This is a genomic window from Leptolyngbya sp. Cla-17, from assembly GCF_016807185.1.
Classification (GTDB): domain Bacteria; phylum Cyanobacteriota; class Cyanobacteriia; order Leptolyngbyales; family Leptolyngbyaceae; genus ULC077BIN1.
Genome location: NZ_JAEVYN010000001.1, coordinates 402296 through 517638, shown reverse-complemented (window position 1 = coordinate 517638; position 115343 = coordinate 402296). Strand labels below are relative to the sequence as shown.

96 protein-coding genes, 2 tRNA genes and 1 pseudogene (2 of these 99 running past the window's edge) are annotated in these 115343 nt (G+C 48.1%); 54 read left to right on the top strand and 45 right to left on the bottom strand.

Annotated elements, in window-relative coordinates; translation table 11 throughout:
- The 3 genes from JOY44_RS02495 to argS form a co-directional block, all read left to right on the top strand.
- Positions 1-1281 carry the 3' end of a response regulator gene (locus JOY44_RS02495; RefSeq protein WP_171572165.1) on the top strand. Its footprint begins 2289 nt before the window's first position, so only the last 1281 of its 3570 coding nucleotides appear in the window; its start codon lies beyond the left edge, outside the window; the stop codon is at positions 1279-1281.
- Positions 1282-1319: 38 nt separating this feature from the next.
- On the top strand, positions 1320-2183 hold the full coding sequence (gene nadC, locus JOY44_RS02490) for a carboxylating nicotinate-nucleotide diphosphorylase (protein ID WP_171572164.1): 864 nt from the start codon (positions 1320-1322) through the stop codon (positions 2181-2183).
- A gap of 125 nt (positions 2184-2308) precedes the next feature.
- A complete protein-coding gene (argS, locus tag JOY44_RS02485; RefSeq protein WP_171572163.1) occupies positions 2309-4066 on the top strand; it encodes an arginine--tRNA ligase in 1758 nt (585 codons plus the stop codon).
- Positions 4067-4222: 156 nt separating this feature from the next.
- On the opposite strand, the gene JOY44_RS02480 is transcribed toward argS, so the two are convergent.
- Positions 4223-4318, bottom strand: a complete 96-nt coding sequence (locus tag JOY44_RS02480) for a photosystem II reaction center protein T (protein ID WP_171572162.1) — start codon at positions 4316-4318, stop codon at positions 4223-4225.
- A gap of 102 nt (positions 4319-4420) precedes the next feature.
- Positions 4421-5953, bottom strand: coding sequence for a photosystem II chlorophyll-binding protein CP47 (gene psbB, locus JOY44_RS02475; protein ID WP_171572161.1), 1533 nt, complete (start codon positions 5951-5953; stop codon positions 4421-4423).
- A 628-nt stretch (positions 5954-6581) separates the two neighbouring features.
- On the opposite strand from psbB, the gene JOY44_RS02470 reads away from it, so the two are divergent.
- Together JOY44_RS02470 and psbM are read left to right on the top strand one after the other, a co-directional pair.
- Positions 6582-6875 (top strand): 2Fe-2S iron-sulfur cluster-binding protein, encoded by a 294-nt coding sequence (locus JOY44_RS02470; RefSeq protein ID WP_197984904.1) that lies wholly within the window; start codon positions 6582-6584, stop codon positions 6873-6875.
- A 141-nt stretch (positions 6876-7016) separates the two neighbouring features.
- Positions 7017-7124, top strand: a complete 108-nt coding sequence (gene psbM, locus JOY44_RS02465; protein WP_171573655.1) for a photosystem II reaction center protein PsbM — start codon at positions 7017-7019, stop codon at positions 7122-7124.
- A 139-nt stretch (positions 7125-7263) separates the two neighbouring features.
- On the opposite strand, the gene JOY44_RS02460 is transcribed toward psbM, so the two are convergent.
- Positions 7264-7581, bottom strand: a complete 318-nt coding sequence (locus JOY44_RS02460) for a hypothetical protein (protein ID WP_171572160.1) — start codon at positions 7579-7581, stop codon at positions 7264-7266.
- A gap of 399 nt (positions 7582-7980) precedes the next feature.
- Between JOY44_RS02460 and JOY44_RS02455 the strand changes: the two genes are divergently transcribed.
- The 3 genes from JOY44_RS02455 (at position 7981) to dnaG (ending at position 12509) form a co-directional block, all read left to right on the top strand.
- Complete coding sequence (locus tag JOY44_RS02455) at positions 7981-8757, top strand: photosystem II manganese-stabilizing polypeptide (protein ID WP_322091335.1); 777 nt, start codon at positions 7981-7983, stop codon at positions 8755-8757.
- A gap of 453 nt (positions 8758-9210) precedes the next feature.
- The gene (locus tag JOY44_RS02450; protein ID WP_415881096.1) at positions 9211-10017 is read left to right on the top strand and encodes an RNA polymerase sigma factor SigF; all 807 of its coding nucleotides are present in this window, start codon (positions 9211-9213) and stop codon (positions 10015-10017) included.
- Positions 10018-10544: 527 nt separating this feature from the next.
- Positions 10545-12509 (top strand): DNA primase, encoded by a 1965-nt coding sequence (gene dnaG / locus JOY44_RS02445; RefSeq protein WP_171572157.1) that lies wholly within the window; start codon positions 10545-10547, stop codon positions 12507-12509.
- Between the two features lie 99 nt (positions 12510-12608).
- Here the strand turns inward: dnaG and JOY44_RS02440 are convergent, their stop codons facing one another.
- Entirely contained in the window at positions 12609-13166 is a 558-nt protein-coding gene (locus JOY44_RS02440) for a pentapeptide repeat-containing protein (protein WP_197984902.1), read from the bottom strand.
- Between the two features lie 170 nt (positions 13167-13336).
- On the opposite strand from JOY44_RS02440, the gene JOY44_RS02435 reads away from it, so the two are divergent.
- Positions 13337-13828 (top strand): YraN family protein, encoded by a 492-nt coding sequence (locus tag JOY44_RS02435; RefSeq protein WP_197984901.1) that lies wholly within the window; start codon positions 13337-13339, stop codon positions 13826-13828.
- A 67-nt stretch (positions 13829-13895) separates the two neighbouring features.
- Here JOY44_RS02435 and JOY44_RS02430 read toward each other — a convergent pair whose 3' ends face one another.
- Complete coding sequence (locus JOY44_RS02430; RefSeq protein WP_171572156.1) at positions 13896-14786, bottom strand: IS982 family transposase; 891 nt, start codon at positions 14784-14786, stop codon at positions 13896-13898.
- Positions 14787-15325: 539 nt separating this feature from the next.
- On the opposite strand from JOY44_RS02430, the gene apcA reads away from it, so the two are divergent.
- From apcA to JOY44_RS02400, 6 genes are all read left to right on the top strand, one after another.
- On the top strand, positions 15326-15811 hold the full coding sequence (gene apcA / locus JOY44_RS02425) for an allophycocyanin subunit alpha (protein ID WP_171572155.1): 486 nt from the start codon (positions 15326-15328) through the stop codon (positions 15809-15811).
- 125 nt (positions 15812-15936) lie between these two features.
- Positions 15937-16422 carry an allophycocyanin subunit beta gene (apcB, locus tag JOY44_RS02420; RefSeq protein ID WP_171572154.1) on the top strand — a complete coding sequence of 162 codons (486 nt, stop codon included), beginning with the start codon at positions 15937-15939 and terminating at the stop codon, positions 16420-16422.
- A gap of 305 nt (positions 16423-16727) precedes the next feature.
- The gene (locus JOY44_RS02415; RefSeq protein ID WP_171572153.1) at positions 16728-16931 is read left to right on the top strand and encodes a phycobilisome linker polypeptide; all 204 of its coding nucleotides are present in this window, start codon (positions 16728-16730) and stop codon (positions 16929-16931) included.
- Between the two features lie 92 nt (positions 16932-17023).
- A complete protein-coding gene (locus tag JOY44_RS02410) occupies positions 17024-17785 on the top strand; it encodes a 4'-phosphopantetheinyl transferase family protein (protein ID WP_207211151.1) in 762 nt (253 codons plus the stop codon).
- A 363-nt stretch (positions 17786-18148) separates the two neighbouring features.
- Positions 18149-20539 carry a ribonuclease R family protein gene (locus JOY44_RS02405; protein WP_171572151.1) on the top strand — a complete coding sequence of 797 codons (2391 nt, stop codon included), beginning with the start codon at positions 18149-18151 and terminating at the stop codon, positions 20537-20539.
- Between the two features lie 71 nt (positions 20540-20610).
- Positions 20611-21228, top strand: a complete 618-nt coding sequence (locus JOY44_RS02400; protein ID WP_197984900.1) for a flavin prenyltransferase UbiX — start codon at positions 20611-20613, stop codon at positions 21226-21228.
- 106 nt (positions 21229-21334) lie between these two features.
- Here the strand turns inward: JOY44_RS02400 and JOY44_RS32750 are convergent, their stop codons facing one another.
- Positions 21335-21700, bottom strand: a complete 366-nt coding sequence (locus JOY44_RS32750; protein ID WP_171572150.1) for a DUF4087 domain-containing protein — start codon at positions 21698-21700, stop codon at positions 21335-21337.
- A gap of 118 nt (positions 21701-21818) precedes the next feature.
- Between JOY44_RS32750 and JOY44_RS02390 the strand changes: the two genes are divergently transcribed.
- The 3 genes from JOY44_RS02390 (at position 21819) to priA (ending at position 25981) form a co-directional block, all read left to right on the top strand.
- Positions 21819-22661: a hypothetical protein gene (locus tag JOY44_RS02390; protein WP_171572149.1), complete on the top strand. Its 843-nt coding sequence runs from the start codon at positions 21819-21821 to the stop codon at positions 22659-22661.
- Positions 22662-22714: 53 nt separating this feature from the next.
- Positions 22715-23296: a shikimate kinase gene (locus JOY44_RS02385; protein WP_171572148.1), complete on the top strand. Its 582-nt coding sequence runs from the start codon at positions 22715-22717 to the stop codon at positions 23294-23296.
- 114 nt (positions 23297-23410) lie between these two features.
- Positions 23411-25981: a primosomal protein N' gene (priA, locus tag JOY44_RS02380; protein WP_171572147.1), complete on the top strand. Its 2571-nt coding sequence runs from the start codon at positions 23411-23413 to the stop codon at positions 25979-25981.
- A 43-nt stretch (positions 25982-26024) separates the two neighbouring features.
- Here priA and queA read toward each other — a convergent pair whose 3' ends face one another.
- Positions 26025-27155 (bottom strand): tRNA preQ1(34) S-adenosylmethionine ribosyltransferase-isomerase QueA, encoded by a 1131-nt coding sequence (gene queA / locus JOY44_RS02375; protein ID WP_171572146.1) that lies wholly within the window; start codon positions 27153-27155, stop codon positions 26025-26027.
- A gap of 161 nt (positions 27156-27316) precedes the next feature.
- On the opposite strand from queA, the gene JOY44_RS02370 reads away from it, so the two are divergent.
- Positions 27317-27703 (top strand): hypothetical protein, encoded by a 387-nt coding sequence (locus JOY44_RS02370; protein WP_171573651.1) that lies wholly within the window; start codon positions 27317-27319, stop codon positions 27701-27703.
- Between the two features lie 7 nt (positions 27704-27710).
- Positions 27711-27890, top strand: coding sequence for a hypothetical protein (locus JOY44_RS02365; RefSeq protein WP_171572145.1), 180 nt, complete (start codon positions 27711-27713; stop codon positions 27888-27890).
- A 96-nt stretch (positions 27891-27986) separates the two neighbouring features.
- Here JOY44_RS02365 and JOY44_RS02360 read toward each other — a convergent pair whose 3' ends face one another.
- Positions 27987-30092 (bottom strand): GAF domain-containing protein, encoded by a 2106-nt coding sequence (locus tag JOY44_RS02360; RefSeq protein WP_171572144.1) that lies wholly within the window; start codon positions 30090-30092, stop codon positions 27987-27989.
- A gap of 216 nt (positions 30093-30308) precedes the next feature.
- On the opposite strand from JOY44_RS02360, the gene JOY44_RS02355 reads away from it, so the two are divergent.
- From JOY44_RS02355 to JOY44_RS02345, 3 genes are all read left to right on the top strand, one after another.
- Positions 30309-30983 carry a glutathione S-transferase family protein gene (locus JOY44_RS02355; RefSeq protein ID WP_171572143.1) on the top strand — a complete coding sequence of 225 codons (675 nt, stop codon included), beginning with the start codon at positions 30309-30311 and terminating at the stop codon, positions 30981-30983.
- A 430-nt stretch (positions 30984-31413) separates the two neighbouring features.
- A complete protein-coding gene (locus JOY44_RS02350) occupies positions 31414-32358 on the top strand; it encodes a serine hydrolase (RefSeq protein WP_171572142.1) in 945 nt (314 codons plus the stop codon).
- A 336-nt stretch (positions 32359-32694) separates the two neighbouring features.
- A complete protein-coding gene (locus JOY44_RS02345; protein ID WP_171572141.1) occupies positions 32695-33456 on the top strand; it encodes a hypothetical protein in 762 nt (253 codons plus the stop codon).
- A 14-nt stretch (positions 33457-33470) separates the two neighbouring features.
- On the opposite strand, the gene JOY44_RS02340 is transcribed toward JOY44_RS02345, so the two are convergent.
- The 4 genes from JOY44_RS02340 to JOY44_RS31240 form a co-directional block, all read right to left on the bottom strand.
- Complete coding sequence (locus JOY44_RS02340; RefSeq protein WP_171572140.1) at positions 33471-34808, bottom strand: ABC transporter substrate-binding protein; 1338 nt, start codon at positions 34806-34808, stop codon at positions 33471-33473.
- A 169-nt stretch (positions 34809-34977) separates the two neighbouring features.
- Positions 34978-35069, bottom strand: a tRNA-Ser gene (locus JOY44_RS02335).
- Between the two features lie 158 nt (positions 35070-35227).
- On the bottom strand, positions 35228-36319 hold the full coding sequence (gene mraY, locus JOY44_RS02330) for a phospho-N-acetylmuramoyl-pentapeptide-transferase (protein WP_171573650.1): 1092 nt from the start codon (positions 36317-36319) through the stop codon (positions 35228-35230).
- A 125-nt stretch (positions 36320-36444) separates the two neighbouring features.
- On the bottom strand, positions 36445-36846 hold the full coding sequence (locus JOY44_RS31240; RefSeq protein WP_197984897.1) for a DUF3134 domain-containing protein: 402 nt from the start codon (positions 36844-36846) through the stop codon (positions 36445-36447).
- A gap of 49 nt (positions 36847-36895) precedes the next feature.
- Here JOY44_RS31240 and JOY44_RS02320 point away from each other — a divergent pair, with 49 nt between their 5' ends.
- From JOY44_RS02320 to recJ, 4 genes are read left to right on the top strand one after another with little or no spacing between them, the layout of a single operon-like run.
- Entirely contained in the window at positions 36896-37474 is a 579-nt protein-coding gene (locus JOY44_RS02320) for a PAP/fibrillin family protein (RefSeq protein ID WP_171572139.1), read from the top strand.
- Positions 37471-38346, top strand: coding sequence for a PD-(D/E)XK nuclease family protein (locus JOY44_RS02315; protein WP_171572138.1), 876 nt, complete (start codon positions 37471-37473; stop codon positions 38344-38346). Before JOY44_RS02320 ends, JOY44_RS02315 begins: the two co-directional genes overlap by 4 nt.
- Positions 38347-38358: 12 nt before the next feature.
- On the top strand, positions 38359-38937 hold the full coding sequence (locus tag JOY44_RS02310; protein ID WP_171572137.1) for a GNAT family N-acetyltransferase: 579 nt from the start codon (positions 38359-38361) through the stop codon (positions 38935-38937).
- Positions 38938-38939: 2 nt separating this feature from the next.
- Positions 38940-41315: a single-stranded-DNA-specific exonuclease RecJ gene (gene recJ / locus JOY44_RS02305; protein ID WP_171572136.1), complete on the top strand. Its 2376-nt coding sequence runs from the start codon at positions 38940-38942 to the stop codon at positions 41313-41315.
- A gap of 30 nt (positions 41316-41345) precedes the next feature.
- Here recJ and JOY44_RS02300 read toward each other — a convergent pair whose 3' ends face one another.
- Positions 41346-42845 carry a type IV pilus twitching motility protein PilT gene (locus JOY44_RS02300; RefSeq protein WP_171572135.1) on the bottom strand — a complete coding sequence of 500 codons (1500 nt, stop codon included), beginning with the start codon at positions 42843-42845 and terminating at the stop codon, positions 41346-41348.
- Between the two features lie 87 nt (positions 42846-42932).
- Entirely contained in the window at positions 42933-43517 is a 585-nt protein-coding gene (locus tag JOY44_RS02295; RefSeq protein WP_171572134.1) for a hypothetical protein, read from the bottom strand.
- A gap of 124 nt (positions 43518-43641) precedes the next feature.
- On the opposite strand from JOY44_RS02295, the gene cobU reads away from it, so the two are divergent.
- The gene (gene cobU, locus JOY44_RS02290) at positions 43642-44196 is read left to right on the top strand and encodes a bifunctional adenosylcobinamide kinase/adenosylcobinamide-phosphate guanylyltransferase (RefSeq protein WP_171572133.1); all 555 of its coding nucleotides are present in this window, start codon (positions 43642-43644) and stop codon (positions 44194-44196) included.
- A 245-nt stretch (positions 44197-44441) separates the two neighbouring features.
- On the opposite strand, the gene JOY44_RS02285 is transcribed toward cobU, so the two are convergent.
- Entirely contained in the window at positions 44442-45098 is a 657-nt protein-coding gene (locus JOY44_RS02285) for a cadmium resistance transporter (protein ID WP_171572132.1), read from the bottom strand.
- Positions 45099-45483: 385 nt separating this feature from the next.
- Positions 45484-46443, bottom strand: coding sequence for a ribonuclease Z (locus JOY44_RS02280; protein WP_171572131.1), 960 nt, complete (start codon positions 46441-46443; stop codon positions 45484-45486).
- Positions 46444-46933: 490 nt separating this feature from the next.
- Between JOY44_RS02280 and JOY44_RS02275 the strand changes: the two genes are divergently transcribed.
- Positions 46934-48121, top strand: coding sequence for a SpoIID/LytB domain-containing protein (locus tag JOY44_RS02275; protein WP_171573648.1), 1188 nt, complete (start codon positions 46934-46936; stop codon positions 48119-48121).
- An 86-nt stretch (positions 48122-48207) separates the two neighbouring features.
- Positions 48208-48480, top strand: coding sequence for a hypothetical protein (locus tag JOY44_RS02270; protein ID WP_171572130.1), 273 nt, complete (start codon positions 48208-48210; stop codon positions 48478-48480).
- Positions 48481-48484: 4 nt separating this feature from the next.
- On the opposite strand, the gene JOY44_RS02265 is transcribed toward JOY44_RS02270, so the two are convergent.
- The 3 genes from JOY44_RS02265 to JOY44_RS02255 all read right to left on the bottom strand — a co-directional run bounded on the left by JOY44_RS02265 (position 48485) and on the right by JOY44_RS02255 (position 51359).
- Positions 48485-48904 carry a peptide chain release factor 1 gene (locus JOY44_RS02265; RefSeq protein ID WP_171572129.1) on the bottom strand — a complete coding sequence of 140 codons (420 nt, stop codon included), beginning with the start codon at positions 48902-48904 and terminating at the stop codon, positions 48485-48487.
- 85 nt (positions 48905-48989) lie between these two features.
- Positions 48990-50642, bottom strand: coding sequence for a 2-isopropylmalate synthase (locus JOY44_RS02260; RefSeq protein ID WP_171572128.1), 1653 nt, complete (start codon positions 50640-50642; stop codon positions 48990-48992).
- Positions 50643-50852: 210 nt separating this feature from the next.
- Positions 50853-51359: an NYN domain-containing protein gene (locus tag JOY44_RS02255; RefSeq protein WP_245404902.1), complete on the bottom strand. Its 507-nt coding sequence runs from the start codon at positions 51357-51359 to the stop codon at positions 50853-50855.
- A 772-nt stretch (positions 51360-52131) separates the two neighbouring features.
- Here JOY44_RS02255 and JOY44_RS02250 point away from each other — a divergent pair.
- Positions 52132-54741, top strand: a complete 2610-nt coding sequence (locus JOY44_RS02250) for a serine/threonine-protein kinase (protein WP_171572126.1) — start codon at positions 52132-52134, stop codon at positions 54739-54741.
- On the opposite strand, the gene JOY44_RS02245 is transcribed toward JOY44_RS02250, so the two are convergent.
- The 4 genes from JOY44_RS02245 to JOY44_RS02230 all read right to left on the bottom strand — a co-directional run bounded on the left by JOY44_RS02245 (position 54641) and on the right by JOY44_RS02230 (position 59770).
- Positions 54641-55261 carry a hypothetical protein gene (locus JOY44_RS02245; protein WP_171572125.1) on the bottom strand — a complete coding sequence of 207 codons (621 nt, stop codon included), beginning with the start codon at positions 55259-55261 and terminating at the stop codon, positions 54641-54643. The two genes, JOY44_RS02250 and JOY44_RS02245, sit on opposite strands and share 101 nt — an antisense overlap.
- Positions 55262-55274: 13 nt before the next feature.
- Entirely contained in the window at positions 55275-56498 is a 1224-nt protein-coding gene (locus JOY44_RS02240; protein ID WP_171572124.1) for a type II secretion system F family protein, read from the bottom strand.
- 100 nt (positions 56499-56598) lie between these two features.
- Positions 56599-57708, bottom strand: coding sequence for a type IV pilus twitching motility protein PilT (locus JOY44_RS02235; protein ID WP_171572123.1), 1110 nt, complete (start codon positions 57706-57708; stop codon positions 56599-56601).
- Between the two features lie 160 nt (positions 57709-57868).
- On the bottom strand, positions 57869-59770 hold the full coding sequence (locus JOY44_RS02230; RefSeq protein WP_322091334.1) for a GspE/PulE family protein: 1902 nt from the start codon (positions 59768-59770) through the stop codon (positions 57869-57871).
- A gap of 422 nt (positions 59771-60192) precedes the next feature.
- Here JOY44_RS02230 and JOY44_RS02225 point away from each other — a divergent pair.
- The 6 genes from JOY44_RS02225 (at position 60193) to rsgA (ending at position 66941) form a co-directional block, all read left to right on the top strand.
- Positions 60193-61022 (top strand): IS1 family transposase gene (locus JOY44_RS02225; protein WP_171572121.1). Its coding sequence is split into 2 segments (ribosomal slippage): positions 60193-60534 and positions 60537-61022, totalling 828 coding nucleotides; the frame shifts between segments, so codons are not numbered across the junction.
- 284 nt (positions 61023-61306) lie between these two features.
- Positions 61307-62044 carry a nucleotide exchange factor GrpE gene (gene grpE, locus JOY44_RS02220; RefSeq protein ID WP_171572120.1) on the top strand — a complete coding sequence of 246 codons (738 nt, stop codon included), beginning with the start codon at positions 61307-61309 and terminating at the stop codon, positions 62042-62044.
- 150 nt (positions 62045-62194) lie between these two features.
- A complete protein-coding gene (dnaK, locus tag JOY44_RS02215; protein WP_171572119.1) occupies positions 62195-64153 on the top strand; it encodes a molecular chaperone DnaK in 1959 nt (652 codons plus the stop codon).
- A 206-nt stretch (positions 64154-64359) separates the two neighbouring features.
- On the top strand, positions 64360-65502 hold the full coding sequence (gene dnaJ / locus JOY44_RS02210; RefSeq protein ID WP_171572118.1) for a molecular chaperone DnaJ: 1143 nt from the start codon (positions 64360-64362) through the stop codon (positions 65500-65502).
- Entirely contained in the window at positions 65499-65765 is a 267-nt protein-coding gene (locus tag JOY44_RS02205) for a sulfurtransferase TusA family protein (RefSeq protein WP_171572117.1), read from the top strand. Before dnaJ ends, JOY44_RS02205 begins: the two co-directional genes overlap by 4 nt.
- 3 nt (positions 65766-65768) lie before the next feature.
- A complete protein-coding gene (gene rsgA / locus JOY44_RS02200) occupies positions 65769-66941 on the top strand; it encodes a small ribosomal subunit biogenesis GTPase RsgA (protein ID WP_171572116.1) in 1173 nt (390 codons plus the stop codon).
- Between the two features lie 42 nt (positions 66942-66983).
- Here rsgA and codA read toward each other — a convergent pair whose 3' ends face one another.
- Genes codA through JOY44_RS02185 form a run of 3 tightly spaced genes read right to left on the bottom strand, consistent with a single transcriptional unit; the run spans position 66984 to position 69980 of the window.
- On the bottom strand, positions 66984-68285 hold the full coding sequence (codA, locus tag JOY44_RS02195; protein WP_171572115.1) for a cytosine deaminase: 1302 nt from the start codon (positions 68283-68285) through the stop codon (positions 66984-66986).
- Positions 68286-68287: 2 nt separating this feature from the next.
- Positions 68288-68878: a chromophore lyase CpcT/CpeT gene (locus tag JOY44_RS02190; RefSeq protein ID WP_171572114.1), complete on the bottom strand. Its 591-nt coding sequence runs from the start codon at positions 68876-68878 to the stop codon at positions 68288-68290.
- A 31-nt stretch (positions 68879-68909) separates the two neighbouring features.
- The gene (locus JOY44_RS02185) at positions 68910-69980 is read right to left on the bottom strand and encodes a universal stress protein (protein WP_171572113.1); all 1071 of its coding nucleotides are present in this window, start codon (positions 69978-69980) and stop codon (positions 68910-68912) included.
- A 241-nt stretch (positions 69981-70221) separates the two neighbouring features.
- On the opposite strand from JOY44_RS02185, the gene JOY44_RS02180 reads away from it, so the two are divergent.
- The 3 genes from JOY44_RS02180 (at position 70222) to JOY44_RS02170 (ending at position 74727) form a co-directional block, all read left to right on the top strand.
- On the top strand, positions 70222-71409 hold the full coding sequence (locus JOY44_RS02180) for a glycosyltransferase family 4 protein (protein WP_171572112.1): 1188 nt from the start codon (positions 70222-70224) through the stop codon (positions 71407-71409).
- A 145-nt stretch (positions 71410-71554) separates the two neighbouring features.
- Positions 71555-71962, top strand: coding sequence for a hypothetical protein (locus tag JOY44_RS02175; protein ID WP_171572111.1), 408 nt, complete (start codon positions 71555-71557; stop codon positions 71960-71962).
- A 233-nt stretch (positions 71963-72195) separates the two neighbouring features.
- On the top strand, positions 72196-74727 hold the full coding sequence (locus tag JOY44_RS02170) for a cyclic nucleotide-binding domain-containing protein (protein ID WP_171572110.1): 2532 nt from the start codon (positions 72196-72198) through the stop codon (positions 74725-74727).
- A 2-nt stretch (positions 74728-74729) separates the two neighbouring features.
- Here JOY44_RS02170 and JOY44_RS02165 read toward each other — a convergent pair whose 3' ends face one another.
- Positions 74730-74945 carry a hypothetical protein gene (locus JOY44_RS02165; RefSeq protein WP_207211150.1) on the bottom strand — a complete coding sequence of 72 codons (216 nt, stop codon included), beginning with the start codon at positions 74943-74945 and terminating at the stop codon, positions 74730-74732.
- A 245-nt stretch (positions 74946-75190) separates the two neighbouring features.
- Positions 75191-75661: a hypothetical protein gene (locus JOY44_RS02160; RefSeq protein ID WP_171572109.1), complete on the bottom strand. Its 471-nt coding sequence runs from the start codon at positions 75659-75661 to the stop codon at positions 75191-75193.
- Between the two features lie 347 nt (positions 75662-76008).
- Between JOY44_RS02160 and JOY44_RS02155 the strand changes: the two genes are divergently transcribed.
- Positions 76009-76488 (top strand): HNH endonuclease, encoded by a 480-nt coding sequence (locus JOY44_RS02155; protein WP_197984894.1) that lies wholly within the window; start codon positions 76009-76011, stop codon positions 76486-76488.
- Between the two features lie 72 nt (positions 76489-76560).
- On the top strand, positions 76561-77238 hold the full coding sequence (gene rnc, locus JOY44_RS02150; protein ID WP_171572107.1) for a ribonuclease III: 678 nt from the start codon (positions 76561-76563) through the stop codon (positions 77236-77238).
- A 73-nt stretch (positions 77239-77311) separates the two neighbouring features.
- Here the strand turns inward: rnc and JOY44_RS02145 are convergent, their stop codons facing one another.
- From JOY44_RS02145 to JOY44_RS02130, 4 genes are all read right to left on the bottom strand, one after another.
- Complete coding sequence (locus JOY44_RS02145) at positions 77312-77797, bottom strand: universal stress protein (RefSeq protein WP_171572106.1); 486 nt, start codon at positions 77795-77797, stop codon at positions 77312-77314.
- An 89-nt stretch (positions 77798-77886) separates the two neighbouring features.
- On the bottom strand, positions 77887-78204 hold the full coding sequence (locus tag JOY44_RS02140) for an MGMT family protein (RefSeq protein ID WP_171572105.1): 318 nt from the start codon (positions 78202-78204) through the stop codon (positions 77887-77889).
- A gap of 8 nt (positions 78205-78212) precedes the next feature.
- Entirely contained in the window at positions 78213-78692 is a 480-nt protein-coding gene (locus JOY44_RS02135) for a hypothetical protein (protein WP_171572104.1), read from the bottom strand.
- 82 nt (positions 78693-78774) lie between these two features.
- Positions 78775-79680, bottom strand: a complete 906-nt coding sequence (locus JOY44_RS02130; RefSeq protein ID WP_197984893.1) for a hypothetical protein — start codon at positions 79678-79680, stop codon at positions 78775-78777.
- Positions 79681-79921: 241 nt separating this feature from the next.
- Here JOY44_RS02130 and JOY44_RS02125 point away from each other — a divergent pair.
- The 7 genes from JOY44_RS02125 to JOY44_RS02095 all read left to right on the top strand — a co-directional run bounded on the left by JOY44_RS02125 (position 79922) and on the right by JOY44_RS02095 (position 86701).
- Positions 79922-79994, top strand: a tRNA-Phe gene (locus JOY44_RS02125).
- Positions 79995-80190: 196 nt separating this feature from the next.
- Complete coding sequence (xerC, locus tag JOY44_RS02120; protein ID WP_171572103.1) at positions 80191-81384, top strand: tyrosine recombinase XerC; 1194 nt, start codon at positions 80191-80193, stop codon at positions 81382-81384.
- Between the two features lie 266 nt (positions 81385-81650).
- Entirely contained in the window at positions 81651-82406 is a 756-nt protein-coding gene (locus JOY44_RS02115; protein ID WP_171572102.1) for a caspase family protein, read from the top strand.
- A 30-nt stretch (positions 82407-82436) separates the two neighbouring features.
- Positions 82437-82703 (top strand): hypothetical protein, encoded by a 267-nt coding sequence (locus tag JOY44_RS02110; protein WP_197984892.1) that lies wholly within the window; start codon positions 82437-82439, stop codon positions 82701-82703.
- A 97-nt stretch (positions 82704-82800) separates the two neighbouring features.
- Positions 82801-85338 (top strand): COR domain-containing protein, encoded by a 2538-nt coding sequence (locus tag JOY44_RS02105; protein WP_171572101.1) that lies wholly within the window; start codon positions 82801-82803, stop codon positions 85336-85338.
- A gap of 21 nt (positions 85339-85359) precedes the next feature.
- Positions 85360-85869 (top strand): hypothetical protein, encoded by a 510-nt coding sequence (locus tag JOY44_RS02100; protein ID WP_171572100.1) that lies wholly within the window; start codon positions 85360-85362, stop codon positions 85867-85869.
- A gap of 157 nt (positions 85870-86026) precedes the next feature.
- Positions 86027-86701 (top strand): Uma2 family endonuclease, encoded by a 675-nt coding sequence (locus JOY44_RS02095; protein WP_171572099.1) that lies wholly within the window; start codon positions 86027-86029, stop codon positions 86699-86701.
- Here JOY44_RS02095 and JOY44_RS02090 read toward each other — a convergent pair.
- From JOY44_RS02090 to JOY44_RS02065, 6 genes are all read right to left on the bottom strand, one after another.
- Positions 86660-87223, bottom strand: a complete 564-nt coding sequence (locus JOY44_RS02090) for a Uma2 family endonuclease (RefSeq protein WP_171572098.1) — start codon at positions 87221-87223, stop codon at positions 86660-86662. The two genes, JOY44_RS02095 and JOY44_RS02090, sit on opposite strands and share 42 nt — an antisense overlap.
- Before the next feature lie 207 nt (positions 87224-87430).
- Entirely contained in the window at positions 87431-91393 is a 3963-nt protein-coding gene (locus JOY44_RS02085) for an SAV_2336 N-terminal domain-related protein (protein ID WP_171572097.1), read from the bottom strand.
- Positions 91393-92436 carry an AAA family ATPase gene (locus JOY44_RS02080; RefSeq protein WP_171572096.1) on the bottom strand — a complete coding sequence of 348 codons (1044 nt, stop codon included), beginning with the start codon at positions 92434-92436 and terminating at the stop codon, positions 91393-91395. The genes JOY44_RS02085 and JOY44_RS02080 overlap by 1 nt, the downstream gene beginning before the upstream one ends.
- Positions 92437-92452: 16 nt before the next feature.
- Entirely contained in the window at positions 92453-93808 is a 1356-nt protein-coding gene (locus JOY44_RS02075) for a hypothetical protein (RefSeq protein WP_171572095.1), read from the bottom strand.
- A gap of 310 nt (positions 93809-94118) precedes the next feature.
- The gene (locus tag JOY44_RS02070) at positions 94119-94403 is read right to left on the bottom strand and encodes a hypothetical protein (protein WP_171572094.1); all 285 of its coding nucleotides are present in this window, start codon (positions 94401-94403) and stop codon (positions 94119-94121) included.
- Positions 94404-94699: 296 nt separating this feature from the next.
- Positions 94700-97342: a DUF3987 domain-containing protein gene (locus tag JOY44_RS02065; RefSeq protein ID WP_171572093.1), complete on the bottom strand. Its 2643-nt coding sequence runs from the start codon at positions 97340-97342 to the stop codon at positions 94700-94702.
- Between the two features lie 793 nt (positions 97343-98135).
- On the opposite strand from JOY44_RS02065, the pseudogene JOY44_RS02060 reads away from it, so the two are divergent.
- The 4 genes and pseudogenes from JOY44_RS02060 to JOY44_RS02045 form a co-directional block, all read left to right on the top strand.
- Positions 98136-98510: pseudogene (locus JOY44_RS02060) on the top strand (IS1 family transposase); the annotation flags it as partial.
- 106 nt (positions 98511-98616) lie between these two features.
- Positions 98617-98913, top strand: a complete 297-nt coding sequence (locus JOY44_RS02055; protein ID WP_203031921.1) for a hypothetical protein — start codon at positions 98617-98619, stop codon at positions 98911-98913.
- 422 nt (positions 98914-99335) lie between these two features.
- Positions 99336-99542 (top strand): helix-turn-helix domain-containing protein, encoded by a 207-nt coding sequence (locus JOY44_RS32275; protein ID WP_415881095.1) that lies wholly within the window; start codon positions 99336-99338, stop codon positions 99540-99542.
- A 323-nt stretch (positions 99543-99865) separates the two neighbouring features.
- Positions 99866-100507: an IS630 family transposase gene (locus JOY44_RS02045; RefSeq protein WP_171571819.1), complete on the top strand. Its 642-nt coding sequence runs from the start codon at positions 99866-99868 to the stop codon at positions 100505-100507.
- Positions 100508-100534: 27 nt separating this feature from the next.
- On the opposite strand, the gene JOY44_RS02040 is transcribed toward JOY44_RS02045, so the two are convergent.
- Entirely contained in the window at positions 100535-102262 is a 1728-nt protein-coding gene (locus JOY44_RS02040) for a hypothetical protein (RefSeq protein WP_203031920.1), read from the bottom strand.
- Between the two features lie 154 nt (positions 102263-102416).
- Here JOY44_RS02040 and JOY44_RS02035 point away from each other — a divergent pair, with 154 nt between their 5' ends.
- Entirely contained in the window at positions 102417-102608 is a 192-nt protein-coding gene (locus JOY44_RS02035; RefSeq protein ID WP_203031919.1) for a hypothetical protein, read from the top strand.
- Positions 102609-102701: 93 nt separating this feature from the next.
- Here the strand turns inward: JOY44_RS02035 and JOY44_RS02030 are convergent, their stop codons facing one another.
- The 6 genes from JOY44_RS02030 to JOY44_RS02005 all read right to left on the bottom strand — a co-directional run.
- Positions 102702-106463 carry an eCIS core domain-containing protein gene (locus JOY44_RS02030; RefSeq protein ID WP_171572089.1) on the bottom strand — a complete coding sequence of 1254 codons (3762 nt, stop codon included), beginning with the start codon at positions 106461-106463 and terminating at the stop codon, positions 102702-102704.
- Between the two features lie 14 nt (positions 106464-106477).
- Positions 106478-108538 (bottom strand): ATP-binding protein, encoded by a 2061-nt coding sequence (locus JOY44_RS02025; RefSeq protein ID WP_203031918.1) that lies wholly within the window; start codon positions 108536-108538, stop codon positions 106478-106480.
- A gap of 9 nt (positions 108539-108547) precedes the next feature.
- The gene (locus tag JOY44_RS02020) at positions 108548-110128 is read right to left on the bottom strand and encodes a hypothetical protein (protein WP_171572087.1); all 1581 of its coding nucleotides are present in this window, start codon (positions 110126-110128) and stop codon (positions 108548-108550) included.
- A gap of 347 nt (positions 110129-110475) precedes the next feature.
- Positions 110476-112698 (bottom strand): right-handed parallel beta-helix repeat-containing protein, encoded by a 2223-nt coding sequence (locus JOY44_RS02015; protein ID WP_171572086.1) that lies wholly within the window; start codon positions 112696-112698, stop codon positions 110476-110478.
- Positions 112698-114563 (bottom strand): hypothetical protein, encoded by a 1866-nt coding sequence (locus tag JOY44_RS02010; RefSeq protein WP_171571751.1) that lies wholly within the window; start codon positions 114561-114563, stop codon positions 112698-112700. Before JOY44_RS02010 ends, JOY44_RS02015 begins: the two co-directional genes overlap by 1 nt.
- A gap of 30 nt (positions 114564-114593) precedes the next feature.
- A protein-coding gene (locus JOY44_RS02005; RefSeq protein ID WP_171572085.1) for a phage tail protein crosses the window boundary here: on the bottom strand, positions 114594-115343 show its end. It continues 1632 nt past the right edge of the window; only the last 750 of its 2382 coding nucleotides appear in the window; its start codon lies off the right edge, out of view; its stop codon occupies positions 114594-114596.

Genomic DNA, 115343 nt, shown 5'->3' with positions numbered 1-115343 from the left:
ACTACCTTTACCGTTTGGATTCAGACTGGAGTTGCTCACCTACCACCTCAACAAGTGATTGACGTGCAGGCAGAGTTGCAACCCAATCGGGCCGCTGTCGAATTATCAGACATTGAAGGAACTCAAGCCTCTGATACAGCATCTATGCTGAACCTGGATGGCCTTTCTCTTTCAATGGTTCAAAGCGCTGCGAGTGATTCTACTGCGATTCATCCTGAAGACGGCCGAGTACTGGTGGTAGACGATAATCCAGATGTGCGGACTTACGTTTCTAGCATTTTGCGAGAAAAGGGATATCAGGTTCAAACTGCCCGCAATGGAGCAGAAGGCTATAAAACGGCTCAAGCCTATACCCCACACTTAATTGTGACAGACTTGATGATGCCCCATGTGTCTGGCTTAGACTTAATCCGGTTGATTCGTCTGGATGACAGTCTTAAAGGGGTTCCCGTGATTCTTCTGACTGCAAAGGTGGATGAGAATACGCGCATTGAAGGAACAGAACAGGGAGCTGATGCCTACTTATCCAAGCCGTTCAACGATCGCGAATTGTTGGCTGAAGTACGCAACCTGCTGGCGCTGAAGGCAAATGAGCGGCGTGTGGCTGAGTTGAATCAATATTTGACAGAATCGGTGCTGAAGCGGTTTTTGCCCGCTTCAATGGTTGATCGCGCTGCCCAAGGTGAGCTGGTGTTGGATCTCCGACCTGAGCCACGGTTGGTCACGGTGCTATTTAGCGATATTGTCGGTTTCACCCAACTTTCAAATACTCTGCGATCGCGCCGGGTTGCCGAGTTGTTGAATGAATATCTGGCAGAGATGACTCATGTCATATTTAATAATGGTGGCACCATCGACAAGTTCATGGGCGATGCCATTCTTGTGCTATTTGGCGCACCCGAAGAACTGTCTCCCAATGAACAAGTTCGTCGTGCCATTGCCTCGGCTCGTGAGATGCGGCGAGCGCTGCAAACCTTAAACCAACGGTGGCAGGAGCAGGGGATCAGCCAAGTGCAGTTCCGTTGCGGCATTCATCAAGGCACAGCGGTCGTGGGCATGTTTGGCTCCTCTGAGCGATCGGATTACACCGCAATTGGTCCCAGCGTTAACATTGCTGCTCGGATTCAAGAAGTCGCTGACCCAGATTGTATTCTTGTCTCTGCGGCGGTTGCTGACTATCTGGAAGAAGACGAAATCGTTAAATTTAGCCCGTTAGAGCTGAAAGGGATAGATGAAACGGTCTTGACCTTTGTCGTTACTCCTGAACCTAGAGATAGGTAGAGACCGAATATGAGTCAATTAAAGGTTCGGTTGCATCGATGAAACGTTTTACTAGTGTGCCTGCATCCATTCTGTTAGACCCGTTGTTGCGGAGTTGGCTGCTGGAAGATATGGGTCGGGGCGATCGCTCAACGGCTGCTCTTTTTGAAGGGAAAGCTCCGATCGGTCATGCCCAATGGATTGTGAAAGAAGCAGGCATCATTGCCGGATTGCCCATCGCCGGACGGGTGTTTCAACTGCTTAATGATCAAGTTTCATTTGAACCCATTGCCCAAGAAGGCGAGAACTATGAGCGCGGTCAAGCGATCGCCAAAATCTCTGGGGCGATGGATGCGTTGCTTACCGGTGAGCGGGTGGCATTGAACCTTGTCATGCGCCTGAGTGGGATCGCCACTATGACTCGTCAGTATGTGAATCAAATTGCCGATTTGCCAACTCAGTTAGTCGATACTCGCAAAACCACCCCAGGGCTAAGGCTACTGGAAAAATACGCAACGCAGGTTGGGGGAGCCGTGAACCATCGCATGGGGTTAGATGATGGAGTCATGCTAAAAGATAACCACATTGCGGCGGTTGGAGGAATTGCCACCGCGATCGCCCGCATTCGGGGGCATGTTCCCTACCCGCTCACGATTGAAGTAGAAACTGAACAACTCGATCAAGTTCGGGAAGCCATCGAGCATGGTGCAGATATTATTATGTTGGACAATATGCCCTTGAAATCCATGCAGCAGGCAGTTGCTATGATTCGCCAAGCCAATCCTCGCATCAAAATTGAAGCGTCTGGGAACGTTACCCTAGAAACTATCCGCTCGGTTGCTCAAACCGGAGTGGATTATATTTCTAGCAGTGCCCCCATTACTCGTTCCACCTGGCTAGATATAAGCATGAGAATACAATAGCTGAGCAAAGAATTCTAAATATACGATCGCCAAAACAAGGCAAAATAGGTCTTCTGCCGAATTTTATTTGTAACGATGAGAGTAGTGTAACCACTGCTGCTCGAAATTAGGACGTTGATAGTTTTATGATTCTTACGATCGCCGAATTAAAAAAGCGCTTAGAGCAAGCACTCAGCGTCGCTTTTGGCACGGAATATGCCACTGTCGATCCGATTTTGGTACCTGCTAGCAATCCCAAGTTTGGAGACTATCAAGCGAATGTGGCGATGGCTCTGGCAAAGTCGCTGGGTCAAGCACCCCGAGCGATCGCTGAACAAATTGTGCAGCACTTAAACGTCAGCGATCTGTGTGAACTACCGACTGTTGCAGGTCCCGGCTTTATCAATCTGAGGCTAAAAACGGACTATTTAGAAAAGCAGCTAGGCACTATGCTGGCGGATGATCGCTTGGGCGTAGAGCATGTGGCAAAATCACAGCGGGTGATTGTGGATTTTTCCAGTCCCAATATTGCCAAGGAAATGCATGTGGGGCATTTGCGATCAACCATCATTGGAGATTCGATCGCTCGCGTTTTGGAATTTCAGGGACATGATGTCCTACGGCTCAATCATGTTGGCGATTGGGGGACTCAATTTGGCATGTTGATCACCTATTTGCGAGAAGCTGCACCAGAAGCGTTAATCACCGCTGACGCAATTGATCTCGGTGATTTGGTCGCCTTCTACAAAAAAGCCAAACAGCGATTTGATGAGGATGAAGCCTTTCGCGACACCGCTCGGCAAGAAGTGGTGCGGCTGCAATCGGGCGCAGAAGACACCTTGAAAGCATGGCGATTGCTCTGCGATCAGTCTCGCCGCGAATTTCAAATTATTTACGCCTTGCTAGATGTCACCCTGACGGAGCGCGGGGAATCGTTTTATAACTCACTGTTATCCGATGTGGCGACGGATCTAGAAAAGCTCGGCTTGCTAGTCACCGATCAAGGTGCTAGATGCGTATTTCTGGAGGGGTTTACCAATAAAGAGGGGGAACCTTTACCGCTGATTGTGCAAAAGTCGGATGGCGGATATAACTATGCCACTACTGATTTAGCTGCCATTCGCTACCGCATTCAGCAAGATCAAGCAGAGCGCATTTTATACCTGACCGATATGGGCCAGTCTAACCATTTTGCCCAGGTGTTTCAGGTAGCGCAACGAGCCGGATGGCTACCCGACACAGTGGAAGTGGTGCATGTGCCCTTTGGGTTGGTGCTAGGAGACGATGGCAAAAAACTGAAGACGCGATCAGGTGAAACCGTCCGGCTACGAGAGTTGCTCGATGAAGCTGTGAACCGCGCTCGAACCGATTTAGAAACGCGCATCCAAGAGGAAGGTCGGCAAGAAACTGAGGGCTTTATTGCCCACGTTGCCCAAGTGGTGGGTATTGGCTCGGTGAAATACGCTGACTTGAGCCAAAATCGCACCGGCAGTTATATTTTCAGTTTCGACAAAATGTTGGCGCTCAACGGTAATACGGCTCCTTACATGCTCTATGCCTATGTCCGCATTCAAGGCATTACTCGCAAGGGACAGATTGATTTTGAGCAGCTAGGAACCAATCTCAAGGTTTTGCTACGAGATGAAACTGAGTTTACTTTAGCAAAACATTTACTTCAACTTGATGAAATCATTGCTCAAGTGGGTCAAGAGTTATTTCCCAATCGGCTGTGTCAGTATTTGTTTGAACTGAGTCAAAAATTTAATCAGTTTTACGATCGCTGCCCGGTTTTGCAAGCCGAAGAACCACTCCGCACATCTCGCTTAGCTCTTTGTAATCTTACTGCCAACACTCTCAAATTAGGACTTTCACTTTTAGGCATCCTTGTTTTGGAAAGAATGTAGCTCAACCACAAAATTAAAGAGATGAAATTTTACAACTTCATCTCTTTACAAATTTTAAAGCCCCAAGTTGATAAACCTTAGAGTAAATAAACCATCAAGATTATTCAGTTGAGATCAAAACGTAACCACTAAGAATGAACCTAATGTGAACGCGACTTACTTCCCAATCCGGGGAGGTTCTCGAAAGGCGATCGCAAAGAACAACACGCCAATTGCTAACGTCAAAACTAGAATATACGCAACCGCTTCCATAACCGAATCTCCTAACAATTGACCCTACTACACTTTATCTGAGAAAAGGGAATGGCGATTTAGCTCTATCAATCCACCACTCCCCTTCGTTAGGAAATTTGCCTAGATAGCTTCTTTCCGACGGGTAGATTTATCACCCAACTTCTGATAGAAGCCCCACTCGACTTGTTCTTCAGATAGTTCTGGGTCGATTCCAGCGAAAACATCCCGGAACAGAGTTCGGGTGCCATGCCAAATATGCCCAAAGAAGAACAGCAATGCAAAAACCGCATGTCCAAAGGTAAACCAACCTCTTGGACTGGTACGGAATACACCGTCTGAGTTCAAAGTTTCGCGATCAAAGTCAAACGATTCGCCTAACTGAGCCGAACGAGCATACTTCTTAACATCCGTGGGATCAGAAAAGGTTTGCCCATTTAACTGACCACCGTAGAAACTAACGCTTACGCCTGCTTGCTCAAAACTGTATCGTGATTCTGCACGCCGGAAAGGAATATCCGCCCGGACGACGCCATCTTTATCAGTCAAAACAATAGGAAAGTTTTCAAAGAAGTTAGGTAAGCGACGAACATTTAATTCGCGCCCTTCCCGATCCGTGAAAACTCCGTGCCCTAACCAACTTTGGGCAATACCATCACCCTTGTCCATTGCACCAGTTCTAAATAGACCGCCTTTCGCAGGACTGTTGCCTACATAATCGTAGAAAGCTAACTTTTCAGGAATAGCTGACCACGCTTCTGCAAGGTTTGCGCCTTCTGCTAAATCTGCTTGAACTCGTTTCTCAATCTCTTGTTTGAAATATCCCCCATCCCATTGGTAACGGGTTGGTCCAAACAATTCGATTGGAGTAGCTGCATTGCCATACCACATTGTGCCGGCAACGATAAAAGCTGCAAAAAAGACAGCAGCGATACTACTAGATAAAACTGTTTCAATGTTCCCCATCCGTAGAGCCTTATAGAGACGCTCAGGCGGACGAACACTTAAATGGAACAATCCAGCAATTACCCCTACAACGCCTGCGGCAATGTGGTGAGCAACAATGCCACCTGGGTTGAATGGGTTGAAGCCAGATGGACCCCACTCAGGAGCAACAGGCTGCACGCTGCCAGTCAATCCATAAGCATCTGAAACCCACATTCCAGGACCAAATAGCCCGGTCAAATGAAAAGCTCCAAACCCAAAACAAAGGAGTCCAGACAACAGTAGGTGAATGCCAAACATTTTGGGTAAATCTAAAGCAGGTTCACCTGTTCTAGAATCTCTGAAAAGCTCCAAGTCCCAATAGACCCAGTGCCAGCAGGCAGCTAGAAATAGCAGACCTGAAAGAATGATGTGAGCTGCCGCCACACCTTCAAACGACCAAAAGCCTGGATCAACACCAGATTCGCCAGTAACACTCCAACCGCCCCAAGAACCTGTAACGCCCAGACGAGTCATAAAGGGCAGTACAAACATTCCCTGCCGCCACATTGGGTTGAGAACAGGATCACTGGGATCAAAAATAGCAAGTTCATAAAGCGCCATTGAACCTGCCCAACCTGCTACTAGGGCAGTATGCATTAGGTGAGCAGCAATCAGCCGTCCTGGATCGTTGATTAGGACGGTATGTACACGGTACCAAGGTAGCCCCATTAACTACGCTCCTCCTTAATAGTTAGCTCGATTTTGATGCCTCTTTTTCATTTTATTAAAGTGTTGTCCCCTTGGTAAATCTAGCAAGGTAGTCTTTAATCAAAAATCAAAAAATTATCCTTCAGTCGCTGTATTGGATTAGTTAACCCAATGCATAGCCATTAGCAAGACATGGATAAAATGAGATGGTATAACGAAGTGTAAACTAGTGCTTAAGGCGATTGCAAGCAACCTAAAGGTTCGTAACGATCACAAATTGTCTTATTGGAGAAGTTTCAATATTCATTGGATCGAGTCGCACCTAATTTTCCAAGAATTTTAGATTTTGCAACCGCTTGCCAAAACAGATGTTTGAGTCGTCTTAAGATGGCTACTTATTAAGATGGCTACTTAGCTCTCGCCTATTTTGACTAGAGCATTTTTTAAATGATTTTATACTCTCTGATGTCAATGTTGTGAATGGATAAAGGTGTTCACAATTCCGTTAAGATCGGATTAAGTATTATTAAGGTTGTGAATTTGTTTACTTTTTCTTCTACTGAAGCTCTAAGAGTAACTCTTAACAACAATTTTTCTGCTGCTAAACTTTCGCTTAGACCACTCTGAGCTACTACTGTTAGGTGTACTGATGACTATCAAGTTTGCAAAAGAAAATCGAGAAATTGTTGTGGCGGATGGCGCGAACTTAAGATTTAAAGCGCTTGAAAATGGGATTGACTTGTATACCTTCACTGGCAAGATGATGAACTGTGGTGGTTACGGGCAGTGTGGTACTTGCGTTGTAGAGATCTTAGAAGGAATGGAGAATCTTTCGCCTAAAACAGAGGTGGAAAGCAAGAAGCTTCGTAAAAAGCCAGAAGGTTATCGACTCGCTTGTCAAGCCACAGTTCATGGTTCTGTGGTAGTTAAGACTAAGCCTTAGCCTCCGCGGTGACTGAAAAAGTGGCTTTATGAACTTTCTAGACTCACTATGAGCGTATCGACCATTGTTTAATACATGATCATTAGCAATGGTATTCTGGATAATAATCGGCGATCGCACATACATGAGAGGGTTAAGCTTATGCAGGTTAACGACCTTGGATTCATAGCAACAATTTTGTTTGTCTTAGTTCCTACCGTTTTTCTACTTATTTTGTATATTCAAACCACGAGTAGTGAGGAGAAATAAAACGTCACAGCTTTATCTATCTATAGTTTTCTACTCTGAAAGCTTTTTCAAATGAATCTTTGAGGATTTGGTCTTTAGTTTAGTCTTTAGTGAAATGGCTTGACGTAGCTGGAAGAAGAGGTTTTTGGGGAATCCAAATTTATTTTGTTTTCTCTTCTTGTATCTCCTTTAATTCCATTTTTTCCATGATCGATTGGAGCCTCATGCGGTAGATGTAGGGCCATCCCCCCTTAGTCTCTATATCTCTCAGTAGCTTATACAGAGATTGTCGATTATCGGGAAGAGATTGTTGAAATAAGCCATCACGTATTTCTTGGTGAACCTGCTCCAACAATCTTAAGATTGCTAAAAGGGAAAGACTGTCGCCCTCATGATCTTGAGCGATCGCCCAAGTTATGTGCCTAATAGATTGAAGACCCTCTTCAAGATTGACTTTAGGAAATTCCTGATTATTCATAGAGTGAACTCGCAAGCAACTTTGTGATTAATAATTTTTCCTATGAATCAAAAGATTCATGACTTTCGATAGAGTACCTTAAGTATCTAAAGTTAAAGCGAAATCGACCTTATCAAGGCTGAAAGATGGTGTTAGATCGTCTTGTACAATTTGTAACTGGCATAGGTTGACTAATTTGAAACCAAGTTAGCTTGTTTATCGACCCAAGCTTCTGCTGCTAGAGCAAGCTTTTTGAGATTAAAGCGTTTTTCTCAAAGTTTGAGCCTTGTTATCTGTTCCTTAAACAGGTCCTTTCCGAGAGAAATCAGAAATAACTTCCAGATTAAATTAACATTATTGAGGTTGTTCATGAGGTACCGCGCACTGATTGTTGCCCTATTGGCACTTTGTTTTAGCGTTTTGACTGCTTGTACAGATAGTCCTGCTTCAAGCAAAGAATCACTAACTTATGACGAGATTAGAGGAACAGGTCTGGCAAACTCTTGCCCTCAAATCAGTGAAACTAGCCGGGGTTCCATTCCTCTAGAAGGTAGCAAATCCTATTCGTTAACAAGTTTATGCTTACAGCCAACTACTTTCTTTGTAAAAGAAGAAAGCGTTAACAAGCGTCAGGCTTCTGAATTTATCGCTACCAAATTGATGACTCGATATACGTCGTCTATTGATTCAGTGCAAGGGAAGCTAAAGATTAATTCCGATGGAAGCGTAACCTTTGTGGAAGAAGACGGAATTGACTTTCAGGCTGTTACAGTCCAGCTTCCTGGAGGTGAGCGGGTTCCCTTCTTATTTACAATTAAGGAACTAGTCGCAACCACGCAGCCAGGATTGTCAGCTATTAGCGCTTCCACTGATTTTGAGGGCGAGTTCAAAGTTCCATCTTACAGAACGTCTAATTTTCTGGATCCTAAAGGTCGTGGTTTGACATCTGGGTATGACAATGCCGTAGCTCTGCCGGCTCAAGCCGATAGTGAAGAACTGGCTAAAGAGAATGTCAAGCGTTTCCAGCTTGATAAAGGCAAGATTTCGCTGCAAGTGACTAAAGTTGATAGCTCAACGGGTGAAGTTGCTGGCAATTTTGAAAGCGTTCAACCATCGGAAACAGATATGGGTTCTCATGCTGCTAAAGATGTAAAAATTCGTGGTTTGTTCTACGCGAGAGTTGAGTCTACGACTTAATTAGCTCATGCTGCGGGAGTTAGGTCAATTGCTCTAACTTATCAATGATGTTAGTTTTTTCAATTTGAACCTAAAAAAGGGGGAAGGAATTCCCCCTTTTTTCAAAAGTTTCAGATGGACTATAATTCTACGGGAATGAATAATTCTCGGTACTTTTGGCTCATTAGCATGACATGAATTTCAAAATGGTTGCTTAGTGGATCATTCTGGAGAGAAAGCTAGAAAAAGTGTTTCCGTAAAAATGCTATTGCCAGGAAGCTACCCTAACAAATAGGTTGACTGTATAACGTATAGGACTGCTTCAAGTAGTACTTGAGCTTGCAACCATCACTTGTTCTTTGGATCGGTAACTAGGATCTTTGAAATGGCCAGAAGCGTGTATCTTTGACAGGTTAAGTTGTCATTCTAAGTTTCTACTCCAGAAAGATAGGTCGGTGTACTTGTAATAGTCCTATGTTTAATGCTCTACCACTGAAACTCGTCATGCCTACAATCGCCAACTACGAACTGAAAAGTGAAAGCTTGCAGCTTTTGCGAGATTACCAAAAGTTTCCTTCCCCTCCGCTTAGAAATCGTTTGGTGGAAATCAATTTTGGGCTAGTTAGAAGAGAAGCACATCATTGGATCAATCAATGTACTGAGAGCTATGAAGATCTCCTTCAAGTGGGTAGCATTGGTTTAATTCGAGCGATCGAACGGTTTGATATTTCCAAAGGACATGCTTTTAGCTCTTTTGCTATTCCATATATTAGAGGCGAAATTCAACACTATCTACGCGACAAAAGCCCTTCTCTTCGGATTCCTCGCCGTTGGCAAGCCCTTCAGAGACAAGCAGTGTGGATTTCACGAGAGTTACAGGTAACGTTAAATCGGCAGCCTAGTGATTTGGAAATTGCTGAAGCGCTAAAAATCTCTACAGTGGAATGGCAAGAAATTAAGTTGGCATGCCAAAACCGTTCTGTTCTTAGTCTGGACGCTCCAATAGGAGATGAGGAAAATGGTAGCGCTTCTTTAGGGGAGCTAGTTCCAGATACTCAGTATCGCAGTTTTCAACTTGCTCAAGAAGACCAGATGCGTTTACAACAGTCGTTAGCGCATCTAGAAAAGCGAACCCGCCAAATTTTGGAATTTGTTTTTTTACACGATTTGACTCAAAAGGAGACCGCAGAGCGTTTAGGAATTAGCGCCGTGACAGTGTCTCGTAGAGTGAAAAAAGGATTAGAACTTTTGCAACGCTTGATGATCGGAGCAGATGAGTAGCTTCGGCGATCGCTCCTCTCATTTTAAGCGCAACACTTCTAAGCACAATCACACTTCTTAAAACTAGAAAGAGATTGCTCTTGGCAGAAAAGCGACCATTCTAAACGACGAACTAAACCTTCAGATAATCCTTGGTTGAAACAGATTAGGTAGTTGAATAAACGATCTATACACTCGATCCTCGATGAACATAGCTTTGTACGTATTCTGTCTTTGTAGCTTTCACTTCTTGGACTAATTGGCTGCGCTTTGCTGATGTATGCGTTTTTGAATAAGGTTGATTAGCAATACTTGGTCATTATCGATAGGATTCCATCAAGTTGATCGCCTGCTGAAATCTGGATTGCTCAGCATGAGGATTTAGATGGTGTTGGAAAGGAACAATCGCCTCTCCCAAACAAAGCGCGATTTTTCCTTAAGAAGAGCGATCGCGCGCCGACGGTAGGAGATTTCGCTACCATGAAAATCCTGCTAGGATGCAAGCTCTCTTCACTCATCCACTCATCCACTCATCCACTCTCCACCTCATGGAAATCCCCCGTCTCCACCCCGACACGATTGAACAGGTTAAGCAGCGTACCGACATTGTGGATGTGGTGTCGGAGCATGTGGTGTTGCGAAAGCAAGGGAAAGATTTTGTCGGACTGTGTCCGTTTCACGATGACAAATCCCCCAGCTTTTCCGTCAGTCCTGGCAAGCAGTTTTATTACTGCTTTAGCTGTGGAGCCGGGGGCAATGCGATTAAGTTTTTGATGGAGTTGGGTAAGCGCCCATTTAGTGATGTGGTGCTGGCTTTGGCACAGCGCTACGACGTGCCAGTGCAAACCTTAAAGCCGGAGGAACGGCAGGAGTTTCAACGGCAGGTTTCCCTACGGGAGCAGCTTTATGAACTGGTGGCGATCGCGGCAAAGTTTTATGAACACGCGCTGTATCAATCGGCGGGAGCGACGGCACTGGAGTACTTAGAGGTGAAGCGTGGCTTGAATCGAGCGACGATGCAGCAGTTTCAGCTAGGGTATGCGCCGGGTGGTTGGGAAACGCTGACTGGCTATTTAGTAGAGCAAAAGAAATATCCAGTGGAATTGGTAGAACGCGCTGGGTTGATCGTGCTCCGAAAAACGGGCGACGGGTATTATGACCGCTTTCGCGATCGCTTGATGATTCCAATTCACGACTTGCAAGGTCGCGTCGTTGGTTTTGGTGGGCGCACCCTCACCGATGAACAGCCAAAATATCTCAATTCGCCCGATACAGAACTGTTTGATAAAGGAAAGCTGTTGTTTGGGTTGGACAAAGCCCGCGCTGCGATCGCAAAATCCGATCAAGCTGTGATCGTGGAAGGTTACTTTGATGTAATTGCGCTACATCATGCCGGCATTACCAATGTGGTGGCTGCCATGGGCACCGCCCTCAGTTCTGCTCAGGTGCGTCAACTGTTGCGCTACACCGAATCGAAGCGAATCATTCTCAATTTTGATGCCGATAACGCAGGCAACAAAGCGGCAGAACGGGCAGTGAGCGAAGTGGAAACTCTTGCTTATCGAGGTGATATTCAATTGCGCGTGTTAAATATTCCTGATGGCAAAGACCCAGATGAGTTTTTGAAAATTCATGCTGCCAGTGAATATCAAACCTTGTTGGATGAAGCTCCCCTCTGGCTCGATTGGCAAATGGAGCAGGCGATCGCCGATAAAGATCTGAAACAGTCTGATCAGTTTCAGTTGGCCGTACAGGCGATCGTCAAACTGCTGGGCAACCTACCCAGCGCTACCCTGCGGACTCATTACATTCACCGATACGCCGAGCGTCTCAGTCAGGGAGACTCGCACCTGATGTTGAGGCTGGAAGAAGATTTGCGCTTGCAGGTGCGGGGTGAACGCTGGCACGGGCGATCGCAAAAATGGCAAACTAAGAGCGATCGCAACTTGTTAGAGGAAGCCGAAATCCAGCTATTGCGGCTATATCTCTATGCACCAGAACACCGAGCCGCGATCGTGGCTGCTTTAGAAGAGCGTGACCTAGAGTTTAGCCTTTCCCATCATCGGTTTCTCTGGCGACAAATTCAGGAAATGGAAGAAACAGAAGCAGAAGAACCAAAAATCAGAGAGTTAGAAAATGGAGCCATTGTTCCTGCGGCCCATTCCACAACGCTTCTCAGCCTAATTCAAGACCGCTGCACTGATTACCCTGCTGAAATGATGCAGCTTTACTCTCTGTTCCAACTGGATGAAAAAACGAAGCGAGATATTCTCCGAGTCGATCTGACTATTCGGGCAGCAACTGCCGCGATGGAGAGGATCATGTGTGAAAAACGCTGCCGTCACTTTCAGCAGCTTTTATCAGGAACCGATGATTCCACCGCCCCTGAACTGGGTCAGTACTACTGGCAAAAAATTCATACTGAAAAACGCCGCATTGCTGATCTCGATCGCGAACGTCAGGTTAGCGTTGAAGACCTCGTTCAGGCTCCATGGGTAGGAGATATGCAGTAGGAGGATGCGGAGTTAAGACTTGGGAGTGCAGAGTCCAGGGCTGGAAATGAGGAGCTAGATGAATGGCAAAAGTTCGAGACTAAAGCTAATCGCCAAACGCTAATCACAACCTAGCGTTTCCCGCGTTTTTCTTCCCGTGACTGGATTGGTGCCTTTTGCGGTCTTGCATAACAAATCATGAGCATCTTGGCGCATCTCCACATCAGTAAAGTCTGCTCCGTCAATGATTGCTCCGTCAAACTTGGCATTAAAGGCAAATGCGCCCTCCAGCAAAGCATTGGTCAGGTTTGCCCTCGAAAATCGCGCTGTGTCTAGGGTCGTGGTGCGCAGGTCAGCCCCTGATAGATTGGCGTTATCTAAGTTGGCACTAAAAAAGCTTACGCCGCGCAGGTCTGCACCGCTAAAGTTACTTTCGCGTAGGTTTGCTTTCGTAAAACTATTGTCGGTTAGCACCTGTCCTGAAAAATCGGCACCGACTAAAAGCTCTCGATTGTAATCTTCTGCCCAAGCCGGAGCCACAGTAGAAAACCAGAACCCTGTCCCTATAGAAGCAATTAGGATAGCTGCGCTCAGTGCAACTATCTGTTTTTGTAAAACTTTCATAGCTGCCCAGATATCTTGGGCAAAACTCAGTGGGTTAAATCGCTGGTTATCCATTGCTGTCGCCTATTTGTCTATGAAAGTGATGAACCTGGTTAAAGTTTTGCATCAATGCCGTTTGAGAGCATTCAGCACAAACCACTATATTTGATCCTAACGGAACTGTTGACCATCATCAGCCGAGCGATCCAAACTGAAACAGTTGTACAAGGTTTTCTCAACTGCTTATGAGTGATCGCCTGACTCGATCGCCCTCCAAAATGGCTACCGCGGCGCTAGGTTCTCTCGGCGAGGATTTTGTGGCTCAGTGGGCAGAAGCACAAGGTTGGTTCATATTAGAGCGCCGTTGGCACTGCCGCTGGGGAGAATTGGATATTATCATGGCGCAGCGATCGCCCAATCCTTTACCCAATGCTGCTCAATGGTCGCTAGTCGCCTTTGTCGAAATTAAAACGCGTAGCTCTGGCAATTGGGATGAAAATGGCGCTTTGGCGATCACCCCTCACAAACAGGCAAAGCTGTGGCGGGCAGCAGAACTGTTTTTAAGCGCTCATCCTGCACTGGCAGAGTTGCCCTGCCGATTTGATGTGGCGCTAGTGATAGGGAAGCGACTGCGGGGCGAAATTGATTTGGCTGAGATAGACGGTACAACAGTGGCGATCGCTTCCGGCTACAAACTAAATCTACAAGAATATATTCCTGGAGCATTTGGTCAGTAGAAGAAAAGAGACAGAGATTAAGATCTAAAGATTGAAAGATCGAAGCTAACGCGATGTGCGACTAGAATTAGTCTGACACAAGCTGCTCAAACTGCAGCGGGTTGGGGCTGTGACGATTGAGCCATCGACAGACGGTGTGAGCTAACAGTTTACGATTGAGCCGACTAGTCAAGTGCCACAGGTCGCGTGCCCGAACTTTTTCAATTGAGAACCGTTCGACAAGCTGCCCAATCACGGTTTCAATGAGTCGTCGCACCCGCATGAGTAACTTAACCCAAGCCGGGTCTCGCTCATCGGGCATATTAGAACGTAGCGCCGTTTCTAGCTGGATACCGACCGCTTGGAGTTGATGCTCGAGTTGACCGGAGAGATACCCTTTGTCTCCAATTAGCAAACCGCGAACCGTCGATACGATGTCCCAGAGCGCTTCTCGCTCACTGCCATTGGCTGGAGTCAGGCTAAACCCAGTAATCACTCCGGTGGAACTGAGGAGCAAATGACCATGAAATCCATAGTAGGTCTGCTTTTTTGCCGCACAGTAGCCATAAGCGGCTTCCCCTTTGAAACTTCGACATCGCGGCGCACGGCTAAAGCCGCACAAAGGAATGGGGATGCCATCAATCAGATGAACGGCATCGGCAAATGCACCGAGTTGAATCGCGAACCGTTGCTGTAACAGTTCTTTGTATTGCCATAGGTTAGCGGCTTGTCGCACGAAGGCGGACCGACTGCTCAACCTTGGAAATAGACCCAGCCAATGCCTCCGAAAGTAGTGCCAAATCGCTTGGTCAGCATCAATCCCTTGGTACTCTGCCACAATTTCCATCGTCAGCACCTCACTGTCTGCTAAACCAGGAGCAAATCCTTTTTCTCGAATCGCTTGCCCTTGGGTGATCTCCTTGAGCAAGTCATCTACACAGCAAAAAACAGCGGTGATAAACTCTTCAATAGTAAACATCAGTCCCACTCCAGCTAGATAGGTTGTACGTCTAGCATTGTCCAGTGGGACTTTCCTTGCAACAACTTAGTTGCACATCGCGTAAGCTAAGAAAATTCAACACGAATTGTTGCCCTCTTCTCGCCACATAGAAACGAGTGCTCCTAACCTTCTCATTCCTCGGCAGATGTAAAGTTTTCTCCTTAAATAGGTTCAATTGCTAGAAAACTGAGGACAAATGTTACAAACTATTACGTAGAGACTTGGGGTGTGAACCCAATGCCGCACAATAATTTCGGAAGGTAATTGAGTTTGAAGGTTCTGCATAGCTGTTGCTGAAATCGCTTTAAACATCTGTTTCAGCATGCAGAGGCAAGGGTTTAATCCTTAATGCCGCATTGAGCCTTCCAAAGTCTGAATAAATCCTTTTTAAGGTGATTATTGAGTTTCTTTAAGTAGACTCAAAACGCCCTTAATTGGCTTTAGGCTGAGACTTAGCCCTCCGTTTGGGAATCCCCATCTAAACACAATCGGTTATATTTTTCTGGAGGAATCCATCAATGAGTATTGTCACGAAGTCAATCGTGAATGCAGACGCTGAAGCCCGCTACCTCAGCCCTGGTGAACTCGACCGGATTAAAGGCTTTGTCACCACTGGTGAAAAGCGTCTACGTATTGCTCAAACCCTGAGTGAATCCCGTGAGCGCATCGTTAAGCAAGCCGGCGATCAACTGTTTCAAAAGCGCCCCGATATCGTTTCTCCTGGTGGAAACGCATATGGCGAAGAAATGACCGCTACCTGCTTACGTGACCTAGATTATTATCTGCGTCTCGTTACCTACGGTGTTGTCGCAGGTGATGTTACTCCAATCGAAGAAATCGGTATCGTTGGCGTTCGCGAAATGTACAACTCCTTGGGCACCCCTATTCCTGCGGTTGCTGAAGGCGTTCGCGCAATGAAGAACGTTGCAGCATCGTTGCTTTCTGGTGATGATGCATCTGAAGCTGGTGCTTATTTCGACTACATTATCGGCGCAATGCAGTAAGAGGCTTCAGCAATTAGGAGCGAGTGGCTAGCAGTATAGCTAACGCCTGACACCTAAACATCTGACCCCTGTTTGTTTGCAACCCAAGCATTTCGTAAGACTACGTGATTTAAGGAATTTCAATCATGCAAGACGCAATTACCGCTGTCATTAATTCCTCTGATGTTCAAGGCAAATACCTTGATACATCTGCTTTGGAAAGACTAAAAGGCTACTTCAACACTGGCGAACTACGAGTTCGTGCAGCTACTGCAATTAGCTCCAATTCGGCTGCGATCGTCAAAGAAGCTGTGGCGAAATCCCTGCTTTACTCTGACATCACCCGTCCCGGTGGCAACATGTACACCACCCGTCGTTACGCTGCTTGCATCCGTGACCTCGACTATTACCTGCGTTACTCTACCTATGCAATGCTGGCTGGCGATCCTTCCATTTTGGATGAGCGCGTGCTAAACGGTTTGAAAGAAACCTACAACTCCCTAGGTGTACCCATTTCTGCAACTGTGCAAGCCATTCAAGCGATTAAAGAAGTTGCTGCGGGGCTTGTGGGTGCTGATGCTGGTAAAGAGCTAGGCGTTTACCTTGACTACATTTCTTCTGGCTTAAGCTAACTGAAAGGCTATCAGCTTAGCAATTAGTGAAGTAGATTCTTGTGAGGTTTGGAAGTCTAGGGTGATGATTAGCTCATTGAAGACTATCTTCATCGGCAGATTGGTTTTGATGATCTAGTGTGACTCTTCACTTCCAGCCTTACAGTAGATAAGTTAAAAAAATTGAGATTGTAAAGTTATACGTTTGTCTGAAGTTCATCGTAATTACTTTTTGGTATTCAGTTTTTGATTTTGGTTCCCCTTTCCAATTTGCGACCTTTGTCTCAAATTAAAAAATCTTCAGCCCACTCAGGAGAAAGCCTTCCATGCGTATGTTCAAGATTACCGCTTGTGTTCCTAGCCAAACTCGTATTCGGACGCAGCGCGAACTTCAAAATACATTTTTTACAAAGCTAGTTCCCTACGAAAACTGGTTTCGTGAACAGCAACGAATTCAAAAGATGGGTGGCAAAATTGTTAAGGTTGAGTTGGCAACTGGTAAACCAGGCGCAAATACTGGTTTGGCATAACTAAGTTTTTTGTTTCAAGGATTACGAGTTTATTCCAATACCTATCGAAAAAGAGGTTAACGACCTCTTTTTTTGTGCATGAAGAGGACAAAGTGAACGATCGCTCCACTACGATCGCAAATCACGAAATCAGCCATCCTCAGTGGCAGACAGCGGCAGATTGGACTCAGTTGGTTTCAGGGTGCGTTCATATCTGGCAGGCTACCTCGTGTCAATCGCCGCAGATTTTAGGTCAACTGCTGCAAACCCTTTCGCAGGATGAACAAAATCGGGCAGGGCGGCTGCGATTTGACCACCATCGATACCGAGCGATCGCCAGCCGGGGTATCTTGCGATCAATTTTGGCACGTTACTTGAACTGTGATCCCGAAGCGGTGCAGTTTCAGTATGGACCCCAGGGAAAACCAATGGTTGATACCAGAATTCTACCAAACCTGGAATTTAACCTGTCTCATTCTCAAGATGTCGTTGTCTGCGCGATCGCTCTACAGCCAGTCGGGATCGACGTAGAATTTTTCAGAGAGATTACTTATTGCGATCAATTAATCCAACGTTATTTTTCTGTGCAAGAGCAAGCGATGCTCAATTCCCTCTCTGTCGAAGCGAAACGACAGGCTTTTTTTCATTATTGGACCTGTAAAGAAGCTATGCTAAAAGCGTTAGGTTTTGGCATTTCTGATTTAAAGAGAGTTGAGCTGAACCCTATGGGTAAACGCATGCAGCTATCCTCTGTTACTGGATGCCACCAACTTGTATCATCTTGGCATCTGCACTCTTTCGAGCCAGCACCCAACTATCTTGCAAGTATTGCGATCGAATTACCGACAATGCAGCTTAAATATTGGCAGTGGTAGTTGCTGCAAAATTTGACAGGTTTACATCCAATGCGAAAGTATTAATTAAAGTACTGAGGAATATATTAAAGTACTGAGGAATATATGCGATCGCTCTTCAGATTGATCGGATTTAAGCAGCTCAATCTAATCGGATAAAACCGTGTCTTTTTAGTGAGTAGGATATCTTTTGATATCAGAACCGTTTGCAATGCTTTCTAAATCTCAGGACATATATGCCAGAATGTCATTGCATCGCGGATTCCTCTATCTTGCGACTCACCTAGTGTGATGATAGAGAAGCACCCCAGATAATCACGCTCAAATGACCTGGGGTAACGGCAACATTGGAATGCAATTACACGGACAAGGATCAATCGCTTCATGGACTTTTCGATCGCAGCCCTGCTGGCAAACTTTACAGACGATAAACTGGTTGCGCCTAAGGCGTTAGAAAAGAAACTGGATTGCAAAGACGACATCAGCATTCGCAAGCTGCAAATTGCTTTGGATGCTCTGGAAAAAATTGGCGTGTTGGCAAAAGATCGAGGACGCTATCGTCGCATCTCAGAAGATGGGGTGATCGAAGGTAAGTTGCGCTGCTCTAGTAAAGGGTTTTGCTTTGCAATTCAAGATGTTGAAGGAGCGGACGACATTTATATCCGCGAGAGCCAGTTAAACAACGCTTGGAACAGCGATCGTGTGCTGGTCAAAGTGACCAAAGAAGGGAGTCGTCGCCGCAGCCCTGAGGGAGAAGTAAAACTAATTTTAGAGCGTTCTAATCCTTCGATTTTGGCGCGAGTGAAGCAGGGCGAAGAAGGGTTCCGGGCTGTGCCCTTAGACGATCGCCTCCTGTTTGAACTGCACTTGCAATTGAATGGAGAAAGTTTAGAGCAGGCGATTGATCAGCTTGTTCATATCCAAGTTCTGCGTTATCCCTTAGGTCAACAGCCACCTATCGGCAAGGTTGCCCGCGTCTTAGGCGGTGACTCCGATGCTTCCGATGTGGATATTGTCTGCTGCAAGCATGATCTCTTACTGAGTTTTCCCGAAGCTGTGCAACAGGCTGCCAAAGCCCTGCCCGCCAAAGTCACTAAAACTGAACTCAAAAAGCGGCTTGATTTGCGCGACTTGACTACCATTTCCATTAAGGCAGATAGCCAGCAAGCTAATCCTGACAGCATCGACGATGCGATTACGCTAGAAAAAACAGAGGCAGGGCATTGGCGATTGGGCGTTCATATTGCTGATGTCTCTCACTATGTAGAACCAGATTCAGCCATCGATCGCGAAGCGCAAAAACGCGGAGTCTCAGTTTATTTAGGAGACTTAATTGTGCCCATGCTGCCCCCGCAGCTTAGTGGCAACCTGTGTGCCTTTTTAGTGGGTAAAGAGCGGTTAGCCGTCTCCGTTTTAGTCACCCTAGACGCTGAAGGACAGGTAATCGAGTATGAAATTCAGCCCACTGCCATCCAGGTAGACTATCAACTCAACTACCAACAAGCTCAGGCAATTTTAGAGCGGAATGCTGCCGAGGCCCCTGCAATTGACATACAAGATTTTGCCCCAATTTTTGACCTGCTAGACAACATGGCAACAGTCAGCCAAGTTCTCAAAGAGCAACGCCGCCAGCGAGGAGCCTTTGAACTCAACCTGCCCGAAAAGAACCTGGCTAGTCGAAACTCTGAAAGCGACACCACGCTACAATTCACACCCAAATTTCACTATGACGATGAAGGCGCACTCGGTGCCATGGTGGTTTCTCCTTCTGTGCCCACCCACGCCATGCTTGCAGAGTGGATGTTGCTGGCGAACCAGCTAGTAGCCTCTCACTTGCAAACATTAGGCACTCCTGGCATTTATCGGGTGCATCCAACGCCTGACCCGGATGATGTGCAGGAACTAATGAAGCTATCTGCCAGTATGGGGATTGACCTACGGCTTGGGCAAGATGATGTAGTCAAACCCCAAGATTATCAAGCCTTTACTCAAAAGTTTGCAGAATCCGATGCCGAACGCGTTCTCACCTATCTGCTTTTAGAAACGCTCAAGCCTGCCTTTTACAGCACAACTCCTAAATCTCACTTTGGGCTGGGGTTAGATCATGGCTATACCCATTTCACCTCACCGGTGCGACGCTATCCCGATTTACTGGTACACCGAGTTCTGCATGCGATGTTCAACCATGGGCGCGATCGCAAATCAACCCGCGCTAAAGAAGTCGTAAATCTACGCCATAGCAACGCCCAAGGAGAAATTAGCTGGAATGTATTGCCGCCAGAGATGCACCAGGAGATGGAAGCTTACTTCCATGCGGTAGTGATTCATTTGACCGAGCGAGAGCGGATTGCCCAAGAAGCGGAACAAGACCTAGAAGGGCTGAAAAAAGCTGAACTGATGCGAGAGCGCACGGGTGAAATCTTCCATGGTCTGATTACAGGGGTTCAGTCCTACGGGCTATTTGTGGAAATTGAAGAATTGCTGGTCGAAGGGCTGGTACATGTTAGTTCTCTTAAAGACGACTGGTATGAATATCGCTCTCGTCAGCAAACCTTGGTGGGTCGCAAAAATCGGAAACAGTATCGCCTGGGCGATCGCATCGAAGTTCAAGTGAAAAGCGTCGATTACTATCGTCAACAGATCGACCTGTTGGCAGTGGGCGGCGGCAGCGAAGCGAGCGATGACGAACTTGAAGGCGAAGACACTGATAGAGAAGACACTGATAGAGAAGACATTAATAGGGAAGACAATCCTGAAAACGGCAGTGAGGAATGATAGGGTGAGGCAGTAGGGTCATTTCGTGAAACGATCCAACTAGGGCTTTTCTCCTCCAATCTTCAATTCCCGTGCATTCCCATCCCCTCATTCTCGGTATTACTGGTGCTTCTGGGCTAGTCTATGCTGTGCGATCGCTCAAATTTCTATTGCAAGCGGGCTACGCGGTTGAACTGGTGGCTTCTAAATCTGTTTACATGGTGTGGCAGGCAGAGCAATCTCTGCGAATGCCGACCGATCTTGCCCAGCAAGAAGAGTTTTGGCGACAGCAATCTGGTGTAGAAACAGGGGGTAAGTTGATCTGCCATGCTTGGAGCAATGTGGGAGCCACAATCGCCAGTGGCTCGTTCCGCACAGTCGGCATGGTTATCATTCCCTGTAGCATGAGTACTGTTGGCAAACTGGCGGCGGGTCTCAGTTCCGATCTGCTAGAACGTGCTGCTGATGTGCAGCTAAAAGAAGGGCGCAAACTCATACTCGTTCCCCGCGAAACTCCCTTCAGCCTGATTCACTTGCGAAATTTGACTACTCTGGCAGAAGCCGGTGCCCGGATCGTTCCCGCCATTCCCGCTTGGTATCACCAGCCCCAAACCATTGAAGATTTAGTCGATTTCGTCGTCGCCCGTGCCTTGGATCAGTTAGATATTGATTGCGTACCATTAAAACGGTGGCAAGGCAAAGGGGAGTAGGACGTTTTCCACTACAGCACCCAAATACACCGCAGCACAGGTATGAGTCCAACTCGTTGATCATTCATTGCCCATAGTTGAGTTTTAGCTATCCTGAGTACACTCATTATTTGTTTGGAAGTGCAGGATCTTTTCGGCAAGTGCTTAGGGGTAGTTGCTTTGCCTTATAAATAGTTGTAATTCTCTTGGTTCTTCGATTAGCCAAGACATCCAGGCAAGCGCAAGCGTATCCATAACCGCCATTTGTTGCAACATACTCCCTTACAGACAAATCCGGGATCGCATCCATCCCCTTAGCGCGATAGCCTCCCTGGGCTGAAATAGTCCACGTACCATCTCTGTCAACCAACCACCAATTTGCAGGAGTTGGATTTTGGAGCCATCCACATCTTTTCTCGGCTGCATAACTGTGCGGTGCAAAACCAACTAATATCGATACGAAAGAAAGGCAGAAGAGTAAGCTTTTTTTCATGATGGGCGGCTTTACGAATTGAGTTCAATCAAAGACTAGAATGCCCGAAAAATAAGCACATTGAACCGTCCCTTTCATTCTGAGCTAAGCTGAAAGCTCGTTGCTGTGGTGTTAAACCATGCTGTTTCGTTTGGTCTTGCTATTGGCGATTGTGGGAGCAATGACGTTATTCACGCTCCAAAATCTTACTCCGGTGTTGCCGCTGGTGTTTTTGGGCAGCCCAACTCCGGCGTTACCGCTGTCCTGGTGGATATTGGGGGCGATCGCCACAGGAGCATTGACTACTCTTGCTATCACTTTTTTGGTGGGGTTATCCAATTTTTTGACCGGGCAAGTGGTGCGCTCTCAAGTTCGGTCATCGTCGCGTCGTAAACCCGTTTCAGAGCCTTTTTCAAAAACATCTGCCGAGAATAGAACAGCGGCGGCAGCAGCGGCAAGTCAAGCGAAACCCTCTGAGGCAGAAGGAGATGCAGCTTGGCAGGATTGGCGCGGTTATGAAACCTCTTCTTCACAATCTGCGGCAAGTCGATCAGCAACCCGCCCTCAATCGGATCAGAATGATGATATGGATGATTGGGAAGGGGGCATGAGCGATGATTGGGATGAGGCACCCACCCAGCAACCTCGTGATCGCGGTGATCGCGTTCCGCCTTACGTCGCTCCATCTGCTCCGCCAGAGCGCGATCGCTTTGAGCGAACCCAGCAGCCCCAACAAGGATCTGCCTCTGGTTCTTATTCCTATAGTTATCGCGAACCGAAACCGTCAGACAGTAGCAAATCGGATCGCGGCAAATCGGATCGCGGCAGAAGTGAGCAGGTCGTCGATGCGGATTTTCGAGTCTTGGTGCCACCCTATCGAGCGCTAGAGGACGATGTCCCGCCGCCAAGCAACTTGGCACGCGACCCCGACAGTTGGTTTGAAGAGGAGGAGGAAGGGGATGAGCGACGATCGCCGCGTTAGATTGCGCCCCTATTATCATGTCGGTATTTTGACAAGAAGGCGATCGCGAAACCATGAACGATTTTTTGAAAGGCACTAATCTTTACCTAATCGGCATGATGGGAGCCGGAAAAACGACTTTAGGCAAGCACTTAGCTCAAGAGTTGGGCTACCGATTTTTTGATACGGACAGCGTGATTGAGCAGGTGGCGCAGCAGTCGATTCCTGACTTGTTTGCCGCTGAAGGCGAATCAGGCTTTCGAGCGCTGGAAACCCAAGTGTTAGCGGAGTTATCGGCCTATACACGGCTGGCGATCGCCACGGGGGGTGGGATTGTGCTACGCCAGCAAAACTGGAGCTATCTTCGGCATGGCATTATTGTGTGGCTAGATGTGCCGCTGTCAGAGCTTCATCGCCGCCTGCAAGAAGATCAACACCGCCCCTTGTTGCAAACCTCAGAGCAAGCTCCAGAGCAAGCCCCAGACCTCAGCCTGCGTTTGCAAACGCTGATGGATCAAAGGCAGGCGCTGTATGCCCAGGCAGATGTGCAGGTGTCGTACATCCCTAACGAATCGCTAAATCAATTGGCTGCTAGGGCGATAGAACATATTCGCCAACGGCTGAAGCCAATCGATGAACCGGATTATGGTAACTAAAACAAGTTTCAACCCTTAGAGCCAACACTGTAAAGTAAGATGCTCTACGGATTCACATTTAACCGCTACCGTGTATTTTGTCTACAGAGTGTTTACATTGTCTATGGAGGGTGAATGACCCAAGGTCGCCTGTTGCCAGCGCCATCATCTCAACCGACTGTTTCTACGCCCGTATTTAGCGATGCCGGCAAGACACACAATGGGCTTTGGGTGGAAGTGTTGGTCGATTGTCCGGGTGTGCAGGGAGTTTTCACCTATGGTCTGCCAGTTGGGCTAAGAGTGCATCCGGGAGACATTCTTAGCGTGCCGTTTGGGGCGCAGCAGTTAGGCGGTGTGGTGGTGCGGAACGTAGATGAACTGCCCGCTGGAGTGAACCTAGCTCAGCTACGGGAGATTGATGGGGTCATTGCACGAGGCTTTTTTCCGCCCGCTTATTGGGAAATTTTGCTACGCGTTGCTGAATACTACTGTACGCCGTTAATGCAAGTGATTCGGATGGCGTTGCCGACTGGGTTGCTGGGGCGATCGCAACGTCGAATTCGGCTAAGTCAGGAGCAGGAGCTAGAGCCACCTTTAGAAGTGCTGTCTGCTCTTTCGCCCGTAGCCCACCAACTGCTGACGTTGCTTCAGTCTAGTAAAACGGGTGACTACAGTTGGCAGTATTTGCAGCGTCAACAGTCACAAGCTTACGGGGGGCTGCAAGAATTGCTCAAACTGGGTTGGGTCGAAAGCTACTTGCAGCCCCCGACCTCAATCCGTCCCAAGCAACGACAGGCAGTAACGCTGGTTGATCAAGCAGATGGGCTGTTAAGCCCCCGCCAGCAGGAAGTGCTGCGAGTGTTGCAGCGTCAAGGGGGAGAGCTTTGGCTGACTGATCTATTGGCGCTGTGCCAGACCAGTTCCACAACACTGAAGGCGATTGCCCAAAAAGGCTACTTGGTAATTCAGCCGCGAGAAGTGTTGCGATCGGAGACGAGTGGCAGTGCTACGCCCGATACTCCTAAAACTCTCACCACCGATCAGGCAACTGCACTGGCTACTATTCAGTCACTGACTGGATATATCTCGGTGTTGCTGCATGGGGTAACCGGATCGGGCAAAACTGAGGTCTATCTCCAAGCGATCGCGCCACTGTTGCACCAGGGAAAATCGGCGATCGTCCTCGTGCCTGAAATTGGTTTAACACCCCAACTCACTGATCGCTTTCGCGCCCGGTTTGGCGATCGGGTTTGCGTCTATCACAGCGCCTTATCCGATGGGGAGCGCTACGACACTTGGCGGCAACTGCTCACGGGCACAGCGCAGGTAGTGATTGGCACTCGCTCTGCTATTTTTGCACCGCTGTCCAACTTGGGTTTAATTATTTTAGATGAAGAACACGACAGCAGTTTTAAGCAAGATCAACCTTCTCCCTGCTATCACGCCCGCACCGTTGCCCATTGGCGGGCTCAGTTAGAACACTGCCCTTTGATTCTCGGATCTGCCACCCCCTCGTTAGAGACTTGGCTAGCGGTGAAGGACACAGATGAAAGTCTGAATAGTCAGCACGATACGACAGGTCAAGAGAGTAATAGAGCTGCTTCTCGTCTGCCTTCTATTTACCTTTCTTTGCCAACTCGCGTTCAGGCTCGTCCAATGCCAGCGATCGAGGTGGTGGATATGCGGCAAGAATTGGGACGAGGCAATCGCTCTATCTTTAGCCAAGCCTTGCAAGCGGCGCTGCATCAGTTACACGAGTCTAGGGAACAGGGAATTTTGTTTATCCAGCGACGAGGACACAGTACTTTTGTTTCCTGTCGAAGCTGTGGCTATGTAGTGATGTGTCCTCATTGCGATGTGTCCCTTGCCTATCACCAGATCCACGCTGAGGCGCGTCCTGTGCTGCGTTGCCACTACTGCAACTACACTCAGGCTCATCCAGAAGTTTGCCCCCAATGCCAGTCGCCCTATTTCAAACACTTTGGCAGCGGCACTCAGCGCGTGACTCAATCGTTAGAGCAAGAATTCCCGAAGCTGCGAGTCCTCCGGTTTGACAGCGACACAACCCGAACCAAAGGTGCCCATAGATCGCTGCTGACCCGATTTGCCCAGGGAGAAGCCGATTTACTGGTCGGCACTCAGATGTTAACAAAGGGGATTGATTTGCCCCAGGTGACCCTAGTGGGCATTGTGGCAGCAGATGGACTGCTGCATCTATCCGATTATCGTGCCAGCGAGCGCACCTTTCAGGTGTTGACTCAGGTGGCAGGGCGCTGTGGGCGAGGAGATCGCCCCGGGCGAGTCATTTTGCAAACTTATTCCCCCGACCATTCAGTCATCAACGCTGTCCAACAGCAGCAGTACGAATCCTTTGTCCAAACCGAACTTGAGCAGCGGGAAATGCTCAACTATCCCCCTTATGGTCGCCTAATTTTGCTCAAGTTCAGTGGGCTAAGCCCCGGCATTGTGCAAACGACAGCGGCACAGATTGCAGCAGCGCTCAAACCATTGCAAGAGCAAGGAGTAGAGCGATTAGGTCCAACGGCGGCAACCATTGAGCGCGTTGCCCGTCGTTATCGCTGGCAAATTTTGCTCAAGATTCCGGCAACTGTGACGATCTCGGCCTCTTTTCTCTCCGATCTGCGTGACCTTTGCCCCAGTTCTGTGAGCTTCACTATTGATATTGATCCGTTGCATATTGGCTAAAAGCCAGGATCAGGCTTGAACGTGGGTTCAGTCGAACGGAGAATCAGGAGGCAGTCGGGAATCCGATTTTCGCCTCTGGCAAGATGAGCATGGCATCACCAAAAGAATAGAAGCGATAGTCTGCCGCGATCGCTTGCTCATACAGATCCAGCAACCGCGATCGCCCAATTAATCCACTCACCAGCATCAGCAAACTTGATTTGGGTAGATGAAAATTGGTAATTAACCCATCCACCACCCGCCATTCATAGCCCGGATAAATAAACAGGTCCACCTTACCCTGGAACGGCTGGATTGCCCCTGTTTGGGCGGCTCCTTCCAAGGCTCGAACCGCAGTCGTGCCTACAGCAATCACCCGCCCGCCTGCCGCCTTCGTTTTGCGAATCAGTTCCACGGTTTCTAACGGCACTTCTGCCCATTCTGAATGCATTTGGTGAACCGTGATGTCTTCAGCTTCCACGGGGCGAAAGGTGCCCACCCCAACGTGAAGCGTTACAAACGCTTGCTGAATTCCCTTCCCCTGAAGAGTTTGCAGCAGTTCAGGGGTGAAATGCAGCCCTGCGGTTGGAGCGGCAACGGCTCCCAGGCGATCGGCGTAAACCGTTTGATATTGGGCTGGGTCGCTGTCAGGGTTGGTGATGTATGGGGGTAAAGGCATCTGCCCATAGGTCTCTAACCAATCCTGTAAGGATTGACCGGACGGCAGGTTAAACTGCAAAATTCGTCCGCTAGTGGCGCTATCCGTTGCCAGAACATTTGCAGAAACTGTAGAAGAGTCCAAACTAGAGTCAGACTTGTCTGGAGGTTGCCCAAACCAAATTTGTGTTCCCGGTTTTAAGCGTCGTCCTGGCTTCACCAACGCTAACCAGCGATGAGAAAAATCATGGTTGGGCGCTCCATCTTCTGGTTGAGGCTCTAAAAGCAATACTTCCACAGGCATCCCACTCGATTTACAACCGTGGAGTCGAGCAGGCAGCACGCGAGTGTTGTTTAAGACTAGAAGGTCACCCGATCGCAACCAGTTGGGCAAGTCCCGAAAGATGCCATGGGCTTGCTGCAAATTCTCTTTCACCACTAACAGCCGAGCAGTGTCTCTGGGTACAGTCGGAGTCTGGGCAATGCGCTCGGTGGGGAGAATATAGTCATAAGCGGCAAGCACGCGATCGCGGTTCACAGTTGCCCTTCCAATCTTTGCCTTCCTATTAAAGCATTCTCTCGCCTCAACGCTACCCAGTAAAATTGGGTGGAAACCCTCTCTAATACGGGGGCTTTTCCCCTAACCGCCGCATCATTATAAGCGTGATTATGATATCACCCGCACCGATGATTGCACCTATGGACTACGTTTACTTTTTAGCCAACACTAGCCTGACGTTGAGAGTGGTTGAGTTTTTGCACAAGGGTTATTTGCCGGTGCGCTTCATGAGTGTGATTCATCAGATTGATGGCTGGCTAATTCGAGTCAAACTGAGCGAATATTTAGAGCCGCATCAGCATGGAGATTTTCAGGCGTTTATGAATGAACTGGGAATTCCTCATGAACCCAACATTCGGATTCAAATGGCAATGTGGGGCTTAGAAACAGGTCAATCTCCCGTGGCAGTGATGCAGCGCTATCAAGTGGCAGTGGTTTCTCATGGCATACCCGACCGAGAAGAAATTGAAGAGTTTCGCACGCAATTTGTTCGGGGTTTAGGCTATTGTCCAGAAACTTTAGCGTAATTGAGCCATGAAGAAAACATTACTCACAGTCGTTTGTGTGAGCCTTGGTCTGATCGCGATCGCCTGTGCTCCCAGCGCAAATCCACCCCGTGCCACGCCCGCATCTCCTAGCCCATCGCCACAAGAATCTTCAGCACCCATAACTCAAGTCAAGCCGCCGCAGGAAGCGCCACCTACCAAGCCATAGGGCGGGTGTAGTGACGAATGGCGAGGTGAATTGCCTTGAAGGAGTCTGAATAAACACACTCAGCACTCAAAACTCCCAAACGATGGTTGTGGATTTTTAAGGTTGGGGCTGATCGATAGGAAGCTCAATCATAAATTCGGCACCTAAGCCAACCTCAGAGACGCACTCCAGCAGCCCTTGATGTTGGTTGACAATAGTTTGATAGCTGACGGTGAGTCCTAAACCGCTGCCCTGCCCGACATCTTTAGTGGTGAAAAAGGGATCGAAAATTTGGGATTGAATCGATTGGAGAATGCCGGGTCCATTGTCGGTGATGATGATGCGAACCTTGGCGGGTTGGATGGCTGTGGCTGCAACAAAATCGGTTGAGATCGCGATCGTTTTCTGTTCTCCTTGCCAGCCATTGAGCGCTTCTGCGGCATTTAGCAAAATGTTCATAATTGCCTGATTCAACTGCTGTGGATAGCAAGTCACTAACGGCAACTGTCCGTAATTCCGTATGACTTGAATCTCATCGCTACACTGGCTGCGTAAAAACAACAGCGTACTTTCCAGTCCTTCATGAATATCCACAGCCTTGCATTGTGCTTCATCTAGACGGGCAAAGTTTCGCAGCGACAGTACGATTTGGCGAATGCGATCGGCTCCCGACTTCATCGAAGTCAAAATTCGAGGTAGATCTGCCAGCAGAAAATCAAGCTCAATGGCTTCTCCTCGTTGCTGTAGCGTTGCGCTCTGATCACACTGCTCTTGATAAGTGTGGATCAAATCGGTCAGATCCTGGACGTAATTTTCGACATAGGGCAGGTTGCCAGAGATGAAATTAATAGGGTTGTTGATTTCGTGGGCAACTCCTGCCACTACGCGCCCTAAGCTGGACATTTTTTCGCTTTGGATGAGTTGAGTTTGAGTTAACCGAAGTTGATGCAGTGTTTCCACCAAATGCTTTGCCTGAGCCTCACTTGCGATCGCCTGTTGCTGCGTTTGAGCATATAGATGAGCTTGCTTAATTGAAATTGCTAGCTGATCGGCAACCGCTTGAGCCAATTTTTGGTCGTTCTTTGACCAGTAGCGCACTTGAGCACACTGATTGAGATATAAAATCGCGTAAAGATTCTCGCCTGCCTGCACAGGGATGACTAAGGATGATTTGATTTCTGCCTGTTGATACTCTGGGTTGTTTTGCCCAATTCGGGGATCTTGGGCGACATCAGCGATCGCTACAGGACGGCGATTTTGAACCACCCACTGGGTAATAGGACCACTCAGGTCGAATTCTATGACCGATGGCAAAAACGGCGGACGACAGACCTCATACAGATGTTTCTCGCGCGAAATGGATTGACGAGCGAGAGGCGTGTTGAGGTATTCAGACCCGTCTTTAGAATTGGGTGAATTTAGATCTTCAACTAAGTGAACCAGACAGCGATCAATGGCAAGAGCATTTAACAGTTGGGTGATCGCTCCTTTCAAAATTGTTGATAGTTCAAAGCTCTGCCGAGTTTGCGCGGTTATGAGGTTCACCAGTCTTTCTCGCTGGGCTTGCTTTTGACTTTTCTCATAAAGCTGCGCCTGTCCAATGGCAATCTCAAGCTGTTGAGCGATCGATTGCAACAGTTCCACTTCAGCGGCTGACCAATGGCGGGGTTTTTCTGAAAAACAGGCGAGGAAACCAATGGCACCTGATTGAATGTTGAGTGGCACCAACATATTGGCGATCGAGCCAAGAATTGGTGTCTTCGTGCGACTAGAGGAGCGATGGAAAAATGGCAATTTCTGCAACCATGCGTCGATCTCTGAGCGCGCTGTTCCGTGATTAATCACCAGTTCTCCACGGGCGATCGCGTCGGATAAACTGCCAAATGTTTCCATTGGGTAATAGCCCAGTCTAGACACTTTCAACGGTGAACTCAGGTTTGCAGGAGTTTCAGATGGCTTAGACTGCTGGGCGCTCTCACAAATAATCTGAATGCGGTGCGTGTCGTGAAAGTACCAAAAAAAACTACAGCGATCGACCTGCAATAAATCGGCAACTTCATCTACAGCGGTCTGCAAAACGACTTTCAGTTCTAACGAAGTGCGGATGCGATCCACCACCGATCTCAGGATTGAGTGATGCGATTGAGGCAGCCAAAATCGACTGAGTGAAAATCCAGATTTTAAGTGACGAGAAAAAGGTACGGCGCTCAACGAAAAACTCATAGTTGTTTTCTAAAAAGCAGGCTGATCTGGAAAAAACTCTATCTTGAGATAGAAACTCTTCTCCATCATCTGGATGATGTTCGATAAAGTTTGTAGTGTAAGCTATCAAACCATCCATGCTAAAACCCTGAACTAATTAAATAGTGGCAGTAAACCCTGAGCGATTTTTCTTTAAGGGTTCCCCAATCTCTTCTTCCTTTAGCTTACGCTTACCCTATGAAGCTTCTTCAGTTCAGTACTTCGCACTATTGCCGTAAAGCTCGATTGGCACTGGGCTATAAGCAGATTGCCTACACCGTAGAAAATCTGACACCGGGTTTACATGCCCTTCGATTGAAGCCATTAACCGGGCTGACGACGCTGCCCGTACTGCTTCCTGAACAGGAGGGATTACCAGAGGCGATCGCAGACTCTACTCAAATCCTTCACTTTTTGCAAACCTATCAGCCACAGCCATCTTATGAGCTAACCGATCCAATCTTGCAATCCCAGGCCTGTATGGTGGAGGACTGGCTAGATGAAAGCATTGGCGTGGCGGCTCGGTTTGTTTACTACCAGTTTCGATCGCGCGAGGGCAAGCAGCTTGACCCATCCCTTTCGAGTCAGTTAGTCATTCAGGTGGTCCGATGGCAGTATGGAATTGATGCAGCCGCTGTAGATTTGGCGACCAAACGCTTAGATATCGCCTTAACAGAACTGGCGCATCGGTGGCACGAGCAGTCCTACTTAGTAAACAATCAGTTCAGTGTGGCAGATATTGCCGCCGCCGCCTTGCTAAGTCCGTTGGCACGGATTCCCTATTACCGTCAAACCTACCCCTGGCTATTTGCCCGGATTGTCGAGGTGCATCACCATTGTGGAGAGCCATTGCCTCCTGGGCTAGAGGAATAACAATGGACGAAAACATGCGATCGCGTAGAAAATCCCGCTGACCTACTGGCATTCTTCGTCTTGACTCAGCTCTCGTCCTTGAGCACCGCTGCAAGAAGCTGGCTTTGCAGATGTCGAAGCCTCAACTCACGACTTGCTGCTTGAGTGTGCTCCTAATTTTGAGAGGGCAGTTGTCTACAGGGCGCTATTCTGGTTGATTAGAGTGGTTTCACCATGGATAAACTCCCGTTGCTCTGTCCCGCCTGCCAAGGCTAACCTATAGTTGCAGAGAGGCTCTTTAGATCTAGGCAATTAGGCTTGAGAGTGTTAAGTCTCTCCTGCGAGTTTAAGAGACAAGGGTGTGATAATGCGAGTTTAAGAGACAAGGGTGTGATAAATCGATGGGAAACGCACCATCAATTCTGCAAAATGATGTTGAGACGACAGGGCAATGAGCGTGTTTTTTCATAAAGACGACCAATTAGAAGAACTCGGCGATCGCATCCTAGCCGCGACCTGGGAAGCATTTTCAACGTTGGCGCAAAACCAGATTGCTCTGACTTGGCTGGTGTATGACCTGCCTGCCCCGATCAATACGGGCGGTGCACTCACCCCGGAAGAGTTTTGGAAATATTCGCCGCGTGGTTATAGCTATCGCGGCGTGGAGTCGATTTATCCTGCCAGTGTGGTCAAGTTGTTTTATCTAGTGGCGATGCATGAATGGCTAGAACGAGGCATGGCGCAACCTTCAGCCGAACTCGATCGCGCCATCCGGGACATGATAGTGGATTCCAGCAACGATGCCACCGGCTTGATTGTAGATGTGTTGACTGGAACGACCAGCGGACCAGCGCTTGCACCAGGTCCCTTTGAAACGTGGCAGCAGCAGCGCCATTTAATCAATCGCTACTTTCAGTCCTTTGGCTGGGAGGAATTGAAAACCATCAACGTCTGCCAAAAAACTTGGTGTGATGGTCCCTATGGGCGCGAACGCGCTTTTTATGGCGACATGATGGAAAACCGTAATTGGCTGACCGCGATCGCCACGGCACGCTTGCTGCACAGCATTGTTGGTGGAGTGGCAGTCTCTTCGGCGCGATCGCAGTCAATGATGGCGTTACTTCGGCGATCGCTGCAACCTGAAGACCTACTAGCCGACCCGGAGAATCAAGTGACGGGTTTCTTGGGGGGTGGATTACCGCTGAATGCGTGTGTTTGTTCTAAAGCTGGACTGATGAGCCGCGTTCGACATGATGCCGCTTACATTGAACTGCCCGACTTCAATCCTTACCTGCTCGTCGTGTTCACCGAAGGCAAGCAACATAGCAGTAATGAGTCTATCCTGCCGTTTGTCTCTCATCAGATCGCTGAAGCGATGCGATCGCTCTCAAACTAAACAGCTTTTGCAAACGCCGGAGATCGTTACTTCTCGCGACAGATGTGAACTTTCCTCGGTTCAACTAATATTCTAGAACCGATTAATAAAGTGTCCTGGTAAAGCTAAATTTACCTTTGAATAAAGGTTAGTTTTTTTCTAGAGATAAATTTATCAATTTCAACTAAAGACAAATTCCCATTTGTCCGGTTGCGGTGGTTGCCATGGGGGTGTATCAACCACTGTTAGAAAGCTGACCTAGGCTGTTGCAGGCTTGCCCCAGCAGCACTGTCCTAAGCTTTCTAGATCAACATTATGTCCGTGCTCTGCCTACCTTAAATTTGAGGAGTTCATACCGTGAGATTCTGCTTAGCTCAACGTATTCTTATACTTACTGCCTTAACTACCTTTTGCCTTCAAGTATCTGCCCAGGCTGCATCCGCTAGCGACCCTGTTAATCCATCGCCCGCTGAAATCGGTGAGATCTCCCCATTAACTGTCGATGTCACTCCGTTAGATTCATCAGTAGCGCCTCAGGCAGAAACTCTGCTTGAGTCCGACAATTTTAGTGCCAATGAACTGTTGACTCCCGTCCCCGGAACGACCTCAACTTCTGCTACAACACTCGTCACTCAATCATCCTTGGAGGTTGCTCAGACACCTGCGTTGACTCAGACGCCCCCTGCAACAGAACAGGCGGCGGTGACTCCCAGAAAACTGAGCTTGAATGGACGCAGTTATGTGGGAGTGGGAGTGAACATTGGGGTGACAGGCGATACGGCGATCGGTAATACGAGCTTTGCTGCTTTTAGTAAAGTTGCTCTAACTGATTTTGCCTCTGTTCGCCCAGCGATGTTTGTGACAGACGCAGTTACATTTCTTGTGCCGCTCACCTACGACTTTCCGCTTGTGTCCGCCGGGGCAATTCAGTTTAACCCCTATGTTGGTGCTGGAATTGCCATTTCAACCCGGAATGAGGCAGTTGATTTTATAGTAACAGGCGGACTAGATTTTCCAATTACAGATCGCCTGACTGCAACTGCCGCTGCTAACTTCGCGCCTGCTGGTGGTCTAGATGTCGGCTTAGTATTTGGAATTGCCTACACCTTTGGTCGCTAGGCTAGCTCAACATCTTACTGAGGCTTGACCTTACCCACAGTTGTTAGTTTGCCATCGGCTTCTACCTTCCACACATCGTATACGCCAATGACATCACCATTTCCGTCCACATCTACGTTGCCGCTTGCCCCTTGATAGTTAATATCTTTACCTTCCTTCAGTAGCTTCAAGCCTTTGCAGACATCAGACACTTCCACACCCGGTGCATTGGCGACCTCACGCAATTTCCCTTTGATGGCTTCCCCGGTATTGGTTTTAGCAGCTTGAGCAGATAGTGCTAGCAATGCTCCAGCGTCCCAGGCGTGGGCAGCATACTGTACAGGAGGTTTAGTGAATTTTGCTTGCCACAGCTTGACGAACTGATCGAGGGCTTTGCCATCGGCACCGGGCACAGTGCCCAAAGCACCCGCTAGAATAAATTTGCCATCACTAGTTTTACCAACTTGCCCAGGAAACAAGTCTGATTTGGAGCCATCGGCAAGCAAAAGCTGTACATCTTTGCTTAAGCCTTGCTCATAGGCGGTTTTTAAGAGTAAAGCGCCTGTTTCGGCATAGGCGATCGCGACGACTGCTTCCGGTTGACCGCTAAATGCTGCCTGAACTTCCGTTTCAAAAGTGGTAGCTTTGGGATCGTAGCGGGTGGGCTTAGCTTCATTCGTGACCGTGCCGCCCAACTTTTTGAATGAGACAACAAATTCCTTCTCAAATCCCACGCCATAGTCGTTGTTGATCACCACGGTGGCAACCTTTTTGATCCCTTTGTCAAATGCCAATTTTGCCAGGGCTTGGGCTTGGTAGGTATCGGGTGGTGCTGTACGCGCCCAAAACCCTTGAAAGTCGCCCTTTTTAGCACGCTCTGTAAATACGGGGCTAGTGCTACCAGGAGAGATTAGCATCACTTTATTGCGAGCTGCGATCGGCGTTGCGGCAGAAGACACACTGCTAGCAAAGGAACCTACGACCCCCGCTACCTTATCCACTTCTGCCAGTTTGGTCATGCCATCCGCTCCAGCGGTGGGGTCAGTTTGGTCATCGGTGTTTGGCACGAGGGTGATCGCTGCTCCGTTCACGCCGCCGCATTGGTTTACGGTTTCGACCAGCAGAGGCACCGCTGCCAACATTGGTTGCCCCACTGAAGATAAATCACCCGTAGCAGGCAACAAAGAGCCAATTTTTAAGCTTTGAGCCTCTCCGGTTGCTGAGGATTGAGTAGTGGTCGAGCCAGATTGCGATCCAGAGGGAGGATTTTGATCTTGGCAGGCAGCCGTGATCATGCCAGTAGCCAGAGTTATCGTTGCCAGAGCGAAGGCTTTCCGAAGGTTGAAGCGATATGTTGATGCCAAATTACTCATTGCAGTGTCAAATTCCTCATGGTTCCACGTCCATTCAGAATATCGATAAATGGATGATTTTTGAAAAAATTATTAAGAAAATCAAAAAGAGGTTTGACGTTTCAGAACAAAAAATTTGTCAGGACAATCTCTTGTAGGTGCCCTGACAAACTCAAATGTATTTAATCAACGGAGAGAGAGGGATTCGAACCCTCGGTACGGTCTTACGATTCGTACAACAGATTAGCAGTCTGCCGCTTTCGACCACTCAGCCATCTCTCCAGCTATTGAAGAACAATAATAACAGATTTTGATCTCAGAATTTAGAGATGATGAATGTTTTAAATCAAGAAGGAGCGCGATTCATGAAATGATCCCTATGGGAATCGCTCCTTCTTCAAATCAATGTGCATTCCCCGAGTTTAAGAGAAGCCAAATCGTTAAAAAACTGTCAACGTTAGACACGCTAGCAATCCGCCCATCAGATAAAACACGCCGACAATGTGAGTTTCAGCCCAACCTGAAAGCTCTAAGTGGTTGTGGTAGGGCGACATTTTGAATAAGCGTTTGCCAATCCCATCGGGTCCTTTTGTCGCTTTGAAGTAACTCACCTGGGCAATAACCGACAGGGTTTCTACCAGAAACAAACCACCCAAAATCAACAGCGCCAATAGATTGCCGCTTAGAATTGCCACGGCTGCCAGCGCGCCACCCAGCGCCAAAGAACCTGTATCGCCCATAAAAACACGGGCAGGATTTCGGTTATGAGCTAAAAAGCCTAAACAAGCGCCACTGAGGCAAGCGCAAAATACCATCAAGTCGGGAGTGGAAGAAACAAGTGCGCCCAAAGCTAAGAGGGCGATCGCCACGGTTCCTGCTGCCAAACCATCTAATCCATCAGTGAGGTTGGTGGCATTGCTTTCGGCAACCAGGGCGAACCAACCCAAAGGAAACATCAGCAAGCCCAGCGGCAGCAGATGGCCAAACGGTAGGGTCAGATTGGCAATATTAGGGGATTGCGTTAGCGCTGCCCACAAACAAAACGCCCCACCAAAGCCAATCTGCATAGCTAGCTTCATGTGGGGAGAAATCCCTTTGTTTGACTTATGCCGAATGATTTGCCAATCATCCAGCCAGCCGATGAATGCGTAGGAAAACGTCAGCGCCACCACTGCCACCACGGCGGGTGAAAACTTTGACCAGGCAAGGGCAGCCATTAATGCTACCGGAATAAAGAAAATGCCACCCATCGTTGGGGTTCCGGCTTTCTTCAAGTGAGATTGGGGACCATCTTCGCGAATGCTTTGCCCTGCTTTGAGTGCCTGTAGCATGGGCACAGCAGAAAATCCAAGGGCTGCAGTCGCTAAGGCACAGATCCACAAAGGCAATGTCAGAGACTGGATTTGAAAGGGCGATCGCCCTGCTGTCCAGTCTAAGTACAATGCCGCCATACTCAGGCTTACTGTTAGCACTCCCAACAACAGCGTTCCAGATAGTCGAAAAAGCGGTCTATAGAATAATTTGGCATCCACAAGCGTTTGACTCCACTCCACACACCGTACCCCTTTGACCAGACCGAAAGCCGCATAGCTAGCTGCTTCGGGGGATCAAAAACTCACAACCATTTCCAAAGATTACTTAAATTTAGATTCAAGAATTAATCTTCTAATTCCAGCTCTTCGTCGTCATCATCATCAAAATCATTCGTATTATCATCGCCTGCCATTAAGGCATTAATTTCTTCTTCGTTATCGCCGTAGTCGAAGTCGGTACTTTCACGAGCTAACAGACGACCGCTTGCTTCCAACCAGCCCAAAATTGAAGAAGATTGTCTTTGAGGTAGAACCCTTGCCCGTTGGCTCCGAGGTTCTTCATGCAGAGAAGGATTGTAAGTCATACGCCCGTTTGTTCCAAAAAATAGCTGCCAGTATACTGAAGATTGCAAGGATACTGAATCTAGCAAGCCAATTCGCTCTCTTTCGCTTAAGGCAGCAAGCCAATGCGAAAAAGACACCAAGAGTGTATCACTCTTCAATGAAATTGCAAGATTTTGTCCCATCTATCAGTATTCCATAAGGTTATTGTCCCCATCATGGGAATCCTACAAAATGCTTGGTAAATTAGAACTTCTAAATGCGATCGCGGGCACTAATCGAGGCTTGCTGGCGACCGAAACCCAAAAGCAAGCGATTTTGGCGAACATTGCCCAACTGGAAGATCGCAATCCTACCCCTCGTCCCCTGGAAGCCGCAGCTCTTTTAGATGGAGATTGGCGGCTACTTTACACTACCAGTCGCGGGATTTTGGGCATCAACCAATTCCCGCTGATTAAGCTAGGGCAGGTTTATCAATGCATTCGGGTGAAGGAAGCCAGACTCTATAACATTGCGGAAGTTGCTGGGGTGCCTTGGGCAGAAGGTATTGTCAGCGTGTCGGCTCGATTTAAGCCCGTTTCTGAGCGGCGCGTAGATGTGACATTTGAGCGATCAGTACTGGGATTGCAGCGCTTCATTGGATATCAGTCGCCCAGCGCATTTATTCAACAGATGGAAGCAGGGCAGAAGTTTGCCGCGATCGATTTCACCATCAACCGCGACCAAAGCGGTTGGCTAGATAGCACCTATTTAGACGAGAATTTGCGCGTTGGACGGGGCAACGAAGGCAGTGTATTTGTGCTGACAAAATGATTCCCTCAACGTTTCCTCAACTTGGATCGTCTCCCATTCGATTATCTCAGGGACATTTGAATCTGCTGGCTACCTGTCCACGCAAATTTCAGTATGCTTTTCTCGATCAACTGAGTTCTCCCAACTCGACTGAGCAGCAAGAACGCCAAACCCAGGGCGCACAGTTTCATTTATTGTTGCAACAATGGCAGCTTGGATTGCCAATCGCGCCTCTAACTCAAGCAGATCCTCAACTTGATCAATGGTTTAAAGCCTTTGAAGCAGCCTCCTCTGAAATTTTGGCACTGCCAGATAGCGATTCCGCCTCGATTCAGCAAGCGGAACATGAGCGCACCTTAGAATCCCAAGGCTATCTGCTGACGATGCGCTATGACTTGCTGCTATCGGGCGATCGCCAATCCAAAATTTTGGATTGGAAAACCTATCCTCGCCCTCAAAATGCTCGCCACCTGGCAGAAAATTGGCAAACCCGGCTGTATCTTTACGGTTTAGCCGAAACCAGCCCCTATGACCCTGAGCAACTATCGATGGTGTACTGGTTTTTTCAAGGAACCCAGGATGATGCTATGCCCCAAAGTTTGCGGTTTTCCTACGATCGCACTCAGCACAATCACACTCACCAAGATTTGACACAGATTTTGCAACAGTTGACCGATTGGCTGAACCAGTATGCCGATGGAGAAAGTCTCCCCCAGTTGGGACCTGTAAACCGAGAATGCGATCGCTGTAACTTTTTTCCGCGATGCTTCGGCGGCGATTCTCTTGAAAGATCCGCTTTGCGGCATCGCGCCCAGCCTGATCAGTCACCCCTCAAACCTGCTGACCCACTGACGCTACTTGAGATTTCTAAGATTCAAGAAGTTCCTCTTTAGATATGAAACTCTATGACTAATGACATTACTGATAAACCGAAAGACTATGAAGTGTTATCCAGCCTAGTGCGAGACATGGACATTGACGATATTGCCTCGGTCTATCATCTGGGCGACACCCTATTTACCAGCGACCTTTATCCCTACATTTACCGCACTTGGGATCAATGGGAAGTGATTGGGCTATACAACACCGATCCAGAATATTGCCTTGTTGCCGAAATTCAAGACCAGCTTGCGGGATTCATTCTCGGCACCATTATCACCAAAGCCTCTTTAGCCTATGGCTATATTCTCTGGCTCGGTGTCAACCCAGCCTTCCAGCGGCGTGGCGTTGCCGATACATTGGTAGATAGGCTAGTCGAGCGGATGATTGATGATGGGGCCCGGTTCATGATGATGGATACTGACCCAGAAAATGCTCCAGCCGTCAACTTCTTTACGCGCAAGGGTTTTGGCAATAATCGCAAGCATGTATTTCTATCGATAGATCTCAGTAAGCATGAATACTATGGCAAGCTAATTGCCTACGAGCGCGAAAAAGCAGAACGCAAAGCCTGGAAACGTCCCCGTCGTCCTACAAAGTCTTAGTGATGCCCCAAGCGATTCAATGGCACGTTCAAACATCTGGGTCACCAGATTGGTTTGTGGCGGCGGTAAAGCAAATCGTTCCGACGAGTCAGGGATACTTAGCACAGTTGCTTTGGCAGCGCGGCATTCAGAATATTGACCAACTTGCAGGGTATTTGAATCCGGCTGAGTATGTGCCGACAAGTCCGTTTGCCTTTGGTGAGGAAATGCATCACGCGATCGCGCGGTTAAAGCAGGCGCGGCGGAATCAGGAAATTGTGGCGATTTGGGGTGATTTTGATGCAGATGGCGTGACTGCCACGTCGGTGTTGTGGGATGGTTTGGGGCAATTTTTTACGCCGCAGGAAACCTTGCTGTACTACATTCCCAATCGCCTGACGGAATCTCACGGGCTATCTCGGCAAGGGCTGGAATATCTGCATACCAAGGGCTGTCGCTTGATCGTGACTTGCGATACGGGCAGCACGAATTTGGAAGAAATTGCGATCGCCCGTGAGTTTGGCATGGACGTGGTTGTCACCGATCATCACACTCTGCCCAGCGATCGCCCCCCGGTTGTCGCCATTATCAATCCACGTTACCTAGAAGCGACTCATCCACTGGCGAGTTTGTCGGGTGTGGCGGTTGCCTACAAGCTCGTGGAGGCGCTATATGAAACATTGCCGGAGGTGCCGCAAAAACCCTTAGTTGAACTGTTGGATCTGGTGGCGATCGGGCTGATTGCTGACCTAGTGGAACTGAAGGGCGACTGTCGGTATCTGGCGCAGATAGGCATCGAACAATTGCAGAAACAGAGCAATTCGATCACCATGACCCGCCCTGGTGTGGCAAAACTGCTGGAATTTTGCAAGCGCACCGGCGATCGCCCCACCGATATTTCTTTTGGTCTGGGTCCTCGCATCAACGCCGTCAGCCGTATTCAAGGTGATGCCCATTTTTGTGTAGAACTGCTGACTAGCCAAGACGCGCACCTCTGTACCCAGCTTGCCGAAGCGACAGAACTTGCCAATGCTCGTCGCAAAGCTCTGCAAAAAGAAGTGGCGCAGCAAGTCACGGCACGGCTGACCCAACTCGATCTTTCCACGACCCGCGTGATTGTGCTTGCCGATGAGCAATGGCAACTTGGCGTATTGGGTCTTGTCGCTGGACAGATCGCCCAAGAGTATGGCAGACCCACGATTTTGCTTAGCACAGAACCCCAGACCTCAAACTCTGCGCTCCGCACCCCTCTTGCCCGTGGTTCTGCTCGTTCGGTGAATAATATCGATTTGTATCAACTGGTGAAGGGACAGGCGCACTTGCTGCATCGGTTTGGCGGGCATCCGTTTGCGGCAGGGCTAAGTTTACCTGTAGAAAACGTGCTGCTGTTTGCAGAGTCGATTAATCAGGAGTTGCGGCAGATAGAAACAGGGGCGATCGCCCCTACGCTTCAAATCGATCTAACCGTGACAGTCGCTGAGCTTGGCAAGGAGTTGTTTCAAGAGCTAAAGCTGCTAGAACCGTGCGGTATGGGTAATCCCAGCCCAAAGCTGCTGATTCAAAACTGTTGGTTTGAAAAAGCCTGGAACAAGAACATCAAGGATCGGCGCGGTGGCAAGGTGCAATATATCAAAACGGAGTTTGAACTGCGGGATGATTCCACAGAGCAGCCGTTTCCGGGCGTGTGGTGGGGGCACTATCGCGATGAAATTCCTCAGGGACGCTGTGATCTGGTGGTGGAGCTAGACAGCAATACCTATGAGCGTCGCTATGAAGTGCGGATTGTGGCGGTTCGCCCACAAGAATCCATGCAGACTCAAGATTCTATGCTGGCAGATGATTTGCTGGATTGGCGGGGATTGGATAAGACAACCATTGCCGCCAATATGCAACAGCAGCAGGTCGCTGGAAGAATGCCTTTAGTGCTGCGGCAAGTTCCCACTAGCTGGACAGAATTTCAGGTGTGGGTTCGGCGCGCCCAACAGGAGCAGCGATCGCTGGTGATCGCTTACACGCTGCCAACGCCACAACCGCCTATGATTATTTGGCAAACCCTGGTTGGTATTGCCAAGTACCTCAGCCGTACCGGACAGACCGCGACTCGTCAACAATTATTAGATAAGTTGGAACTAAGCGATCACGCCTTACAGCTTGGATTCAAAACCCTAGCCCTACTCAATTTTGAAGTTCAGCATCAAGACCAAGCCTTTGCAATTACGGGCGAAGCGATTCGTGAAACAATTCCTACGGGAAGCGCGCCGTCCATAGAATCTACCTCAGTCTTGAGTGAAGCGGTTCAAGACTTTCTCAACGCTGTCAGAGAAGATCAATTTCGTCGTCAATACTTCTGTCAAGTCCCTATCACGGTGATTCGCGCCCTAGCGAGCTTTCAAGGTTGATATGAGAAGTGGAGGAATCCGCCTCCTTCTTTAAGAAGCAGAACGATTGTTGTAATCGGTCGTCATCAACCCTGAACGGCTTGAACGACGAACAAAGTTCTTTAGCATATAAGCGAGATCATCGGGAGCTAGGGATGCCGATAGCGCATCTGCTGTACTGATTGTGCCTGATTCATGCAGGTCATATATTGCCTGGTTAAGGGTTTGGCTGCTGTCCACCCCTTCTTCCATCAGCAAATGGATCTCATCAAAATTGCCTTTTAGCAAATAGTCGCGAATGGTTGCTGTGTTAACCATAATTTCCAGAGCAGCAATCCGCCCGCCTTGGGTAGTCGGCACCAAGGCTTGAGCAATCACCGCATTCAGGGCATCCACAATTTGGATGCGAACGTTTTCCTGTTCTTCGGGACTGTAGAAGTTCAGCAGACGTTTGACAGCATTTACGGCTCCTTTAGTATGCAGGGTGCCTAAAACTAGATGTCCGGTTAAGGAAGCGCGGATGGCAGTATCTACGGTTTCGCGATCGCGCATTTCCCCAATCAGAATAATATCTGGGTCTTGGCGCAGCGCTGCTCGCAGTGCATCCTTAAATTCTTGAGTGTGCAGCCCAACTTCACGCTGAGTAAACAACGATTGATTTGACGTATGCACATACTCGATTGGGTCTTCAATGGTGACAATCTTACGAGGATATAAGTCATTCACATGCCGCAGCATTGCCGCCAAAGAGGTCGATTTGCCGGAGTTGACTGATCCAGTAATCAACACTAAACCCTGTCGTTCTTCCGCTAAGTAACCGAGCACAGTTGGCAAGTTCAGCTTTTTCAGTGTCGGCACGTCTAATGAAATCAATCGCAGTACCATGGAGCCGCCCATCATCGACTGAGCGCAGTTGACTCGACACCGCACTAACCCTTCATATAAAACAGCCGTATCTAACTCTTGATGGGCTTGAAACTTTTCGCGCTGGGCGGGAGTAAGCAGCTCAACCAAAAACTCTTCAAACTGGGCGATCGTCACCCGACCATAGGATGCCTGAAGCACCATTTTGCTCTGAATCCGAAATCGGGGTGCTTCGCCAACTTGCAGATGAATGTCTGAGGCTTTTTGCTTAAAGGCATCTTCCACCATGCCGCGTACGGTGCCGTGTTTCAAAACCTCTACATCTGGTTCGTCTAAAACGATGCTATAAAGTCGCAAAGAATCAGTTCCCTGAGCCGTAGGCGCACAAATAATTCGCCCTTGCATAAATCCCTGAATTCGCGCCTCGCTATCTAACTTACGAGTGGTGGCGTAGTGCTGAATTTGTTGGGGCGAAAGCACTTCCTGGAGATAATGCTGAAACAGATCGGCAGTAACTGTAGAAAAATGCCCTTGGGGTAGCATTTCGCCGTTGATTCGATAAAACGGAGGGCGACCAATTTGCAGATAAATCACGGAGGCACAGCGATCGCAGGCATCTTGTATAATCTGCCGGATGGAAGTAGGAGTATTAAGCTGAGGTGCAGCAGAAACTTGAGTGGCAGTCATAGCGGTGTTATGCAATATGAGAAGCAATAAATAGAGCCACAGCCTCTTTTAACCGATGCGAGGCTGTGGTTGATTAAGGTTCGTTAATTAAGGGTCTGAGTCAAGCACCTGTCCATGTAGCTCGATTAAGACTTCGGTCAATTGAGCTAGGCGGCTCTCCAGCTTACGTTTACGGCTTAGGATCTGTTGAAAGCGTTGATAGCGAGCGATCGCCAAACTCACATCGGGCACTTGCTCCGCCGGACAATCACGCACCCAGGGTTGCCCTGCTTCGCTAATCCCGCAGAGTTGATAGCCACCGCCATTTTCCTCTGTTTTTATCCATCCGTCTACCATGGGTCCTTCTGCGTAGATGGCTTGAATTTGCTGAGTCATCGTTTGCAAAACGGTTTGCCAACCGCCTACGGTTGTTTGCAGTTCCTGCAACAAGCTGACTGATAAAGCAGCATTGACTGGTAAATTCCAAGCGGAATTTGCAGAGGGCGGTGTAGCAAAGGGCATAGAGAGAGGTTCTGTGATCGCTTCCTCTACTGCAATGTTGTCATCTGCCGAGTAAAATGGCAGGGATAGATGGGCTGCTGTTGTCCACGGTTCAGAAAATAGAGATTGTTCTACCGTGTGAACATCCATTTGTTGGAGGGCGGCTTCTATTCGTTTCAGATCTGGTTTCATTGCAACCTACTCTCTTATTCCGAAACTAACATCAATTCTTTAAACCATCCCGCTTATAGTAAACACTCAAATTGGCTATTTGCAGACTATATCACGCACAATTTTCAACACTTTTCTAGAGTTTATGTCAAGAAATCTCGTTTTGGTCACCGGACCGAGCCGTTCGGGTAAGAGTGAATGGGCAGAAGAATTAGCCGCTCAAGTCAGTGACCCGGTGATCTATGTGGCAACATCCCAACTCGACCCAACCGATCTGGAGTGGCAAGCGCGAGTTCAACGTCACCGCGATCGCCGTCCAAAAAACTGGCTCACCCAACCCGTGCCGCTTGACTTGGCAGCAGCAATTCACACCGCACCCGCTGCCCATTGTTTGCTGGTGGATTCTTTGGGTACTTGGCTAACAAACTGTTTGGATCAACCTGAAGATGACTGGGAAAAAACAGCGCAAACTCTGCTTGCCAGCCTCCAATCTACTTCTAATACCGTCATTTTGGTGGTAGAAGAAACCGGTTGGGGAGTGGTGCCTGCCTATCCTTTGGGACGCATCTTTCGCGATCGCCTGGGTCATCTCACCCGCCAAATCAGCGCGATCGCGGATACGACTTACCTCGTCACTGCTGGCTATGCATTGAACTTGAGTCAGCTAGGCACATCGCTGAAGGACACAATTCAACGCTGAGATTTCCCAACTCGCGATCGCTTGCAAAGTCTTGCCAACAGCTAACACTTTCGACTCTTCAAACTTGCCTCATACTCCTTGCCGTTCCAAAGGCAAACTCATCTAGAACCTAACCTTGCTTTCGGGTCTGACGAGATAACGTTCCTGGTCAGCGGCAGCAGAGTACCTTTGCATCCCTGACAAGATCTTGATACCGTCCGCTGCAACATGGTTGTTAGATCGCGCAATCGCAGAATACTGATTTTTCACTCCCCAATTAATAAATCGAATGTACCGTTTTTCCATAGAATAAATAACCCCAAGCCAACTAGAAGAAACGGAACAACTGTACGACCATATCGAGCTAAAACATAAGCAATCCTAGAATTCTGAGCTGACCGATAAGCGGTATAGCACCATGCACCTTTGAGTAGGAAAAAGACACTCAGAATAACTCCTAATGCTATTGCATCGCTTGCTGCAAACAATGGTACATAAATCCCAATATTATCCCCACCGTTAGCAAAGGTGACGGCTGCAACTTTATAGGCTTGGGGATGAAGTAATTTCGTTAGCGCTACTACTAATGGATGCCGATTGGATCGGGGAAAAGATTCATTAGTCACATCTTGTACTTGTGCATCTTCTTGTTCTCGTTGCACAAGTTGTTTGATGCCAAGAATAATCGGCAGAATTCCCAATAATCCAATCCATGTAGATGATACGACCAATCCACCGAAAAAGCCAACTGAGCTTAAGGCAATGAGTGCGGCAAATCCCCAGTATGACCCGCTAACGATATGGTGGGGGCGAAACGTCGCGTTAACCTGAGCAAAAAATAGCAGCAGAATGACGAAGTCATCTACGTTAGTAGCAGCAAAAGCAATGCCTCCCTCAATGACCGCCAGAAAAATCTTATTCATGAATCAAAATTATTACAGAAGTATCAGTATCGTCTTGATTTGCTAACGCTGATACTGCGATCCCTCCCTACTGCCCATCTCAAAATCTAGCCTTATCAGTAAATAACTCAAGAAGGTTGGACGCTAACTTTTAACAGATGCACCTCAAATCACTGCCCCACTGATAATTCAGCGGTCTAACTACTATTAGAGAGAAAGTTTCCACATAACACCCCGAAATGGGTGAATAGATAGAAAGTTTCCGTGTAACACATCTAATCAGCTAGATAGGCGGAATTTTTCCGTATAGTAAGCCGTTTTGGATGGATAGGCAGAATCTTTCCGCATATTTTCAGATGTGTATATGTGGCTCAGCGATCGCCCCAGTATTACCCATATACCGTTCCTAATTCTTCCGCGCCGACAGGCTGCGCTGGTGTCGGCGCGGAATATTCACCGTCAGAAAGTCTGCCGCCATTTCTGTGTTTGGAAAAATCGATCGTGCTTCCATCAACAGATCCTTTGGTTCAATCGCATTGCCTGGAGCATAACGGGGGCTGAGGTGAGTAATAATCAACTGCTGCACTTGGGCTGCCAAAGCCACTTGCGCCGCCATTGTCGAAGTGGAATGTAACCGCTGATAAGCAAGCTCTGCATCTTGATGAGCAAAAGTTGCCTCATGGATCAGCACATCCGCATCTTGTGCCAACTCAATGGCTGAATCGCAAAAAACAGTGTCGGTACAATACACCAGCTTACGCCCAGTTAAAGTCGGCCCACAAAAATCTGCCCCATTCACTCGCCTGCCATCAGGCAGCACAACCTGTTCTCCCCGCTTGAGCTTGCCGTAGAGTGGACCCGATGGAATACCCAAAGCGGCGGCTTTTTCCACATCAAAATGTCCCGTCTGATCTTTTTCGATCACCCGATAGCCAAAAGCAGGCACCCGATGCTTGAGCAATTGGCAGCTTACTGTATATTCTTCATCTTCGTAAACCACGCCAGGAGTGACGGTATGGACCTTCACAGGGTAGGAAAAATGAGTTTGAGAATAACGACGGCAAGCTTTGAGATATTCCTCTAGATCCGGCGGACCGTAGATATCAACGTGTTTTACATTTCCAGCTAAACCGCAGCTTGCCAACAGACCCATTAATCCAAAAATATGATCGCCGTGCATGTGAGTGACAAAAATGCGGGTTAATTGGCTGACTTTTAGTTCGCTGCGAAGCACCTGGTGCTGAGTGCCTTCGCCACAGTCAAACAGCCACATTTCAGCTCGTTGGGGGAGTCTCAGCGCGACACTTGACACATTGCGGCTTCGTGTCGGCACTCCAGAACTGGTTCCAAGAAAAGTAATCTGCACGAGCCTCGTTCCTACTTCACTGCCGACCTAACCTATAGTGACATTTTTGCAATAGTTGGGAGCAAAGTGACCGTAATTTGCGTCTCGTTAGTTGGATAGAAAGGAGCATCCTACAAGGTCAAGGCGCTTTGATAGCTTCAAGAAATTTTACAAAGCTTTTTGGAACGCTAGATGAGGTTGCTTTAATCAATATTTTCAGAACGTCACCGTATATCTGGTGAATGAGCCTAAATCCACTCATTCCATGAAGTCAGATCTTCCGGTGAATCAAAAAGCTCCTGTGTAAAGAAATTGAGTTACATTAAGCAACGTTGCCGTAAAGGTTTGGAAAAAAGCCTGAGGGAGTTTTGGGTCGAGTTTCAGTTAGACCTTTTAATCAATCAGATTTTCTAGGCAACGGTTGATTGTTGTTTGCCGTCTGTTGTTTGGGTTTTAACGATTAAAGAGAACGCAAACAGTCAATCCACAAGATATGAGGAGAATTAAACAGATGCAGCTAAAAGGTTTCCCCCAGACTTTGCTATTTTACAAAAACTCTTTGATTCAGTTTGGTAAGCAAACTTGGTGGTTCTCTATAGCGTGCTGTGTTGCGATCGCAGCTCCTGCTCAAGCAAGCGTAGAAATGCGTGTTGGCATTGAAGAAGCGGTGCCCCAAGTGACCGTTGGCAGTTCTACACGGGCATTGGTGCGGGATAGCGCTGGGCGTGACTTAGGCGAAATTGCAGCGATGAATGCCTTTATTGCCCAATCCGAAAATGGCAAAGTTAAAGTGGATCGCTGGAAATCGACCCAAATTTGGATTGAGCCGACGGGGGGTGGATATGTGTTTATTGGCGATCGCTGGTATCGCGGTAAAACCTGCGTTATCCCCACTGCCAAAGGGCTAACCGCAGTGAACTATGTTGACCTGGAACAATATCTTTACAGTGTTTTGGGCGGAGAAATATTCCCCTCCTGGCCGATCGAATCCTTAAAAGCCCAAGCCGTTGTTGCCCGCTCCTATGCTTTGTATCAGCGGCAGACTAAAGCAAACAGCCTATACGATGTGGGCGACACGGTCAGATCGCAAGTTTATAAAGGCATTTTAGATGAAACGGGTTCTACCCAAACTGCGGTGAATGCCACAGCAGGAGAGGTGCTCACTCACCAGGGACGAATCATTGAGGCAGTGTTTCACTCGGCATCCGGTGGGCATACCGAAAACGTTGAAAACGTTTGGACGCGCCCCTTGCCTTACCTCAAGGCTGTGCCGGATTATGACCAGGGTTCCCCAGAATATGAATGGGTAAAAACTTTTTCTCGCAGTGAATTGAGTGCCCGGATCACAGGAGTCGGTAATATTATTTCTATGGAACCAGAGAAGACCACGCCCTATGGACGGGTGAGAACCATGCGAATTGTGGGCGATGCGGGAACTCGTACAATGACGGGAGACGCGTTACGAAATGCCCTACAGTTGAAGAGCACAAAATTCACCGTATTGTCAGATGGCGCTGTAGCCGGAACCAAGAGCAAGGAACAGGCGAATTCTACTTTCAAAATTAAAGGTGGGGGCTATGGTCATGGGCTTGGAATGAGCCAATGGGGTGCTCACAATCTGGCACAGCGCGGAGTCGGCTATCAACAAATTGTTCTGCATTATTACAAAAATACAATTCTTGCCAAACTTCAGAAGTAATCAGCCTTAAGAAGATGCGTAGTTTTGGCTACCTGACGGTTCTGGGTCGCACAATAGGGTAACTTTTTAGCAGTGAGAAGTTTGAGGTGGATGAGCAAGAAAGTCAGTTAGAGGCAATCGTTCAACAAATTGGTGAAGCAGTTTTAGCGACCGTAGAAACAGTTGATCGCCTATCAGAACGGGTGGATTCCTTGGCAAATCAAGTCCAGCAGCAGGGCTACCAACTTTTCGCCCTGAGTGATACGGTGCAAACGTTGGCTGAAGTGCAGGAAGAGTCGCTGAAGCGGTTAGATCGACTAACGGATAACTTAGAACGGCTGGTAAATGCGTTTGAGCAATCCGACGAAGGCTCAACTTAGGCATTTACCATTGTTTAAACGATCGCCAATAAGGACGACCTTGCCAAAAGATGCCGACTAGCAATCCACCTAGTTGAAGTTGCTCTACTCTAAACAAGGCGTTGCCAATCGGTAACCATCCTTTAATCAAAAATGCGACGACCACGCAGAGCACTAAGCCCCATAGGCTACCCGCGCGAATGTTGGAGCGATCCATGCGCTCTAAGGCAATGACTGCCAGCATTCCCAGCCCAAAAGCGATCGCGCATTCAGTCAGCAAGCCCAACGGAGGATTAAATAATAGCCGTAGGGCGGCATTGACTTCAGGAAATTGCAGCCCAAACGCAATGCCAAACTCCAATAGTGTCACGACCAAAACCACAATAATGGCCGCCTGAGTCAGCGATCGCCAAGGTAAGCGCTTGAACTGCTCGATTGGTCCCATCTATTTCAACCTTTGCCCACAATGGGTCAGTTTTATTCATCACAGTGAGCATCTTTACATCTAAATGCTCACTGCGAAAATTGAACTAGCTCTGTACAGGGGTTGCTTCCGAAACCTTAACTGGTTCTACAGAAATTTCGCTTTTCTGAGCCGAAATCGGTTCTTGTTGCTGTAAGGCAGAAAATAACCGATTGAGTGCATTGACATACGCTTGAGCTGAGGCAACCACAATATCGGTGTTGGCGGAGTGACCCGAGAAAATGCGATCGCCATTGCGGAGCCGAATCGTAACCTCCCCAATCGCATCAATTCCCGCAGTAACCGACTGCACCGAAAACTCAATCAATTCATTTGGCACTGTCACCACGCGATTGATTGCTTTATAGATGGCATCGACAGGTCCCGTTCCAATCGCAGCGTCCGTTCGCTCTTGACCATCAGGCGTTCTTAGGGTCACGGTTGCTGTCGGACAGGCATGATCACCGCAGGACACTTGCACTCGTTCCAATCGAAATAAATCCGGTGCCTGCTGAGTCTCATCATGCACGATCGCCTCTAGATCCCAATCGGTGATTTCCTTTTTCTTGTCTGCCAATTCCTTAAAGCGCACAAATGCTTTATTTAGATCTTGATCCGTCAAATCGAAGCCTAATTCTTTCAGCCGAGTGCGGAAGGCATTGCGACCCGACAATTTACCCAACACAATTTGGTTGTCGGTTAAGCCAATCGATTGGGCATCCATAATCTCGTAGGTCAGCTTGTTTTTCAACACGCCATCTTGATGAATGCCAGATTCGTGGGCGAATGCGTTGGCACCGACGATCGCCTTATTCGGCTGCACCAGCATTCCTGTTAACGTAGAAACCAACCGGGATGTTTTATAGAGCTGGCGCGTATCGATTTTTGTCAGGGGTTTCTCTGACTCAACCGGACGACCCAAGAACGGATTAAAGTACTGCCGTCGAACATGCAGTGCCATTACCAATTCTTCCAATGCTGCATTTCCAGCCCGTTCGCCGATGCCGTTGATGGTGCATTCTAATTGGCGTGCGCCATTCTTCACCGCTTCCAAGAAGTTGGCGACGGCTAAACCCAAATCGTTATGACCATGCACGGAAATAATTGCCTGGTCGATGTTGGGGACGTTTTCCTTAATGCCGCGAATCAGTGCGCCAAATTCTGTGGGAGTGGTGTAACCCACCGTATCGGGGATATTAATGGTGGTGGCACCGGCAGAGATCGCCTGCTCCAACACTTCGTAGAGAAAATCAGGATCGCTACGTACTGCATCTTCGGGCGAAAACTCCACGTCATCAACGAAGGATTTTGCGTAGGCAACCATGTCTGCGGCGATCGCTTTCACCTCAGCACGGGTTTTCCGCAGCTTATATTCCAAGTGAATATCGGAGGTGGCAATGAAGGTATGAATTCGGTGATGAGCCGCAGGTTTCACCGCTTCTGCGGCTGCCTTAATATCCGGTCGATTAGCGCGTGCTAACCCACAAATGATCGGACCATCCGGAATGCCAACCGTTTGAGCAATCTTTTGAACCGCTTCAAAATCGCCAGGGCTGGAGTAAGGAAACCCTGCTTCAATCACATCAACACCCAGTCTTGCCAGTTGCCGTGCGATCGCCAGCTTTTCGTCCACGTTAAGCGTTGCACCGGGAGATTGTTCGCCATCCCGAAGTGTGGTGTCAAAGATGATAATCCGGTCGGGCTGAAGCTGAGTGTCCATAAATTGAGCAAGAGTCCTACATAAACAATCGTTCTAATTACTAGCCTACCGCTTGTTTTAAACGGGTTAGAAATAATTCAAGGATTTTTATCACATTTTCAATAAATAAATTAGATATTTCTCTCAGTATCTTGGATGGTTAAGAGCAAATATTTGCTTGAATGATTATGTCTCTAAGACTAATTCTTTAAATTGTGTGGGACAAAGTTTCTATAAATCAGTTTTTTCGATTTCTTTGCGAATATCGTTTAAGTCAATGTAGTGATCAGTGGCGTTACGAAGTTCGCGCGCAATCATTCCTTCAGTGGAAACGACGATGATGTGCGTGCTTTTGCCGCGAAGTAATTCGATCGCCCGCTCAAAGTCACCATCCCCGCTAAATAAAATCACGCGATCGTATTGATCGACGGTATTAAACATATCCACCACGATTTCAATATCCAGGTTCGCTTTTTGCGAGTAGCGCCCCGAACTATCGTCATAGTACTCTTTCAAAATCTTGGTTCTTACGGTATAACCCAGGCTAATTAGAGCATCGCGAAAACCTCGCTGGTCTTGCAAATCTTTAAGTCCCGTGTACCAAAATGCATTGACTAAAACAGTGTCAGCTTCACAGGTAAAGTATTCTAAAACGCGCTTTGGATCAAAGAACCACCCATTCTTTTGCTGAGCATAAAACATGTTGTTACCGTCTACAAAAATAGAAAGACGGTTCATCGAATACTTCATAAAAAATCAAAACCTAGAAGTTAAATATTTTAATGACTAATTGTAACAAGTTAATTTAGAGTAACTAGAACTGCTCAGTAGCAACCTATAGAGCCAATTTATATCTACAAAAGATAGAAATGTATGCTTTGTAACTAAAGCAAGTCTGGAACAATATATTTCTCCAAAACTTACGAAATCAGTATGGTTGAAGTATCTTTAATTGCAAGCTATTAATTGAGTAATACCAATATCCACATAATTTGACGCTTAATTATTTCCTTAATCAGATGAACTTAGCTTGTTTTGAAAAATAGGCCTATCTCTTTCTATTTAGAAAATTGCAGTTACGAAGTTTTCAAGGATTACTAAAGATTCTACCGATTTAATTTGAAGAAGTGTGTCACAATCACGAAAAATAAAATTTTACTGTTGAAATTTCGCTGATGAAATATGAGATGAACCAGTAACACCGTACTCTAATAGCTTTTTTGCTACTCTAAAGAAGTTAGGATAAGAGCTAGCATGCATCTGCAAACAGGCTTTAATAGTGTAGGCTCTGCGGTGGGAGTACAAGGGCAAAAGGGAAGCCAGTAATAAATGAGCTTAAGCTTTCAAAGCCCCTTTCCCTTTCTATAGGATGATTGAAATGGGAAAAGTGGACTTTTCAATCAGGGCAACCTACTTAAATAGAATTGATTATGGTAGCGATCGTCACATTGCCCCATCTCATAACTTCCCTTAAAGTTAAGCATGGCAGCATTTTGCCTGAGTTTTAATCATGTCGCAAGAATCATCACACCCTCAAGCCAAAACGCTTATTGCTGAGTCAGCCGGGTTTAAGCGACTTTTGCGAAATTTTGTTTCTCGTCGTTTGGCTACATTGCGACAGATCAATATTCGGGATGCTTCAAATGTAGGTCATGGACTGCTGACTATCTGTGCTGTTACTGCAGGTTTATCAGTAGCGGGTGGCTCAACATCACAGTTTTTAGATAGACAGGTGCAATCCCGGTTTTTCAACCTTCGCGGCACTGTCATCCCGCCGAGTGAAGTCATTATTGTCAAAATCGATGAATACTCCAATTCCCAGGCAAGGAGTAATTATGCAGTCGATTCTAAAAAGTATGCCTATTTAGAACCGCTAACTACTGCTCCTTGGAAGCGAGCAGCCTACGCTCAAGCAATTGATCGCTTGATGAGTGCCGGTGCAAAATCTGTTGCAGTAGATCTGATTTTTGACACGCCCAGTAGTCATGGCATACAAGATGATCTGCGGCTTCAAAAAACCTTGCAGCGCTATGCTGGGCGCGTTACTTTACCAGTTCTGTATGCTGAAGACACCTTGAACATTGGGCTGGTGCATCAGATTATTTCACCCCAAGAAATATTTCAGACGCAGCCTAGCTCGATGGGATCAATTAATTATCCAACTGAAGCGAACGATAAAATTCATGCACTTCCCAGTGAATATCCTCGACGAGTTGAATTCGACTTGGCACAAGCCGGTAATCCTCAAGATGCCAAAATTTTTGCGCGGATGGCGAGTCAGTATCCATCGTTTGCTCAAGCAGCACTGAATGCAGGCAAGCTTACTTATCAGCCACCGAAGGGCGAAAATATCTTTTTTTATGGACCCACGGAAACCTTTACTCAGGTCTCCTTTTGGGAATTACTAGACCCAGAAACATGGAAAAATCATCGCCGTAACAAAACCTTTGAAGGAAAGCTTGTTTTAATTGGTCCAACAGGAGAACCATATAAAGATTTTCATTCCACGCCCTTTGGCATAATGCAAGGGGTGGAGGTGAATGCCAATTCGATCGCTACCCTGCTAGAAAACCGATCCATTTCAACGGCGATCCCCAGTTTGCCAGCGCAGGGTGTATTTGTAGTCCTGTTGGTATTATTTGCGGGCTATGTACAAAGCCATGATCGTAAGGTTGGTCCTCTACGCCGCTTTGGCACAGCGATCGTGTTGGCTTTAGGCTGGATAAGTATTAGCTACAGCGTGTTTGTAGCTGGACGGTTGATTTTACCGACAGCGATGCCAGTTGTAGCGATCGTTCTGAGTGGAGCCTCTTATTTGATTACAGGCATCACGAGCGAGAAACTACAACAGCAGCGCGCTAACCAGCAACGTCGCCAAGCTCTTCAACAGCACGGTGCATCTCAAGATGTGAAGAATTTCATCTACGCCAGCGGAGACAGCGATCTTCGGGGTGTTATGGATGAACAAAACCAAGACATTATTGGCAAAACGCTTGATGGACGTTATAAGGTCCTGAAAGAGATTGGCTCTGGCGGATTCGGTAAAACTTACAGAGCACAAGATACTAACCGACCGAAGAACCCGCTGTGTGTTGTCAAACAGTTACGCCCTGTCAACACTAAGCCTAGGGCGATTGAGTTAGCAAAAAAATTATTTAAGCGAGAAGCGGAAGTGCTGGAACGACTCGGAATACATGATCAAATTCCGCGGCTACTTACCTATCGAGAAGATGAATTTTATCTTGTCCAGGACTACATTAAGGGCGAATCCCTTCAACATGAACTGTTTGGAAGCCATTCATCAGGACGGCTACCCGAACGCAAAGTTGTTGATATTTTGCAAGACCTGCTGCAAGTTCTAAAATTTGTTCATGATCATGGTGTAATTCATCGTGACATTAAACCTGCTAACATCATTCGGCGACAAGCGGATGGCAAACTCGTTTTGATCGACTTTGGTGCTGTAAAAGAAATCGAGCAGCAAATTGAGCAAGTAGGCGATACTCAATCCATTGATAGAGCGACTGTTGCCATAGGAACTGATGGCTTTATGGCACCTGAACAAGCCCATGGTCGTCCTCGTCTCAGCAGCGATATTTATTCAGTTGGTATTGTAGGCATCTTGGCGTTAACTGGACTATCTGCTAAAGAGTTAAATCAGAAGCGAGATCCTAGTACTGATAAATTTCAATGGAAAGAAAACATTCGCGTGAGCCATGCTCTTGCCGAAATTCTAGATAAGATGGTGTCTTCTGATCATTTTGCTCGTTATCAATCAGCGACTGATGCTTTGGCGGCCTTGAAGCCACTTTTCGAAAATACTAAGCATCTGTGGGAGCAAACAAATTCTACAGAGGATGCCTCACCACAAGATCCTACAGAGATGAGTTTAGAAGAAACAAGAGCGTGGCCCGACACTTTTAGCGCTCTCCAACTAAGTGACACTGATCCTGCTGGTGGCTCAATAGATAACTCACAAGATTTCTTTAGTTGTCTGCTGATAGCAATTACAACCTGCTTTAATCGCGCAGAGTATCTTGATCGTCCATCCAAAGGGCTTCTGCTTCTGAAAGTTCTACTACATCTTCTGCGATCGCCTCATCGGGATCGCGACGAGTAACAAACGGTAAATAAGCTCCTTTCAAACCCCGCTTAATTCGCTCTGGTGTACCTTCAAAAATCACAAATAGGGGGTAGGTGCTGTCTGCCCCTTCGCTCAGAATGTGACGATAGCGAGAAGGCATATCCCACTCATAGCCCCGACTCAAATGAACCTGAGTATATCGCCAGCGCCCCAACAAATCGGAAAAGTCTTCTTCTGGACGATGGATATACAGAAAAATCTCCACGCCAGTTTTTATCTTCCATTCCGGATCGCACATTAAAATTGCAACATCACAGGGTAGGCATAAGGTTTCTTTTGCTTGTCCTACGCTAATTCCCCCACTGGATGATGCAATAGCTCTCTCTCCCCGCAGTCGAATAATCGGTAGGGGAATCGTAATCAGGCTTTCATCTGGGCGACGCATACTGGGAATCATTTCCAGATAAGGTCGATATTGCCTTAAAAGAGCGATCGCTGCTGTAGCGTCACTATATTCTGCTAAAGCTTCTTCATAGAAAACTTTTTGAGTCACCATAATCTAGATTGCTTTAGCCCAATTTTTCGAATACGGCAAACATTGGCAAGTACATCGCCAGCAAAATTGACCCAACCATACCTCCCAACAGCACGATCATGATGGGCTCCATAATGCTGGTCAGTGCTTTAACCGCTTGCTCCACTTCATCCTCATAAAAGTCGGCAACTTTAGAAAGCATTTTGTCCAGTTCTCCTGTCTCTTCTCCAATGCTAATCATTTGAATTGCCATCAAGGGAAAAACCTGCTCCTTCTGCAACGCAATACTAATCATGCCTCCAGTTTGAATCTCGCGGCGAGCTTCATCAACTGCATTGGCAATAATCTGGTTCCCCGCAGTGTCACGCACAATTTCCAGGCAGGTCAGAATCGGGACTCCAGAGCGAGTCAGCGAGCCAAAGGTACGACAAAAACGGGCAGTTGCACTTTTTTGAATTAAGTCTCCAAATAAGGGCATTTTTAACATAATGCGATCAACGGTTTCTTTACCAAGCCGTGTTTTGTAATATTGCTTGTAAGCGAATACTACTCCTACTACAACCGCTATCGTCATTGCAACATTGAAAATATTCTGAACAAAGTAGCTAATATTCATCATTGCCTGGGTAAAGGCTGGCAACTCAACGCCAATATCGGCAAAAATTGTGGCAAAAATTGGCAACAAGAAGCGCACCATACCAAAGAAGATCAAAATTGCTAATGAGCCTACCGTTACTGGATAGGACATTGCCGCTTTGATTTGGTTCTGCAAACGAGCCACATCTTCTAAAAGCTTCGCTAAACGGTTAAGTACCTCATCTAAAACCCCACCCACTTCTCCCGCCTGAATCATGGCGACGTACAGAGCATCAAAACACTCAGGATATTTACGCATAGAATCCGACAGGCTTACGCCCTGCTGCACATCTGCACTCACACCCAACAGTGCTCTTTTCAACTTTGGATTTTCGCATTGCTCAGATAAAACCCCCAAACCTCTAACCATCGCCACGCCTGCGTTGACCAGCGCCGCGAACTGTCGAGAAAATATTGCTTTATCCTTAACTGTTACCCTTGCCGTGGAGTCACGCAGACCCTTTAGGCTAAAGTTAAACGATAGTCTTTCTTGCTGCTTGAGTTCTTTGACGAGTATTCCTCTTTCTCTAAAAGAAGCCCGAGCTTCCCGAAGGGACTCTGCAACAATTCTTTCTGTTCGGCTGCCGCTACCGTCTTGAACACGAGCAACAAAAGTCGGCATATCTAAGTACCTGTGGGGTTGAATAAAACGTGCAAATTACAATGCAATTATGCCGCTTTTGCATAAGATAGCTTGGAAATATTAGAGCGGCATATTTTATCTATCGACGTGCAGCACCCGCTTGAGCAGGAGCAGGGGAGTTTCCAATAAGCCGCTGCAATTCATCGGGTCGAGAAGTCTTAGACATCGCGGCTTCAAAGGTAATGATATTTTGTTTGTATTGGTTTGCTAGCACTGTTTCCAGGGTTTGCATCCCTAACTTACCGCCTGTTTGAATAGCAGAGTAAATTTGAGCAGTTTTTCCTTCTCGAATCAGGTTAGAGATCGCCGGAGTAATAATCATGATCTCTTGTGCCATCGTCCGACCATATTCACCGGGTTTGGGGCTCTTTTTGGGAACTAAGGTTTGACTGAAGACAGCCACCAAGGAATTAGAAAGCTGTACTCTTACCTGGGTTTGTTTGTCAGCAGGAAAGACGTCAATGATCCGATCAACGGTTTGCGAAGCAGAACTGGTGTGCAGGGTGCCAAAAACAAGGTGACCTGTTTCTGCAGCGCTGATAGCAAGGGAAATAGTTTCCAAGTCGCGCATTTCACCTACCAGAACAATGTCTGGGTCTTCCCGCAAGGCTGCTTTCAATGCATTGGCAAAGCTCTTGGTATCTTCTCCAAGTTGACGTTGGTGAATCAAACTTTTAATAGGTTCATAGACAAATTCGATGGGGTCTTCGATTGTAAGAATATGTTCGGCGCGGGTGCGATTGATCAGGTCAATCATGGCAGCGAGGGTGGTAGTTTTGCCAGACCCAGTTGGCCCGGTCACCAAAATCAATCCTCTGGGCTTTTCTGCCATTTCTCGCACAACATCAGGTAGTCCCAGTTTGTCAAAGTTAGGAATTTTGGAACTCAGCGCCCGTAGACAGGCAGCATATGTGCCACGGTCTTTATAAACATTGACGCGAAAGCGAGCTAACCCTCTAACGCCATAGGAGCAATCTAATTCCCAGTTTTGTTCAAGATTTTTTCGCTGGGTATTATTCAGCATGCTGAAGATGAGGCGTTGACATTCTTCAGCAGTTAGTGCTTGATCACCAATGGGTTGTAGGTGACCACTAATGCGGAAGTAAGGGGGCAGCCCAGCGGTGAGGTGCAGATCAGAACCGCCCATTTCGACTAGCTGCTCCATCAAGTCTTCAATCATTAATTCCATTAAGCTGCTCCTTCTCGCGAATAATGTTCTATGAATTGTCTGTGAGGGTGATTTGCGATTTCTGAGATCTCGTAGTTTGACCCGCTTGATATGCCATTTCCTAAATGACTAATCATTGCAAGTTTTTAGAGTACCCACAATCCCAATCAAGCTTTCACGGCTAATCTTGAAAGCGAGGAGTGAGACAGTAGGGGCAATCTAGCCACTCTTGCTTCAGTTCTGCACTACAGGTGCGGCAACTCAAAGCACTCTTGCGTTTGGTTTTAAGTTCTGATTCCAGCCCAGAGTCAGTGAAAGTAACCCGTTCTATCTCTTCTAGAGTTGTTTCTCCTTGCCGCACCAGATTCAAGCTGTAGGCTAACAATGTTGTCATGCCTTCTTCCACCGCGACTTCTTTCAAGGTGCTTGTGGGTGCACCTTGGTTAATCAGTGTTTGAACCCGCTCAGTGACTCGCATTACTTCATAGACACCGCATCGTCCTTTATACCCAACCCCGTGACATTTTTGACAAAGCTGCCCTTTTGTACTTGCCTCCTGAATTTCTTGAGGCTGTAATGTGTTCGCTTTATACAGGGTTAGTTCACCATCCCCAGAACTCGTTAAGCCAAATCGAGATAATTCGTCTCGGCTAGGAGTATAGGGAATACGGCACTCGTTGCAAACTCGCTGCACTAACCGCTGGGCAACCACGCCGAGCAGTGCGCCAGAAACCATGAAGGGTTCAACGCCCATTTCATCTAGGCGAGCGATCGCGCCAGCCGCATCATTAGTGTGTAGAGTGGTTAAAACCAAATGACCTGTCAGAGCAGCCTCGATCGCAGCTTTTGCAGTTTCGCGATCGCGCGTCTCACCCACTAGAATTACATCGGGATCTTGTCGCAAAAATGCTCGTAAGATCATCGCAAAATCCATGCCTTTTTCGCGAATCACCTGAACCTGAGTTAACCCTGCCATCGTGTATTCAATGGGGTCTTCCGCAGTACTGATGTTTACACCAGGCTCATTACGCTCCGATAGGGCAGAGTAAAGAGTAGTCGTTTTTCCAGAGCCAGTGGGTCCTGTTACTAAAATCAGCCCAAACGGTTTTGACACCATGCCTTGAACGATTTTCAATGTGTCTGGATCACTAATCAGCTTTGTCAGACCCAATTGTGTATCAGAATTATCCAAGATCCGTAATACAACCTTTTCACCATGCTTACTAGGTAGGGTACTCACCCGAAAGTCAATATTGCGATTGTCATAGCGACGGCGAATCCGGCCATCTTGAGGCAGTCGTCGCTCAGCAATATCTAAGTCAGACATGATTTTGAAGCGAGCCGTCACTGCCGGGATAATTTTTTTAGGAAACGGCTTGTCAAAGGCTTCACGCAGCACTCCATCCCGTCTAAAGCGCACTCTCAAAAACTCTTCCTGCGGCTCAATGTGGATATCTGATACCCCTTCCTGTAGAGCCTTGATCATAATCTTGTTCGCCAAAGCAATCACTGGAGCAGCTTCCGCGTCAGCAACGTTCAGATCGGCTTCTGCTTCGTCCTGAACATCTTGCAGATCCATGTAGCCTAAGCCTTCTAGATCTCCCTCAATATCAACTTTTTGATCTTCATCAATTTTTTTCTGTCGCTCAACCTGCTCATCTAGATAACTGGAAATTAGGCGTTGGTAATCTTCATTAGTAATCACCAAACGCTGGAGCGTTAACCCTTTAGGGCGCAACACACGAGTTAGATCATCTTGGGCTGTTAAATCGTCTGGATTAACCATTGCCACAAGAATATAGGGCTTTTCGCCCTCTTCTCCTTTGGATAAGGGAATCAATTTGCGAGCAAGGCACATATCGATAGGAATTAATGTGCCGATCAGATCTCCAATTTGCCCCGTTGGAATTTGATTAATCTCTGGATCAAGCGACTCGACTCCGTAGAGAATCTTTAGCTCGAAAAGCTGTTGCTTCTTGTACTGCCGAATTAAATCTGGGGGAAGCTGCTGCCCAGTCAAAGATTCCAAAACATCCAGCAAAGATCTGCCAGACTTTCGGCTATCTATTAGGGCCTGTTTCATCTGCCCGTCATTTACATACCCAGACTGAACTAGCTTATTTCCAAAGGGTGAAAAGTTGTTTTGTACAACAAGCGCTCGACGCGGAGAAGAAGAGGAGTGAGTCATAGCCTATGGAAGATGAACTCTTTATAAGGTATTCCCAAAACTATCGAATACGAACAATCTAAGAACACAGATGAATAAAATTAATCTATTTCTCACTAGCTTCCAAAAGTTACTAGACGCAAGATCTGAAGCTTTTGACAAATCTTGATTATCAGATGATAACTTTTGCTGCTGTCTTCGTCAGGTTTTCGTCTAGTTTTGTGATGATTTTGCTTTCATGTAAAATTTGATTGTGCGTTAAAGGATTGTGGGCTTGGTAAAGGTTAAAGGATTGTGGGCTTGGTAAAGTAGGATCAATTCTTTCCCCTCAAGAAGCTATGGAATGCCGACTTTGTGGTCATCCTAAGTGTCATAAGCATGGCAAGCTGCCCAATGGACACCAACGCTATTTCTGCCCTCACTGCCAGCAAACCTTCTGTGAGAGCTTTGACACGCTGTACTACTGGCGACGAGTGAGTCCGGAACAAGTTCAGCAGGTGCTACAAGCTCATAGTGAGGGCAGCAGCTTACGAGGGATTAGCCGAATTACAGGCTTGGCATACAACACCGTGGTCAGTATTGTTCGGGCATCGAGTGCCAAGGCTCAGCTAATTCATAACGACCAGGTCAAGCAAGTGGCAACCGCAGAGGTGAGTGCGGATGAGATGTGGTCTTTCGTGCAAAAAAACAGAAGCAATGTCTTTCCAATGAATTAGAAGTGGGAGACTGCTGGATAGGTCTGAGTTTAGCGGACTCCAGTGGACTGATTTTAGCGGCACGAGTGGGCAAGCATACAGACGAACTTATTGAGGAATTGGTAATTAGTACACAGGGAAAAACGGCTTGCAAACAGTGGAACAGTGATGACTGGGGAGGCTATGAACGAGTCCTTCCGCCTGAAATTCTGCACTATGTTGGCAAAGACAAAACGCAGCGCTTAGAGCGAACCAACGGCATCGTCCGACAACAAACTGCTCGATGGCACCGCAGGCAAAACAAGTTCGGCAAACGGTGGGAGCAAACGAAAGTGACAACACGCTTAGTAGTCAGCTATTTCAATTGGATTTGGCGGCATAGTCGATTCAAAACAACTGCGGCTCAACGAGCAAAACTGGCTGAGCAGCCTTGGACCTGGCAGGATGTCGTTACCTACCCCACAATCCTTTAGTGCACTACCTAAAATTTCGATTCAAGCTCTTTAAGCTTTAGATAGCTTTTGACTAAAATCGACCCAGATTCGCGTTAAAACTGAAAATTCAGTATCAAATCAGGATAAAGCAGTATTTTTTCAAGAAATTTGATTAGATTAGATGAGTTTAAACTGTACGCATTAGGGCAGACTTGTCTAGGGTCTTTTTTTAAGCTCTACTAGATTCCCGCACGGGCTAGGATTTAGAATTAGGGATAGTCGCAACTACACAGATAGTCTTCATCGCAATTGGAAAGCCCACAATGATGGAAGAAGAAAGTCAGATAGAGGAAATTGAGAAGCCCATAGCTAATTCGGTTGAGGTGCCAAATGCATCCCCTGAAGTAGCACTTGAGAACGAAGAGGGGCAAGTTAATTCAGTAGATCAACAAGGTGTTGAAACTGAAGTTACTACGACTGAAGTTACTACGACAGGAGCAGCATTTGATGAAGCGCTTAAAGATGCGGAGTCGTTGTCAAAGCTTGGCGCGCTACAAGGGGAGGTTCAGGCGCTAAAAAGTCAGCTTGAAGACCGCACTGGGCAATATATGAGAATTGCCGCAGATTTTGATAACTACCGGAAGCGAACTCAACGCGAGAAGGAAGAATTTGAGCAGCAGATAAAATGCTCCACAATTATTGAGATGTTGCCAGTTGTAGATAATTTTGAACGGGCGCGATCGCAAATCAAGCCTCAAACTGAGCAAGAAACAACCATTCATAAAAGCTACCAAAGTGTTTATAAGCAACTGGTAGATTGCTTAAAGCGCGTGGGTGTTGCACCAATGCGGGCACAGGGGTTGGAGTTTGATCCGACATTGCATGAAGCGGTGATGCGTCAAGCAACAGATGAATATCCAGAAGGGATTGTGATGGAAGAATTACAGCGGGGTTACCTAATTGGCGATCGCGTATTGCGCCATGCACTGGTGAAAGTTGCTGCTCCTTTAGAACCCGTGATACCCTCTGAGGAAACTGACCAAAATAATTTAGAGAGCTAAAAGTTTTTGAGCGCTGACTTCACTTGGGTCACAACTACAAGGTTGAGTTTGGCGCTAAAAGGCTAAGCAGTTATCGTTGGATAATATTAGTACGCTCTACTTGCTATCTAATTTTCACATTCACCTCATGTACCTTTACTGCCGCCAAACATGGGAAAAGTCATTGGGATCGACCTAGGTACGACAAATAGCTGTGTTGCTGTCTTGGAAGGCGGTCAGCCTGTTGTAATCTCCAACTCTGAGGGTGGACGAACCACTCCAAGTATGGTGGGGTTTGGTAAAGCTGGTGAGCGTTTAGTTGGGCAACTTGCCAAACGTCAAGCCGTTACTAACGCCGAAAATACTATCTTTAGTATTAAGCGATTTATCGGTCGGCGGTGGGATGAAACGGAGCAAGAGCGATCACGCGTTCCTTACAACTGTGTTCGTGGCAAAGACGACACGGTTGATGTGCAAATTCGCGGCAGGTCTTACACCCCCCAAGAAGTTTCTGCCATGATTTTGCAGAAGCTTAAACAGGATGCAGAGAATTACTTGGGAGAAGAGGTTACGCAGGCTGTGATAACTGTTCCTGCTTATTTCAGCGATGCTCAACGACAAGCCACCAAGGATGCTGGAACCATTGCTGGACTAGAAGTTCTGCGAATTATCAACGAGCCGACTGCTGCTGCTCTTGCTTATGGTATGGATAAGCAAGACCAAGATCAGTGCGTTTTGGTCTTTGACTTGGGTGGTGGCACCTTTGATGTCTCCATTTTGCAGATGGGAGATGGAGTCTTTGAAGTCAAAGCGACCTCCGGAAATAACCATTTGGGGGGTGATGACTTCGACGATGCGATTGTGCGCTGGATGATTGAAACCTTCAACTCTGATGAAGGTATCGATCTTTCCGTTGATAAGATGGCGCTTCAACGCCTGAGAGAAGCAGCAGAAAAAGCCAAAATTGAGCTTTCCAGCACCAAGACTACCTCTATAAATCTGCCTTTCATCACTGCTGATGAAACTGGCCCTAAGCACTTAGAGACAGAGTTGACTCGCGCTAAGTTTGAGGAGCTTGCCAGTCGTTTGGTCGAGGGTACTATTCAGCCGACCGAACAAGCGATTAAAGATTCCGACTTAAGCATTAATGCCATTGATCGCATCATCTTAGTCGGCGGCTCTACTCGCATTCCGGCAGTTCAAGACGCAATTCGTAAATATTTCAACGACAAAGCACCTGATCGCTCTGTTAATCCCGATGAGGCAGTTGCTCTTGGCGCTGCGATTCAGGCTGGAGTTTTAGGTGGCGAAGTCAAAGATTTATTGCTGCTCGATGTAACACCTCTTTCCTTAGGAATTGAAACCTTGGGCGAAGTGTTCACCAAAATTATCGAACGTAACACTACAGTTCCCACTAGCAAAACCCAGGTTTTTTCTACAGCAACCGATGGGCAAACCTCAGTCGAAATCCACGCTCTTCAAGGTGAGCGTGCGATGGCGAAGGACAACAAAAGCTTAGGCAAATTTCAACTTACCGGAATTCCACCTGCTCCTCGTGGGGTGCCTCAGATAGAGGTTGCTTTTGATATCGATGCGAATGGCATTCTTAAAATATCTGCTCGTGATAAAGGTACAGGTCGTGAACAAAGCATTTCCATCTCTAACACGGGTGGCTTGAGTGGCACCGAAATTGAACGGATGCGTCAAGAAGCTGAAGTCTATGCAGATGACGATTTGGCGCGGAAGAAGCTAGTTGACCTCAAAAATCAGGCAGACACACTGTTCTACAGTTATGAGACAACGCTGCGAGACAATAGCGAATGGATCACTGCGGATCTAAAAATGGAAGGAGAGCAGCGAGTTGAAGAGCTAAAAGCTGCGATCGCATCCCCCAACATCACGGTCAATGACATGCAACAGCGATTAGATGCGCTTCAGCAAACCCTCTTAGCAGTGGGTGCTTCTGTTTACGCGCGGACAGGTCCTTCTGCTACTGGCGAATTTACTCATGCCGAAACACAAGACGCCACAGTTGAGTATGACCTAAATTCTCATACTGCATCTATCGATGACGAATTTAGCTTTGAAGAAGATGCAACAGTTACCGCAGACTATGAAGCGGTTGACTAAGTTATTTGTAGAAAACAAGACTCTACTATGAGAAGCAATCGCGCAAGCCAATTTTTTTACTTAAGCTAGTAGTTTATTCGCTAAGGTAAAGGGGACTAAGTTACAAGAGAAAGCAAGTTGTTCAAACTACTGCCCTCAGCTGGCTTTTTATCCTACCGAACTTAAACTTAGAGCGCACAATTCCTTTACTCCTAAATTAACGTGCTATGGCTGGTGATTACTATGAAACTCTTGGTATTTCTCGCGAAGCAGACAAAGAGGAGCTAAAGCGGGCTTACCGTCGTCTAGCTCGAAAATACCATCCTGATGTCAACAAAGAACCTGGAGCCGAAGAGCGCTTCAAAGAGGTTAATCGGGCATACGAAGTGCTCTCTGAGCCAGAGCTGCGCTCTCGATATGATCGCTATGGCGAACAAGGCGTTAGTGCTGGAGCTGCTGGAGCGCAGGATTTTGGTGACTTTGGCGGATTTGCAGCTGACATTTTTGAAAGCTTTTTCAGTGGATTTGGTGGTGCAAGCGGCACTCAAACCAGCACTCGTAAACGAGGACCTGCTCCCGGTGATAATCTACGACTGGATTTGAAATTAGACTTTCGAGACGCTATTTTTGGTGGCGAAAAGGAAATTCGCATTGCCCATCTAGAAAACTGCAATACATGTGATGGGTCAGGTGCAAAACCTGGAACTCGTCCTCAAACTTGCTCAACCTGCCAGGGTGCAGGACAGGTTCGCCGCGCAGCCCGCACCCCCTTTGGCAGCTTTACTCAAGTCTCTGTTTGCCCAACCTGTAACGGCTCTGGGCAGATGATAGAAGATAAATGTGAAACCTGCGGTGGACGAGGACAGCGCCAAGAAACCAAAAAGTTGAAAATCACCATTCCAGCTGGCGTAGACAATGGAACTCGCCTCCGAGTAACCGGAGAGGGCGATTCGGGGATGCGGAATGGACCTCCGGGTGATCTGTATGTCTATCTATTTGTGGCGGAGGATGCCGAGTTCCACCGAGATGGTATTAATCTTTTATCCGAGCTAAAGATTAGCTATATTCAGGCGATTTTAGGATCTCGGGTCGAAGTGAATACATTGGATGATAGGCAGGATAAGCTACAGGAATTAGTGATTCCAGCCGGAATTCAACCTGGAACGGTACTGAAGCTTGAGGGGAAAGGAGTACCTAAGCTTGGTAATTCAGTGAGTCGAGGAGATCATTTGATTGCAATATCAATTGACATTCCCACTAAAATTGCTCCTGAAGAGCGAGAATTATTGGAAAAACTGGCAAAGATCCGGGGCGATCGCACTGAAAAAAACGGCATTGAAGGATTTATAGGCAAGATGTTTGGTTCATGAACGACCCAAATCAGACCATTCAACCGGATGCCCAGATGGACTTACGGGGAACTCCTTGCCCTATTAACTTTGTGCGTACCAAGCTGCGATTGGAGCAATTGGCTCCCGGTGCAGTGTTGGAAGTTTGGCTTGATCCGGGTGAACCTGTTGAGCAAGTGCCGGATAGTTTAGCGATGGAAGGCTACTTGATTGAACAAGTTGAAAATCGAACAGATTATTTTGCATTAAAGGTTCGTCGTCCTCTTGCAAATAGCCTTGATTAAACTATGAGTTCTGATTTGCAGAATTCACCGACATCTCCAGATTTTCCATCTGAAGGGCTTTGGGGTACTGTTTTAGCTGTGCAAGCAAACTACTATCAGGTCAAGCTAGATTCAAAGCAAGATGCAGTTAATAAGGAAATCAAGCATCCGCTTGAAAACCTAATCCCTCAAACCTCGAACCTGCAACCTAGTCCCTACTATCTGACTTCTGACACTCTCCTGTGCACTCGGCGATCGCGCTTAAAAAAGTTGGGTCAGGGAGTCATGGTAGGTGATCGTGTTGAAATCGAAGAGCCAGATTGGCAAGGAGGTCGAGGTGCAATCAGCGCAGTTTCACCTCGTCAATCTGAGTTAGATCGTCCGCCAATTGCGAATACCAATCAAATTCTTCTGGTATTTGCAATGGCAGAACCGACTCTTGATCCCCATCAGCTAACTCGATTTTTGATTAAAGCAGAATCCAGTCAGTTGCCAATTTGCCTGTGTTTTAGCAAAGCTGATCTGGCAAGTGCAGAGGAGCAAACCTATTGGAAAGAACGCATTCAGCAATGGGGCTATCAGCCAAGGTTTATTAGCTTGCATCAACAGACAGGCTTAACAGCATTATTTGATCAGTTACGCGATCGCATTACCGTTGTGTCGGGTCCATCTGGGGTCGGCAAATCTAGCTTAATCAACCATCTCATTCCTCTGGTGAAACTGCGAGTGGGTGAAGTATCAGGCAAGTTAGCACGGGGGCGGCACACGACCCGCCATGTAGAATTGTTTGATCTGCCAGCAGGCGGTCTATTAGCGGATACGCCTGGGTTTAACCAGCCTGATCTCAATTGTCACCCGAAAGACTTAGTCGATTATTTTCCAGAGGCGCGACAGAGGCTAGCAGAAGCTTCCTGCCAGTTCAGTAATTGCCTGCATCAAGAAGAGCCAGGTTGCGTTGTACGGGGGAACTGGGAGCGCTACGAGTTTTATCTAGAGATGCTGCAAGAGGCGATCGCACGGCACCATGCCTTAGATCGGCAGAGTCATGGAGAAACTAACCTCAAGCTCAAAAATCATCACCAGGGCAATCTGACCTATGAACCTAAGCTAGAACCTAAAAAATATCGCCAAATTTCTCGTCGCACCCAGCAACATCAGCTTCAAGTGCTGCAAGACGACGAACTGGAACTGGATTGAGTCAAAGAGTAGGGAATGAGGATTTTAAAGGCTCTTTAAAAATTAAGCATCTCTTGACAAAGCTAGGGCATTTGGCTGATTGATTGAACCATCCTGTGGTTGCCAGTGGGTGCGCGGCAGTTCAGTATGGGCTAATAGCCTGCCCTGGGAAATGACATACTGGGCGATCGCGCGGCGACGGATGGCATCGTAGCGATCGCAAGCATCCAGCACAATAAAGTTAGCGGGTTTTCCCACTTCAATCCCATAGTCATTTTGTAGGTTGAGGGTAGTCGCCCCATTCCAAGTCACCATGTCATAACAGGCATCGATTTCAGCCTTGCCCGTCATTTGGCAAACATGCAGCCCCATGGAAGCAACCTCCAGCATATTGCCTGTGCCCAAGGGATACCAGGGATCTTGAATGCAATCATGCCCAAAGCTAACGTTGGTTCCCTGCTGCCACAGTTCTTTAACACGGGTGACACCCCGCCGCTTGGGATAGGTATCGGCGCGTCCTTGGAGGGTGATATTAATCAAAGGGTTAGCGATGAAATTCATTTGGGTGCGGCGCAAAAAGCCCAGCAGCTTAAAGGCGTAGGCATTGTTATAAGACCCAAAGGCGGTGGTGTGACTAGCGGTAACTCGTGATCCTAACCCAGTACGAATGGCACAGGCAGCGACCACTTCTAAAAAGCGGGATTGCTCATCGTCAATTTCATCGCAGTGAAGATCAATCAGGCGATCGTACTGTTGAGCCAGTTCAAAAATGCGATGAACCGATTTAGTTCCATCTTCATGGGTTAGTTCATAGTGAGGAATTCCTCCCACTACATCAGCACCCATTTCCATGGCTTGCTCCAGCAAGCGTTCATTTTGGGGATTGCCATAAATGCCATCTTGGGGAAACGCGACGATTTGCAGAGTCATCCAGTCTTTTACTTCCTCTCGCACCTCCAAGAGGGCCTGTAGAGCAGTCAGGCTGGTTTCACTGACATCGGCATGGCTACGAACAAATAACACGCCCTGAATTGCCTGCTGCTTCAGGGTGGCGATCGCGCGAGTTTTCACATCTTTTAAAGAGAGGATTCCTTTGCGCTCTCGCCAGATGTCGATGCCTTCAAACAAGGTGCCGCTTTGATTCCACTGGGGTTGCCCAATGGTAAGAGCCGAGTCTAAGTGAATATGAGATTCAACAAACGGCGGACTGACAAGCTGATGCTGAATGTCTAGGACTAGTTTAGCGATAGCGGCAATCTGCGGTGCGATCGCCACAATAGTGCCATCTTGAATCGCAATATCAACCTCTGTAATGCCTCCATCCGCTTGCAATAAGCGACATTGGCGCAGCAGCAAATCGTACATGGTTATCCTTTCACTTCATCCGCAAAACTTGCCCACCGCACAAACTCAAAGGGACCTGCGATTGATCCCCACAGGTGTTCGTCAGTTTCGGGATCACGTCCGCGATCGTGGCTAATGAATTTTTCGCTGTCAATTTCAAACTCGTTATCTAAATAGGTATTTTTTCCGTCACGCACAACAATGCAGGCTTTGCCAGGTTGCACCTTGCCCTTAAAGCTGTGCCCTGTCCATTCCACTCGCATATTACATCCCGGCATAATCTCTAACCGCTCGACCGGTAAAGTTTGCAGCCGTTTCAGGTCGCGGGATGCGCCAAAAAAATCTTGTCCGTCTCGCAGAGTGTAGTGTTCGATTTCAATATGATCCGCTTGAGCAACTAGCTTCAAAATGCGTAGCCGATAGGGTTGGTTCAGCGCATAATCGTAGGCTTGTTCTAAAAACAAACTCACTCCAGAAAGTAGCTCTAAAGGTAAAGGGCGGATACAGACCCGGATATGAGCAAAAAAGGGAGGATTTTCAAATGCTTGGGCTTGATTGCTGAAGTCGGCTGCCATCAAGCTTGCCAAAGTTTTTACATCGGTGGATTGTGTCATTGGGATCAACCAGGGACTAGGAATGCACTTCTTATTCTAGAGGGAGCGATCGCCGACAGAGCAAGACTGGGCAAGGAGCGTAGTGAATCGCGTAATCTTCAGTAATACTCAGGCGTGTGTTTCGCAAAGCCGGACGCGGAGCTTCACCGCGACGAGCATCCCGAAACGCTTGTAACGGCGATCGCAGCGTTCTACGCCGGGGATCGCATCCCAAAACCAGCAAATCTGCACCCAGTTCTTGAGCTAAGTGGCAGATCGTTGGACCCGGATCACCCGATTGCAGGCGGGCCTGTATGTTGATGTTGGGGAAAGAAAGAGCGGCTTGCGCTTGCTGAAGCACTTCTTTACCTGCTTCCTGTTGGGCATTTTGGAGTGATTGGCTGAGTTGCCAACTGGGATTGGGGGACACAAATGGACCAATTAAATAGTTTGAATTTACTGGGATTTGAACATGGATCAGCGTAATCCGTTGAATACCGATGCCGATGAGTTGCTGAATTGCCGCGATCGCTTGCTGCGCTGCTGCTGAGCCATCCACCATCACCATCACATGATTCAATCCCTCTCTAGGCGTTGCATCTTGACGGGCAATCAGCACACTACAAGGGGCATAACGCGCGATCGCTGCCGCGACATTACCCAACAGCAGCTCCCGCGTACTTCCAGTACCACGATGTCCGACCACAATTAGTCCAGCGTCAATCGTACGAGCATAATTCAAAATTTCTGTGGCGGGTTTGCCCTGCCGAATTTCTAACGCTAAAGAAAAATTTGCTGGAAAATCAGGGCGAACCAGAGCAGTAAGGCTTTCTAAGGAAGGGACAAACTCATCGGATTTTGTAGTCTGAGAGGTTGTATTGGGTAGTGAATTCCTAGAACTGCTGGGAAGCGCAACTTTTCTTCTCAAAAGATTATTAGAACGACTAGAGGATCGGGGTAAAACAGTTAGTACTGTTAATAGCGATCGTCCCTCTTCCCTCTCGTAGCCTAAAAACACAGGCGCAACTAAACGCATCAGTCGCTGAGCCAACTGAGCGCTGGATGATCCATCCGTTGCCAATAGCAGCGGTGGAGATAAAACTAGAGACGGCACCTGGCTCATTAGTTGTATTCAAGTTCTCACTCTATAGTAAGTGATAGCTTACAGGTGACAGGTAATAGATTTGGGATGAATGACTCAATACCTAATACCCAGCAGCCACTTGAATACCCAACGTCTGACTGATATTAATGCTCATCTCGCACTGCGTTTCTGCGTCTCTTTTAATGTGACTAAAACCTACAGAGAGTGAATTGGAAAGGGAAATTTGAGTAAGATAAGTCCAATGTTCAGATAGGTGGTGATGAAGGTTCTAATACTCGCTTGGGAATTTCCACCTCGGATTGTTGGTGGAATTGCTCGACACGTGGCAGAGCTTTACCCAGAGCTAGTAAAGCGGGGTCACACAGTTCATCTGATTACAGTTGAATTTGGTCAGGCTCCTCAATACGAAATTGTGGACGGCATTCATATTCATCGGGTTGCCGTGGCTGCTAGCCATGACTTTTTCCATTGGATTGCCAACATGAATGACAGCATGGGACACCATGGCGGCAAATTGCTGCTGGAGGAAGGTTCCTTTGACCTGATTCATGCTCATGATTGGCTAGTGGGAGATGCCGCGATCGCACTCAAATGCGCCTTCAAACTTCCCCTTGTTGCCACTATTCACGCCACGGAGTATGGTCGCTGCAATGGGATTCATTCGGAGCAACAGCGTTACATCAGCAGCAAAGAGTCCCATCTTGCCCATGAATCATGGCGAGTGATTGTATGCACCAACTACATGAGATTAGAAGTAGAACGGGCGCTAGGCGTTCCTTGGGACAAAATTGATGTGGTCTACAACGGCATTCACTTAGAAAGTAAGCGATATACCCACCCTTTCGACATACAAGAATTTCGCCGCTCTTTTGCGGGAGATCACGAAAAAATTGTGTATTACGTTGGACGGATGACTTATGAAAAGGGTGTTTCCGTGTTGTTAAACGCCATTCCCATCGTGAATCGAATGTTGGGCGATCGGGTGAAATTTGTTTTGATTGGCAGCGGCAATGTCGATGACCTCAAGCGTCAAGCAGCAGATACGGGTGTTTGGCATCAGTGCTACTTCACAGGATTTATGTCTGACGAAGACTTAAACAAGTTTCGCATGATTGCAGATTGTGCTGTTTTTCCCAGTTTGTATGAACCCTTTGGCATTGTAGTGTTAGAAAACTTTGCTGCTCGCGTGCCTGTAGTGGTATCAGACACAGGCGGATTTCCAGAAATTGTTCGTCATGGCAAAACGGGACTGGTCACTCATACCAATGACTCCCAATCTTTGGCATGGGGTATTTTAGAAGTCTTACGAAACCCAGAGTATGGTCAATGGCTCACCAAAAATGCTTATAAAGATTTAGATCAGCGATTCGCTTGGGCTAAGTTAGCGCAACAAACAGATGCAGTGTATGGACGAATTCTTCATGAACGGGCACAGGTTGACTGGTAAAACGGCATGATTTGTGAGGTTTATCGCAAGAGGGTCTAGCCCATAAGCGAAAAACAGTGTAGAAATAAGAGAGCGATTAAGCAAAAACCAGACAAATCGTCTAGTTTTCGATTGTAGTTAAGATTTTTGCGAGGAGTTGATCCACATGAACATGCGATTTTTATCCGTATTGACTATCGCTGGGCTGTTTGCCAGCATTGCTCTACCTGCTTTTGCAGTTCCTAAAGCTGTAACCCGCGTTTTGCCTAGAGAATCTTTCGTTGGCACCCCTTTCCACACCCTGCCTACTCCCCCGGTTCATCCTGCTGCGTTCACGTTGCCACTCGACATTCAGATTGTTAAGAACGACACCATCACTACTGATACCCCCATTACTGACAAGAATGGCATTGGCAGCGACATCAAAGTTTGGGGCGCAGAAGTTCAAAAAGCTCTATATGCTCGTCCTAAGTTGGTTCGTATAGCTGGCAAGGATGCTGTTCCCTTTGTCATCAATGGAGATGAAGGCACAATCGTGTTGAATGCAAACGGTCGTGCTGTTTATGCTCCTTAGCCCTAATTTGATTGCTAGTTTAGCGATTGATTAGTTACCTTTAAAGGTTTGAGATGAACCTCTCGCTGTTTTGACTCTTGATACTTCTGTTATCAAGGTTAGCAAGCAGTGAGGGGTTTTTGTTTGTATCAGTAGTTGTGTAAAAAAGCAACTGAGAACATAGAATTTTTGATAGCTATCGTATGCTTCAAAATCGTTAAGAGGAATATCTGATATTGACGGGAGGTAGGCTAATGGAAGAAGAGCGGGTCAGTTGGCTACGGGACAACACCCTATTTGAGTCTTTAGCGGAAGTCGTGCTGGCTGCGATCGCGGCAGTGATTCAAGCAGAAACCGTGCAGGAAAATCGCCGCCTGATCTTGGAAGATACTCCTCCAACAGACTTTTACATTCTTCGATCTGGGCGATTGGAAAGTTACCGCACCAGTAAAGTCGCAGTTGCCAACACCGTCAGTTTGCTACCTGGATCTATGTTTCCTTTAAAGGAATTGCTGTTAGATCAACCTGCTGAGCAAACAGTAATTACCCTGTCGGACTGTGTACTCTGGAAAATTTCACGGCAAGATTTTTTGCAACTTGTACAGCAGTATCCCGAAATTTCTCAAACGTTTTCTCGTCAGTTGGCGATCGCCCTTGATCAGGTTTCGGCTCAGCTAACCTTCGAGCGAGAGCGCCAAGCTGCCCTGCGTCCCTATGTGATTCCCAAGGTAAAACGCGGCATTGTTGGTACCAGTCGCTATGCAATGCGTCATCGTCAGGAAATTCGCAAAGCCTCGGGCAATCGCGCTTCGGTGCTAATTTTTGGTGAGCCAGGTTTAGAAAAAGACAATACAGCGGCTTTGATCCACTTTGGGTCGAGCGATCGCCATGAGCCGTTGATTAAAGTTAACTGCGATGTCCTTCAAGCAAATGGCGCAGACCTTTTTGGGCGGGTAGGTGGCAAACCTGGACTGTTGGAATGGCTGGGCACGGGTTCTATTATGCTCAACAACCTGCAAGATTTAAACCTGGAACTGCAAAAAAAACTGGTTACCTTGCTAGAAACTGGCGAATATACTCCTATTGCCCGTGAAGGAGAAGCCCCACCTGCACCCCTACGCTGTGAAGCCAGAATCCTAATGACTTCAGAGCGAGTGTTGCCTACGTTAAATCGTAAAGGCTTGGTAGGACATGTGATTAAGCTTTCACCGCTGCGAGTGCGTAAGGCAGACATCATGGCTCAGGTCGAGTATTACCTAAGCTTGTTGTGTCGGGCGAGGGGAGTTTCTAAGCCAACTCTGACCCCTGAAGCGATTCGACGGCTCCAAGGTTATGACTTTCCAGGCAACTTAGCAGAACTGCAAGCCATGGTGGAACGGGCGGTGATCCAACTGAACGGCAGCAATGAGTTAACTGAGGAGGTATTTTGGGCAACCAGTCCTAAAAGCAAGCGGTTTCGCCTCAATCTACTGAATGGTTCTCCACAATTACGGCAATTTTTGCGGAGTCCCTGGTATCCCGATCGCCTCAATTATGGCTTCACCTTCGGCGCTTTTGCGATCGTGGTTGCAGTGCTAATGCTGGGTCCTCAAAGCCGCGATCAAAACATTGCACTCAATTTCTTTTGGGCATGGTGGTGGCTGGGTATTTTGCTTGCCTTCCCCTTTGTGGGTCGCCTGTGGTGTTCTGTTTGTCCCTTCATGATTTACGGCGAAGTAGCGCAAAAATTGTCGCTGTGGTTATATCCTCGTAAACTCTTGCCCTGGTCACGTCAAGAAGCAGAGCGGTGGGGCAGCTGGTTCATGTTTGGCATGTTTACCCTAATTCTGCTCTGGGAAGAACTATGGAATCTGGAAAATACGGCTTATCTATCTGGGTGTTTGCTGCTGTTGATTACGGCAGGCGCTGTCATCTTTTCTCTGCTGTTTGAGCGACGTTTTTGGTGTCGCTACTTATGCCCCATTGGGGGTATGAATGGATTGTTTGCCAAGCTATCCATGACGGAACTGCGGGCACAACAAGGTATTTGCTCCGCCAGTTGCACGACCTATCAATGCTACAAAGGTGGACCTGAGAAAGGCGAAGGACAAGAAACAAACGGCTGTCCGCTATATTCCCATCCGGCTCAGCTTGAAGATAATCGCGATTGTGTGCTGTGTATGACCTGCCTCAAAGCTTGCCCTCATCGGTCAGTGGAGCTAAATCTGCGTCCACCAGGCATTGAGTTATGGACGACTCACACGCCAGCCTACGCCGAAGTTTGCTTGCTGTTTCTTTTGCTTGGCGCAGTATGCTTACATCGTTTGCCTGAAATCGAAGCGATTCTGGGGCGATCGCTGCATCTCAATCAGTTTGGCTGGCACAGTGGCGTATCGGTGTTGGCATTGATGATTCCTGGAGCGATCGCCTTAGGTGCACACCAATTGATTCGCTTTCTCCGCCATGCTACTAAATCACGTCCTTTTCTGGAACTTGCCTATGGCTATTTGCCCATTGTTTTGGGAGCCAATATCGCTCACTACTTGCAACTGGGACTCACAGAAGCGGGAAGAGTGGTTCCCGTCACCTTCGCTACTTTTGGCTTGGGTACAACAAATCTCCCCATTTTCGTCGCTCATCCAGCCGTGATTGCGTTTTTGCAAGCTGTCACACTACTAGCAGCATTCTTGTTGAGTGTGGTGCTTACCCAAAAAATTGCTCGTCAATCTTTTTGGACTTTACTACCGCAACATCTTGCAACAGGAACGCTCACGGCTGGCATATGGCAGATTACTGTTGGCTGGTAGCCCTAATCCACGACTTTGAGCAATCCCATTTGCAGACGATAATAAACTTTGGTCACCTGATCCATTTCTTCATGATCTAAAGGCGTTTCAGAAAGCATTGCCTTTTGAAAAAACACTTCATCATCGTGGGTGATTGTACCAGTGCCAAGAATTCGTTTGATGACCTGTGCAAGAGACACAGCAGCAAAAGGGGCAACATTTATGATCATCATGGTCAAATCTTTAACCAACTAGAGGGGCAACGACTTACTCCTTCCAGATTCGCTGAAATGAAGCCCCTTTGACTCCCTCTAACTGTGTAACCACCCTTCACCCATGTGGATGAATTTAAAGTTTTGATGAAGAGAGGAGTTCGGAGTTTATGGTTCGGAGTTCGATGTTTGAAGTTTGGAGTTAAACAAAACAAATTCACCTTCGCACTTCGTACCTGGCACTTCTTACCTAGCACTTCTTACCTCGTACTCTAATCTCCTCCTTCTGGCTTCAAATCACGAGATAGCTGAATTGATCGCGTGTATAGATTGCCGCCTTCAGAATATTTGAAATCGATCGCGACCTCGTGAATTTTCTTTCCTTCAGGCATTGCAACAACATCGCTCTCCACCGTCTGGCAATTTTTCTTATCAAAACCGTCCGTTTCGCAAATCCGAATCGCGGTTGCTGGATGATCAAACCATTGACGAGTGCCCCAAAACTTATTTTTAACGCTAGTAGAATGGCGCACCTTCAACTGCTTTTTGTCGGTAATAGTCACAACGACCCACTCTTCGCGATCCAAATCGCCCGACGAGAAAATACTTGCCTGATTGGCGTTGCCTGTAGCCACGTCCCGCAGCCGCACTTTGTATGTAGTGTCAACAGCCTGTGCCACGGTCATCACTAGCTGAGATGCCAGTATGGATAAAAAGGAGATTGCTAGTAGAGATTTTTTCATTCGTTTTAGACCTCATTTATTCACAGTGTTTACAGTAATGCAGGTTGTTTTTTCAACCATTCCCCACAAATACTTCTCATGCATCTCATGACTATTTACGCAGCACTTGACAATTTTCTATTTTGTAGGTTAATTATTGTATAAGCACTTGGCACAGCCAACATGTACATTAAAGGCAAACTAAGAGCGATCCTTGGCATATTTGTTTCCATCTAGTTTAGATGGGCGTAAATATTTTAAGGATGCAGTCATCGGGAAGCGCAGCATAGTTTTTGTGTGCGCCCTGGATGTCTGTATACATTCAGTTTGCCAATTCTACTCACTCACGAAGGAGTTTAGAAAAGGTCATGAATTCAGAACACAAACGAAACCAAAACCAAAAGCTTGTTGAGCAATATGATCCACGCTGCCATTGGTGTAGACAGTTTTACTTGAAAGATCAATTGACGCGCGAACATTTAAGACCAAAGAGCAAAGGTGGAAGCAATCGAATGGCAAATCTACGTCTTGCTTGCCGTAAATGCAATCAGAAGCGCGGTAATAAACCTTTTCCACCTGAATATACGCCTACTTGGAAAGACGTTTTTCAATTAGGCTTCTTATTTATATGGGATCACGGTGGAAATGAGCAAATTGTAAATCTATGCCTTGCTCATCTGAAATCCAATACGAAATACCCTGATACACCTTTTCCACATGGACATGTCCCTACTTGGAAAGACATCTTTCAATTAATCCTCTTATTTATATGGGATATGTGGGAACACGGGTTGATTGAGGCATCTTCTTTTGTGAATTGGATTGAACAGGTTCAAATCCAAAACTAGCTCTGGTTTTGTTGGTTTACGCTGACGCTAACCCAACCTACAAAATTTTACTCATTACTTGTCAACTCACTCATGACTCAGCGATCGCTGCAACTACCAAAATTCAAAAAAGCTTCTCTACTGCAACAGGCTTTGACTCATAAATCGCACGTAAATGAAAATCCAGGGTTGGAGGATAACGAGCGGCTAGAGTTTTTGGGCGATGCAGTGTTGAATTTCCTAAGCGGCAACTTTTTATTTTGGCGTTACCCTGACCAGCCAGAGGGCAAGTTAACGACGCTGAGATCGCAGCTAGTAGACCAAACCCAGCTAGCCAAATTTGCGATCGCGCTAGATTTGGGCAGTCAGATTCGGCTGGGTAAAGGCGCAGACCGGGATGGCGGGCGCACCAATCCTAATTTGTTGAGTAGTGCCTTTGAAGCGATGATTGGTGCCTACTTCTTGGATTGCAACTCTGTTGCCAAGGTACAGCACTATGTAGAGCCATTTCTTGAATCCGTGTGTGATCGCCAGACTGCGACGGCAGCCACCATCAACTTCAAAAGCCGATTTCAGGAATGGGCACTGGCGAACGGCAGCGACAATCCGCAGTACGTGATTTTGTCAGAGTCGGGACCTGATCACGACAAAAAATTCATAGCAGAAGCCCAAGTTGGCGGCACAGCCTATGGTCGGGGATTGGGAGCCAAAAAACAGGAAGCAGAAAAGAACGCTGCCAAAGCTGCATTAGCAACATTAGGAATTTTATGAAGAGAAAGGCTTTGATTTCTTGTCTCGCTTTTCTTATTGATTGAGCTATTGCCATAAGGCAAAGCCATATCCCTCAACTTGCGCCCTGAATAGTCAAGACTGAGCAAGGAGCGTGGTGCAGAACATAGTTGCTGACGCTGCCAAGAAATAATTCTTTCAAACCAGAGTGTCCGCGACGACCCAGCATAATCAGGTCAGCATTCCAAGTCTCAGCCAGTTTGCAGATCACATGCCCCGCATCTCCTGGGCTTTGAGTAAATTCAGCTTTTACCCCAGCGCTTGCTGCCTGAGCTGTTAAGGCTTTGGTAAATCGGAAATTGTCTTGCTCATAAGCTTCCCATTGAACGGCATAGTTTTTAATGGCTACTTCTTTCAGAGCCGTTTCATAAACAGTGCTAGCACTAGGATAGATAGGGGTGGGATAACCCTCATCGCTGGGAGATAAGACATGTAACAGCATCAGCTCGCCATCGGTCAGCTTGGCTAGGGCGATCGCCTCTTCCAGAATATGGTTGTTGCTGCCAGTAGGAGTGATGGCAATGAGAATTTTTTTGAACATAAGAATCTTCTATATCAAAATCTGAAATGTGTTCCTATCAAGATTAAAGAATAAAGGCTTAAGTCTAAAAGAACGTTAAGTTCGCTGAACTACGCTGATTGACCGCTCCATCGATAGTCTCGCAGACTAATTTTACCTTGAGGTGTAAATTGAATGCCTTCTGCTTCTAATAGCGATCGCTGTAAATAATCAGATCCATAGCGCTCTGGTGATTCTGAGATTTCGCCTTTTGCATTGATGACTCGGTGCCAGGGAATATCAGAATTCGGAGCAACACGGAACAACGCATAGCCTACTAAACGCGCTCTTCCTGACATATTGGCTAAATCTGCCACTTGCCCATAGGTTGCCACCTGCCCAACGGGAATTTGCCGCACGATCGCATAAATCGTTTCGTAAGCTGCCATTCATCCCTTTAGAGTGAACGAAGCACGTCGCGCAATGCTTGACCAACCACTTGAAAGCGACTTTCGGGTAAGGCAACGAGTTGAGCCGGGAAGACGTAATACACATCGCCCTCATCGCTGACATCAAAGTTGGCATCAAATTCCTTTGCCCAACTATCTAAATGGCGACGGGCAAGCATGGGTTCTAAGCGAGCGGCCGCAGCAAAATCTAGCACAGTCAGCCGTCCCTGGCTGAGACGGAGTATTTGAAAGAAGCGATCGCGAATGGCATAGTGCTCTGCCTTAAAACCGCTGTAGAGCAAGAGCGCACCAATCGCCGCTGGTGCCAGCCCAAAAAATACCAATAAGGTTAACAGTACTGTAAGTAAGATGCCGCTAGGTTGAGCGATCGCAATGCCTAGCAAAATTCCCACAGAAACCGTGCCACCGCCTACCAAGCTCAAGCCGCCTAGCAATTTGCCGACCTTGCCCCACATCTGACTCAACACTGCCACCCTCCTAATTTATCGACCATATCTTCTCCAAAGTAGCGCGTCCTAGCTGTTTTCGTGGCATTAGTTCAGACACACTCTAAAGACTGTAGCTGCTCCCCTCACCCTCCACCCTAACTGCTTCGAGGTGACGATTAATCGATTGAATGATGGGGATGGCAACACTGATGCCAAACAAAGCATTGAACCCAGCAACTACAATAGGAGCGGATAATAGGAGGGTAAGTTCAGGCAGCAGAGCTAACACAGCGACCAGAATCAAGAAAAAGATCGGGGCGGCAATTCCAGCACTGATAGCAGATTGAAGAACACGATCGCGAAACTCCTCGATTGTAATCTCTCCCCGATACAGATCCAGGGTGTAGGATAGAGCAGTGACAATGGTTTGGGTTAAGATCGCAGTCCCGGTTGAGGCGATTCCCAGTTTGGCGATCGCGGTGGAGTTTTTGACGATGGAATCTACAGCGTTGTAGCAGCGAATGTAGACTTGTTCGCCACCCGTCATGGTTTTGGCTCCCCGTCGCAGATTATCAGTTCCAATCTCCCAAAGGATATTGTCTCCTCCGTTTGAGCCGCCTTTTTGACGAGGGATAATGTGGCTACCGTTTTTATCTGCTAAGAACTCGCGGATTGTAGTTTCGTTCGCTCCCAGTTTTGAAGTGCCAGGAATTTTCTCAAACAGCTTCATCACATCTAAATCGGAGCGAGGCGCATCTCCCTTTCTTAGTCCAGCATGGTGTCGCAAGCGATGTGCCAGCTTGGGCATCTCTTGTGCCAAGTCTTGAGCTGTTTGGGGTAAGCCGCTAAGCGCATCGGCGATCGCCATGCCCGCAGTATTAATATCTAGCCCAAGTTCATTGATTAAGCCATCCGCAGATTGATCCATCTCCTCCACAACTTGGTTCAGGTTTGCAAATGTGGTTTGAGCAATCGCCTGAGCAGTGTTGGCAACGCTTTCGACTTCCAGCAAGATATTGAGCAGCATAGGAGTTGTGTAAATGAAGCACTATTTCTATAGAAACAAAGGTGCGATTTCAGTTTCCTAAAACACAACGGTTATTTATCAACCCTTCGTTTGCAAAAAGGATTCTCTAACTCACGTTATGCCACGCGTGCTTATATTTGCACGATCGTTGGAGCGCGATCGCCCTGGATTGTTATGCAATCTCCTTGCACTTAGTTACCGTTGTTTGTTAAGTTAATAAAGCATTAAACTGTGTGCCCTTGCCGGGATAGCTCAGTTGGTAGAGCAGAGGACTGAAAATCCTCGTGTCACCGGTTCAAGTCCGGTTCCTGGCATCTAGATAGACAAGTGAAAAGGCTACAAACTATTGGGTTTGTAGCCTTTTCACTTGTCTGCATTCAGAACATTTGTCCTAGGCTTGGGCATTTTTAGGCAAGTTTGAGGAGAAGATTGGGGGAAGTTTGGGGGATTTTTTTGGGATGCTCGATACAATTTGATGTAGTACAAATATTCTTTCATCCTGAACTAGCAATGTACTCCAAAGATAGGCAAGCCAAAGGAAGCAAAGGTTCGGTTCAATTCAAAAACACGAAGGGACGCTTGCAAATCGTCTTCTCGTATCCAGTACAGGAAAATGGCGAAATTAAGCGGAAGCGTTTCTACATCTCTACGGGTTACGACGACACACCGCTCAACCGCCAACGAGTAGGCGACACAGTGAGGTCTATCCAGCGCGATGTTGACTATGGTGAGGTTGATTTGAGCCTCAACAAATACAGACCCACAGCTTCCCTCACCACGGTTTCATCCATTCCCCCAACTTCCCCCAATTCCCCCACAAAGCCCCAGCCTTTGTTAGATGCGCTCTGGGAGAAGTACTCGCAGTTTAAGAAACCTCAGATCAGTCCAAGTACCTACGTAAAGGACTTCACCAAACACAAGAATCACATCAGCAGGTTTCCCAGTAAATCTTTGGAGGATGCTATCGTCATCCGTGATCACTTGCTGACAAACCTTACGCCGGACGCTGCCAAACGATGTCTGACTCAGTTGAAAGCATGTTGTAGTTGGGCAATGGAAGAAGGCCTAACTGAGCTGAACCCTTTTCTGACTATGAAGATTAGAGTTCCTAAAGGATCCTCAGAGGACGAAGATGTCAACCCGTTTACCAAAACTGAGCGTGACCTGATTATTGCCACCTTTACTAATGATCGTTACTACAAATACTACACAAACTACGTAAAATTTCTTTTCTTCACGGGTGCCCGCCCTTCTGAAGTAATTGCCTTGCAGTGGAGGCACGTTGGCGAATCCGTGCTCAAGTTCAGGCAATCGGTTGTGGTGTCAGAAGATGGGCTAGTTCTGAAAGATGGTCTCAAGACTCAGCGCAAGCGGGATTTTCCAATTACGCCAGAGGTTCAAGCCATCTTGGATGATTTGAAGGATGAAACTTATGATCTTGAAGAATTCTTGTTTCGTAGCCCTAAAGGGAAGTTCGTTGACCAGCATAATTTTGCTAACCGAGCATGGCGCTCTATTTTGGAGAAATGCGGTGTTCCGTATCGAAAAAGTTATCAGTGCAGACACACGTTTATCAGCTTATGCGTTGAGGCTCACATTAACAGCACAGCGATCGGTAGATGGACTGGAACCAGCGCTGAGATGATCGACCGTCATTACGGCGCAACGAACTTTACAAATCTCCGCCCCCCTGACCTCACCTAATCAATTACCCTCTGAGCTACTCCGCTCATTAGGTATCCATCTCGACTGGTTGCGATAAATCCTCGAGTCATCAGTTCTTGGAATAATCAAGAACTGATGACTCGGCACTTAAAAGCTGTGATCTTGTGTCTCCTATAGTGCCTTCACTTAGGAGTACAGACAACCGAGATTGCCTCATCACTCTTCTCTATTCTCACCATCAGAGTTTAACCTAGAAGGCAACGACTGTTTGCACGACTGTTTGCAGGTATTTCCGGGGGAATTGTGTGACGGGTCAAACTTTTGCTAACGGCTATGCCTTACTTATCGGCGTGGGTGCGGATCTCCCCGTCACGGTCAAGGATGCGACTGCACTGCGAGATGTGTTGGTTGATCCTAACCGCGCTGCCTATCCACCCGCGCAAGTGACGCTCTTGACGGAGATGGCTGCGACTCGACAGCAGATTCTTGCCGCCTTTGACCAGACGATCACTCAGGTGAATCAGAATCCAGAGGCAACGGTGATCGTTTACTACTCCGGGCATGGGGGACGCTTCCAAAGTACGAATGAGTACTTTCTGGTGCCCTACGGCTATGATCCGTCTCAACGGGCAGCGACGGCGATCGCTGGGTTGGAGTTTACCGAGAAAATTGAGACCATCAAGGCGCGGAAGCTGGTGGTGCTGTTGGACTGCTGCCATGCTGGGGGCGTGCCTGCGCTAAAAGAGCCGGGTGAAACCTTCGTCAAAGCGCCCTTTCCTCCAGACTTGCTGCATGTGCTGGGAACAGGCACTGGGCGAGTCGTGGTTGCCTCGTCGCGGGAAGATGAGTTCTCCTACACGGGAAATCCCTACAGTGCGTTTACTGATTGTCTGCTGGAAGCATTGCAGGGCAAAGCAGCGGTGCATCAGGATGGCTATGCTCGCATTCTGGATATCCTGATTTATCTCTTCCATCAGGTGCCGGAACGAGCGAGCGGTCCGCAGCATCCCTATGTCAACAAGGTGTTGGATCTGGGGGACAACTTTCCGCTGTGCTATTAAGCTGGGGGTAGTAAGTTTTTACCGGGTGAGGTGCCCAATCCCCAAATTGAGTCAACCAGTTCGACTGCAACCAGCTTGACTCCCTGGCAGCGACGACAACTGGAGGGGCGACGTGATGCTCTGCTGCCGGAGTGGGAACTGCGTAGTCAGAAGGTGAAGCTGATGAGAAAAGACCTGGCGATCGAGGTGGGGACAGCCGTGAAGTTTCAATTGGAACAGCAACTTTTGGATGAGGAAGCGAAACTGTCTCAGTTAGCAGTAGAGCTGGGCGAAATTGAGCAGAAGTTGAATCAGTAATCTCGTTAATTCCCTCCCGCTATCTATCATTCATAGGCTAAATTAGTGATGAATTCTACAACTCCTTAATCCTTCTCCCCTAGCAAAGATTTTGATCATGACAACCGAAGAAGTGGTGAAAGTGATTCAACAAGCTGCTAAAAATGGAGTGACACGGCTTGATCTTTCTGACAGAGGGTTAACTTTTCTACCATCTGAACTTTGGCAACTTACTAGCCTACAATCGCTTAACCTTAGCAGAAACAAACTGATAAGTTTACCCGATGAAATTAGTCAACTTATAAGTCTGAGTAGACTTGAGCTCAGTAGAAATAAATTGACGAGTCTATCTAGACAAATTGGTCAACTTACCAATCTTATATCGCTTACCCTTCGGGAAAACAGACTGGCGATCCTAACACCGGAGCTCTGCCAACTTACCAATCTAATCACACTAGATCTCAGAGGTAATCAACTAGTCAACTTACCAGGGGAATTTAAACAACTCATCAATTTACAATCACTTGATCTTAGTAGCAATCAAAAAATCGTTTTACCTGATGAGTTTGAACAGCTTACCCACTTGAGGAAGCTTAGCCTTAGTAGTAATCAACTGACAAGTTTTCCCACGGAGATTACCCAGCTTACCAACTTACATACGCTTGCTCTCAACGGCAATCAATTAACAAGCCTGCCTTCAATCATTGCCAAACTCACTAACCTAAATGTGCTCGGTCTCAGTGGCAATAGACTGACGAGCTTGCCGGCAGAAATTGTTCAACTCACTCGTCTACATACGCTTGACCTTAATGGCAATAGACTGACGAGTTTACCAGCAGAAATTGTTCAACTCACTAACCTTAGTAAGCTTTACCTAAACAGTAATCCCCTATTATCTCTTCCAGCAGAAATCAGAAGGAAAACAGGTTTAGATATCCTTAACTTTTATAGACAGCAGTTAGAACAGGAAACAGATCGCCTATATGAAGCTAAACTGCTCATAATCGGAGAAGGAGAAGCAGGCAAAACTACCTTAGCCAAAAAGATTCAAGACCCGAATTATCAACTTCAAAAAGATGAAGCTTCAACAGATGGTATTGATATTATTCAGTATCGGTTTCCACTTGAAAGTGGTAGAGAATTTCAAGTCAATATTTGGGACTTTGGTGGACAACAAATTTATCATGAAACCCATCAATTCTTTCTTACCAAACGCTCTCTCTATGCCCTGGTTGCGGATGCCCGCAAAGAAGACACCGATTTTTATTACTGGCTAAATATAGTTGAACTGTTGAGCGACAATAGCCCTCTGCTAATCGTCAAAAATGAGAAACAAGATATCAAATTGGGGATCAATGAGCGGCAGCTACGTGGTGAATTTACTAACCTAAAGGAAACGTTTGCTACTAATTTTGCTAATAATCGAGGTCTTTCGGAAATCCTTACTGGAATTAAAAATTACATTAGCACCCTGCCCCATGTTGCCACTGAACTACCCAAAGCCTGGGGCAGAGTGCGAAAATCGCTTGAACAAGAGCAACGGAACTACATCAGCCTAGATGAATATCTCCAGATATGTCAGGACAATGGCTTTACAAGACGGAAGGATAAACTCCAACTCAGTGGCTATCTGCATGATTTGGGCGTCTGTCTCCATTTCCAGAAAGATGACCTGCTAAATAAAACTATAATTCTCAAACCTACTTGGGGAACAGACGCAGTTTATAAGGTTCTGCGTAACCCACAAGTCACTCAAAATTTAGGCAAATTTACCCGCGAGGATTTGGCAGTCATCTGGTGTGAAGATAAATACGCCACGATGCATCCCGAATTGTTGCGGCTGATGATGAACTTCAAACTGTGCTACGAAATTCCCAGTCATCCAGGCATTTATATTGCACCCCAACTCCTGAGTCCTGAACAACCTGAGTATGAATGGGATGAATCAGAGAACCTACTACTGCGCTACGAATACGAATTCATGCCCAAAGGTATTCTTACTCGCTTTATTGTGGAAATGCACCAATGGATTGAACATCAAACTTATGTTTGGAAAAGCGGTGTAGTTTTGAGCAAAAATGATGCTAGAGCCGAGGTGATTGAATTCTACCGCTATCACAAAGGCGAGATCCATATTCGAGTTTCCGGCAAGCGTCCACGAGATCTGCTGATAACCATCCGACATGAACTTGATAAAATTCATGATTCTTACAAGTACTTGGACGATCAGCAAAATGAAGTTCAGCGTTTGAAGTTTAGCCCTCTAGTTCCCTGTAACTGTATTGCCTGTAAGGGTAGCCAATCTCCACACTTTTACCCTTTAGAGCGACTGCATAAGTTTCAGGATGATCGAAAAGACATTCAATGCCCAAACAGTTACGACATGGTAAATGTACGCGGCTTGGTTGACGATATTGCCCCAGAACCATATCGCTTAACAGATGCCCAAAGACAACGAGTAGACTCGCAGAAAGACTGTCTCCAATCAGAGTGGGATGTAAGAACTGTAAAGTTAAGGCGGCTACGACAGGATTCTGCGATCGAAACAGAAACCACCCGAAAGTTTGAACTGGAACAACAAATTCAGGCGGAGGAAGAAGCACTGGCGCGGTTGACAGAAAAACTGGATGACATTGAACAACAGTTGAATGGATAAAACGGGGAGTCGAGAAGTGCCATGTCGTCAACTAAAGCTTTGACTCATCGACTAGAGCGATTGAGCCATACTCTGGATGCGCTTCAACAAGAGTGGAAACAGCGGAATGCAAAATGGAAGCAATTCCGTGCGGCTCTTGGCATCGAAGCGAATGCAGCCAACAAGTTTCAACTAGAGCAGCAGGTGCAAGCTGAGGAAACGCAGCTTAACAAGTTAGAGCATAAGATCCAGCAGACCGAGATCGACATTGAGCAGCTGACCCAGGTATTGGTGCTCCGCTCTAGAGAGGTGAATGAGGTGATCGCCCTTCATAGTGAAGAGTCTCCAGAGGGGGAACTGGAGGCTCAAGACCTGTCGCCAACGGTGAGTGGGGATGCTGATGTGATGACAAGGGACAAGATTGATTTGAGAGAATCGCAGGGGGCGATTGTCAATCCGGCAGCGGGGGCAGTCATTACGCAGCAGTTTGGCAATACGACGAACATCAATACGGGTGGGGGTGACTATGTCGGAGGGTCTTTGTCTAAGTGACCAGTTTGCTTACCCCGCTGGCTCTGGTTGCTAAACCCCCTGCTGTTATGATTGATAGAGCAATGGCACCGTACTAAGATCCCTTTGGCTTAAGGTTTGAACCGCTATCGAGGGAGCCTTTTCGTTACACTAAATCATCCTTTACGGGTAAGCCGTTATGGTCACGCTTCAGCTTCGACAACTGGTCGTCTATCCAGGGCAACGTATTCAACTCCAAGAGGTTAGCTGGAACGAATTTGAAGCGATTCTGGATGAGTTGGGGGATAAACGTGCTTGTCGGATTGCTTACAGTGACGGAGTGTTAGAGATTCGGATGCCTTCACCAAAACACGAAAAAGCCAAGGTTTTGATTGGTGATATGGTCAAGATTCTGCTAGAAGAACTGGATCTTAATAATGAGTGTTTTGGTTCCAGCACCTTTAAGCGTCAGGAAATGGCAAAAGGGATCGAACCAGATGACTGTTTTTACATTGAGCATGCGGCTCAAATGATTGGTAAGGATCAACTTGATTTGACCATTGACCCGCCTCCCGATTTAGCGATCGAAGTGGATGTGACCTCCAAAACTGGACTGGATGCTTATCAAACACTCGGTGTGCCAGAATTGTGGCGGTTCGAGGATGGGCGATTGCGAATCAGTGTCTTGCAGGATGGGCAGTATCAAGATGTGAATACTAGTCCTCATTTCCCCCAGTTCCCTATCATTGATGGCATTTCTCAGTTCCTTGATCGCAGTCAAACGGAAGGACGCAGTCAAACCCTGAAAGCGTTTCGTCAATGGGTCCGAGAGTTACAGAAAAATCTGGGCGATCGCAGCGCTGAACCCCGGTAGTAGAGGTGAGGTGAGAGTATCACTTTCGAGGAGAGTGACGACAAGTTGGAGTTGAGCGTCGGTGCGGCGATAGATTTCCAGGGTTTTCAGTTGCCAGTTGACGATCCAATATTCCTGAACCCCGTGCAGGGAGTAGAGCTTGAGTTTAACTTCTTTATCCCGCTGCTCATTGAGTTCACCAGGAGAGAGAACTTCAACCATCAGTTCGGGAGCAACAGTCAGGTGTCCTGCTTCATCAATGCCATTAGCAAGGCGTTCTTGGCTAATCCAGACGACATCGGGAATGCCAGCATCGGTGGGAGAGAAAATGACTCCTGGGGTTTGGAAGGGTTTGCCAAGTTGAGTTTGTCTAGACCAAATTTCCAGTTCAAAATGGATGTTACCGCCTGCACCTTGATGGCGAATGTGGGGAGCACGGGTCACGAACAGTTCTCCATCAATGATTTCATAGCGTTTCCAACCACCATCATCAGGCATGGCATCAAGATCTCGGGTTGTCCAGCGTGGGGAGTTGGCGACCATAGGAACAGCAGTTGGACTTAGATTTTTGGTCAGGTGAGGAAGGCTTGATATTAGCAGCGGAGTTAAACTCAGCGGAGCAGTCACCCACTCCGCTGAGTTTAACTCCGTTACTAAAACTAAGCCGAGTTGAGTGAGTAGAGCTTTGATCTCTTGGGTGGCTTGAGCGAAGTTTTGATTGGCAGCTTGATGGATATGTTGATTGGTTTGTTAACGGGCGTCGTCCTTGACTTCGTTGGCGAAGTTACTGATGTTTGAGCCTTGAACGATATTGGTATTCGCAGTCATGGATTTGCTGTCTTGCTGTTGATTGATGTGGATATTGAGATTCAATCGATCTTGCGGTTCACCTGCAATAGCGTCATCAATGAGTTGGCGGACGTTAACATCCTTGTAACTGTCAGGACATTGAATGGTGGGCCGGCGACCGTCGATGAATTGGCGGAGGCGAGCGAGGGGATAGCTGTGGGGTTTGGAATTGGCTTTGCAGGTGTCGCAATTACAGGGAATCAGGGTGTCGTACTCAAGCCGCTCAAAGCTATCGTGAATTTTTTGGAATTCGTTGTTGATGATGATGAGGAAGTCGCGTTGATTGATGCCGCTGAGCCGGATGCGAATTTCGAGATCGTGATAGCGTTCGATGATTTCGGCACGGGCGCGACCTTGATTCAGGACAACGCCGTTCTTCCAAACGAGGGCAGCATCGGGGTTGAAGACATTTTCGATGTTCTGATGCATTTCGACAACGAAGCGGGTGAGGATACCTTTAGGCATAAAGACTTTATAGGAGTAGCGCAGAACCAAGTTATTGGCTGAATCCCAGTCATACTTGGGTTGATCAGGGGAGAGGAGGTGAGGGGCAATATAATTGCCTTGGCGGTGAGGAATCTCGTAGCACACTTTGAACTGCTTCATCAGTTGCAGGAGTTCGTGATGCATCTCGGCATATTTGTGGGCTTGCCAAATATCGGACAGGTCAGCGTCAGTAAATTGCCCCAGGTTGGCTATGACGGTGGGGTTGTCGAGGATTTTGTAGACGGCTGCGGTGCCCCAATTGGGTTTGAGGATCAGGTAATGGCGAAGGATGGGGTCTTTTTGGAAGTGGAGACAAATGCCGAGACTATGCAAAAAACGACTGAGGTCATACATTTCTGCGCGGCGGGTGATGCCATGGTAGCGACAGACGGCTTCGTAGTCGGTATTGGTTATGTAGTTGCGTCCGTCATTTTCGAGGGCATAGCGGACGTTGAGCCAGGGATTGGGGAAGGGTATGCCGTGGGGGAGTAGTTCTTCTAGGTTATGTTGGATGGCGGTTTGGGTTTCCAGTAGACCGCGATTATCTGCGAGATTGAGTTTAAGAGATGAGCTAAGGTTGTCAAATTCTGCTCGGAGTTTGCGCAGGTTGAGGTTGCAGGTCCGATTTTGTTTTTCGTTCTGGATCAGCAGCACGGGGCTACCATCGCTGAGTAGGCGGATGATTTGCAGCCAGAAGTAATGATCGGTGTCTCCTCTACGGCTGTCAGCCACCAGCAAGTAAAGGGAGCGATCAGTGAGAAAAAACTGGTAGGTTTGGTGGTAAATCTCTTGTCCGCTAAAGTCCCAAATGTTGACTCGATAGGTTTGTTGATTGCGTCCGGTGAACTCCCAGCGGAGAGTGTCGATGCCTTGAGTTGAGATGTCGGCGGTTTCGGGCAGCAGTTTATAGTCAGGATCGAGCAGCTTGCGGGCGAGGCTGGTTTTACCAGCCCCCCCTTCGCCCACGATCAGGAGATTGGCTTCGTAGAGGTATGTAGTTTGGTTGGGGTCTTGGGTGCGGAAGTAGTAATCCAGAATGGGACGGGCATCCGGCAATCCCTTGCCTGCAGTCGGAGCCAGGGTAACGGGAGGAATATTGATCGGGTTGCCGCGCAGGTCTAGTTTTTCCAGGTTGGTGAGTTGAGCGACCTCGTTGGGGATTTGTGTGATTTGATTCTGTTCCAGGTCAAGCGTAGTCAGATGGGTGAGGCTACCAATCACCGCTGGAATCTCGCTGATTTGATTACTAGAGAGGTCAAGCGTAGTCAGATGGGTGAGGCTACCAATCACCGCTGGAATCTCGCTGATTTGGTTGCTAGAGAGGTCAAGCGTAGTCAGATGGGTGAGGCTACCAATCACCGCTGGAATCTCGCTGATTTGATTGCTAGAGAGGTCAAGCGTAGTCAGATGGGTGAGGCTACCAATCACCGCTGGAATCTCGCTGATTTGATTGCTAGAGAGGTCAAGCGTAGTCAGATGGGTGAGGCTACCAATCACCGCTGAAATCTCGCTGATTTGATTTCTGCTAAGACTAAGGTGTGTCAAATCTTGCAGTTGAGCGATTGCTGTAGGAATATGCTTGATTCTATTGCCGTCTAGGTTAAGCGATTGCAGATTGAGCAGTTGAGAAATTTCAGATGGCAAAGTTACTAAACCAAGGTTGGACAAATTAAGTTCCGTGACTCCTTCTAGCATTGCACTAGCAATTACGTCTAACAGTTCAGCCTGTGTCATGTGATGCTCCCTACTGGAAGGGAGCAAAGACTGTTCTAATTCTTCTGCAAAGTAAGTGTATTGCCCACCCAACTTCCGTAAAATTCGTGCCGTTACCATTGCAAACGGACGCGATTGATTTGCCAACTCCCGATCTTCCACCTGCTGTGGATTCCTCAATACCGCCGCAAACGCATCCAGCGATACCCCCAACCGCTCTGCGACAAACTTCGATACCTCTTCCAACACATTCACCGAGACGCTCGTCGGCACCGACTCCAACAGCACTTCCCGCACCTCATTCAGGAATTCATACTGCACTGCATCTGGATTCGTCTCTGTTTCAATCTCCCTAAGCGGCTTTAGCAATCCCCCCAAAAACACTTCTGCGACATGTACCTGCCGTGATTCTGAGAGTAACTGATCTTGAATAATCCGTACCACTGGTAAGCTAATGACCGGAGATGCTGCCAGCAATCCAGCTAAACGTCGCGCTGTCGGAGAAGCCGTCACCCGAAATCGTTGCACACGCTGTGCTGCCGAACCTTCAACCGCTGCATCAGGACGTTGAGCTACCTGCCCATTCGGAGTCACGACCTCCGGCTCAAATACAAACCCTGGTGACCAGGCTCCCCCCTTCCCCATCACCATCTCCGTCCAGACCACAAACGGCTCCGGCTCCAGCGTCACCACAGGCACCTTAAGCCCCGCCTCCAGATCCACCTCATCCCAGAGCGACAAATCCTTTGCGATCAACTGCTGGTTCGGCACTCCCGGCAGCAACGCTTGTAACCGCACGGCTGAAGCGAACCCCAAGCCTGTCCGTGACCACAACCACTCCGGCAACATCTGCACGATCGCCAGTGGTCCACTCGTCGCCCATAGCTTCAACGCAGGTAATAGACTGCCATCTTGCCAACCCGACGATACACAATCCGTCGCCACCAAAATCAACCGTCGCCCACTGGGGTCAAGCAACTCACTCGGTCGTCGTGCTGCCTGTCGTCGTGCTGCGGCACCCCTGCCAGGACGAAGCTGTACCTGTCCTTGTGCATCCGTAGCCAGCCCCCAGACCCGCACATCCCGAAACACCCCATAGTGGGACAACAACCGCTGCAACTCCGCGATCGTCCGTTGCCAGAGCTGCATGGATGCACTTTCATCCACCACCAGTGCCAGATCCAACCAGGGTTCCAACGCAGGCTTGAGTACAGGTAGCCAGAGCTGCTCAGCCGCAATCCGATCGACCGTTGCTGCTTCATCCAGGACGGTACTCCAGCCAGTAACCACTCGCCGGAGCAGTGGTTTTAGCGATCGCGCTAACGACAACGGCTCGCGGAGCGATCGGGCATCGGGCACCTTTAAAGCAAGCTGCTTCCCAAAACTCGCTTGATTGGCGTTGGGTTGATTAAGATGCACCTCAGCCGCTTTTGTTTGAGAAGCGCGATCGGGCTGCTCGTTTCGATCACTTGGAGGAATGAAATTTTCTGGTGAAAGACGCGATCGATCATCCGTTATCTCAGCCGCTGTTGACAGTTCTAATGGCGTTGCTGTTTCTACCGTCTCATCTGAATCCTGCATCTGGAGCGCCAACCAAATGATGTCTGCGATTTCCTTACTCGTCAGATTGAATGCTGTTCCCAGTGCAGAAACAAATGCCTGCATCACCCATCCTCCGTGCTGGTCAAATATTTCCAGAGTAGATCGGTAAACTGCTTCTGCTGTGCTGCATCCGTGGGGCTAAAGCGTTGAGTCACCAGGTAAACCGCATTCAGCAATTGGTCGGGGGATAGATCACCCTTCGATTCTCCCTGCAACCGCTTCTGCAAAAAGTCCGCGATGAGAGGTTCTGCCTGTTGCAAAACATCCTCGTTCTCACCCAGATGCGCTTTAACCATTTCAGTCAGCGCCTTTTCATCGGGATTTGGCATCGTCAGACGAAGACAGCGCCGCAGAAACGCAGGCGGAAAATCTCGCTCACCATTGCTGGTTAGCACAATGAAGGGAAAGGCGGCACACCGTACCCGCCCTGCTTTAATCGTTGCCTCTTGACCGTCATAGGTGCGAACGTTGACCTGCTCCACCTGCTTTGCCAGCCGCGCCAGCTCGGGAATCTCAAACTCTCCCTCTTCAAACAGGTTCAGCAAATCGTTGGGCAGGTTAATGTCACTCTTATCAAACTCATCAATCAGCAGCACGCGCGGACGCTTATAGGGTAGCAACGCCGTGCCCAATGGTCCTAACTGAATGTAGCGTCCAATATCAGGGTTGGCTTCACCTTCCTGGGGTTTCTGCCCATTGGGTTTAATTTGCGTATCCTGTAACCGTGAGATGGCATCGTAGCGATATTGCCCTTCCTGTAAGCTCGATCGTGCCGTAATCGACCAGGGCAAAACGGGACCCAACTTCAGCTCGTAGGCGATCGCATACGCCAGCGACGTTTTCCCGGTGCCTGGTTTACCCGTAATCAGCAACGGTCGCCGCAGATACAGCGCTGCATTCACCACATTCACCAGATCAGTATGTTCTGGCGACACCCGAAAGGTCTTGCCCCGCTGCTCCTCCTTGCGGGTCAGTTTTGTAGGCACCTTCAGCATAGTCAACGCTTCGGCATCCTCCTCAAAGCGTCGCCAACTGGGAGCCTCTGGAAGACCCTCAATGAGATCGTGGGGCTGCCCACTGCCTGTAAAAATGCGCCAGTCACTCATCTCTTGCTTCCTCCCCCTATTGTCCCGGTGGTACAAGTTGAGCCAGCGCGTCCGGGGTCAACCGATATGGATCTTCCCACAGTAGTGCCAGATACGCTCCCAATTGATCTTCTGGTTTATCTGCCAGGTAAGCATCTTGCCGTTTCTTCCAAACTATTTCGGACAATGCCAGTAACGGACCTGCCAGCAATAAGGCATCCATCTCAGCCACCTGATCCCAATGGTCACAATGACACCTTGCCCACAGGGCGATGGGGGCTGCTGCTTTCAGAAGGGCGGTAAACAGCTCCTTATTGTGCGTCTCGATAAGTCCGCAGGTCAATTTAAGTCCGAGCTTCTGCGTAAGATTGTTGACCACCCGCTTCCAGTTACAGCCCTCAAAGTTACTCAAATGTTCAAAATCACAATCGTTTGGTACCGTGTGCCAGTAGGCTTTCACCCGCTCCCAGTTGGCATACCACTGGTTTAACCGCGAAGCCAGGTATTTAGGTTCGAGCCGCTCGCGCGATCGCACCAGCACCCGATACTTTGTGCCCATCTCGTAGCACTCATCCTCAAAAAAGGAATCGGTGAGCTTCCACCCATCCACACCCTCGCACAGATAATCCAGCGGCAGAAAAATCTCGATCGTGAGGTCGTAGCGCTTCCCGGTGAGATGTTGAAGACTCAGGTTTAAGAATTGATCCAGGACTGTAGGAATCTCCTCAAACTGGCAACTGGCTCCCTTACGCTGCTCCTCCACATCCAGCGGTTGAAAGCGTTTGGCTGGATCAAGCACATGGTCATCGGCAATCAACCACCCATTAATGACAAAGCCATTAGTGCTGAGATCGGGGCGAAGCACAATCTGAAGATAAGACTGCAACGTCCAAACCGTTGCAGCAGAAGAACCCATTGACTGCTGCCAGCCCTCAGTTTGGCTAAACTGCTGAGTCGCATCCTTTAATTGGTCATGGATCGCTTGTGGAACCTGCTCATCCTGCACCAGCCGCTGTATAAATTCTGGCAGCCGCCTGAACTCTTGCAGCTGCGCCACTATATCTCCATAGCTGGCAACTTCTGAACGTGACAGGGAGGCATCCGCAGGCAACGCATCGCGATACGCCCGCTGAATTAGCTCTGAATCATCGAGCTGCCCCAAAAGCTGACTCAAGCCCTGAAGCGACTGTTGCGACTCTGCGCCAACAGCCTTTCCACCAAACAAGAAGAAGTTATTGATAGTTTGTGTGCTTTTGTCGAGGTCGCCGCCAGCCGAGTCCCCACCGCCTGTATCAACCTCCTTCTTCTCGCCAAAGTGCTGGTTGACCTCTGCTTGCGGTTGATTTACAAGTCCTTGCGACTCACGGGCATCAATGGATTCTCCATTCATCATGTCGAACCCCTCTCTGGTCTCTCTAAGGGCAGGGTGCTCAGCCTTCTTCTATATGCCACAGGAAATTTTAGGTCACGAATGCAGAGGAAGCCACCCCACAATAACCGTAATTTTTTATGAATGGCAAGAATCCCGCGAGACGTTAGGCGATCGCTATGGCTCTCTACCAAATAACTCTCTAAATCGTTCTATATGCGGTCCCAGGTAATAAACGACTGTGTCATGCCCAGCCCCTTTCTGAGGTTTGCCGCTTTCTCTTGGTGGCGCATGGTTTTCTCTACCCAGCACAATTCTGGGAAACCCCTTATCTTCATAAGACTTGAATTCCCTTATTGCCACCTGCTCCTAGCCATAGTACAGCTTGGGTAATGTTGCCTGCTTCAAACTCTGCGATCGCTTTCAAAATCCAGGCTGTAGAGCCATAAACTCCGTCCTTCAGACTACGCTTACCGTAAGGCGGGTTGAGCCAAACGCACCCAAACCAAGGGAGATTCATGCCATCCTGTTCGTTCGTGTAATATTGTGATGCATTTATCCAGCTCTGTGCCTCGACATTACTTGCACGACTCGCTCGAATGCATGACACTACAGTCATGAAATTTGACTTTAGAATGCTCTAGCCCTAGAGCTAAACTTGTTTCAAGTCTTTAGAAGGGTTATCGTTATCATTTTCAATCGAAAAGGTATGCTCTTTAGACTGATGCTCAAAGTCGATAACTTGGTAACAAACCATCCCAGAATCGTTGCTTATAAAAGCTTTTGGCTCGATAACATAGTTGGTAACTTCTAATAACAAATCCTTTTCCGTTTTGCTGGACTCCGCTCCAGTTAACAGTTCTAACGAATGGTCATTCGTGGTAACAGATCTGCTTTGGTTATAACGCTGCCCAACTAAATTGTTACTGCTCTTAAAGGCTTCATTAGTAATCTTTGAGAGACTGTACCGTTATTTGTTACCAGGTTGTTATTACCTGTGTTACCGAGATGAGCATCTTCTATATGAGGCGCTACAGACTGATTGTTACCATTGTTTTCATAATCACATTTGATGCAAATTTGGAATTCTTTGCCAGTCTTGCCATTGCTGATTGCGTAACCTAAATCAACAATCTGCTTCATAAATGATCTAGCAGTTTCAGCGTTAAGTTTCTCCCGACTAGAAGACCAATGAATAACATTTCTAGCTTTTATCCAGCCGCCCTTTTTGAATCGATCAATAAAACGAGCAATTTTAGGTGATTCCTGCCATGTTGTTATGCCAGCATCAGCATAAATAAGTTGTGTCTGCCCAATTGACCACTTGGTGAATGAGATGGCAGCCGCTAACAGCTCACTCGCAATAATATTCTCAGGTATGGAATCTTTAACAACTGCATTGATACAATGAGCAATCAGAGCAATTCTGGCTGCTCGCTCTTTTGATTTTGGATAAAGAGATCTCAACGCAGGATAAAACTCATTTACCTTTTGTTCCTCACACCAGCAATGCCAATTCCGCCAAATCTCTCGCCCTTGTTTGTCAAGTTGGTAGACACTGGGGTCTAAAAGCTCTAGGCCTCGGTACAGACCTCGAAGTAACCCAGAGAGATCGTAGTTGCTCCCTTCCCCAGGAGGAGGCATCTTTGTCAGCGGTAAACGAATCCAAAAATATCTAGGCCAGAAACCATCTACTTCATTCACGTTCTCCATATGCTTTTGTAGAACACAAGGTTGAATGGTTCCTGTTAAGCTGACCTGCGTTTGAGAAAGAGAAATTCGATTTCCTGTTTTGCGGTTGATTTTTATAGGTTTACCATCATACAAAGACAGCCATTTTTGGAGATCATTACCTCGACCATGAGGGCGGTACTGATTGAATCCGTTGAACAGACCTGCGAGTTCATCATTAGCAATGATTGCACCTCGATCCGGTTGCCTGCTGAGGCAATCGAAGACTCCCTCTAAAGTTGCATCTTGAAAGACATACTCGCGTTGAATCGGTGCAACTGGTTTATTGCCCCTTTCTTTTTTGTCAAGCGCTTGCCAATTCTCCAGCTCATCTTTGTAGTTATCGAACTTAAGTTGATAATCAGCGTCTGCTTCAATCTGCAGCTCTGCCAAAGGACCAAGTAAGCAATCGAAAATTGGTGACTTTGTAGCTCCTGACTCACCTACTAGTCCTGTCCAAAGAATTGGTGGAGGGCGAAAATTAGTGGTTACATCAATTTCTACCCTAGTACCGACTTTCAGCAGAGAGGCTGTTATGGGCAGCACTACCCCAATAAAAGCCTCTAGTGGCACATTTAAGCGGGTAGCAAGATTCGTTAGTGGATCTGTTAAACGAGAGGATAGCAGCGGTTGAACTGGGGCAACTTCTTCAGCCAGATCAACCAGGCTTTGAACCTCGTGTGATAGTTCTTCGAAATCCTCATCTGAAGATTTAGCAGATGAGTTTTGAGGTTGATGCCCAGACGTTTCACGAATTAAAGGTTGGAAAAGGCTGCTTCTTTCATCCCGCCTTAAAGAAGACCGCCAGCCGTTCTGTTTAGCTAAAAGTCCCAGAGTTCCTATGCTGATACCACCATCTGATTTAAAGGATTTCCAGTGCCTGTCGCAAGCCTCTGCCTCATAGTTAATAGATCCTCTGCTCCAAGTGTCCCAGTCAGCTAGCAAATCGTTGCTCACAGAGTGCAGAGCCATTCCAACTTTGATCCAAGTGTCGTACTCTTTAGAGGAAGGAGTAACAGAAAGATAAGATAGTGCCCAGTCTTTCTCAGTCCAGGTTTGAACAATAGTTCGAGGCTCCAGTTTTGTCGAAGTGGATTGCTGAGAAGATGTATCTTCCAACATCTGTTCAATCATCCAATCTGGTGCCTCTAGAACTTCGCAGTCAGTTGGGGAACGTTCTGGAAGCCAGTAATAGGCTCCAGTAATTGGGTGATGACCAGCTACAACTGATTGACAACCATTCCAGCGAAACTCTAATTGTTCAGGTTTGTTGTCATCTCCAGTAACGCCTGTTTTAATCTTCTTTGTGGTAATCGCTCCCCAATACCGTTCAGGAACTCGATAAATAGCTTGATAACGACCTTGTCTTCCTGATGTGAGAGTTGGCGTTTTTGGCAAGACTTCCGTAACTGGTTGACTTGAAAGCTCTTCAATTAGCTCGTCGCAGCTTACTCCATCGTGATCAATAAATAATAAACCACCTGATGGAGTTCCACAAAGAACGCCGATTGCATAGAGCCAAGAAGCAGGGGGATGAATTGCTTCACCATTCTTGGTGTTTACTTTTAGCTCTTGAAAATATCCCACTTTGACTGCAGTTTCAAAGCTTGCCTTTGTCAAAGGAGTGCTTTGCCAATCTTTTCCTAAGGGAGCCTTATTATCCCCCACTGGAACAAGGGCCCAACTATCTGGCAGGAGCTGTAAATTCTGAAGAAGCTGCTGAGTTACTTCTTTTCCATTAGTATTAGAACTACGGTCAGAGAGTGCTTTATTTGTCTGACACTTATCGCTGCTATCAGCTATCTCTCCCCCAAGATTTTCGTTCATTATCTGTTGTCCTACAAGATCTAGAATTAAGAGAAAAGGCTTTTGAAAAAGTAGATTGGCAAGCCTATTTAAGTAATTTTTCCGTCATTTACTAGATGATTTGTGTTTTGACCTTTGACCTTTTCCCGTTTCCTCTAAACTTGCCAAATATTGATCAATCGCTTTCTGATGTGCCCCCGGATTGTGCCGATTTGCGAGCCAGTTTAAACAGAGTTCAAGGTTGTAGCGAATTGTTCTTGAGTTTTCACGGATATAGTGAATCTCCTCAATCAGATCACCTCGCTGCCTCAGTGACTTGACTGTATGATGACTACAGCCAAGATTCTGAGCCAAGACCCGCTTATTGCAAAACGAAAATTTCATAGAGACTCCGTTGCTTTGAAAGCACAGCAAAATTTGTTATGAGATAAAAGTAGGCTTCTACAGTTCTATGGCCCTTGAAACTAATTAGTTCTCAAATTGAATAAAACCTTCCAAGCTCTAGAGAAACTGTTCAGGTAATACTCAAGTGAGTCTTAAATTAATTTAGATTTCCGAAGGAATTGGAGCTTTAGCTGTTTGCGCTACTTTCGTAGGCTTACTCCTGCCCTGCACAGCCTCAAGAGGGTTGAAATACTACTACTGCTTTCTCTAACCACTCTTCAAGGAAAAGTAATAGGAGCAACCTCCTATCAAAATATCTCCAAATCTCTCCGATCCTGGATAAGTGCAATCAAGTAAAGTTTTGTAAAGGTAGATAATTTTGCCAATGAACTTTATTATGCAAACACCATAATGAATTCTTCACCGAAAGTGGCTTTGGACGGCGGTTGACCACTTCAAACCAGGGATTTTAGGTTGGGTGTTAGGCGACCACAGTGCCAAGACTTTTGCCCCGTTATGAGCGATCGTGGGGACTTGGGAGTGCTATTTCTACCTCACCGTTCGCATAGCGTTGGCGAAAGCATCAGGTTGGTCAGTTTACCCAAGTTTTATTCCAGCGGGAGACCAGATTGTCAGCAAGACCTATATGACGCGAGTGGAAGGTGAAAATACGCGGTTGCGACACTATTTAGCGCGACTACATCGTAATACACTCTGTTATTCCAAATCCGTAACCATGCTGAAATACCCAATTCCGTTGCTACTTCACTACCTAAAATTTGAAGATGTGCCCATTCCTGCCTAATTCATCTCCATACTCAGCAACGCCGAAATATATTGTCCGCTCAACAGACGAAGAACGTAGTCAGCTGCAAGAAGTGATTAAGAAATTGAAGGACAGCAGCCAAAAGGTGCGACGTGCCCAGATTCTCCTCAAAGCTGACATCGAAGGAGCAAACTGGATGGATGCGCAGATTGCAGAAGCCTTTGACTGCCGTACCAAAACCGTAGAAAATATTTGCCAACGGTTGGTCGAGAGGGGCCTTGAAGAAACCCTTAACGGTGTCGGTCGCAGCACGCCTCCAACCGAGAAGTTGCTCAATGGTGAGCAGGAAGCCCACATCGTTGCGCTGCGTCTCGCTTATATCGGTACCTTTCAGTCGACTGCGACTCATGGACGCAAGGGGCAGGAAATTGCGCTATGGTGATTCAACTTTCTCAGGCTATCTAGCTCAGACTCACAAATTCTCAAGTTGGCTGTAATGCTCTTTGTCAGAAAAGTTAACTCACATGAATTAGGTGGTGAAGAATTAATTTGATTTCCTTAAGCTGACTTTCAGATATGCGCGATCTAAGGTATTCCAAGTAAGAAGATTTTTCTAAACCCTGTTTTGCAAGCAAATATCTTTCGCCGTTCTTCCAAACCTCGGACTTAAGAAGTTTTCCTCTACTATTTCGAGTATCACAACTTGCTGAGGCTGCTAGAGCTATATCATTATGGACTATCTGCAAAGCTTTCAACGCTTGCTCAACAAGCTGATCTCCTGAAGCCTTTTTCGATAGGAAAATTATAATCTCTTCTTTCAATGCATGTCTGTGGATACAGCGGATTGCAGTCAGATAGAGGACAATGAAGGATTACAACGTTGGGTCAAAAATGAAGCCGTATTCCATAGACTTTCGAGAGAAGATTGTAAGTGCTATGGAGAAGGGTGATAGCTCGATCCGAAAAGTTGCTGCCCGCTTTGCTGTCAGCAAGAGTTGCGTCGAGAGATGGATGATTCAGAAGCGCACAGAAGGTCACGTCGTTCCCCATAACCCTCATATGTCACTCTAGTTAAAGTAAAATCCAGGCAAAACGCTGAAAGTCTTTCACCGACTGCTGTCTGGTATATACGCTTCATTGTCAAATGTTTTGAAATATCGGAAATAAGCTGCGTATGCTAAGACTCAAGCCGTATAGAAGCTTCAGCATTTTTGATTAAATTTGCTTTTCCGAAAGTGATTCAAGAGGGATAAGCAGGGTGGTTCGGTGAGTCCTGTGATGGAGCACAAAGACCAGTTAGTGGCGATCTTCGAGAACCAGCGCGATGCGACCTTAGCGGAATATTGTGAGCTACTCTTTGATGAGACTGGGCTATGGGTTAGCCAAAGTACTATGTGCCGAACCTTTCAGAGACTCAATTTACCGCGCAAAAAAAAACGCTCCGCTCCAGCCAAGCCACCAGCGAACGAGTCCAACTCCTGAGACAGGAGTACTGGGCACAGGTGACGAGTATAGAACTCAAAGATTTAGTGTTTCTCGATGAGATGGGTGTTCTACTGGGACTCATGCGAACCCATGCCCGTGCTGCACCTGGGGAACGAGCGTATGACTTCAAACCTTTTTATCGGGGCAAGAAGGTGAGTGTCATGGGCGCGATTACCGTCTCAAAGGTGCTGGCTGTGATGACGATAGATCAGTCGATGGACGCGGTTGTCTTTGAGGTGTACGTCTCAAAGTGTCTTGTGCCTCAACTGTGGAAAGGGGCTGTCGTGGTCATGGATAACCTGCCTGCTCACAAGGTAAAAGCCATTGCACCTTTAATTGAGGCGGTTGGAGCGAAGGTTCTGTATCTGTCTCCTTACTCTCCCGAATTTAATCCGATTGAGCATTGGTGGTCACAGTTAAAGGCTTTCCTAAGACAGTTCTCGCCGACAACCTCGAAAAGGGTAGATACCCTCATTGCCACAGCGATGGATTTGATAGATCCTCAACATTTGCACAACTGGTTTGCACACTGCTGTTACTGTCCCTCTTAACACTGCAATCCGCCGTAATAGCTCCTGCTAAATCTCGTCTAAGCTGTCTAGCAATTCTAAAATTGCGTTCTCTTGCTTGTCTGTTCTCTCAGGCTCGAACTGAGCAACTTGTATAACGCTTCTCAGGGAATTAGATACATAATCGGAGTTTTCTGGTTGATGCAACTCTTCTACGATTCCTTTAATCGGCGGTGGCAGGTTGCTGCGATCGCCCCTAGGTTTACTAATTCCAGCGATAGCAGCTGCAGTCGGTGATATTGGTTCTTGAGGTTTCAGGCTGGACAAACCATAGCGATCGCCAACAACATCCTGTCCTTGCTGCATTGAGCCATTAAGATAGGCGATCGCCGTTCTTTGAAAAGATGCAGTACTACTGTGCTTAGGCTGATCAAAAAGGATAGAAGTTGCCTTGTAGATAGCGGTTGACACTAAATCTGAAATATCTCTCGAATTGAGAGGTTGCCCAAAGCTCTCGGGAGTTCGACCCGATCCTAATCGGACAAAGACACGATTAGTTTGAACCGGGATTTCCGGGTGGAATTCCTCGCGCCATTTATCCAGATCGTGGACTAAAAGCTCAGGTAATCGAAATTTTCGACCAGATGCTTTTGTTGTGGTATGCAAATAGATCGAGTATCCTTCAGAATCTCGAATGAGCGATCGCTCCCACTCAAGTTCCCGAACCTCTCGTTGGCTGATTGGGCAGTAAGTCAATAGAGCCACAATCAAGTAACGTTCCCAGGACTTCAAAATAGCTGTCTCTGATCTAGTTACCCCTGACGAATGCAGAGGTGCACAGCACTGTTTCAGATAAAAGACAACCTGTTCTAGTTCATCGGGTGCTAACGATGTTTCACTAATGTCTGATCCTGGCGACTGCCTATAGATACTCCTCAGATTTCGAACATATGTTTGTATCGCTTTCTGTTTGCTTTCAAATTGAGACCCCTTGGTTTGAGAGGAGAGGTATCTTGCAATAGCAAGCGTACTATTTGCGACATTTGTAGCCCATCCGTAGCTGTTTCTACGTTCGTGAAAACCCCAGTTAATAAATGCTTTTAGAGTATCGAGCTGGATTAATTGTTTGATGTGGAAATAGCGCAAATCCCTGCACAAAATGTTTTGATGCCATCCTAGAAAGCACAGAATGCTATTTCTATATGACTGTGAGGTTGAACCATCAATAGGCTCTTCAGTCAGTCCAAGATTCCAGGAATTAGTCCAAAAGTTTTGCAGTTGCTCAAGTTGCTGTTTGAGTTTCTCTGTTAGCTCCTTTTCTTTGAGAGCATAGGGTTCTACATTTGCATATTTTCCTCCCCTCCGTGCCTTAGAAAGTGTCTGACCGCTGTAGATTTGAGGGGTTTGATTTCGAGAGGGACTGTCGACCAGTACACTAGCAGAGGGTTTTACGGGAGGTGCTGTTTTCCAGTCTTGGTCATATATCCAATTAAGGAATCTCAGCAACGTTGAGCGGTAATTTTTAAGCGTGACTGGAGCAATATTTTGAGCGTGAAGGTGCTTTTGGCTATTAAAATCCTCTAGAAATTGGGGTGCATCTCGCAAAAACTTGTCTAAAGAAACCTGATCTAAGCTATTTTCCAAATCACTTCGAAGGTCAGCTGTTGAAAAGTTGTAGACAGGCAAGATGTATCGCCTAAGTATTGTTCGTAAATTGTCAATCAACCTAGGTGAATTCTTGGCTACTTCAGTCTCTCTATATTGTTGATAGACATCCAAGACCGTTTTAGGTTGCATCTCAAAAAGCCGTTAACCTTCTCTGACTGGGTCTGAATGATTACTGATTTGAGTTTAGCTTATCCAATTGGTCTACTTCTTCTACTGTACGATCGCTTCTGCATCTTCAGCTAAGATTTCTCCAAGAGCATTTTGTGACTCAAAGTAGGTCATCTTGCTTGATTTGACCGATCGCCCCTCCTCTGCATCAACTCCCATCCCCTTTTTCCCTCCTGCCCAATCGCCCATTCTCAATCCAAGCGATCATCGCCCCTCCTTTTCACCCACGGAGATCGCCCTTTTTACCCCTGCCCGATCGCCTACTTTTGATCCAAGCGATCGCCCTTGCAGGTTTCTCAACAGATGATCGCCATCCTCTCCTCGATCACACTATGCTTTGGGTGGGACTTGCTGAATTAGCTCCCGCGAATTCAGTTCACAAGACAAGCGATCACACTACTCACGAAGATGCTGGTACAAGTTTTTCCGATGCATTTTCAACATTGGAGGGCATTGGACCTGAGATAGTCCAATGTTGTCTGAGATGGGAAATATCCTCAGCTCTAGTGCCTATATGGCTGTCATCGTACCAAGTATCCCAAGATAAAATTGCATTACTTATGTCACTTATGCCCGTTAGCATGGCTCGGATTCCTCTCATGGTTTCCCTTTGCTCTCCACAAAGTCGGCATGGACTAAAATTGATATGAAGCTCAATTTTTGAAATACGACTCGTCCAAGCTGCTCGGTTTTGCAAAAACTCCTTTAACCGAACTTCTGCATGGGAAGAGTTATCGGTAGTTCTCCCTCTAATTCGCCCACCTCCACTAAAGGTTCGTAGAAGAATCTCGTTTGCTCCTTCCTGGGGTCTTGCTACGATTAATGAGGTTACAACAGGCTGGGCACCCCGACGTTCACGATAGCCTTGACCAATAACAGGCATTTGAGCTTGTTTTTTGAGGAATTCCTCCACTGTAGCAGCCCCCTGCGGACGTTCTCGTGCATCTTCCCAACGCGACTCTGAAATGTCTAGACCTTCGCGGGGATTGGCAATTGTGATTCGGGCAGTCATAGAAGCTGCATAATTCTCCCCAGCTCGATCAGGGGTCATGAGATCAAGTACTTTCTTCTCCGGACTTGCAGCGGCATAGAGAGCGAATTCACCTGCATCATTTCTGCGAAGGGCAAGAGAACTCAATCCTTGAGATCGGAATTGATTAAGAACCCGTGTGCCAATTGCTTCAATTTCTTCCTGAGATTTACCCTTTCCAATTTGTTGCTGGACAGCTTGTCCTGCTTGATCCTTAACATCGCCTGATGCTGCCCCTTCCTGCGAACCAAAACCGAGCGATCGCAACACTGCTCGTCCTAAGTTCATGGCTTGATCCATCAGCCAGTTCAGGGCGCGATCGATTAGTTCGCGGATGCTTCCAATAATTTCAGCAATGCGTTCGCCTAGATTGCCTAAGCCCACCTGATTCGCCAGGAAGCCGATCGCCACGGGTAAACTTTGAGCCAGCGTATTCTCTAAGAACTGGGCTGCGCCCTCGATGCTGCCTCTGGCAATTTCAGCCACAGTAGAAACAAAGGAGTTGACGATTTCGAGGATTTGGCGGAAGTACTCGATCGCCGATTGGATGGCATTGAAGAAGGCGATAAAACTGTTGACGACCGCCATAATGCCCGTTGGGTCGAGCATACTCAGTAATTTTGCTGTGACCTTTTGAATCACTTGGGTCATCACCCAGCTCTCTACCTGCTCCAGTACCGTGCTCCATAGGTTGCTGATCTGCGACTCGATGTATTTCCAGACAGCGGCGATGCCTTGCTCCTGCACATCTTTCACGAAAGTCCAGATGCCGGTTAGTCGGTCAATCGCCCCACGAATGCGGGTGACGTTTTCTTGTCCAATCCGTTCACCCAGTTTTTCCCACAGGCGATCGACGGTGAGTCCCAGGATCTGAAGCACCAGATCGAGAATGGAGCCGAGGCTAAGGTCAGCCGGAGGATGAATCCCCGCTGTGCTGAGTTGGCCAAAGAGCCAGTTCGTTAAACCGTTCAGCAAGTGAGTCAGGATATTGTCAAGGAATTTGTTAAAGCCCAGCTTCACAGCAGCTAAGAGGTTGAGCAAGAAACCGACTGGGTCACGCTGAATGTCATCGATCGCTTGCATAGCATTGGCAATGATGCTGCCAATCAAGTCGGTGGGAAAGTTCATCAGCTTCAGCGCCAATTCCAGCACCACCTTGATCACTTCAATCACAAAAGTGAACAGGCGACTAAGCGGCTCCTCAAACTTCGTCAGAATGCGGATAAAGGCATCGATCGGATGGAGCAAATCCTCGATGGTGAAAGAATTCCAGATGTCGATGAAAAGCTGCTGCACAAATGGCCAGGTAATGCCCAAGGTGGTCATGGCTGTTTCAATCCGCTGAGCCGCCTCAGGAATCACCCCAGTTTCTTGCATTTGCTGGAACTGCTGCTCACCATTGGGCATCAGGCTCATAAAGCCCCGAATCAGGTTGGTGGCATTGCGGGGCACCTCCTCTTGAGTAAACGGATCTTTGCCCAGCAGCACCGTCAGCAACGGATAACCCGGAACTCCTCTGGCATGGTCGCGCAACAAACCCAACAGCACATGCTTGATCAGCTCTAACACCTTTGCTGCCACGGTGATGGCAAAGGTTCCAACTCTGACCAGGAAGCCACCGGCTCGACTGACCAGACTTTGCAAGTTGGTTCTGAGTTGGGGCAGATTCTCAGGCTGAATCGCATTCCAGGCTTCTGTAAACAATCCTCGCAATTCACCCAGCAAAGACATGAACGTGCCAATCTGGGTATCAATCCAGGCAGCCGTTTCTTCCAGCGTGCCCCGCGATCGCATTTGCTCCAGTTCTTGCTCTTTACCGATGAGGCGAAGGAAGTCCTCTAGAATTTCAACGGTAGTTGCGTTAACAGGCTGATCTCTGAGGGGGTCGTGATGCAGAATCTTTTTAATCAGTGCCCAGGCTCGATTTTCCGCCAGCAATCCTTCCGCAACCCCAACGACCGCTTCTTTAATCAACTCGATAATGTGGTTAACCAGGGACGTGGCAAAGGCTACAACATCGTTATAAAGCCCACCAAAATGGCGACGCAGAACGGCCAGGTTGTAGTCAAACCCTTCAGCCAACCGCACATCAGTCCACGCAGCATTCAGGGTGCGCTCAATCCGTTCGACGGAGAGATCTAGGCGGTTGAGTTCACCCTTTACCCAAGTAAAGGCCGATTGCAAAATGCCGTGCTCTTGCAGTTTGTCAAATACATAGGTGCCGAAGGGCACCAAACCCATCAGTCCAGCCAACAGGTTTGTGGCGTTGCGGGCAACATCTTCGCCCTTTAGGGGGTTAAAACCGATAATGACGGTAAATAGGGTGTAGCCAGGAATCTGGCGAGCGTAGTCATCCAGTTCACTTAAGACGATGCTAGGTAAGAGCCGTTGGATAGAAGGTGGGGAGCTGGAGTGAATCGGTGAGTGTCCCTGGTCTAGAGGCTGCCGTTGAATCGGAGCCGCTCCCTGCTGCACCACATGGGTTGATTCATGCGCCATCAGCCCCAGGTTGCTGCTCGACTCCGCCCGATTCAGGAAAATATTATTGCCGTGGGTAAAGGCGCGGGCGTTGAGGCTAGCAGCGGCACGCTGGGCGCTGGGGCCTGTGTGCACTCGCACCCCACTGAGATTAGCGCCCACATGGGGTTCTACCCGGTGCCGCACACTGCTGGGTAGGGGAGAACCAGAGCCAGGGTTGTGAATGGTGCTGACAGTGCTGGTGGAAACTCTAGGACTGCCGTCGCCTTTGCGCTGGACGGGCACTTCCTCGGTGGCCAGCCGCTGGATCTTATCTTCGGGGAGCGATTGCCGCTGGACGGTTTCTTCCTTCGGTGCTGTTTGTCGTTGCACCGCATTCTCTTCTGTTGGGGCCGCTGCCATGCGCTGAATACTAGCCCGGTTATCATCCGGCTGGGGCAGAGGAACCGGGGTACGCATCACCGCGCTGGCAACGGTGTCGGCTTCTTGCTCGAATTTATCGCCCGGTTGGTTGACGGTTAATTTGGGCTGCACGAGGGGCGATCGCATCGCTAAGGGAGAAATTGGCAGGCGTGACGGCTTAGAGGAGTCATGCTGCCCAGCATGGCTTTCGTTTGTCTTGCGGCGTTTGGTGCGTTCTGCCAAATGTACCATTGCTGAGAATCTCGCTAGTGCAGAGGCGATACCGCCCCCATCTTGGTGTATTCCCGGTGAATGCCCTCGGTGAGAAACTCATCGTTGAGCGGCGAAGCATGCTGAAAAGCCAGCAGAGAAGCATGGAGTACCCCATTGCGAATTTGTCCGCCGGTGAGTTCGCATCGCAGCGATACGCGATGGAGCAATGCTTGACTCACTTGATGCTGGGCTGGTAAGTGGAGCTGCCACAGGCTCTGGCGCTGCCCAGCATCAGGTAGACCAAACTCAATCAACACATCAATCCGCCGTTGAAAGGCACTATCAATGCGACTGGCTGTATTGGTAGTAATTAAAATGATTCCTTCATACTGCTCCAGCCGCTGGAGTAAGTAATTCGTTTCCAGATTGGCATAGCGATCGGTGGAGCTTTTGACATCGGTACGAGCGGTAAGTAGGGAGTCGCCTTCATCCAGCAGCAAAATGATATCTTGCTCCTCAGCCCGCGCAAATAGGCGGCTGAGGTTACGCTCTGTTTCGCCGATATATTTGCTAACCACCGAGGAAAGATCGACCCGGTAAAGGTCAAGCCCTAACTTGGCGGCAATGATGCGAGCGGCCAAGGTTTTGCCAGTACCGCTGGTGCCGGTAAAGAGCGCCCGCACGCCTCGCGACATGCCCATAAAGCCGTCGCCGAGATGCTCCAGCAGACTTTCTCGGTAGCGGCAGCGAAGGATCAGGTTATCCAGGGCTTGTTGGGTGGTCTTGGACACCACCAGACTGCCTGAAGTCATCTCGGTCGGGATACGGGTCGCCAAGTTTTCCAGGGTTTGCTGGTTGAGCGATTGACTAGCCTCGCGCAAATCTTGGAACTGAATCGAGTCGTGCTGGTTCAACGCGGCATAGGCATGAGCCAACTGCCCGACCTGTTCGATCGCTCCTAGGGTCAGATGATAGTTGCGGCTGACGGTTTCAACAATATCCGTATCCTCTGGCACATGCTCATCAACAACCAGTTGCCATTGCTTTTGACGAGCCGCATAGTCGGGCGGTGATATCTGCAAGGTAATGCAGCCTTCTGCTTGCAGTCCGCTCAAGCTGCCCTCTCGATTCAGCAAAAAGCCCAGCAAGCCATCATAGCCAGCTAGGGGCGGCAGATTAACAATTTCGCCGGGAGCGGGTTCCAGCTCAATCACGGGTAGCGCTCGACGCAGCACCGCTAGGGGACCAACTAACCGGCAGAGTTGTGGTAGGGCGATCGCATCCGGTCGCTGCACATGCACGACATCCATCTTCAAGGAACGCGCGACGGCTCCCAACGCCCACAAGCGTCCACATCCTCGCATTCCACGTAGGACAACGCCCTGGGTCAGATTTCTCTGAACGAGTTCGGGGAGGCGTTCCAGCCGTTCCAGGATATCACCCGGCAACAAGCCCTGGAGATCCTGGAAGGATTTCAGCGAGTTGTACGGATGGTAGAACAGTCGAGCGGTGGGAGTCTGAGCCAGGTGGGGTGAGAAGGCTTCTCCTGCCAGGGCATCCCAAATTACTCCTGGCAGGCTTAACGCTTGGGATGCTCTGGGTTTTTCTGGATAGTGTAGAGTGAGCAACCCGCGCCGCTCTAGGTCTAAGGCAAGCTGCCACCCAGGCGGCTCATGTTGGAGAGCATTAAACCGCATCAAGCTGTCTAAAAGCCCAAGGGTGAGGCGTTGTTCTTCGGGAAAGGGGTGCAAAACGCTGTAGACCGTACCAAACCGAGCATCGACTTCCACTAGGGCGATCAGCAGCAGTACCCGCAGATGGGCGGTGCTTAACCCGGCTTGCTGCAGTCGCACGAGGGGTAAGGTTTCGGTTTGGCTGGCTCGTTCATCCCGCTCAAAGATGGCTTGAAATTTTTGGTCGATCGCAGAGAGAGCCGTCAGCTCCGGAAATCTGACACGAAAGCTCTCAAACACAGGGTCAAGGTAGGGCTTCAGAAAGTTGTATTGCTCTAAAATATCCTCCCCTCCCACCACGCTCAGGTAGGCTGCAACATGGACGATCGTCCGTTGCAGCCAACGCTCGATGTGGATTTTGGGAGTTGGTGCTTCTGCCATTGGCCTGCCTCACTCGTAGTGAAATGCGATCGCCCGAGCCATCTCCGGCACCCAGCCCGGATCGCGATCCAACCCAGCCATCCGCACGTCTAGCCGAATTTGATCCAGAGTGAACACCACATCCACATGGGTGCGGGTGAGGTAGAGGGTGGCTGGTTCCAAAAGATAGCCAGAAAGTGCGTCGGGCTGCTCCAACCGCTCTGCTAGATAGGCATACACCTGCTCCAACGCCATTTCCTGCCATTGAGCAAGCACAGCATCGGGAACAGGCTCCCCCGCCAGCTCGGCCAACAGTCCCCAGACCGGGTCGAGCGGGACTTCTGGTAACAAGGATTGCGCTAGGGCAGAAAGCTGGTGCCAGGGAGTCAGCGTTGGTGTGCGCCCCGGCCAGTTTAGGCCAACGAGAACGTTCACCAGATACCACAGGCCACCCACAGCCGTAGCGACGCCCTGTTCTGCCTCCAGGTTTAAATCAGTGGTGAAAAAGAAGGGAGGGTCGAGGACGGGAACATCCACGGAGGCATCTGGGGCAGAATCAGGCGAAGGGGTAAGGGGTAGGGTTGAGGGAGAGGCTGAAGCCGCATCGGTTGCCTGAGGGCGATCGATGCCCTCAGGCATCGATTGCCCATCGAAAGGCGTGCTTTGAATCGCCACAATTTTGGGTACAGAGGAGCGAGGGACGGTAGGAGCGGGGGGAGACACTGCTTTCGGGGCAGCGGGTTCTGGTAAAGCAGTCGGGGGTTCATCAAGCGGTTGGGGTTGCGTGGATAGTTCAGCGATCGCCGTTGTAGCCTTGGGCAATGTCGTTAAAGCCACGTCGAGAAACTGAGCGGTATGGGGGAGAGTCAGGCAAACCGCAAGCAATGCCTGGGTTTCGAGTGGGAGGGACGGCAGGAAGCGGCGCACCGGAGGCGACAGATAAGGCTGTAGCGCAAGGATGAGGAAAGGGAGGACGGGTGCTGGTGCTGCGAGAGTCGGAAGGGGGCATTGATAGACTTGGAGAACCTGCGCTCGCAGTTGCCTCGCCTGGGTGTCTGTCAGTGCAGCCAGTAAAGTGACCATGCTGGAACTGGGATGACGTAGCAGCAAGGTTAGGGCAGCGGGGAGCCATTGTGCGTCTTCTCGCCAAAGCTGAAACAGCGTCTCAGCGCGGTTGCGCTGGGTATGGGGGCGGAGAGCGGTTTGCCACCACCAGCGATCGCCTGCAATGCCCCGATAAACATCCCAAGCTAAGCAGGCTAACCATTCTGCCGGGTCAGCAAACCAGACGCTATTGGCTGTAGACGATACGGGCGTTTGCGCGGGACGAACGGCGGTGTGCCAGCAATCGTTAAGGGCATTTTGGGCGGCTTGTTCCCAGTCGCGCAGACCACGCCAGAGGTTGTCTGTCAGCAGGCTACCGGGTTGGGGATCGGGCAAGTGGCGAACGACCAAAATAGCCTGGGGTGGCAGATCTGGGTAGAGACACACCCGATTGAGGGCACTGTCGAGCCGTCGCTGCCACTGCTGCCGCTGAGAAAGCGTAGCTATCTCGCCTAAGGTCAACCTGACCCGATTCAAAATGAGAGCATGGGAAACGGCACTGCTCATAGTCATGTTTTAACAGGTAACAGTTCCTCGATCCCTGCGTCCTAACCCAAGCAGTCAGCAGAGAGTCATACACGCTACTTTAAGAAAATGCTTGAGCAACGCCTAAGGTGTATCCAAATTGCTCAAATTGAGCCTAAAAATTAAGGGGAGCAGCATTGTACTCCCCAATTACAGACGCGGGATTCGAACCCTTCCGACCTACGAAACATCTGCCACATTGCTGCGAGCTCAGAAACGCAAGCGACTAATACCAATAGAAGCGACTGCATCTATAAGAATAGCAATGCCCACTCATCAGCAAGGCTGTTGCTAACTATTTTTAACATTGAGAAGACGATCTCCTGCAGTTAGCCTACAAAGTTATTTTCGATTAGGTGAGGTTCAGGTGTTGATCCCAAATTTGTAACCTGAATACCACCTCCCGAAAAGCTTGCCAGGGCGTTGATACTGGTCAAATGATTTTGACGAATGACAATGCGACGTCCCAAGGTTCCAAAAACCCGTATCCCATCAATAAACAAATTCGCGGTTCCGTTGAAGCGCCTGAGGGTGAGGTAATTATTCTCAATTACTAAACTGCTACAATTTCCGACAAAAACACCATGACGTTTCTGGTTGGTGTTGGGTAGGTTAGGGGAAGAAACATGCACCATGTTACCTGTAATGAAAATATTTTCTGCAATGTCTGGAGCACCCTTACTATTTTCATTGTGACTCAAGCCAATGTGAATTCCTTGTAGTGTATTTTCAATCGTGTTATTGAGAATCCGTACACCGTTAGCGAGGCTACCCCCAATGACAATGCCTTGAAAAGAAGGATTGCCAGAACTTAGGGCAGCTAAACGATTATTCTCAACTTGTACATAGCGAGTATTAACTAGCAAAATCCCAACTTGTCGAGGCCCCATTTCGAGGTTACAGCTATGGACGCGAACGTTGCTAATCGTACTACTTAGCTGATGCTTACCCACCTTCGATGGAGCAACCGTAATGCAGGCAGAGGTTTTAATAGCGTTGCCAACGCATTTGAGCGTAGCATTCTCAACATTAACCTCCTGACAGTCGTAAAAACTGAGGGTTCCTTGCAAACTCTGACGACCTTGTGGCGTTACTGCCAAGCCATTCTCTGCATATAAATCCCGCACTGTCACGCTTTGACAATTCTCAAAACGCAAAGCTGCCTCTGAATTTTGAGCTAGTAAGCGGGTTCCGGTTCCAGCTCCTGTTATCTTAATGTGCCCTTTATTCTTAATCTCAATCGGGCGCGAAAGGATATATGTTCCAGTTTGCAGGCAAATATGAATGTCTTTTAGCCCATTGGCAATTTGTGTCAGACTGGCTTCCCAATTGCTGGGATTCAGGGTATACGTACAGTTTCCTGAGGCAACTAAGGCAAACTGTCCTAGACCAGAGCGCATGAAAACGACATAGGGTTCATTACCTGCTGTGGCTGAAACCGGATAGATAGCAATCTCCTCTGTACCGGGCTTAATTGGGGCAACAGAAAATGACTCGTGGAAAATACGGCGCAATGCTACCGGATCTAGGCTGACCTGATGACGTGTGATGCCTGAGAAGAACGTTTCTAGCTTGAAGCCTGATAAGCCTGTTTTTCCGACAGGTAGGTAACCTGCTGCTGGCAAGTATTCAAAATAATCTACTGCACGAATATTCACGCCATCTTGTTGGCGAATGTCTTCGAGCTGATGTTGGAATTGTAGGAAAAATACCTTGGCCTCAATCATTCGGCGTAAACCCACCATTGCGCTCTGCTGATTTAGCCATGCATCGTTTTCAACACCTTGAAGGCAAGGACGTCGCACTGCCCAAACATCAACAAATTTCACAGTCGGTGGTTGAAACTGAAACAGGGCCAGGGGAACGTCACAGTCTGTCAGGCGTTTGTCAGCGCGAAGGGAATTTAGTAGACCATATTGAACTGGGGCATGAACGGGGTCAGCCGCGAATGGAGTCAATTGATTAGTACCGAAGCAGCGGTGAGCCAGACGACTGCGATCGATTAAGGCAGTGGGAGACGTACTCACAAAGTCTTCATTGGTCAACGGCACCAGCTTGAACTGCACTCCCACTTCCTCGTAGCGGTTGGTGCAGCCGGGTCTGTCTCCATTCAAGCTAGAGTTAGGAGCCATCGTCACCGAGAGGCGGGTGGCGTTGGTAATCGCCAGCAAATAAAACCCGGTAGATACCACTCCCGTTAGCGTCGTTGCCCCTGCGATATCACAGGGCACAAAGGGGGATGTGGCTGTAGCAGTGGGCCGTTCCGTCAGAACGAGTTCGACGGTGGTTGTTTTTCCTGGCAAGTGGAGGGTGTCTCCCCGGCGGTTGATGGCTAAACCGCTGGTAATCTCTAGGGCATTACGGCTGCTGGCAGCGGTCACATTTAGACCATAGACAACGCCCGCGCCGATCGCCTGCCCCAGGTAGCGCGATCGCTTCAGCTCTGCCACCTGCTCATCCCGCAGATCGGTGGCTGTCAGAATCCGTCCGTTGAAAAAGTTTGGGTGCTGAATGCTATCGCTAAAAACCGCTTCTAAAAATTGTGTCTCCATTAGACCTCCCACCTCAGCTCAGCCATCAGTAAATACAACTGCTCCCGCTCCCCGCCATTCAGCTCCGCCTTCGGCACCAGATACACCATCAGGTAGTCAAGTTGATCGGCATTGACCTCCAGCTTCAATGGCTCGCTGCGGTGCAGGTGAAACCTATCCAGCTCCATCCGGGGCATCTCATCGGTCGCGAAATCTGTAGAGGTCAGAGCCGCATCTAGTCGCACAAGTTCGCCAGGATTCAGCGATCGCAACCAGCGCCAGGTAATGCTCCAGCTCACCACCCCTCCGCGCGCTGTGCAGTAGAGATGTAGCAGAGGCGATTGACCGGGAGGCAGGCTAGTCGGTCGCAGGGTGCTAAAGGCCGCTACGCCTCGCCCCCGATTGAATACCACGGCTGGGTAACCGTTCACGGTGCCCGGTACCGCCAGCGGCAGGGTAGGGTCAATGTCTCGTGGAAAAACGGGGGGGGACTGGCGATCGCTAAATAACACCAAATCAATGGGGCGCAGGATTAGCTGATCCAGCCCTGTACCAGGGGTCCCCGGAGTTCCTGGTGTGCCCGGGGTTCCTGGTGTGCCCGGGGTTCCGGTTCCTGGTGCGCCTGGGGTTCCTGGTGCACCAGTTGGACCTGCTGGACCCTGGGGACCAACCCCTCCTGGTCCTTGCAAAATGCCTTGCAGCAGCAGTTCTTGCAGCAGTCGGGTGTGGAGCAGATACGGACGCTGTAGGTTCACCACCTCAATAGGATTAGGGGGGATTTCATCCACAGTGCCGTCTGCCGTTAATGCAAACTGCACCGTTGCCAGCAAAATGCACTGATCTTCCGAGGTTTGGTTGGCTTCGGGCTTGCTGCTCCAGTATTGCAGGATGGTGCGTCGGTAACGAGTCGCGATCGCTCCTGGTACAGTGACAGGGGAGATCGCCTCGATCGCCGTTAATTGATTGGTTTGCACATAGGCATCCAAGGCCGCTGTGAATAAGGCAACCTGGGTCGCGATCTCCGCTTCTGTGGGTGGTGTGGCGATCGTGTCATCAATGCGAATTTTTTCGAGCAGTTTGAGAACAGGATTTTGGAGTTTATCCAGCGTCGGGCGGGTGGTGGTGATCCAATAGCGCAACAGTTCTCGTAATAAATCGCGAGCCTGCACAGCCGGAATTCTGAGGGCACTCAGCCCCGGAATTCTGGCTGGATCATCAAGGCGGTCTCGCAGCGTTTGCACCAGGGTGGCAGTGGCTGCGTCACTCAGGCGGGCAGAGGGGGTGGCATCAATTTCGATTTTGGCAAACAGGTCACCGATTGCCCGCACCTGATCTTCTTCAATTTGTCTGGGTGGTTTGGCCAGTAGCTTGAGCTCAAAGTCATCCCGAATGCGGGTGTATTGGATTACGCCCTCTTGCCCAGAATCCGTGCGACAAGGATTGCCCAGAATGGGTTGGGCACCAGTCTGGCAGGGGTGATAGCAAAGCGTGACATATACTGCTAGAGAGGAACCGGGACCGGCAATTGGTGTGAGTGTATCGCGGTTGGCGGTTGGGGAACCTTGGGCGATCGCCGCAGCCAGCCAGGTATTCAAGTTGGCGCATTGCAGCGCATCCACCAGCACTTCTCGCCCCTGAGTGTCGATCGCAAACCCAGGCAAGACCTGGATTTCTAACTTCTCCCCAGTGCCGTTGGTGCTAACCTCCAGCCCCCACACGGTGCCGTAGCCGTGCAAGCTACGGTTGTGTAAGCGCGCTTTGTGCAGAAAATAGACCTGTTCTTGCTGAAAGTCTTTGACCCCCAGCACTTGGCCCAGAACATAATTCAGTCGCTCGTAGGCATGCAGTTCGCCCAAATCTGGACAGAGATGAAAGGGTTGGGGCATAGAGTTCTCCTCGTTACGGGGGAATAGCAACTACCGATGGATTACAGTGCGATTGGTCAAGGTATAAGGGAAGGTTTCGCCTAGAGCAGCCTCAGCAAGCGCCGACTGCCCCAGACGGAAGGTATCAAACTGACCGCCCCGCCCCAGGACGGTATCAAACCCTAGCCGCACTTCTCCCACCCGAAACAAGGCCCAGTATTGCTTCAGGTCAAAGGCGGTGTGGGCTGGTTTTTCGAGGGCAATGATGCGTTCCACTAGCCGCTGGGTTGAGGCATCAATGGTGGTTGGCAGCATCACGGTAAAGCGATGGGCACGCGCTTTGGCATCTTGCTTCACATCATTCGTTGAGATCAGCGTCGTTTCGGTTGGGTCTCCAGCAGCCACTCCGGGCTGGGTACGGGTCAAAAAGCGCTCCACAATGCGAACCGTGGAGCAGAGCTGGGCGACATCATCCTGAAAGATGCGGGGGCCAAGTTGGGGGTACAGGGTGAGCAGCATCGCTTGCAGTAACCCCAGTTGAGTGCCGCGTCGCTGGAAGAAGTAGGGTGCTTGGGCGATCAGCAACCGCCGCTGATAGTCGCTCCAGCCCGGTTCTAGAGCTAGCCCGATCCAGCTTGCCAGCCACTCCACCGCCTCCGAGGGCACCGTGCGCAAATCCAGCAAGGTTTGCGCTTGGGCAATCAGTCCTTCCAGAGTGGTCAAGCTGCCTTCTGGGTTGGCCAGAAACCGATCCAGAAAGCTCATTGAGGTGGGGTCTTGTTGGTAAACATCGGGCAGATA

Bases quoted from the DNA above. Each gene is read 5' to 3' on its own strand.
- nadC (WP_171572164.1), top strand. From the start codon at position 1,320: ATGAAACGTTTTACTAGTGTGCCTGCATCCATTCTGTTAGACCCGTTG.
- argS (WP_171572163.1), top strand. From the start codon at position 2,309: ATGATTCTTACGATCGCCGAATTAAAAAAGCGCTTAGAGCAAGCACTC.
- JOY44_RS02480 (WP_171572162.1), bottom strand. From the start codon at position 4,318: ATGGAAGCGGTTGCGTATATTCTAGTTTTGACGTTAGCAATTGGCGTG.
- psbB (WP_171572161.1), bottom strand. From the start codon at position 5,953: ATGGGGCTACCTTGGTACCGTGTACATACCGTCCTAATCAACGATCCA.
- JOY44_RS02470 (WP_197984904.1), top strand. From the start codon at position 6,582: ATGACTATCAAGTTTGCAAAAGAAAATCGAGAAATTGTTGTGGCGGAT.
- psbM (WP_171573655.1), top strand. From the start codon at position 7,017: ATGCAGGTTAACGACCTTGGATTCATAGCAACAATTTTGTTTGTCTTA.
- JOY44_RS02460 (WP_171572160.1), bottom strand. From the start codon at position 7,581: ATGAATAATCAGGAATTTCCTAAAGTCAATCTTGAAGAGGGTCTTCAA.
- JOY44_RS02450 (WP_415881096.1), top strand. From the start codon at position 9,211: ATGTTTAATGCTCTACCACTGAAACTCGTCATGCCTACAATCGCCAAC.
- dnaG (WP_171572157.1), top strand. From the start codon at position 10,545: ATGGAAATCCCCCGTCTCCACCCCGACACGATTGAACAGGTTAAGCAG.
- JOY44_RS02440 (WP_197984902.1), bottom strand. From the start codon at position 13,166: ATGGATAACCAGCGATTTAACCCACTGAGTTTTGCCCAAGATATCTGG.
- JOY44_RS02435 (WP_197984901.1), top strand. From the start codon at position 13,337: ATGAGTGATCGCCTGACTCGATCGCCCTCCAAAATGGCTACCGCGGCG.
- JOY44_RS02430 (WP_171572156.1), bottom strand. From the start codon at position 14,786: ATGTTTACTATTGAAGAGTTTATCACCGCTGTTTTTTGCTGTGTAGAT.
- apcA (WP_171572155.1), top strand. From the start codon at position 15,326: ATGAGTATTGTCACGAAGTCAATCGTGAATGCAGACGCTGAAGCCCGC.
- apcB (WP_171572154.1), top strand. From the start codon at position 15,937: ATGCAAGACGCAATTACCGCTGTCATTAATTCCTCTGATGTTCAAGGC.
- JOY44_RS02415 (WP_171572153.1), top strand. From the start codon at position 16,728: ATGCGTATGTTCAAGATTACCGCTTGTGTTCCTAGCCAAACTCGTATT.
- JOY44_RS02405 (WP_171572151.1), top strand. From the start codon at position 18,149: ATGGACTTTTCGATCGCAGCCCTGCTGGCAAACTTTACAGACGATAAA.
- JOY44_RS32750 (WP_171572150.1), bottom strand. From the start codon at position 21,700: ATGAAAAAAAGCTTACTCTTCTGCCTTTCTTTCGTATCGATATTAGTT.
- JOY44_RS02390 (WP_171572149.1), top strand. From the start codon at position 21,819: ATGCTGTTTCGTTTGGTCTTGCTATTGGCGATTGTGGGAGCAATGACG.
- JOY44_RS02385 (WP_171572148.1), top strand. From the start codon at position 22,715: ATGAACGATTTTTTGAAAGGCACTAATCTTTACCTAATCGGCATGATG.
- priA (WP_171572147.1), top strand. From the start codon at position 23,411: ATGACCCAAGGTCGCCTGTTGCCAGCGCCATCATCTCAACCGACTGTT.
- JOY44_RS02370 (WP_171573651.1), top strand. From the start codon at position 27,317: ATGGACTACGTTTACTTTTTAGCCAACACTAGCCTGACGTTGAGAGTG.
- JOY44_RS02365 (WP_171572145.1), top strand. From the start codon at position 27,711: ATGAAGAAAACATTACTCACAGTCGTTTGTGTGAGCCTTGGTCTGATC.
- JOY44_RS02360 (WP_171572144.1), bottom strand. From the start codon at position 30,092: ATGAGTTTTTCGTTGAGCGCCGTACCTTTTTCTCGTCACTTAAAATCT.
- JOY44_RS02355 (WP_171572143.1), top strand. From the start codon at position 30,309: ATGAAGCTTCTTCAGTTCAGTACTTCGCACTATTGCCGTAAAGCTCGA.
- JOY44_RS02350 (WP_171572142.1), top strand. From the start codon at position 31,414: ATGAGCGTGTTTTTTCATAAAGACGACCAATTAGAAGAACTCGGCGAT.
- JOY44_RS02340 (WP_171572140.1), bottom strand. From the start codon at position 34,808: ATGAGTAATTTGGCATCAACATATCGCTTCAACCTTCGGAAAGCCTTC.
- JOY44_RS31240 (WP_197984897.1), bottom strand. From the start codon at position 36,846: ATGGGACAAAATCTTGCAATTTCATTGAAGAGTGATACACTCTTGGTG.
- JOY44_RS02320 (WP_171572139.1), top strand. From the start codon at position 36,896: ATGCTTGGTAAATTAGAACTTCTAAATGCGATCGCGGGCACTAATCGA.
- JOY44_RS02315 (WP_171572138.1), top strand. From the start codon at position 37,471: ATGATTCCCTCAACGTTTCCTCAACTTGGATCGTCTCCCATTCGATTA.
- JOY44_RS02310 (WP_171572137.1), top strand. From the start codon at position 38,359: ATGACTAATGACATTACTGATAAACCGAAAGACTATGAAGTGTTATCC.
- recJ (WP_171572136.1), top strand. From the start codon at position 38,940: ATGCCCCAAGCGATTCAATGGCACGTTCAAACATCTGGGTCACCAGAT.
- JOY44_RS02300 (WP_171572135.1), bottom strand. From the start codon at position 42,845: ATGACTGCCACTCAAGTTTCTGCTGCACCTCAGCTTAATACTCCTACT.
- JOY44_RS02295 (WP_171572134.1), bottom strand. From the start codon at position 43,517: ATGAAACCAGATCTGAAACGAATAGAAGCCGCCCTCCAACAAATGGAT.
- cobU (WP_171572133.1), top strand. From the start codon at position 43,642: ATGTCAAGAAATCTCGTTTTGGTCACCGGACCGAGCCGTTCGGGTAAG.
- JOY44_RS02285 (WP_171572132.1), bottom strand. From the start codon at position 45,098: ATGAATAAGATTTTTCTGGCGGTCATTGAGGGAGGCATTGCTTTTGCT.
- JOY44_RS02275 (WP_171573648.1), top strand. From the start codon at position 46,934: ATGCAGCTAAAAGGTTTCCCCCAGACTTTGCTATTTTACAAAAACTCT.
- JOY44_RS02265 (WP_171572129.1), bottom strand. From the start codon at position 48,904: ATGGGACCAATCGAGCAGTTCAAGCGCTTACCTTGGCGATCGCTGACT.
- JOY44_RS02260 (WP_171572128.1), bottom strand. From the start codon at position 50,642: ATGGACACTCAGCTTCAGCCCGACCGGATTATCATCTTTGACACCACA.
- JOY44_RS02255 (WP_245404902.1), bottom strand. From the start codon at position 51,359: ATGAACCGTCTTTCTATTTTTGTAGACGGTAACAACATGTTTTATGCT.
- JOY44_RS02250 (WP_171572126.1), top strand. From the start codon at position 52,132: ATGTCGCAAGAATCATCACACCCTCAAGCCAAAACGCTTATTGCTGAG.
- JOY44_RS02245 (WP_171572125.1), bottom strand. From the start codon at position 55,261: ATGGTGACTCAAAAAGTTTTCTATGAAGAAGCTTTAGCAGAATATAGT.
- JOY44_RS02240 (WP_171572124.1), bottom strand. From the start codon at position 56,498: ATGCCGACTTTTGTTGCTCGTGTTCAAGACGGTAGCGGCAGCCGAACA.
- JOY44_RS02235 (WP_171572123.1), bottom strand. From the start codon at position 57,708: ATGGAATTAATGATTGAAGACTTGATGGAGCAGCTAGTCGAAATGGGC.
- JOY44_RS02230 (WP_322091334.1), bottom strand. From the start codon at position 59,770: ATGAAACAGGCCCTAATAGATAGCCGAAAGTCTGGCAGATCTTTGCTG.
- grpE (WP_171572120.1), top strand. From the start codon at position 61,307: ATGATGGAAGAAGAAAGTCAGATAGAGGAAATTGAGAAGCCCATAGCT.
- dnaK (WP_171572119.1), top strand. From the start codon at position 62,195: ATGGGAAAAGTCATTGGGATCGACCTAGGTACGACAAATAGCTGTGTT.
- dnaJ (WP_171572118.1), top strand. From the start codon at position 64,360: ATGGCTGGTGATTACTATGAAACTCTTGGTATTTCTCGCGAAGCAGAC.
- JOY44_RS02205 (WP_171572117.1), top strand. From the start codon at position 65,499: ATGAACGACCCAAATCAGACCATTCAACCGGATGCCCAGATGGACTTA.
- rsgA (WP_171572116.1), top strand. From the start codon at position 65,769: ATGAGTTCTGATTTGCAGAATTCACCGACATCTCCAGATTTTCCATCT.
- codA (WP_171572115.1), bottom strand. From the start codon at position 68,285: ATGTACGATTTGCTGCTGCGCCAATGTCGCTTATTGCAAGCGGATGGA.
- JOY44_RS02190 (WP_171572114.1), bottom strand. From the start codon at position 68,878: ATGACACAATCCACCGATGTAAAAACTTTGGCAAGCTTGATGGCAGCC.
- JOY44_RS02185 (WP_171572113.1), bottom strand. From the start codon at position 69,980: ATGAGCCAGGTGCCGTCTCTAGTTTTATCTCCACCGCTGCTATTGGCA.
- JOY44_RS02180 (WP_171572112.1), top strand. From the start codon at position 70,222: ATGAAGGTTCTAATACTCGCTTGGGAATTTCCACCTCGGATTGTTGGT.
- JOY44_RS02175 (WP_171572111.1), top strand. From the start codon at position 71,555: ATGAACATGCGATTTTTATCCGTATTGACTATCGCTGGGCTGTTTGCC.
- JOY44_RS02170 (WP_171572110.1), top strand. From the start codon at position 72,196: ATGGAAGAAGAGCGGGTCAGTTGGCTACGGGACAACACCCTATTTGAG.
- JOY44_RS02160 (WP_171572109.1), bottom strand. From the start codon at position 75,661: ATGAAAAAATCTCTACTAGCAATCTCCTTTTTATCCATACTGGCATCT.
- JOY44_RS02155 (WP_197984894.1), top strand. From the start codon at position 76,009: ATGAATTCAGAACACAAACGAAACCAAAACCAAAAGCTTGTTGAGCAA.
- rnc (WP_171572107.1), top strand. From the start codon at position 76,561: ATGACTCAGCGATCGCTGCAACTACCAAAATTCAAAAAAGCTTCTCTA.
- JOY44_RS02145 (WP_171572106.1), bottom strand. From the start codon at position 77,797: ATGTTCAAAAAAATTCTCATTGCCATCACTCCTACTGGCAGCAACAAC.
- JOY44_RS02140 (WP_171572105.1), bottom strand. From the start codon at position 78,204: ATGGCAGCTTACGAAACGATTTATGCGATCGTGCGGCAAATTCCCGTT.
- JOY44_RS02130 (WP_197984893.1), bottom strand. From the start codon at position 79,680: ATGCTGCTCAATATCTTGCTGGAAGTCGAAAGCGTTGCCAACACTGCT.
- xerC (WP_171572103.1), top strand. From the start codon at position 80,191: ATGTACTCCAAAGATAGGCAAGCCAAAGGAAGCAAAGGTTCGGTTCAA.
- JOY44_RS02105 (WP_171572101.1), top strand. From the start codon at position 82,801: ATGACAACCGAAGAAGTGGTGAAAGTGATTCAACAAGCTGCTAAAAAT.
- JOY44_RS02100 (WP_171572100.1), top strand. From the start codon at position 85,360: ATGTCGTCAACTAAAGCTTTGACTCATCGACTAGAGCGATTGAGCCAT.
- JOY44_RS02095 (WP_171572099.1), top strand. From the start codon at position 86,027: ATGGTCACGCTTCAGCTTCGACAACTGGTCGTCTATCCAGGGCAACGT.
- JOY44_RS02090 (WP_171572098.1), bottom strand. From the start codon at position 87,223: ATGGTCGCCAACTCCCCACGCTGGACAACCCGAGATCTTGATGCCATG.
- JOY44_RS02085 (WP_171572097.1), bottom strand. From the start codon at position 91,393: ATGCAGGCATTTGTTTCTGCACTGGGAACAGCATTCAATCTGACGAGT.
- JOY44_RS02080 (WP_171572096.1), bottom strand. From the start codon at position 92,436: ATGAGTGACTGGCGCATTTTTACAGGCAGTGGGCAGCCCCACGATCTC.
- JOY44_RS02075 (WP_171572095.1), bottom strand. From the start codon at position 93,808: ATGATGAATGGAGAATCCATTGATGCCCGTGAGTCGCAAGGACTTGTA.
- JOY44_RS02070 (WP_171572094.1), bottom strand. From the start codon at position 94,403: ATGACTGTAGTGTCATGCATTCGAGCGAGTCGTGCAAGTAATGTCGAG.
- JOY44_RS02065 (WP_171572093.1), bottom strand. From the start codon at position 97,342: ATGAACGAAAATCTTGGGGGAGAGATAGCTGATAGCAGCGATAAGTGT.
- JOY44_RS32275 (WP_415881095.1), top strand. From the start codon at position 99,336: ATGAAGGATTACAACGTTGGGTCAAAAATGAAGCCGTATTCCATAGAC.
- JOY44_RS02040 (WP_203031920.1), bottom strand. From the start codon at position 102,262: ATGCAACCTAAAACGGTCTTGGATGTCTATCAACAATATAGAGAGACT.
- JOY44_RS02030 (WP_171572089.1), bottom strand. From the start codon at position 106,463: ATGGTACATTTGGCAGAACGCACCAAACGCCGCAAGACAAACGAAAGC.
- JOY44_RS02025 (WP_203031918.1), bottom strand. From the start codon at position 108,538: ATGGCAGAAGCACCAACTCCCAAAATCCACATCGAGCGTTGGCTGCAA.
- JOY44_RS02020 (WP_171572087.1), bottom strand. From the start codon at position 110,128: ATGAGCAGTGCCGTTTCCCATGCTCTCATTTTGAATCGGGTCAGGTTG.
- JOY44_RS02015 (WP_171572086.1), bottom strand. From the start codon at position 112,698: ATGGAGACACAATTTTTAGAAGCGGTTTTTAGCGATAGCATTCAGCAC.
- JOY44_RS02010 (WP_171571751.1), bottom strand. From the start codon at position 114,563: ATGCCCCAACCCTTTCATCTCTGTCCAGATTTGGGCGAACTGCATGCC.